Origin of the sequence: Prosthecobacter sp. (assembly GCF_044222345.1) — a bacterium.
Classification (GTDB): domain Bacteria; phylum Verrucomicrobiota; class Verrucomicrobiia; order Verrucomicrobiales; family Verrucomicrobiaceae; genus Prosthecobacter.
Genome location: NZ_JBGANL010000007.1, coordinates 56,797 through 154,208 on the forward strand (window position 1 = coordinate 56,797; position 97,412 = coordinate 154,208).

The following is a 97,412-nucleotide window of genomic DNA, read 5'->3' on the forward strand; positions in this document are numbered from 1 at the left end:
GCGCGCGCGGTGCTCGCCATAGGCGGGGGATTTGAGGAGTTCATCCACCAGAGCCGAATAGGAGGCGTCGGAGATGGGTGAGCCGTCTTTCGGCGCGTAGCGAGCGACGAGTTCCGGTGAGGGGGGCAGGCCGGTGAGATCGAGCGAGACGCGGCGGATGAGGGCATGCGCGTCGGCTGGTGAGGCAGGTTTGAGTCCGGCGGCTTCGAGTTTGGAAAGGATGAAGCGATCCACCGGATTTTTGATCCAGGCGCTGTCTTTGACCTGCGGCTCTGCCGAACGCTGCGGGGGGATGAGCGACCAATGCGGCTGCCATGAGGCACCCTGGGCGATCCATTCCTTCACCAGCGCGATCTGCTCCGGCTTCAGGGTCTTGTGAGATTCCGGCGGCGGCATGAGATCATCTTCATCCTTGGTGATGAGACGCTGGAAGAGGCTGCTGATCTCCGGCTGGTTTTTGATGACCGTGGGTTTCTCACCTTCCTTGGCAGTGAAGAAACCCGCTTCGGTGTCGAGGCGCAGTCCGGCTTTACGCGTGCCCGGATCGGGGCCGTGGCAGTGGAAGCAGGCGTCCGCGAGGATGGGACGGATGTCCTTGTTGAAGCCGATGGGCTGCGCTGCAACCGCCGAGGAAGCGAGGAGCGTGAAGAGCAGGGTGGAGTCGAAGCGCATGCAGGTTTTGCGGTTTGGTATGAAAATGTTGCTGACTGATATGATTATGCTTACGAAGGATTGACGCGAGATTTTGCGCCGATCTGGCTGATTTGTGGCCGCTCTTTGTCGTCAGACCATGGCGCTGCGGAGGGCGAGGCGCTCGGATTCCGGCAGGCTGCTGGCGGTGATGCCGCGCCAGGCGGCATTGATGTCGATGCGGCTCCAGATGGCGGCGAGGCAGGTGCCGAGGCTCTGACGCTCCTTGGGCGTTCGCACGTGGGTGAGGAGGATGAGAGCGAGATCCGGCCGGTGATGCTTGACGATGAGAATGAGGTCCTTCAACTCCTCGTCATTGAATGAACGGACGATTTCCACGTCGCCTAGCAGGGCATCGAGCCGGTGCAGGTCACGCGTGTTGCCCCGGTGGAGGCTGGCGGCGATGCGCCGGAGCTGCTCGCGGCGCTGTAGCAGAGAACGCGTAAGGATTTTCATGCCGTAGAATATGCCGACACCTGTATTCCCGTCTTGCATGGGCATGGCTTCCTTGTGTAAAATACGCGCATTATGGCGGCGATTTCACCACAGGCGTTTTTACAGCGGGTACGCGGCGCGGAACTGCCGCGGCTGTTTGACCTGCTGCCGGATCTTTCCTTTTTCATCAAGGACCGAAAGGGGCGCTTCATGGCGCTGAACCGGCGTGGCTGTGACTACTGCGGGGTGAAGAATGAAAAGGATGCGATTGGGAAAACGGATGCGGACTTTTTCCCGCACAGTCGCGCTGCTGAGTACCAAGCGGACGATGAGATCGTGATGAGCACGGGGACGCCCATCGTGAACCGCCTGGAAAGCGCACCTGAGGCGGAGGGCTCGCCAAGGCTGGTGATGTCCAGCAAGATTCCGCTGCGGGATGCGGAGGGGCGCGTCATCGGCGTGGCGGGATTTTCACGCGAGCTGGAGCAGGTGCGCAGCCGCAGCTCGGGAGAGGCGCGGTTTGCCAAGGTGATCGAGCAGATGCATCAGCATCCGGATGCCGCGCTGAGCAGCGCCGAGATGGCGCGGATGTGCGGGCTTTCGCAGAGCCAGTTTGACCGGAGTTTTCGCCGAGTGTTTGGCTCCTCGGCGCGGCAGTATCTTCTCAGGGTGCGCGTGGAGGCGGCGTGCCGCAGGCTGGCGGAGACGGAGGAGACAGTGGCCGCGCTGGCGGTGGAGCTGGGGTTCTTTGACCACGCGCATTTCACGCGGTGCTTCAGGAGCATCATGGGGCTGACGCCGGCGCAGTATCGGGAGCAGAGAACGCTGAAGGGGACGAAGCGGGGGTGAGGACGGAGGATTTGAGACGAGGTAAGGAGGGTGTGCTTTACGACGTGTTCTCCTCATGGAGCGATTTCCCAATGAATGCGATGACGGGCTCAAAGCCTATCTCAATGAGATCGAAAAGGCGCAGCCGATGACTCCACCTGCGCAGGAAGGGGAGCAGGTGGAACGCGAAGTGTGGAAAGAACAGGACATGCTCTAATGATCCACTTCCTCCGTGTTGACTCCCAAAAAGGCGAAACCCTGCCTCATGCGAGCCGTGATTTCCACGCGTGATGGTGCCTGGGAGAGTTCACTGCGGCCTTTGAGTTTCAGTTTGAAATCCCGAACATAAAGCGGCACCAGCCCGCACATGAAGTCAGCTCCAAGTGTTGCTTTGACATGATCGTCTTCGTAGCCCGCGAGTTCGCGGCCAGCGATATAGACGTGATAGCCGGAGCTGTGTCTGGCTGATTGGGGACCAAGCTTGGTAAACATGAGCGCTTCTGGAAGTGGCTGTCAGGTTGAATAGTTTGTTGTGGGGCTCGCTCTGTACAGCGCGGGCCAAAGCTCGTAATTACTGTTCCCGAAATTGCGGCGCTCGTCTTGCTTTCGTGACCTCCTCAAACGCATGGCCCAGCGCGAGGATGCGGGAGTCGGCATGCGCGGCGCCCATGAAGGAGAAGCCGATGGGGAGGGCGTCTACGAAACCGAGGGGGATGGTGAGGTGGGGATAACCGGCGACGGCGGCGGGGGTGCTGGCGACGCGTTCGTTGGTGTCGCCATGGGCGAGATCAATGCGGCCGACAGGGTCGTTGGTGGGGCAGATGAGGGCGTCGAGCTGGTGAGATTGCAGCGCGGCATCGATGCCTTCGGGGCCGGCGAGAAGGCGGGCGTTTTCACGCGCAGCGACACCGGCGGCGATGATGTCGGGGGTGCCGAGTTTTTCGGCCTGCTCGAAGAACTCCTGTGCGAAGTGAGGCATTTCGGTTTCGCGGTGCTGCTCGTTGAAGGCGATGAGTTCGGCGAGGGAGCGCACGTCGCCACCGCGTTGTTCGAGATAGGCATTGAGGTCGGTGCGTAACTCGATGAGCATGGCTTTCCAGGAGAGGGCTCCGGCTTCGCGCATGTTGGGGAGCTTGACGGGATCGATGATGATGGCTCCGGCTTCGCGCAATTTTTGGAGAGCGGTTTCAAAGAGGGCGAGGACCTGGGGGTGTTTGCCGCATTGACCGCGAATGACGCCGAGGCGTGCGCCTTTGAGGGCATCGGGACGCAGCTCCGCGGTGAAGTCTTTTGCGAGCACCTGCATGAGGAGGGCCGCATCTTTGACGGTGAGCGTCATGGGGCCGGCGGTGTCCTGCCAGTGGGTGATGGGGATGATGCCAGCGCCGCTGACGAGGCCGACAGTGGGCTTGAAGCCGACAATGCCGCAGGCGCTGGCGGGGCTGACGATGGAGCCGTTGGTCTCGGTGCCGATGGCCGCAGGTGCGAGGCCTGCTGCGACGGCTGCGGCGGAGCCGGAACTGGAACCGCTGGCGCTGTGGGTGAGGCGGTGGGGATTGCGCGTGAGGCCGCCGCGGGCGCTCCAGCCGGAGGTGGAATTGGGAGAGCGGATGTTCGCCCATTCGCTGAGGTTGGTTTTGCCGAGGATGATGGCACCGGCGGAGCGCAGGCGGGTGACGAGCGGGGCATCCACCTTCGGCTTGAGATTGCGCAGGGCGAGCGAGCCTGCGGTGGTCTGCATGGCATCGGCGGTTTCGATGTTGTCTTTGAGGAGGATGGGCAGGCCGTGGAGGGGGCCGGGTGAGGTGCTGTCAGCGAGGGGGCGCGCTGCTGGGTTGAGCTCCAGAATGGCATTCACACGAGGGCCTGATTTGTCGATTTGCGCGATGCGTTCCAGGCAATGCTCCACGAGCAGAAGCGGCGAGGTCTGCCCGGAGCGCAGCATCGAGTCCATGTCCGCCAGAGTGGCATAGGGCGGGGGAGGGAGATGTTTTTTCCCACAGGAGGCGGGAAGAGCGGCTGCTGCGGCAGCGGTTTGGAGCAAGCGGCGGCGGGTCATGGCAGATGGGTCAGGTGCCAGCATAGCGACCCATGAACATGATCAGGCCGGTGGTGTCGTGCTGCAAAGCCCAGATGAAAGGGCGGTTGGCATTGAAGGTGACGATCCGGCGTTTGGGCGGGGCGGATGGAGGCGCCTCACCGAATGGATCTGCGACGGGCGCTGTAGCGGCGGAGGCTTCTGCGCCGAGTTCATTGACTTCGATCATGGCTTCATGCGCGACGTCGCTGATGAAGTAACCACCGCCGGGCAGTCCTTTGGAAAGGTTGGCGGTGTCTGTTTGAAAAAGACTCTTTACGCCCAGCTTGTGCCAGAGCGCCTTGAGGCTGAGCTGCGTGCTGTAACCGAATCTAGGGAGCATCAGGTTGACATCGCAGTCAGCGTTCTGTTTTTGGATGGAGTTCCAATGTTCGAGTGTGAGCCCGGCTTCCATTTTTTTGCGGGCCGCTTCATTGCGTGGGAGCAGCACCAGCATGCGGACCTCGTGGTCTGTCATGGGCATCGTGATGAATTGCCACGATTCAGACTCGGCGTAGTGGGGCGACTCTACGAACTGCATCATCATCGGGAGCATGATGGTTCCTTTTTCAGGGGTCTGAAAAGCGCGCGGCTTGGTTTTTTCCATTTCAAAGGGACTCTGCCAGCGGCCTTTGAGGAACAGGGTATTGAGCAAGACCACGGACTTTGCCGGGTCGGAAAAAGAAGAGGGGCCGATTATTTGAGGAATACGGCCCCGTGTCTTTTCACGCACCCAAAGATTGACGGCGGCAGCCGAGGCGGTGGCGTCTCCAGCGGGGAGTTTTTGCAGAGAGGCTCCGAACAAGGTCTGGGAGGAGGAGAGAAATGCGGGCTCAAAGGTGGCGGAATTGGCAGCCCAGAGAGAGTTTGTCATTTCCATGGTCAGGGAGCCGCGTCTCACGGTGGCCGCCAGAGCGGAGCGCATGGCGCTGAGATCTTCGGTTTCCTTTGCTGAGTCACCCTTCAGGTGGGCCAGCGCTGCGAGTTCCTTGCGGCTTTCGCCATCCGCTGCGGTCATGAGGAGGGCGGCCATCTGATGAGAGCTGAAGGGGGAGAAGCAAAAGTTTCCCTCCGTCATCGGACGGAAAAGCTGGAACAGCTCGAAGGCGTGCGCATTGGCGGCCTGTGCCGCCTTTTGCGGCTGCTGGGCATGAGCACTCACGGCAAGCAGCAGGATCAGAAGAACGGGGCGCATCTCGGTAGAATAATTCGGAGACTCCGCTGGCAGCAAGAGAGGAATGCGTCTGTGGTGAGGAAACCGGCCTCATCAAAAGCAGCTTTCTCATTTTTATCATTGTCACTTCAGAGCCGACATGATAAAAACGCCGCCTTCGTGAAATTTTCCGTCTTTTGTCAGGTTGCTGTTTTCTTTGTCGCCGCCGCTGTTTTGAGCGGGGAAGAGCCCATGCTGCCTCAGGCCCTGGGTGCCGGTCCGTCGTTTCATGCAGACGGGCCACGTGGCTTTTTGAAGCCTTCCAAGTCGATCAAGCCGCCGGTTAGCGCCGGTGCGGCGGTCTCTGCGCCTGCCGTCGTGCAGTCGCCAACAGCGGAGACCCGCCTGCGCAGGCTGGTGGTGGTTTCGGGGGCGATGACGCCAGAAGCCATCCGTGACACCATTCTCGCCTGTGGCCAGACCCGCACGCCGGTGACCACGGCCGGGGGGGTGAATGCGCCTGCGCCGATGCTGTCGGATCTTGCCGGGTTGTTTGGCTCGACGGTGACCGAGGACACGCAGAAGAAAGTTTTGGAGACGGTGCGCAAAGGCATGGGATCGTCCGCCAAGCCGCTGCAGCGGGTGGAAGTGGTCGGCTGGCTGCCAAGCGAAGGCGTGATGGCCGTGGCGGTGTATCCGGAAAGCTGAACACGCTTTTCATGACCACTGCCCCGGGTGTTCCAGCTGTTCCACGCGTCCTGCTGGCCGAGGCAAGCCTGCCCTACCGGCGTGTGATTCGCGAGGCGCTGATGGCCTTCCGCATCTGCGAGGTGGATGACGCACCCAGCGGAGAGCGTGCCTTTGAACTGGCGCTGCAGCGTGAGTACTCGCTGTTTTTATTCTCGCTGCCGCTGCCTGACATGGCGGGCGACATGCTGGACCGCCTGCTGAGCAAGGCCTACCCGATGGTGCATCCTGGTGTGCATGCCGCGCCGCCGGTGATTTTCCTCATTCAGCCTGGAGATGCGCTGCGGTTTCAGGAACTGCAGCGTGATGTGCGCGTGCGCGGCAGCATGCCATTGCCACCGAAACTGGATGTGCTTTTGTCAGTGACGGCCAAGCTGCTGCCAGAACGCCAGGGGCTGGCCTTTCCACCTTTTTCTCCACCTCATGTTTCCTGATCCTCGGCGTCGCAGTGTCAAAATTTGTGGCATCACCCATCCCCAGCAGGCTGCGGTGATCTTTGCGCTGGGTGCGGATGCCGTGGGCATCAATCTGTGGCCGAAGTCGAAGCGGCACATGCCGCTGGAGGTCGCGGTGAATTCATTGCAGGATGTGGCGGCCAAGAATGCCCTGGTGGCCGTGCTGGTGAATCCAGATGCGGCGCTGCTGGATGCGGCGGTGTCCTGTAAGTTGTTTCAGGCGCTGCAACTGCACGGTGATGAAACGCCGGCGGATGTGGAGCGGCTGATGAAGCGAGGGGTGAACGTCATCAAGGCGTTGCAGGTGCGTGATGCGGCATCCCTGGCGCAGATCGGCGAGTTTCCGTGCGAGTCGATCTTGCTCGACGCCTACAATCCTGGCACCTACGGCGGTGGCGGGCATGCCTTTCCCTGGGAGCTGGCGGTGCGGGCGAAGGACATGTTTCCAGCCAAGCAGTTCCTGCTCTCCGGAGGACTAACGCCGGACAATGTGCGTCAGGCGGTGGAGCAGACACTGCCGCTGGCTGTGGATGTGGCCAGTGGTGTGGAGTCGCAGCCGGGCAGCAAGGACCTGCTGCAAGTGGCGCGGTTTATTTCCGAAGCGCGGGATGGATGGGCGGCGGGAAGCCGCCAAGAGGTCACGCAAGCGGAAGAAGAGGGATAAGGGTGCCGAAGGTGGTGTGATGCGGGTGAAACAGAGCGCTTGTGCAGCCCTCGCCATTCGTCATGCTGCAAGCGTCACTCCCCCCCCTTATGCAGCCAGATCCTTTCCGCCTTCGCCTTTCCGCCCTCATGGGCTTCCTCGCCATCGCTTTGGGGGCTTCGGGCGCCCATGGGCAGGTGCATGATAAACTCGTGGCTGCTGGAGAGCTCGCCCATTGGGAGACTGCAGTGCAGTACCACCTGCCGCATGCGGTGGTGCTCCTGCTGCTCACGCTGCTGGCCAGCAGCAAGCCGATCATGGTCTGGGCCTGGCGTCTTTTTTTCGTGGGCATTCTGCTGTTCAGCGGCTCGCTTTACGTGCTTGCCTACACCGGCATGAAATGGCTGGGAGCCGTCACTCCACTGGGCGGATTGAGCTTCATGGGCGCCTGGCTTTTGATCGCGATGTCGGCGAAAGGAAAATAAGTGCTAAGTAATCTGCGCGACACGTGAAAAACACGTTGCGCGGTGATGGGAGCTTGCTCCTATACCGGCCCTTCAAACAGAGGCTCGGTAGCTCAGTCGGTAGAGCAGGGGATTGAAAATCCCCGTGTCGGCGGTTCGATTCCGTCCCGAGCCACCTTTTGTTTGAAACTGTTGAAAATGGAGGCGGAACACACGTTCCGCCTTTTTTTATGGCGTGGAGTTCAGCGGATAGTTCAGCAGTTTGGAATTTGGTTAAAGTAACGGTATGCCGATCAAAGATGCAGTCGCGAGGGCGGAGCAGATGAAGAAATATCAGGCCGAATATCGGCAGGGCAAGCGGCGCTCGGATGGTGACAAGGTCAGTCCAAGCGCAAGACGCTCTGGAGGCTGCTGGCCCACATTATCATGCAAGTCCTGGCCGATGCGGCGCTGTTTGCGTTCGCTGATATGCAAAATTTCCTCTTCAAGCTGCCGCCGCGCCACAAGCTGCTCCATCAGCTCCGCAGTGCGTTGCTGCACACGTTGCTCCAGTTCGGCATTGAGCGTACGGATTGTCTGTTCGGCGGTTTTGCGCTCGGTGATGTCCGTGATGCCGATGAGGATGAGTGTCCCCTCGGGCGTCTCCACCTAGCTGAGGCTGATCTCCATCGGGAACTCGCTTCTGTCTTTGCGCAGCCCCGCCAGCTCCATGCCACGAAATCGCTCAGCTTGCTCTGGGTTTGTCAAAAAGTCCTTCCGCACTTCACCAAAGCGATGTCTTTCCCTAACGGCGAGCAGCACCTCGAATCCGGTGCCGATCATCGTCTTGCGCGGGATGCCGAAAAGGCTTTCCGCTCGCGCATTCGCCATCCACACGAGACCTTGCCCATCAAGGATGACAAATCCATTCGGCGCAGCCTCCAGCAGGCGGATAAACATGCGTCATTCCACGTTTTGCTGCGTGATGCCGCGTGAGCGGATCTGGGAGGGGGGAGTCATAAACGCATAGGAACCGAATCAGAACTGCCAGCGCAGGTTTAGCGCACTGAAGGGCGCGGACTCGAGCGTTTCATTGGCAAGCACATTATTGTTGGTGTCGCGCAACTCAAGCTCGCCTCCGACATTCATACCGACTCGCATGGAGATCGAAAAGCGGTCCGTGGCCTGATAAATCACCGAGGCGGCGGTCTGCCAGCCATTCAGTTCCACACGATTCACCGCTGGGTCTTCGACATCCCACGAACCGCCGCTCGGATAGGCGCTGAGGCTCAGCGTCACGCGATCCGTGGCACGCCAGCCGAACACAACAAACGGCGGCGTGACCTGCACGATGAAGGGCCCCGGCTTCCAGATGAAACCGAGTGCGGGAACGATCATGCCCTCCTGCGCGCCGTATTGCGCGAAGAGGCCGCCCGCGAGGCTGAAGCTGTCTGTGAAACGATACCCGAGCAGCCCGAGGCCGGAGACTTCAAAGTCATCCCATGACACGCCTTGGAAATCCGTGCCGATGCCCGGCGTCACAAAGCCCAGGCCCCACCAGCGCGACTGCTCTGGCCGCCAGAAGAGGCTTAGCTGCGCCTCCAGCGTGTGCAGTGTCTCACGTTGCAAGCCGAGGAAGCCATTGAAGTCCAGCTCGCTTAGATTGTAGCTCAGCGAGGCGCTCATGCGCAGCGAGTTCACCTTCTTCGTCCACAGAGGCAGAATGGTTCGCACCTCCATGAAATCGAGGCCACCTGGCCGGTTCGCAAAGTCCTGCGTGTCGATAAAGGTCGTGTCCACCATGTAGCCCGGTCTTCCAAAGCCAAACGCGGCCGGATCAATTAGATCCACCGAGCGAGCTGCGGCGGCAGGCTCGGTTTGTGCTGAGAGGGTCAGTGTGGAGGCGAAGAAGAGGATTGTGAGGTGCTTTTTCATTGGGGGGAGGGGTGGATTGCTGACGGAGTACGCTTCATCGCATGCATCGGATCTTTTTCTCGAGCTCCACCACCACGAGCGCTGCAACAGCCACGCCAAGAATGCGCAGCCAGGCGGTTGCATCAATCGGCGCAGTATGGAGCAAGCGGTTCATCACCGGAGCGTACGTGAAGACCAGCTGGAGGAAGCCGGTGAGTGCAATGCCTTGCAGCATTCGCGGATTCGTGAAAAAACCTAGCGAGAGCACACTGTGCCGGAGGCTGCGGCAGTTGATGAGATAGGCGCTGGCGACAGCGACGACCATGTTCACCACGGCGGTGCGTGTTTGCGCGATGCTGGCTAGGGCATCACCGGCCTCGACCATGGCGCGCACGGTGACGAGCACCTCGCGAACCTTGGGACCGCGGTCGATGTAGTCCCCCCATTCTAGCCCTCAAAGGGGGGGCTGCCGCGCGTGAGGAGCTATTTATTTTGCAGATGGATGATGCGCGGCGGCAAAGAACGGGAGCCTCACTCCAGCAGTTTCTCTCCGCCGGTGTATTTTTTCACGACGTCGGGATCGAGTTCGAGACCGAGGCCTGGAGTGGTGGGGATGGCTAGCATGCCGTCGGCATCGAGATTCCAGCCGCCGAGGGTGATTTCGTCGATGAAGGGTGAGCCGGTGAGGTATTCCACAAGATCGGTGCCGGGGAAGGCGGAGGCGAGATGGAGATCTGCGGCGAGGCCGACGGCGGTGTTCCAGCCGTGAGGGATGAACTGCACGCCGTGCTCCTGCGCCATCCAGGCGATGCGGCGCTCTTCGCTGATGCCGCCGACTTTGGTGACGTCGGGCTGGATGATGTCGAACGCGCGTGCTTCGAGGAAGGGCTGGAAGGCCTGGCGGCGCGTGAGGACCTCGCCGCCGCTGATCTGCACGGGGGAGTGCTCGCGGAGCTTGGCGAAGTCTTCAAGCGAGTCGGGCGTGAGGGCTTCTTCAAACCAGTGCACGTCGTAATCGGCGAGCATTTTGGCGGTGTTGAGCGCCCACTTGTAGCCGTTGGTCCAATGGGCGTCGCTGCCACCGGCATCGACCATGAGCTTGCTGTCCGGGCCCACGGCTTCGCGTGCGGCGTGGACGATGGCTTCGTCGGTGGCGGCATTGCGCCGGCCAAAAGGACCCCAGCCGATTTTGAAGGCGCGGAAGCCCTGGGCTTTCACTTTGAGAAGATGGTCGCGCAGCTTTTCGGGCTCGTCCATGAGGAGCGAGGCATAGGGCTGCACGCGCTCGCGGTAGCGACCGCCGAGCAGGCGGCCAACGGGCTGCCCGGTGGCTTTGCCAAGGAGATCCCACAGGGCGATGTCGATGCCGCTGATGGTGTGGGTGATGGAACCACCGCGACCGAGCCAGAACATGTTTTGATGCAGCTTCTCGCTCACGCGCTCGGGTTCGAGGGCGTTCTCGCCGCGATAGAGCGGCTCCAGCACGGCCAGCGCGGAACGCACGAGGGCATCGTTGGTGAAGACGCTGCCGAGGCCGATGGCACCTTCATCGGTGTGCACGGCGATGAGAGTGTGGACGCAGTCTTCAGGGCGGAGTTCGTTGCTCCAGCCGCCTTCGGGGGTGGCTCCGCGCAAACCTGCGCAGCGGATTTCTCGGATTTTCATGGGTGACGTTGGAAAAGTTTGGCCTGGGGTTGAAAGGGGACTTCGGGATCGAGCGGGAAGATGGGGCGTGCGCAGCGGGTGTGGCCGAGGCTGCGGAGATTGGCACTGGTGGAGCCGGGTGCATCGACATCGATGTAGAGCGCGGCCCAGTCTTTGAACATGTGGCGTTCGCATTGCGGCGACTTCACCACGACGGCGCCGAAGTGCCGGGGATCGCAGCCGTGTGCGAGGAACAGGGCGCGATCATAGAGGCTGACTGCGCGGGTGGTGACGATGAGCGTGATGCTGCCGGTCTGAATCACGGCGGTGGGTCCGGCCTGCCAGAGCTCGCGTGTGGTTTCGCTGTGGAACCAGCCGTCTGAGAGCATGCGCACGCGCCCCTCAATGGGCAATGGCGTGAAGCGGCCGGCATCCAGCGCGCCGCCGACGGTGGTTTTGACTTCATTGCCCACACCGGCGCGGAAGGCTGCGTCTACCGCATCGGGATCGACGATGGGGATCAGGGCGGTGCCTGCATAGCCTGCGTCGAGCAGGGCGCGAAGGATCGCATTGCTGTCGCCGGAGGCACCGGAGCTCGTGGCGTCTGCGGCATCCACGAGCACGACGGTGCCGGCGGCGTTTTCCTTGCTCTGACGCGCGGCATCGGCGAGGCTGGTGAGGGGCACCTGCATTTTTTCGTGGTGCTCCCAGAACAGGCTGGCGATGCGCAAGGCTTCGCGTTCTGCGAGGGCGGGATCGTTGTCTGTCACGACAAAGCTGTTGGATGCGAGGGCGGGAACGTCGGTGAAGGGATTGCCCCACATCATGGCCGCCGAGAGTCCGCCTGCGCTTTGCTCGATCTGCATCGCCGCATTTACTGCGTGACGAATGGAGCCGGAGGCGGTGATGAGTTCATCGCCACGGACGAGGGCGGGCACGCGTACCTTGGCGGTGACGGGTTTTACTTCACCCGCAAGGATGCGCAGCAGCAGGCGCGCGGAGCGCTCGCCCGTGCTGAAGAAATCGACATGGGGATAGGTGTGAAAGGCCACGGCGGCATCGCTCTGCTCCAGCATGAGGTCGGTGAGGATGCCGTGGAGATCGAGGGAGATAACGATGGGCACCTGCTCGCCGACGATCTTGCGCGTCTGCTGCAGCAGCCAGCCTTCGGGATCAGCATTGCTCTGCGTCGCCATCGCGCCATGGAGGGAAAAGTAAATGCCGTCCACGGGTGGTGCCGCCTTGATGCTGGAGAGGAGTTCAGCCGCGATGCGCTCAAAGGCCGCATCCGCAAGTGTTCCGCCGGAGGTGATGAAATGCGCGCTGCAGGTGGGGACGAGTTCCACGCCGGGGGTCACATCGAACACACTCAAGGCTCCGCCGACTTCACTGCGGACCTGGCGATGGTAGTCGAGAATGGACTGACCGTGACGGAGCGTGAAGTCGTCGTATCCGCTCAAGAAGGGATTGAAGGTGGAGACTTCCTGTTTGCATTCAGCGATGAGAATTCGTGGCATGAGAATGCTATTCTACGGTGCAACAAGGCCAGCCTTCCGCCATTCCTCATCAAAGTATCCGGCACGGATGATTTTTTCGTCCTCGCCGACCTTGATCAAGGCCCAGTCGCCGAGGCGTGGGAAGAGCAGGTAGTTGAAGGCGGCGAATTCCTTCTCATGAAAAGTGTGGCCGCTGTTGATGACGAGGTAGCGGTTTGGTGCCAGCGGGCTGGCGGTGATGAAGGCGGGTGTATGCTCTTGGGCGGACTGCGCTTCAGCGCCAAGCCGAAGCTCTTCGCGTGTCCATGTGAGCGGAAGCTGCGGCAGTGCCTTGGCGATCCATGAATTGCTGCCGGGATCTCCGAAGAGGATGAGGTTTTTGTCGCGCACGTCGGCCTCGGTGACTTCGGTGTCGTCCTTCACGGGCAGGGGGCCGCGCATGTAGCGCGCCCATTCGTACTCGAAGCGTTTCAGTTCGGCGGCGGCCCAGGTGTTGATGGCGGGATTCCAGGGCTTGCCGGTGCCGCGCACGCAGAGGAAGGGCGTGGCGAAGGCGTCGTCGATGGGACCTTGCAGGCCGGGCTGCTTGCCGGTGAGCCTGATCTCTTTGCGCGGGCTATCGCAGCGCCAGGAGTCGCCGGTCTTGGTGAAGACGAGAGCTTCGGTGGCTGCGTGGGGTGGCAGGGTGATATTGGCACCGGCGATGCGTATCGACTTCAAGGGACGATGAATGGCGAAGCGGGTGATGTTGCGGACTTCGCTGACTTCGATGGCATCGGCGGTCACGCTGGCACGGAACTCGGCGCGTTCGTAGTGTCTGCCAAGGCTGAGGAGTTCGAGCCAGTGGCAGCGGTTGTATTTGAGCGTCCAGGTGACGAAGCGGAGCTGCTGCGGATCATGATTGAGGCCCTTGGCGGCGTATTCAGCGATGCGGCGCATCTGCTCGGCGTGCGTCTTGGGATCAATGACGTGCCCGGTGCCCTGGGAGATGAGATTGGTGAATGGCACGCCCTCCTTGGCGAAGGCCTCGCCCATGATGACGTGCGCCTGGAAGAAGGTGTCCTTGTCTCCGATGCAGGCGATCTCGGGCACCATGGTGGCATTGGCCGCATAGTCCACGGAGTCGAGCATGTGCAGGCCGATTTCCTGATGCGGCGGCAGCGGGCCGACCTTGATGAAGCCGGGGATGGGCGTCTCCGAGAAGCGATGCGTGTCCACGTAACCGCAATAGGGCCCGATGGCGACGAAGCGGTCCGGGTGCTTCAAGCCGAGGTGCCAGGTGCCTGAAGCGCCCATGGACATGCCGCGCAACACGATGCGGTCGCGGTCGATCTTGTAGTTCCGGCAGACGGCCTCGATGGCTTCAAACACATCCGTTTCGCCTGCCCAGCGGTAGCAGTTTTCCACGCGGCCGAGCGGATGCAGCTCGATGTAGTCCACATCGGGTGCGCTGCCTTTTTCTTCATCGCCTTCATCGAAACGGCTGATGAATTTCAGCTCGCTCATGCCGACGGGTTTGGAGCTGCCGTGCAGCACCACATCGAGCCGAATGGGTTTGGTGCCATCGTAGCTCTTCGGAATGATCACGCCATAGGGCTGCGCCGAGCCGTCGATGGCGGAGACGAAGCCGCGAATGACTTTGCCGTGCTTGGTGGTCCATGGAGCCGTCGAAGAGACGGACCGCTCTGCGTTGCGCTCCACGGCTCGTTCGATCAGCCGGATGTCCGTCGGTGAAAAGGCGGTGTCAAAGGAGAGTGCGTGGCCCACGCCTGCGGAGAAGATGCCGATGTCAGCGTTCAAACGCTCGCGTTCTTCGTTGGAGCGTTTGATCACCGGAGCGGTGGATAATTGCGCCACCCAAGAAGCTTTCTGCTCAAACGTCAGCGAACCTGCTTCGCGGAGAACGAACTCTATCGCCGTCACAGTGTCTTCGTAAGTGGTCGAGTGTCCGCCTGCATCGCGGTGAATGCTCAGCACCTTGCGCTTGGATTGCTTTAACTTTTCCACGAGTCGCAAAGTGCTCTGAGGCGGCACCACGTCATCCTTGCCGCCCGTGGTGAATGCCGCCGGCATGGTGAATTTTTCCGGCCAGAATTCGGCGCTGCGTTTCTTGTATTCGTCAGGCTTCTCTGTTTTGGAGCCACCATAGGAAGCGGTGCGTGCGTCCTGGAACTTGTCATACTCCACGAGGTTCGCGATGCCGTTGAGGCTGCACACGCCGGCCACGAGATCCGGATGCAGGGCGGCAAAGGTCAGTACCGCCGTGCCGCCCATGGAGCCGCCGGCGATGAAGACGCGGTTCACATGATGGCGCTTCTTCAGTTCGCCAATGATTTGTGCCACGTCGGCCTCCGCTGCGGGGCCCATCCATGAAGTTTTGGCACGGTAATCGGGCGAGACAAAGATCAGACCATACTTTTCGGCCACATCGCGCAGGCCTTTGCATTCGCCGCGCGGGTCCTTGATGAACTGCCAGCGGTCGGAGCCGTGGCCGTGAAATGCGATCAGCACGTCATGCGCCTGCATGGGCTCAAAGGAGTCCGGCAGCAGCTCCACGTAGCGCTGCTTCGTGCCGTCGTGGGTGGATGTGAAGGCGATGTCCAGCGGCTCTGCGGCGCGCATGGCGGTGAGGGCCAGCGCGAGGATGGCGGGGATGAGAAGAGCCTGCTTCATAGTGATTTCAAATAGGCGAGCACATCGGCGATCTCCTGTGCGCCGAGGCCGAGCTGCTCGGCGGAGAGCATGAGCGAGCGACCGAGAGGCTTGGTGGACTGAATTTGAGCGGCGGGCACCATCTGCGTCATGCCGCCCTGGGAGCGGATGATCAACGGATCGCCGCTGGAAAGCGTCATGCCGTGGATGTGTTTGCCATCCTTGGTGAGCGTGTCGCTGCCTTCGAAGCCGTGGGAGATATCTGCCGAGGGTTCGATCATGGCGCGGAGCACGACTTCGGAGGGCTGCATCCTGGCGTAGGCGGTGATGTCCGGGCCGTAGTCTACGCCCTGATCCTTGATGTGGTGGCACATGAGGCAGGCGGCGGCAAACTGCTGGCCGCGCTTTGCATCTCCCTTCAGCCGGAGAATGTCGCTGACGGGAGGGAGCCTGGCCGGAGGCTGAGGGGGGACCTGGATTCCGACAAGCTGCACTTTATCGGGGTCGTAGATGCCATCGCGTTTCAGGCGCTCGGCGAGGCCGGCTTGCTTCCACTGGTCGTCCTTGCGATTGAGCAACCACCAGACGGCGTCGGATTTCAATGGGTCGCCGGCCTGTGCCGCGACATTGGCCATCGCGTGCGCCGCTTCGTTTGATGGAATGCAACCGAGAGCGACGAGCGCGGCACGGCGGTCTGAGAGGGGGAGTGTGGCGGCAAGCGCGCGTGTCTCCAGCGCAGCCACCACCTGAGGCGGGTGCAAACGCCAGGCGATGCGGGCGAAGGCGGGAGTCCACTGGAGCGGATCGGCCCCGCCCATGACGGCCGCCACCGCATCGAACACAGCGGCCTCCTTGCCCGTGCAGCCGATACCGAAGGCTTCGATGGCCGTGCGGTCGTCCGCAGCGCAGCTTTGCGCGAGAGTCACGATAATGCTGCGCGCCTGCGCGAGCGGGACATCGCGCAGCGACAGCGCCACCTCTCGCCGCATGGCGGGCGAGGGATCCTGAGCGAGACGCGCGGCGAGCCCGGGCACGTCCGCATGCTGCTGGCGCAGCGCGCGAAACGCCGCGACGCGCATCTGCGGGTCTGCATCGTCGAGCAGCGCGGTGACTGCGGCGCGGGCTTCCGCCCCCAGATCGGCCAGCACCCAGGCAGCGCGTGCGCGGATGAAAGCATTGTCATCCTTCAGACATTGCGTGACGGCGGGGATGGCGGCCGCGCCCTGCGCACGCAGCCTAGCCGCAGCGGCGGCACGCACATGCACCGCGGGACTGTGCAGCGCAGCGGCCTGGCCCTCGCTGGTGCCGAGATCGAGCTTTGGCACGCGCGGTTTGAAGCCCTTGGGGGCAATGCGATAGACGGCACCCGCAGCGGCCTCATCGAGGTATTTGTGCCCGCCGCCGACGACCGGATCAAACCAGTCGCTGACATAGACCGCGCCGTCCGCACCGACGACGACATCCGAGGGGCGGAAGGAGAATTTTTCCTCGGCAGGCTGCTCCCTCCTGCTGCCGAAGTCCGAGCTATTGACGGCCTGCCCCGGATTGCTCGCGAGGAAGGGGAAGCGTTCGAGGGCGAAACCTGCGCCATCGGGTTTGGGCAGATAGCCGAAGATCGAATTGCGGCCGGCTTCACAGCTCAGCAGCAGGCCCGCGAATTTATCGCCGAGGGCGCCGTTTTCGTAAAACGCGATGCCGGTCGGTGCGCCGCCGCCATAGACATCCCCCGCAGGCATGACGCCGGGATCTTCCTGCCGCCATTCCGCCACCGGCACCGGCTGGCCGGGACGACGGTCCGCCTGCCAGGTGCGCCTGCCATCGGGCGAGGAGTAGCCCGCACTGCCGTGCAGCATGACGAACGAAGTGCGGCAGGCCGGCGGGTCGTCGTTGTCATTTTGAAACACGTCGCCGAAGGAGGTGACGGTGTGCTCGTAGCTGTTGCGAAAGTTGTGGCCGATGATCTCTACCTGCGAGCCATCCGGCCGCATGCGCGCGGCAAAGCCGCCGAGGTACACGTGCCCGTCATCGCTGCGCTGACCGGCGAAGTCGCGTGGGTCCATGTCGAGCTTCATGCCGTAGCGGATGTCGTAAGGGCTGCCGATGCGGAAGGTGCGGCCCGATTTGTCGGTGAAGACAGCGCCGCAATTGCCCATGCTCCAGTACCACATGCCGTCCGCGCCGACGGTGAGGGAGTGCAGCCCGTGGTCATGGTTGTGACCGTTGAAGCCCGTGAGCAGCACCTGACGGCTGTCCACGGCGGGATCGAATTTCATGTCTCGGTTCACGTCCGTGTAAACGATGAGGCTGGGAGCCATGGAGACGACGACCTGGTTGTCGATCACGGCAATGCCCAGGGGGGCGCGCAGGGCCGGTTCCTGAACGAAGGTCCAGCTCTTGTCCGCCGTGCCGTCGCCGTCGCTGTCTTCGATTACGGTGACGCGGTCGCCACCCGGCTGTGTCTGGTAATGTTTCGCGCCGTAGTCCACGCCCTCGGTGACCCAGAGCCGCCCGTCCTTGTCTGTGTCGATGCTGGTGGGATTGTGGAGCAGCGGCGCCGCGGCCCAGAGCTTCACTTCAAGCCCTTCAGGCACGGTGAAAAGATTCAGGGGCACAAGGTCGGCGGCGTGCAGGGGCAGAAGACCCGGCAGGCAGAGCGCCAGGGCGGAGGCCAGGGTGGTGGCGATGGGTTTCATTGGTTTGGTGAGAGGGATTCCAGACGCCAGTGGTGCTGGCATTCCAGGGTGTAGTCGGAGATCATGCCATCGATGCCCGCCTGCCGAACGGCGCTCCACAGTTTGGGATCGCGGCGGGACTCGGCTTCGCCGCCGAAGTTGCAGACCACGAGCCTGCCAAGCTGATGCAGGCTTTTCACCTGCTCGGCGGTCGGCGGAAAAGTCGCCATGAATACATCGAGAAGCCCGGCCTTCAGCTCCGGCTCCAAGGAGTCCCGGCTGACGTTCTGGCCGACGCGGAAGCTGGCATTGAGCTTTTTCAAGCGGCGGCTGCAGGCCTCGTTTTGTGAGAAGGCATACGACTGCCCGATGAGGCCGAACTTTTCCACGAGAGCCACCAACTGCTTTTCGCCGTCTTCGGTGATGTGCTTGATGTCCAGGGCCAGCAGCGAGCTGCCACGGCTGCGCTCTTTGACCATGGCAAAGACTTCCTCCAGTGTGGGCACACGGATGCCGGCGAAGGACGGCAGAAACCACGCTCCGGCATCGAGTTGTTTCAATTCGGCAAGCGTGAGGTCGCGCACGGAGCGGTTTCCACCATTGGTGGTGCGGCTCAAGGTGTCATCATGCAGCACCACCAGATGTCCGTCTTTGGTGGTGCGGATGTCCAGCTCGAGGCCGATGCCGAGTTCCAGACAGGTGGCAAAGGCAGGCAAGGTGTCCTCGGGGGCGTTCCTGGCCAGACCCCGATGGGCCACGAGGACCGGCAGCGGCGCAGTCTGCGCGTGCAGGTGCAGGCCGAATGCGGATAGCGCCAGGACGGCACAGGGAAAAAAGAGAGATACTGGTTTCATGAAGGGAAGGGCGGCTGGCTTCAGCGACGCGGAATCACCGGCAGCACGATGTGGGAGGCGTGGCCAGTGTTGTGCATCACCTTTTGCGTGGCGACGACGCTGGTGGTTTCGAGGCCGATGTTGTCCGCGCCGGTGTTGAGGTTGCGAAGGTAATAGGGAAAGAAGCTGCTGGAGATTTCGACGCGGATGCGGTGGCCTTTCAGGAAGGCGTTCGAAGTCGCCCGCCAGAACTCGATGGTGTATTCATGGACCTGATCGGGCGTGATGAGGCTGAGCTTCGCCGGATTGAACGAGCCGTTGTGGTCGGGATCGCGATGGCGGGCACGCATGACGCCTTCGCAAAGCATGGCGGAGAAGCCGTCGGGCTGCACGTCGATGAGGCGGACCATCCAGTCGGTGTCGCGCGCGGAGGTGGCGGCGTAGAGCCTGGCGGTGATGGGGCCGGTGACTTCGACTTCCTCCTCCAGCGGCGGTGTCGTATAAACTAGCACGTCGGGGCCGGTGGATGACTTGCGCGTGTCGGCGGCACCGTTTTCCAGGTGCCCGCCGGTGAAGGGCGAGCGCGTGGGTTTGGCGGGATCATAGACATAGGAATCGGACGCGGGCTCTCCCGCTGCGGGTGGGGTGGTGCCAAGCACGCCGTCGCCGCTGATGGAGTTCGCGTGGCCGCCGCTGTGGAGGTAATACTTGGTCCAGCGTGTCTGAGGGAGAGGCCAGTCCTGCTCGGCGGACCATTGGTTGCGGCCCATAACAAAGACGTGCACCGGCGCGTCGTTCATCACGCCGTTGCCGATGCCCTTGAGCCAGTGATCAAACCAGCGGCAGACATAGCCGTCCCAGTCGATGACCGCCTGCTCGCCGTAGTCAAAGACACCGAGCTTGCGGCTGGAGTTGATGATGTGCTGCCAGGGGCCGATGACCATGCGTGGGTGGCGTGCATCCGGGGTCGCGCCATGCTTCTTCATGGCGAGGTAGTTCATGGGAGCGCCGGGGAAGTCGGCGTCAAACCAGCCGGTGGCCGCGAGTGATGGCACCGTGACTTTCGCATACTCCTCCGGCTTTTGATAAGAGATGCCCTGCCAGTAGGGATCAGATGAGGTGTTGCCGCGAATCCATTTCTCAAACCATGGCGCATCGAGTGCGCCTCGCAGTTCATTCAACTTCAAGTAGGGTAGCTGCATGTAGTCCGCGAGGCGGCGCTCTTCGGAGGCAAAGCCACCATACGGCCCCGGGCCCATCGTCTGCCCGACACGCCCCGCATTGGCACCGCCCCAGTCGAGCATCCAGGAAACCAGCACGCCATTTTGATACGGCGCGTTGAACATGGCATCCGGCGGCGCGACTTCCGGCACGATGGCTTTCAGTGACGGTGGTGTCTGCGTGGCCGTCCACCACTGCGCCCAGCCCATGTAGGACAGACCCATCATGCCGACCTTGCCATCGCACCACGGACGCGAGGCGAGCCACTCGACCAGATCATAGCCATCGGTTTTGTGCTTCGGATCAAACGGGTCCCAGGTGCCCTCGGAATCAAACCGCCCCCGCGAATCCGCCACGGCGACGATGTAGCCACGTTTCGCAAACCATGCCGCGCGTTTCTGAAAGCCGGGATTGTTGCTGTAAGGTGTGATGATCAGGATCGCGGGGAAACGGCCTTCGGCCTTTGGTTGCGCGACATCCACCGACAGCTTCACGCCATCACGCATCGCAGCCTTTTGGCCGCGGGTGGCTTTGACCTCGAATTTTTCGGCGGAGTATTGGCCGGGATTGGGGGGCTCGGCATGCAGCGCGGCGTATGAAGCCAGCAGCATGAAGGTGAAGAAGAGGAGGGGCTTCATGAGATTCAAAGGGCGGACCGCATGAGCTGGGTCTCGATGTCCATGCCGACGCGCTCGCTCCAGGCCGCCTGCATGGTATTGAACCAGAGGCCGGGTTTGCCGGTGCCGATGGGGATGTTGTTGATCTTGGTGCAGGGGGCGAGGCAGTAGGGCGTGGTGGTGAGCCAGGCTTCGTCAGCATTGATCACATCGTAGGGCTGGAAGTCCTTTTCGATGAACTGCATGCCGATGCCTGCCGCGAGCTCCTTCACCGTTTGCAGGCTGACGCCCCAGAGGATGTTCCGCGTGGTAGGGGTGATGATGGTGCTGTCTTTGATGATGACGAAGTTTGAACCGGCGCACTCGGTGACGTTGCCATCGAGATCGAGCAGCAGCGTGATGGCGCGCGGATCGACGGCCTGGGACTGCTTGTCGGCGAGGAACCAGTGCAGGCGGCTGCGGTTCTTCATCTTCGGCTCCACGCATTGCGGCGGAATGTGGCGGATGGATGGCGTGACTACGTGCGCACCCTCGGTGAAGAGATGCCGCCACATGCTGAAGCGCAGGGGGAAGGAGTGAATGCAGATCGTTGGTGTCATGGGGCCTGCAGCGCCTGCGGAGCCGGCATAAAGTGCGTTTTCTCCAGGGGTGACGAAATGGACGATGCCGAGGTCTTCGTCCGGTCGCAGCAGCTTGCAGTTCGTTTCAGCAAGCTCGTTTGTTTTTTCCAGCATCTCCTCCGGTGACAGGGGCAGCGCGATGCCGGCATACTTCAGCGAGCGGTAGAGCCGCTTCACATGATCCATGGCGCGATACGGCTGATGCCGGAAGGTGCGGGTCATCTCGGTGAGCGTGGCACCGAGCACGATGCCGAGATCATAGATGTTCAGCTTGGCCTGCGAGGCCGGCAGAAAGCCAGTGTTCAGATAGACGACGGGTTCGTTCATGGGGTGTGGGTGCCGTGTTTGATGTGATCGAGGATGTTTGAGGTGATGCGCTGCGCGCGGACGTCCACGCCCCTGGGCTCTGTATAGACTTTGGGCCGCACATAGCCGGGAGGCTCGGACAAGCCATCGCCCCACCAGCAGGTGGCGGCATTGAAAACGATGTTCTTCTTCGGACCCGGATAGATCGTCGCGGCGTAAACGCCCTCGCCCTTGGGCCCTTTGGAACCGTTGCGCGTCATGCCGGTGGACACGACTTCGAGGCCGGGAATGTCCGCGGGCATGCCCATCCACTCCCAGCCTACAAGGCCGGGTATGCCCTCGCCTTTTTTCATGCCGGTTCCCGCGAAGATCCAGTGGTTTGGCAGCGTGCAGGTCCACGCGGCACCGCCGGTGACGGGCGGTGCATTGCGTGCGCCAATCAAATCCGCCTCGCTCGGCGTCTGGTAGGGAAACTTGTTGGATCCCGCCCATGAGTCCGCGCCAGGCAGGCAGGGGCCAAAGGCGTCGATCCGGCTGAAGATGCGGTTTGGCGTGCCGCGCGTGGATGGTCGGGGATCGATGCGGCCCCAGCAGGTGTCGCCGGAAAAGAAGCAGGCATTTACTCCCGCAGCGACGGCTGCCTTGAGATGGTCATACATCTCGATCGAGTAATATTCATCGTGACCGATGCTTAGAAAGCCCTTCGCGCGCAGCAGGCCCTTCGCGTCTGCGTGCGTGTCGAGATTTGAGATGTAACTCACGTCATAACCCTGCGCCTCCATCCAGTAGGCGAATGGGAACTCCCAGAGAAACCACGAGCCCGAACCGGTGGACAAGGGCGCATCGAGGATCTGGCAATACTTGCCGTATGGGCGGTCGAAGCTCACGTCCACACCGGGGCCGCAGTACCACTTATCCTTGCCGTCGTCGTAGAGCGCGAACTGGTCGGGCCAGCGGTTGTAGGCCTGCCAGGTTGTGTCGGAGCATTGGAAAAGAAAGTCCGCACGCCGGTCATCGCGAACGATGAAAATGACGTAGCTCTGCCAGCCCTCGCGCTCCGACGTGAGCTTGCCCACATAGACCCCGCTCACCCAATCGTCGGGGATGGTCAGTTCGGTGCATGGCTCCCACTGGCACTCGCGCAAACGATTCGGGCCGATGGGTGGATCGGGCTGTGTCACACCTTTGAACGAACCGAGACTCAACACATGCCTGCCTCCTGTGCCGCCGTAGTAACCGGTGCGGTAAAGATCGATCGTGAAGGGTGACGGAGGATTTGTGCTGACGTGAAAGCTGATCTTCCCGCCAGCGCGCACACTTGTGCGCGAGCAGTAACCTTCGATCCAAGGGCAGCGATATTTTGTCTTCGGATCGATGCCGGTCTTGGTCAGCATCCAGTCGCGTGTGCCGGGACGTGCGTTTTCGCGCGGGATCACATCCGACGCGGCGCCCGCGGATGCACTGGATGGAGCACCGATCTGCGCCGACACAGCGAGAGATCCCGTCGTGGCGATGAACTGCCTGCGGTTCATCCGTGGTGAGTTTGGTGGTGCTGGCTTCATGGCGGCTCCTTTGGTGGTGATTGATTGAGACTGTTTGGATGGCGACCGACGGATCACAGATGGCAGAGAGAAGCTGCCGCCGTTTTATATTTACAGATCAAGCCCGCTCATACTTCACATGGGCCTCCAGTTTCTCGATCTTCAGGGCAGATTTCCCGGAAGAGACGCGGATTTCCACATCATTCACGCCCTGCTTCCATGCGCTGACAGGCACGGCGCAGTCGAGCCGAAGCAGGCGTTGTTTCGGATCCACGGGGCGCGGTTTGTAGCCGGAGGTGGGCTGGGGTTTGGGCGAGAAAATCTGAGCGTCTTTCCATTCAGGATCACGCGTCGTCACGGAGAGCAGCGTGCCGTTGCAGCGAAGCTCGATCACATCCGTCTCGATGGCCTGAAACAGAACGCAGCGCAGGGTGAGGCTGGCCTTCACACCGCTGGCGGGCGGCGCATCGCTGATGTGCAGGGTGAACTTTGCTGAGCGAACCCCATCGGTGAATGGATGGGGCAGGGGAGCTGTGTCATTGCGGTTGAAGAAGCCGTCGGCCCAGGGATAGCCGCCGCGCCGTTCGACGGCGAAGAACTTGTCCTTGCCAGCCATCGTTTGCAGCGTGCCCGCCTCATGGTAGGCGGCCTGATGTGATGGAGGGCCGGGATCTGAGCCGGTGATGAGGCAGGCGGCGGCGGTGCCGATGGACCAGTTGAAGGTGGTCACGCTATCGGCGCCGCGATGCAGGTGGTTGGCAAATACGCCGCGCAAATACTCGATGGGGCCGTAGCGATAGCCATCGGTGGCGTGGTGATCATCCACGCAGGGCTGAAGCTGCACAGCATGGCCGACCGCCGCGCGAATGCCTTCCACATCGACATCCATCGTGCGTGAACCGAGCGTGAGGACATCGACGAGATGCTGCTCCGCCCAGGCCTTCACATCGAAGCCGTCGATCTCGCAACCGGCGAGAGTCTGCGGCACCTTTGCCGCCAGCAGGAGCGGACGCCCGCGCTGCTGCGTGACCTCCAGCAGCATCACCCGTAAGCTGCGCATGAATTCCGTGACCTGCCCGCGCAGCTCCCACTGATGACCGACGGGCAGGCAGGGAATGTGGCGGGAGAAATCAATCTGAATACCGTCGAGATCGTAGCGCGTGACCAGTTCACGCAGGATTTTCACCTTTTGTTCGCGCAGTCCGGCGGCGGTGAGATTCCACATGCCCTGCGGCCACCATGAGGCGGGAACGACCCAGTCGGGATGTGCGATCTTGAGCGGATGCGGCTGCTTCGAGAGGCCGCCTTCGGGCAGGCATTCGACCTCGCTGATGCGGTGATTCCAGAAGACCTCCAGCTTGCGGCGGCGGGTTTCATTGATGAGCTGTTCGACCCAGTCCACGCCGTCACGCAGCCACTGCTTTAGCAGAGGATGATCCACCGGTGGCTCGATCTTGCTGGGGTAGGAACAGCCCAGCGGGCTGCCGCCGATGTCCCACCAGATGGCGTCAATCTGGCTGCCCGGTTCGTCTGCATATGAGAATACGGCATCGCGAAAGCGAGGGAAGGAGGTGTCGCCATTGCGGTTTTGCTTCCAGTAGCTCCACATCGTGTCATTGGCATCATACTGCACCACGATGCGGCGGCGACGCTGCTGCATCAGTTCGCGATGAGCGGCCGGCAATTCGACCGTCTGCGTGTTTGCGGGGGCAGACTGGAGCAGTCCGGCGCTGAGCAAGGCGCCGGCACTGGTGTGGAGAAACGCGCGGCGGTTCAGCGGGGAAGACGCGGCTGGGTTTTGGTTGGGAGAAGGCATGGGAAAAATCGCTTCCAGGCTGTCGGTTTCTTCACTGCAGGCGGTTCATGACACAGTTTTCTTTGAAGCCTGACCGACGGGCAACAGGCTGGCAAGGCTGCCGCAGACAACCCCCGCAGCAAACGAACCAGGCATGATCCACATGATGCTGACGGGGGGCAGACCCAGAGGGCCTGCATAAGCGATGCACACCGCCGTGGCGACGCTGGCCAGCGCGGCCACCAGTGCGCCGAATGTTGTGGCCTGGTGAACGAACATGGCCATGAAAAAGAGCACGAACAGCGGCGCGGTGAGCAGGTTCACGGCGCGGTAGCAAACATCGAGAAGATTGCCTTCGATGCGGCTGACGAGGAGGCTGATAAGGATCACGGCGATGCCGATGCTGGCGGAAATCCAGCGCGCCAGCCGCATGCGGCCGGCATCAGTGAGCGGCGACGAGCGGAAGCGCACGATGAAGTCTTCGGTGATGACCAGGGAGGAGGAGTTCATGCCGGACGAAAGGCTGGACATGGCAGCGGCGAGCACTGCGGCGATGATCACGCCGGTCATGCCTGCAGGGAGGCCGACTATGACGAAGCGCGGGAACAACCGGTCAGCGCCTGTGACGAGGCTGGCGGATTCGGTGAACAACGCGGGATGCCGGGTGAAATACCCCACCAGTGAGAGGCCGACCAGCCCAAGCAGGATGCCCACCAAGGCTTCCGAAGCCAGCGTGGTGAAGAGGGATCTGCGGGCCGCCCGCGCATCGCGCGTGGAGAGCCAGCGCTGAATCGCCATCTGATCCGAGCCGAAGGTGCAGACAAACCACGCGAATGAAGACATGATCATGCCCAGGAACGTCATACGCGTGGTTGAATCGAAACCAAAGCGCGGTTCATCCCAATGCGCCGCCCATTGATGCGGCCACCATGCGGAGATACCTCCGAGATCCACCGTGACAATCACGATCACCGCCACCGCGCCGCCGAGCATGATCAATGACTGCACCGCATCGGTGACGACGACGGCGCGCAGCCCGCCTTCCGCCGTGTAGATGAGCGTGATGACGCACATGACCACGCTGGCGAGCACCGTTGCCTGCGGGCCGAGGCCGAGCATGGGGGCCAGGACTTTGTCAGAAGTGGCATACAGGATCGTTGCCATCCAGCCCAGCCGCATTGCCAGGAACATGGATGCGCCTAGCAAACGCACACTCGGCCCGAAGCGCTGCTCCAGCATCTCATAGGCACTGGCGGCCTGCTGCCGCATGATGAAAGGGATGAGCCCCCACCCGACGACGATGCCGATCAGTGGAAACACCGCATACTGCGCCAGCTGCATCGGCCCGTGTTTGATCATCTCTCCAGGCACCGCCAGGTAGGAGAGGGCGCTCGTCAGCGTGGCGAAGAGCGACAGGCCCACCGCAAAGGGGCTCATGCGCCGGCCACCGAGCATGTAGTCATCGGTGGTCTTGTTTCGCCGCGCAAAGTACTGGCCGATGGCCAGCATGCCGACGGCGTAACCTGCGATGACAAGCCAGTCCAAGGTTCTCATGCAATGTGGGAAAAGAGAGCGAACTTCATGACGAGACCTGGGTTTGAGCGAGATCGCGAGGAAACAAGAACTTGATGCCGAGGATCAGGGCGGCGCCTGCCACGAGGTAGGCGAGGGCGGTGATGGAGAGCAGGCGGTCGATGCCGAGCGTCTGCTTCCACAGGCCGCCAAAGAGCGTGGCGAAGCCGGAGGTGAGGGCACCGAAGAAATTGAGCATGCCCACGGCGGTGGCGCGGGCGCTGGAGGAGACGACATCGAAGGTGGCGGGGAAGATGTTGGCGATGAAGAGACCGCTGAACAGGCCGAAGCCGGTGGCTGCGATGCGTGTGACGAGCAGTGTGTCGCTGTTTCCAAGCGCGTGAATGCAGGGCGCGGCAAGCACGAGGCCGCAGACCATGAGCCAGAAGCGCGCGGTTTTGATGCGATGGTAAAGCGCATCGGCGAGCATGCCGCCGCCGATGACGCCGGCAAAGGTCGCGGTTTGAAGGAAGACGGTGGCGTTGAAGGCGGCGTCGGCTTGGTTGAGGCGGAACTTATCGTGCAGGAAGGCCGGGAGCCAGCCGTAGAGCAGCCAGAGGCCAAAGACGAACACGGGGAACACCAGGCAAAGCAGCAGGAAGGTGCGGGAGCGGGCGAGGGACCCGAAGGTGATGCCCGCCGTGGTAGTGCTCTGGTCCGCCTGCGGCTCCTCAACACGACGCAGGAATGCGAAGTAAGGAATCGCATAGAGGACGCCGACCGCGCCGAGCGCGAAGAAGGCCCCGCGCCACTGGCCGCGATCCGCCATCCAGCCGCCGAACCAGCTTCCCGCCACGGTGCCGGCGATCTGTCCCGTCATGAGCACCGAAACCGCGCGTGAGCGCCGCGCAGCGGGATACGCACCTGCTGTGAGCGCCACCGCACTCGACATGTAGAGCGACTCAGAGACGCCCATGGCCGCTCGCATGGCCAGCAGCGTAGCACCGGAGGCGACGAGTCCTGTGCCGATGGTGATGAGACTCCACACGACGAGGCTGAGGACCACGAGCAGGCGTTTAGAAAAACGATCGCCGAGATAGCCGGAGACCGGACAGCCGATGGCATAGACCCAGAGAAACACGGTGCCCACGAGGCCGAGCTGCTGGTCGTTCATGCTCAGGCCGGTCTTGAGCGAAGGGAACATCGCGAACACGGCCTGGCGGTCGCAGTAGTTCAGGAAATACGCGAACCACATGAAGGCGACGAGCGCCATGGCGGTTGTCGCTGCTTTCGGCGGAGCAGATGCGGAGTTCATGCGCGCAGCACTTCGCGTTCGCTGACTTGTCGGGCGATGACTGCCACGCAGTCGCCCTGCTGGGTGAGACAGGGGGCGCGCATGGTGATGAGATAACCCGCGCTTTGTGCGATGATTGGTTCCGGCGCACGGTCCGGCCGCTCCATGTGATGGATGTGGCCGACGGTCTGGCCTTTTTTGATCTTCGCGCCGAGATCGGCAGTGACCTCAAAAATGCCGGACTCCGGCGCGAGGATGTAGTCCTCACGATTGGTGGCCTGCGTGATGATGGCGGGAGCTTTACGGGGCTGCACACGCCCTTTGAGCGCACCGACGTGGACGAGCACGTTCTTCAATCCACTTTGGGTGATGCGGTGCACGCTGGCGGGGATGCACTCGCCGCCGCCGAGTTCGGTGGTGATGACGAGCTTGCCCTGGTTCTCCGCCTCCACCGGCAGCAGGCCCGTGCCCGCGATGTCCGCGTAGATGAAGCAGAAGTCCGTGCCCCAGGCGAGCATGGCGGCAAACATTTTTGCGCGCTGCTCACGGTCCGGCACGAGGTGCATGTGCGAGCAGGGAACGAATTCCATGCTGCGACCGCCGGAGTGCATGTCGATGACGACATCGCTGAGCGGAAACAGCACGGTGCGCAGGTAATGCGCGATCTGGCTGGTGACGGGCCCCTCGGCATCGCCGGGAAAGGCGCGGTTCATGTTCATGCCATCGAGCGGGGAGAGGCGCGTCGCCGCGCGGGCTGCGGGCAGGTTCAGCGAGGGGATCAGAATAATGCGACCCGTGACCTTCTCCGGCGTCAGCTCGCGCGCGAGTTTCATGGCGGCGATCTGGCCTTGGTATTCGTCGCCATGATTGCCGCCGAGCACGAGAACGGTCGGCCCCTTGCCATGGGCTACGGTGGTGATGGGGATCATCACGTTGGCCCAGCCGCCGAGGTTGTGAGAGTAGGGGACCTGCAGGAAGCCCTGCTGTTTGCCCGGTTTGCCGAAGTCGAGGGAAGTGATGACCATTTCTCCTTTACGGAGCCAGCAGGCGTGACCTCACGGACTAAATCGCTGGATCGCTCTTCACCTTCATCAGGTGAAGGCTTCGAAGCTGGGTTTGAGGCGCAGAGCCAGCGGAGCAAATACTCGATGTTTATGACTGCCTGTCGCCATAAGGGAAGCGGCAGACGACGCTGACTCCGCCACGCGCTCTGGATTTGATGGTGAGACTGCCGTCGATGAGGTTGGCCCGGTAATCCATGACGCGGAGGCCAATGCCCGTATGTTCGTGAGCGCGTTTGCCGAGGCCTGATCCGTTGTCTTCGATCTTCAGCACGGCTTCGTGTTCACCCAGAAGCTGGAGTGACAGTTTGATTCTGGAGGGATGACCGTGGCGCAGGGCGTTGTTGGCCGCTTCCTGGGCGATGCGGTAGATATGAGTCTCTTTTTCGGAGTCTTCGATTTTGATGTCTGCATTGACTTCGCAGGTGCAGGCCGTGCGATGATTGGTGCGGATCGTTTCAGCCAGCAAATGGAGGGCTCCACCCAGGCCACGATTTTTCACGGATGCAGGCGACAGGCTGTGGGACATACGCCGGACTTCCTGAATGGCTTCCTGTATGAGATGATGAATGCGGGCGGCGCTCTGGCGCTGATCGCCGGTGAGTTCGAATTCGAGCGCTTCAATCAAGCTGGCCACCCCTGTCATTGTCTGCCCGACGCCGTCATGCAGATTATGGCCGATACGCGCCTGCTCCTGCTCGGAGATTTTGAGGATTTCTTTTTGCAGGCGGTTGCGCTCCGTCAGGTCGGTGCCCGTGACGATGATGCGGTCCACTGCGCCTTCGGGGGTGCGGGTGATGATGCTGGAAAGCGCAACGACATGGCGCTTGCGGTCTTTGCCGATGAGCGTGACTTCCCTGGAAGCGATGTTTTTGCCGGCCAGCATTTCCTTGAAGCGCTTCTGAGAGCGAAGCTTTTCGGCGTGGTCCATGAAGTCAGATTTCCATGGCGGAGGTTTGCCGATGAGATCCTTCCGTTTGTAACCGAGCATTTGCAGGGTTGCCTCGTTGGCGTGGATGAGGTGACCGTGCCGGTCCAGCATGATGATGATGGCCGAGGTGTGGCTGGCCAGGATTTCATTGAAGCCGAGCTCCCGGCGGTAGTTTGCCTCCGCCAGCTTGCGGCTGGTGATGTCCTCCACCATGACGAGGAGCTGGTTGGGGCGGCCGCTCATGGTGCTGAGGAGGGAGGCGTTGAGATTCACCCAGACCACCGTGCCATCCGGACGGACATAACGCTGCTCCACTTGGAATTCGGAGGACTTGGCGGCTTTGAGCTGCTTGTGCAGATGATGGTTCCTGGCGCGGTCATCCGGGTGGGTGATCGCATCAAAGGCAATCTTGAGCATTTCTTTGCGAGATCTGCCTGTGATGGTGCAGAAGCGCCGGTTGACGTCCACAAAGCGGCCCGTGGTGAAATCCACGAGGCCGACACCCACGACGGCCTGCTCGAAAACGGTGCGGAAACGCACCTCGCTTTCGATCAAGGCCTGCTCCGCCTGCTTGTGCTCGGTGATGTCTTGAAAGGTGCCGATCAACTTGACGGTTTTGCCGTTCTTTCGAATGGCGAAACCCTGGGTGCGCGCCCAGAAGCGACGGCCTTTGGAGGTGAGGACCGGGAGCTCCAGATCGTAGGCGGTGCCGTGCTCGATAGCAGCTTGCACGGCTGCGCGGATGACCGGCTGCTCCTTCGGGGCGTAGAACTGGATCGCTTGTTTCAGTGATGGAGCCGTTTTGGATTCGATCTCAAACAGCCGGCAGGTTTCGAGCGACCAGAACAGGTTCTTTGAGGCAATGTCCAGCTCCCAGCCGCCGATTTTGGCCATTTCTCCGGTGCGCTCCAGCATCTGAGTCGTCCGGGCCAGCGACTGCTCCACCAGTTTGCGTTCCGTGATGTCCTGCATGATGGCGATGTGCCGCGAGGGGGGCTCACCTTTTTTCCACATGGGGGAGACCGTGAGGTCGATCCAAGTAATGCTGCCATCCGCATGAAGGTGGCGTTTCTCCATCGTGAAGGTCTGGATCTTGCCGGCCTTCAACTTTTCCATTTGTTCCTGGTTTGCCTGAGCATCGTCCGGATGGGCGATGTGCATGAAGGTGGTGGCCATCATCTGCCTGCGTGTCAGCCGGGCGATGTCACAGGCCCGTTGATTGACGTTGAGGAAACGGCAGGTGTTGCTGTCGATCAGTGCGACGCCTACTGCTGCCTGCTCAAAGATGGCCCGGAACTGCGCATTGCTTTCCTGCATGGCAGCCTCGGCGGCCCGGCGTGCGGAAGTGTCCGTCAGCAGCGCCATCGCCCCCACATAGACACCTTTGTTGTTGGTGATGGGATTGGTGGAGACAAACGCCCAGAGAGGCGTGCCATCTTTGCGGATGTATTTGAATTCAAACTGAGCGGAGATTCCCTTCTTCCGGTTCTTGATATGGGTGGTCAGAAGAGATTTCCCTTCGTCATCAAGGAAGTCGCTGATGGGTCGTCCGATCATTTCCTCGGCTTTGTACCCCATCATCTTCGCCATCTTGGGGTTGACGTAGTCGGTGAGCGAGCTGGCATCGATGGTCCAGATGCCTTCTTCGGCGGTTTGCACGATGCGGCGGTAGAGCTCCTCGCTTTCATGCAAGGCCAGCTCTGAATTGCGGCGTTTGGTGATGTCATTGATGCTGCCGGAGAGGTGAGTCACACGGCCTCTGGCATCGATGATTGGAGTCACGGAAATTTTGCCGTATTTGATGCCTGATGGATGGGCGTAGGATTCGTCCCAACGGACCGTCTGACGGCTGCGGATTGCCTTGCGGCAATGCCTCAACACGCGCGCGCAGGAGGATGGCGGAATGAATTGTTCGACCGGTCTGCCGAGGATCTGCGATGAACGCAGCCCTGCGGCGGTGAGAAAACGGCGGTTGGCAAAGTGGAAGGTCAGCTGCTGTCCCGGCCCCACCAAGAGGCTGAAAAGGGCGGCATCCACGTGGTTGTAAAACTGGGCGAGCTGCGCGGGGTGGGCGGCAGATTCACCAGCCTGTGGGAGTGGTGGAGAAGCCGCCCTGGCTTTGCGTCTGGCCGCTGTCTTGGGAGATTTCTTCATGCAAAAAGAAGCAGTCGCCGGTTCTGGAAAGCCAGATCTTATCCAAGACGCAGGGGCTAAGCAAGCAGGATGGAAGGTGGCTCAAACCACGACGACGCTGGCCACAATCTCCGCTGCAAGGCCAGGAATCTTCGCGAGCGTCCGGGCCGGAGTGTCACGGAGGGCCGGGACATGCAGGGTGTTTTCGCCAAGGCTTTGGAGCAGGCGATCAAGGGCCTGGCCAAATGCACTGACGGCGGCGTTCTCCTCATCGGCGTCATGGCGCAGGCCGTTGAGCAGCGCCACGTGCTCATAGCGCTGCAGCCATTCGCTGGCGCGGGGACGGTAGCGCTCAATGATGAGCCGCATGAGGCTCTCTGCGGAGCGGGGTTCGGCTTCGCGCAGCACCTGATACATGAGGCAGCGTGCGACATCCGCCGCAGCAGTGATCAGGCCGGGCTCATTCACGCCGATCTGGTCGTGGGCAAGGCTGCGATGGCGGTGCTCGAAATGAAAGCCCAGATCCACCTGGCACGACTGCTCAGCAGGCAGATGGCGGAAGGCTTCACTGAGAATGGCAATTTCCAAGCCCCAGCCACCGGGGAGGCTGAAGTTTTCCAGAGCCTGCATGTCGGCGGCAAATTCACCCGAAAGAGGGTAACGGAAGCTGTCCAGATGTTCGAGCAGCGGCTTCGAACCCAGGACGTCCCGGCAGGCCTGGATCAGGGGAAAGATCAGCAGGCGTGTCACCCGGCCATACAAGCGGTCCGACACACGGCTGTAGTAGCCTTTGGCGAAACGATAGCCCATGCGGGGGTGCAGGAGCGGGTAGCAGAGCCGCCACAGAAGATCACGGCTGTAGTTCAGGATGTCTGTGTCATGGCTGACGATGACGCCGTTAAAACCGCGGGCATGCAGATAGGCGATGCCCATCCAGATGTTTGAGCCTTTTCCCGCATGGGGGCCGGCGAGTCCGGCCTGGTCCATGCGCTGATAGACTTGGGAGAGCTGAGGCCCGTCATTCCAAAGCAGGTGGGCGGTTTTGCCACGCAGATTTTTGCGGATCAGCACGAGGGCACGTTCGAGTTCGGCAGCGTCCATGCCATTCATGCTCAGGATCACCTCGGAGATGTGAGCAGCCTGGGAGACCTCCTCCAGAATGCGAGGGAGGGCGGGGCGTTCGCACTCGGCATAGAGCGCAGGCAGCAGCAGGGCCACCGGTTTGTCCCGCTCCCAGTCCAGCATCTCAGTTTCACGGGCGGAACTGTCCGCATGAGCGAGGTGGTGGAGAGTGGGCACGCGCGCGTGCTGATAAAAATCTGCCATGGAGATTGGGGAAGCCCTCAATTACACAGGCCCAGCGGGGCGTGAAACGAAAATGTTCAAATCTGCACGGTGCTGCTGCCGTCTGCGTGATGCTTTTCGGAGTTGTCTTCATCCGTTCCATTGAGCGCCAGCGTCTCTGCCTCGGGGTCGATTTCCACGGTTTCCGCCTCGATCTCGATCTCCTGCCGCCATTTGCGGGAGACCCAAGGGCGCACCAGACCATACATGAGGTAGCTCACAAAGAGCACCGCGGGCATCCAGTGCCAGTTCATCACGGTGAAGGCGATGACGAAGATGGTGACCAGGACCCAGTGAAAGGAGCGCTTGGTGCGCCAGTTTACGGCCTTGAAGCTGGGGTATTCCAGATTGCTCACCATCAGGTAGGAGAGCAGCGCCATCAGGCCAGCCAGCACATACTTCCAGTTTCCGATCTCTTTTTCGTTGCTGTCCAGCCAGATGATCAGCAGCGTTAAAGAGGAGATCACACCTGCTGCTGCCGGGATGGGGCAGCCGCGGAAGCCCTTCATGCTGCTCTTCACATCCGCCGCAGCGAGGCAGTTGAACCGCGCCAGCCGCATGGCCCCGCACACCAGATACACACATGAAATCAGCCAGCCCAGCCCTTTGGGGGTGTCGATTTCTTTCAGCACGATGTCGTGCACCAGCAATGCCGGAGCCACGCCAAAAGACACAATGTCTGCAAGTGAATCCAGCTCCCGCCCAAACGGGCTCTCTGTGCCGCCCATGCGCGCCACGCGGCCGTCCAGCGCATCAAACAAGCAGGCCAGCAGGATGAAAACGATGGCATAGTGGTAGTGCTGATTCATCGCCAGGTGGCGGCCGTCAAAAATTTCCAGGATCGCGACGAAGCCGCAGAGAATATTCCCTGCCGTCATCAGCGTGGGCAGGACGGGGATGCGGGGCTCGTGTTGTTCAGACATGGCGGGAAGGTGAATGCAGAATGTCGAATGTCGAGTCGAGAGAATCGAGACAGATGACCACGGGGACCCGAAGGGTGAGCTGAGCGAATCAAGGGCGAAATGGGGGCACGAGGTGTCGGGCGCGGGCTTGCATTGGGTGGTTTTGCCGTTATGGCATGGCTCACGCGCGCGAAATGGCTGGAATGAACCTCCGGTACCTCCAGTTCCTGCGATGTGTGTTTTGAACTGATCGTTTTCCCACCATGCCCACTGTTGAACTTCCTCCGCTGTCCGGAGACATGACCATGAGCCAGGTGCTCCAGGCCTACCCTGGGGCGCAGCGGGCTTTGTTTGCGCGCTACCACATCGGTGGCTGCCGCAGCTGTGGTTTTCAGCCGGGCGAGACGCTGGCGCAGGTGTGCGAGCGGAATGAAAATATCCCCGTGGCGGAAGCTGTGGCGCACATTCAGGAGAGCCATCAGGGCGATGCCTCGCTGCAGATCTCTCCGCAGGAGCTGGAAGTGCTGCTGCGCAACAAGCCGGATCTTGTACTGCTGGACGTGCGCACGCGGGAAGAGCATGAGGCCGTGAAGCTGCCGGGTGCACGTCTGCTGACTCAGGAGCTGGTGCAGGAGATTTTCACCAGCGGTGACAAGACGCAGACGGTGGTGCTGTATGACCACACTGGCTCGCGCTCGCTGGATGCGGCGGCGTATTTCATCGGCCATGGGTTTGGTGAAACGAAATGCCTCACGGGCGGGATCGACGCCTACAGCAGTGAGGTTGATCCAAGCCTGCCGCGCTATCGTATCGAAATTGAAGATTGAAACACGACCATGGACGAAGCCGCACTCCAGCAAGCCCTCACGGACACCCAAAATCTGGGCGAAATGCCCGACGCCGATGCCGTGGGCACGGTGGGAAGTCCTGACTGTGGCGACATGGTGCGCCTGTGGATCAAATACAAAGAGAAGGACGGCAGGAAGGTCATCGACAAGGCCAGCTTTCAGAGCTTCGGCTGCCAGACTGCCATTGCGGTGGCCAGCATCGCCACAGAATTGATTCGTGGCAAAACGAAGGAGGAAGCGCTCTCCATGTCCGCCGAGGAGCTTAGCAAGCCTCTGGGGCCGCTGCCGCCCATGAAGATCCACTGCGGCCAGATGGTGGAAGGCGCGTTGCGTGCCGCACTGGAGGCCGAAAACAAACCGGCTAGTGCCGCTGCTGCTCCTGTTGTGTCCGACCAATCCGGCACTTTGGCCGATGCTCTTAGTGCCGCAGGTAAAACGCAGGGCAAAATCAAGATCGTCCTCACGAGCTAGTCTTTACATTTTTTTCATTCTCATTTCATCCATGCACTCCTCCCTTGAACTCAAACGCGAAGTCGATGCCGTACAGATTCCCAGTGGTGATCTGATCAAACTGCCGCTCGGCATGAAGGTCATCATCACGCAATCGCTTGGCGGCACCTACACGGTGGCCACGGACTTCGGTCTTGCCCGCATTCAGGCGGGTGATGTGGATGCCCTGGGAATTGATCCCGAAGCCAGCAAGAAGGAGCAGGACAGCAGTTCCTCAAACATTCCCGGTGATGTCAGCGATCTTGAAGGCCAGGTGTGGAACCAGCTCAAAAATGTCTATGATCCGGAAATTCCGGTCAACATCGTCGATCTGGGCCTTGTTTATGACTGCAAGGTGGAAGCCGATGCCGAAGGCAAAAACAAAGCCATCGTGAAGATGACGCTCACCGCCCCCGGCTGTGGCATGGGCCCGACGATTGCCGCCGATGCTCAGAGCCGCATCATGACCATCGAGGACATGGACGATGCCGCCGTCGAACTCGTCTGGGATCCGGCGTGGAATCAGGGGATGATCAGCATCGAGGGAAAGATGAAGCTGGGGATGATCTAAGGAGCGGTTCTGACCGCATTCATCTGCCTGAGCCGCCTGCCGCTTCCAAGACGCAGCGAAAGCCATCGCAGCGCCAGCGGCGTGTGGAAGGCTGGTTGCCGCGAAAAGAGGAGAGGAGGGGCTGTGGCGCGCTGCTGCCCCAGGAGGCCCCACGCAGGACGTGATCTTTGTGTGCCTGGTTGTAGAAGTCCTCACACCATTCCCATAGGCTGCCACCGAGATCGTAAATGCCGGCGGCATTGGGAGGGAAGCTCATCACGGGCGCTGTGATGGCAAAGCCGTCGGTGTAACCGGCGATGATCTTCTCGGCGGGAATTTGAGTTTTGCAGTCCGTATCGGCGTAGTTGCCCGCGCCCTTCGTCGGAGGCCATTCGGTGCCCCAGGGATAGACGCCGGGGATTTTGCCGCTCAGTTTCTCGGGCTCGATGCCAGCGGGCTCCTGATCTCCGATGCCAACGGCCAGGCTCCATTCCCGATCGGTGGGCAGACGATACACGCGGCCCTCTTTCTGGCTGAGCCAGGCGCAGAATGCCTTCGCGTCATCCCAGCTCACGTTGGCGACGGGATGATTGTCCTCCGCCCTGGCAGAGAGGCTGCCGAGCCGTGTGTCTTTCCAGGAGGTGTCCGCCTGCGGAGTGGCTGAAGCATAGGCCGCGTAGTCGGAGCGCCGCGTTTCATGGACGCACATCGAAATCCGGGTGCCGGGCAGTGGCACGAATTTCATGCCGAGGCTGTTGATGAACGCCGGTGCACCGCCAGTCTCGGCCTGCGCTGAGGCTTTCTTGAAATCAAAATCCTTCACCGCTTCTGCTGCGAGGGTGGAGATGCGGTGGTGGAGTTGATAGACAGCGGGGCGGGTGTCTTTGGAGGGGGCCACGTAGCGGTTGCAGAGGAAGATCACGAAGGTTTTGGAAAAGGGATCGATCCAGAGCATCTGCCCGGTCCAGCCGGTGTGGCCGTAGCCGCCGATGGGGAAGAGGGCGCCGCGGGACAGTGAGTAGTCGTGCGGCGGGGTGCGGTAGGGGGTGTCGATGTCCCAGCCGAGGGCGCGGCGTACGGGCAGGTTTTTGGCATCGGGACTCGTCAGGCCGGCGGGGCTTTGCACGCTGGTCATCAGCCTGACGGTTTCGGGTTTGAGGACACGTGCGCCATCGAGTTCGCCAAGGTTCAGCATCATGCGGGCAAAGCGGGCCATGTCCGCCGTGGTGGTGAAGAGGGAGGCATGCGCCGAGACGCCCCCGGCGAGCCGGGCCACGGTGTCATCCACCAATCCGCGCTCCGGGGCACTGGAGGGGGAGACACGTTTCAACTGGTCGCCGCTGGGTCGAAAGACGGTGTCGTTCATTCGCAATGGGCGGAAGATTTCAGCGGTGCAGAATTCGTCAAACTTCCTGCCGGTCACGCGTTCGATCACTCCACCAAGGAGCATGGTGCCGACACTGCTGTAGGAAAACTGGGAGCCGGGCTCAAACAGCAGTTTCGTGTGGCAGATCTGAGCGATGGCTTCGCCGTGCGTAGTGAAGGGCTGTGTTTTGGGGTTGAGATTTACGGGCAGGCCCGAGGAGTGGAGCAGCAGGTGGCGGAGGGTGATTTTCTCGCGCCCTTCGCCGGTGAACTCTGGCAGGTACTGCGACACGGGTGCATCGAGCTTGAACAATCCGCGCTCGATGCAGAGCATCGCCGCGCTGGCGGCTGCCATGACCTTGGTGATGGAGGCCAGATCAAAGAGAGTGTCCTCGGTCATCGCCTCAGCCACGGGCTTCAGCGCGCGCTGGCCATAAGCTTTGTGGTAGGCCTCACCGTGGCTCTCCACCCACAGGGAGGCGCCGAGGATCGTTGAATTATTCACGGCCTGCTGGATGGTGGCATCCAGTTCATTGAGTTTTTCAACTCGCAGCGCGGTTTTGGGCGGTTCTGCCGCAAATGCATGACCGGCTGCCCAAAAGGCGGCCAGAGGGAGGGCGATGAATGTCAGGAGGTGTTTCACTTCGCTTTTGACGGCAGCAGCTTGATGATCTCGCCGGCGACTTGCGCACCCTGCATGGCCTTGCCTTCCGGCTTGTAGTGCAGCCCGTCGGAGCAGCACTCGGGATGTGGCAGCATGAGTGCGTAAAGATCGTCCACGGGGATGCCTTCCTTTACCATCACTTCGGCGCCGATCCGGTTCCGTTCCTTCACATGTTCGTTGCGCGCGTCGAGCTGCTCGAATTTGCCATTCACATGGGATGGTGTGCTGCTGGCCCAAATGAGCTTTGCCTTTGGCGCGAGCTTGCGGAGATGAGTGAGCATCTGCGGCAGAAATTCGGCATACTCCTTCTCACTGACCGCGCCGATGCCGTGCAGGCCGTTGTTGAAGTGAATCACGTCAAAGGTCTCTGCGCCCAGCACGGCGGCAATTTCGGCATGCAGAACGGGATCTCCAACACAGCGCGAGGTGGCGAGGCGCGTGACATAGGCCTTGCCGGTGAGCTGCTTCTCAACGTCGGGTCCGTAGCCCTGAGTCACGGAGTCGCCGATGAGCAGCACGCGCGGCAGGTCGTGCTTGTCGGCGTTCGGCATCCAGATGTTGCACCACTCGGTGCCTTCGCGAGGCACGACGCGGTCGGCGGCGGTGGTGAAGGTGGCAAGGGCAAGGAAAAGAAGGGCGAGTTTCATGAATCAGACTCCGGCGATGATCTTGTTGAGGCGGTCGTTGAATTCGGGCAGGGGCAGGCCGTTGTCTTCAACCGTGATCCAGCCGTTGTAACCGACATCGTCGAGGGCCTGACGCATTTTCGGCCAGTCGATGCTGCCATCCCGCGGATGCACGAACTTGCCGCTGTGGTTGTCCGGCGCGAGGGCGTAGTCCTTGATGTGGATCTTCTTGATGAGGCCGCCCAGCGTGTGGATCCAGTCGTGCACAGGGACGAGATACTTCACATGGTTGCCCACGTCGTAGTAGGCCTTCACAAACGGGTGGTTGAAGGATGCAACGAAGTTTTTGTACAGGTCCGGACGCACCCAGAGGTTGTTCCAGACGTTCTCGATGCCGATGATCACGTTGAGTTTCTCGGCCAGCGGAATGAGCTTCGTCACCTGCTCCTTCGAACCGTCGGTCGATTTGTTTTGCAACGCGATGTAGCGCTCAAACGGCGTGTTGTCGCCCTTCACCACGCGGCTGACGTGGCCGGTCTTCTCGTCGAACTCGATGTCGAATTCCCAGGGCTGCGGCATCTTCACGGTGGGCCCACCGACGCGGCAGGGGACGAGCAGGATTGTCTCGGCTCCGAGCCAGCTGGCCGTGCGCAGGGCTTTCTCCGTCACCTCGTAGCTTGCGGCGACCTGTCCCGGATCATCGCTGTTGAACTCCGCCCACCCGCGCAGCACGGAATGCACCTTCAAACCGATGCTTTCGACGAGTTCACGCGCCTTTCTGGCCTCCGTTTCGTCATCAAAAAGATGCGAAACCTCCACGCCGTCGAAGCCGGCCTCTTTGAGCTCACGCAGCGCTTTTTCCTCCGGCTTGCCGATGATCTTGGCCTTCTGGATCGCCGTTTTGAAGGTTGCCGCATTCGATGAGGAAAGGAATGACAGCGAGGCGGCGCCAGCGGTGGCAAGGAATTGACGACGGGACGGGGAGAAAGCGGTTGGTTTCATCGGAGAGCCAAACGGGTCCGGAGCACGGTATGTTGCCGTGCATGCGGCAGGAAAGCGCAAATGCTCGGCGCATCAGAACTCAAGAATCGAGTGCTGGCGAAAGTGGTGAAGTGCCCGGCTTCTTGGTAAAAGAACCTCATGAAGCATCTTGTTTCGCTCAATTTGAGAGCGGTGGAGTCGCTGAGATTTTGACCTTCCTTGCGTGCTACGAGCGAGGATGATGAGCAGCCCTTAGCTTTGCGCAGGGGATTTTTCGTCTCCTTGAGGAGACGAAGAATGGCGGACAGGGAGGGATTCGAACCCTCGGTACCGATTAAGGTACACACGCTTTCCAGGCGTGCTCGTTAGACCACTCTGACACCTGTCCAAATTCTTGCTCCGACAAAAGGAGAGCGCGGATAGTGGCGCAGTCGGAGAGACAGGCAAGCGATTTTGCCTGATGATTTGTCTTTAGTTGGCTGGCTGCTCCGACTTCTTCCAAGCATGCACGACGTATGTAGAGGCAGAGGAGCCTAAAGCGGCGACGGCCTGCTCCTTGGTCAGGGCGGGGGATGAGGAGGTGACGGTGACTTTTTGGGTGCCCGGTTTGTCGCCAGGAACAATCTGCACCTTGGATACACCTTCGAGCTTGGTGAAGGAGGCCGTGACGTGGTCTTTGCAGCCGGCGCAGACCATGCCGGTCATCTCGGCGATGTAGTTGACGGGGGAGTCTCCAGCCATGGCTGGCAGGGTGAGGAAGGCCAAAAGGGCGAAAAAGAAGGCTGGGCGTGTCATAATCGAAGGGGGTGTAAACAGATATACGATGCCTTTGTGCATCCAAGTCCAAGTTTGTGCAGGGATGAAACGTTGGTAGGTGGAATTTTTTCAGATAAAGATTTTTCCTGCACCCATCCGCGTTTTGCCTTGTTTACTTTTCCGACCATGAAATTGACTCAAATCCTGCCTCTGCTGGCCTTGATGCTGGCATCTCCTGCCAGCGGACAAACTCCTGCTGCTGAACCTGAGAAACCCGAAAGCAAGGCGATCCTCACGCCAGCTCAGACTGAGCACATTCTCAAGGAACTGGAAAAGGTGGAGGCGCAGATTGGCAAGGGCAGGGGATCCGTCTTTGGTGCGGCCATGGCGAAGTTCCGTGAGGGAATGGCCAGCCCGGCGGCTGCTCTGGCGCTGTATCTGGACTGCTACAAGCTGGAGCACTTTGATCGAAAGAATTTGAAGCAGGCAGATTTCATGGATTGGAAGAACAAGAATGAGGCCAATCTGAAGGATGAGGATTTCAAGCGGGCCCTGTGGCTGCAGCTTGAGTACCTCGTGCTGACAATTCAGGCGCAGGAGATCGATGAACCGAGTAAAATGGCGCCGATTGTCACTTCGGTGCAGGCCTTTTTGGGCAAGGCTATCACGGCCGTGCAGGGAGCCACCACGCATTCGGCTTCCGGGGCGGTGGCTGACAAGGACGCAAAGGGTGGTGGCCAAGGGGGCGGTGGCGGGCGCAGAGGTGGTGGAGGCGGTGGTGGCGCACCCGCTGGAGACATCATGGGAACCCTGCGGCAGTCCGTGGCAAATTCAGAATTTGCCAGGGCTTACTCGCTGGAAGATTTTTTGAAGCGGAAAGAATGGGAGTATCAGCCGCTGAATGTCAGGGGCATTTATTCCAACATTGTTTTCCCCTATTATCTGGCGGAAAAGCCCACCGACCTGCCTGCCCAGTGGGATTCACGGATCAGTGCGGAGGTGGCCATGCAAAAAGCCATCAAAAGTGAAACCGAATTCAATGAATTCTATAAAGATGCGGGCCCGCGCATGATCTGGGAAAAGGACAATTACCTGGTGCAGAACAATGTCACTCCAGTCGTTGCGCTGGCAGACATGCTGAAGGTGATCCAGACCTACCCGAGCCATCCGGATGCCCTGGGCTGGCTGAAGGAATTTCGTGAACTGGTCAAAGAAGTCTCCGAGCCAACTGCTGAAACGGCGCCGGTGGAAAAACCCGTGGGATCGCAGTAGCAGAATCGCCCCAGATGACCCGCTGGCTTGCATCGGTGCTCCGCAGCTTTGGTCCTGCGCTGTCGGGATTGGTCTGGGCGCTGAAAACGCAGCGCAATCTGCAGGTGCATGGCCTCGCCACGTTGCTGGTGGGGGGCTTTGGCATCTGGCTGCAGCTGGCGGCCTGGGAGTGGTGTGTGGTGCTGCTGGCGGTGGGGCTGGTATGGGCGGCAGAACTGCTGAATACGGCGATCGAGGTGCTCGCGGATCGGGTGAGCAAGGAGCGTGAGGAACCCATTCGACTGGTCAAGGATGCGGCGGCTGCGGCGGTGCTGGTGGCGGCGCTTGCGGCGCTGGGAGTGGGGTTGGTGGTCTTTTTGCCGAAACTCTGGCACTTGCTTTGAGAATATTCCGCCGCCGCCTTGACGCAGCGAAGCACACTTCTATGATGCGAGGCTTTCACGCACCCCCCAAACTTTTACCGAATTCATCCCGATGGCCATTCTCGTTGAAACTGACACCCGCATTCTTGTTCAAGGTATCACCGGAGATTTCGGCTCGCGCCACGCGAAGGCGTCGATCGACTACGGCACACAGCTGGTGGCTGGCGTGACCCCGGGCAAAGGTGGGCAGGTTTTTGAGCACAGTGGCAAGAAGGTGCCGGTGTTTGACACCGTGGCTGAAGCCGCCCGTGAAACCGGCGCTACTGTGAGCGTGATCTTTGTGCCGCCTCCGTTCGCAGCTGATGCAATCCTCGAAGGCGTGGATGCGGGGCTGGACCTCGTGGTGGCGATTACCGAAGGCATTCCGGTCAATGACATGATCAAGGTCAAAGCCGCCATGAAAGGCAGCAAGACGCGCCTTATCGGCCCGAACTGCCCCGGTCTTGTGACTCCAGGCTTCGGCGACAAATCTCACGGCGGCTGCCGCATCGGCATTGCTCCAGGGTACATCCACAAGCGCGGCAACGTCGGTGTTGTCAGCCGTTCCGGTACGCTCACATATGAGGCCGTGTGGCAGCTTACGACGCGTGGTTACGGTCAGAGCACCTGCGTTGGCATTGGTGGTGATCCGGTGAATGGCACCAACCACCTCGATGTGCTCAAGATGTTCAACGATGATCCTGAGACCGAAGCCATTATCATGATCGGTGAAATCGGTGGCAATGCCGAAGTCGAAGCGGGTCTCTGGGCCAAGGACAACTGCAAGAAGCCAATCGCCGCCTTCATTGCGGGAGCCACAGCGCCTCCAGGACGCCGCATGGGTCACGCCGGTGCCATCATTGGTGGTGCAGACGACACTGCTGCTGCCAAGAAGAAGATCCTCGCGGAGTGCGGCATTGCCGTGTCCGACTCACCTGCTGACATGGCTTCCACGCTGCTGAAGCGCTGGGGCAAGGCATGATCTGAGATCAGAAGCAATGTGATGCGTCACCGACAGTGGTGACCGATGATAAGCAAAGCCATCAGCGTGAGCTGATGGCTGTTGTTTTTGTCATGGCCACGCTGGGATCTGTCAGCGGATAGAACCTCGCCGTCTCTCTGGTGATGGTGGCCGTTTTGGGTCTTTCTTCATGATCATCGATTGAGATGCAGGCGCAGGCTGCCAGTGATATGAAGACAGCAACAGCTTCCAGAATAGGATGTGATTTCATAACATCTCTTCTTCGTTGGCGTCGGGCCAGTCGCGTGTATCCAAAATCGGCCTTGGCCATGCCTTCGGCTTCAAATCACCGCCGGCGTATATTTCAAAATCGCGTCAGGAGCCGGCATGAGACCGTGTCCCATGCCGGCCCGATAAGGGGAGGCTAGCGGCAATCGCAGTCGCTGTCGCAGTTTTCCGTCATGTAGCGTTTGATCGCTTCCTGGGATTCTCCGGTGCGCTTCTGGATGCGGCCAATGAGTTCATCCGTCTTTCCTTCAGCAAACTGGAGGTCCGTCATCTGTCAGATTGGCCCATGCGCTAGTAAGAGGCGAAATTGAAGGTTATTCCGGAGCAACGACAGCGCCGCTTCAGTTCATCTGAAGCCACCTTCAACCAGCATCATTTGAAGTGGAGGCAGTCTCAGTTCCAGAAATGGAACCACTGGTTAAGCCATCCAACAACGGCGGCGATGGAGCCGAGGACGAGTGTGCCTTCGGTGAGCATGCGCAGACGCTCACCGCGGCGTGCGCGTTGTTTGGCGATGGGGATGCGACGATGACGTGGGGCGGGGGAGGCCTGCTCCATGGGCGGCACCATGTTGACATTTGCCAGACGACGCTGGCGTTCAATGCGTGGAGCTGCCGTGATGAAACATTCCAAGCGATGAATCTGACTGTTCAGTTCATCCGAGCGCTTGGTCAGGCTGCGTGATTTGCGCTGGGGCGATGCCTCTTCCTTCAAGGCCTGTACGGGCTTTGGGCGGCGTGAGCGGACTTTGCGATTGCCAGAAAACAGAGCCATAAGGATGAGAGGTGAGGGGTTCGCTAAATCAGAACATCAGACGAATCAGGACGATGGCGACGATCACCGTGCCCATGAGAGGGAGGGTGAAGGCAAAGCCACGGCGCATCCAAGTCTTCAGGTCATCGGCATGAGAGCCGAAAGCGGGCATTGCAACAGGTGCGTTGGCATCGTCGAGATTGATCGGTCCACCTGCGGATACACCTTCCTGCGGGCCCATGGCGTGCAGACGGCGGATGCCTTTGGCATAGTCGCCTTCGGCATCGTCAATAGCAGCCAGAGCGCCGTCGAGCTCTTCGCTGACCTGGGAGCGGTGCCATTTTTCAGGCTGGAGCGATTTCAAAATTTCCTGATGGCGGCGGAATTCGTCGTGAATGGCGGCGAGGTCCTCGACACGTTTCTGGGCGTCGTAGAGTTCACGCTCGACCAAACTGGCTGAACGGGTGATTTTTTCGACGAGATCACGCTTTCCGGCGACGAACCGTTCCTGCTTGATGCGCAGTGCTTCAAGGTGCTGCTTCTGGCGTTCGATTTCCTCCTGCTGACGCCGGAGTTCCTGCAACTGCTCCTGAGCGGCTTTCACTTTGGAATCGACATTCTCCAGGGAAGAGGCAACAGCGTGGCCATCCATGAATTCGGGAGCATCTTCAAAAACGAGGAGATTATCCTCGTTGTAGCCGTTTGCAGAGGCGAGAGCGGGTGCTTTGCGGGTGATCATGGGAGTACTGGAAATTATTTCCAGTATCCAAATACTACAGTTGTCTTAAGTATTCCAGATTTTTCGTCTGCCGTTTGGCAAAAAAATATGGAATGCCTCCAAAAGCCACGGTTAGCACAGCCAGTCCAGCCAAGGCGGCCAGTTCGATTTTGCCGTTATAGCCCACCATGGCCACGGCATCCTGTCTGAGGTTCTGCCAGGAAGGGATCAGCAGAAGGATCATTCCGCCTACGATGTAAACAAAGCTGGCGATCAGGCAGACTGTGCCGCCAAAGCCTGAGACGATGCGCGCTGGATTTGACTCCCGGAAATTGGGAACCAGAGCGCCGAGAGAAAGCGCCAGAGAGGTGAGACCGTAGCTCAGCAAGAGAATCGAAGCACTGAAAAACAGAATGCGCTGCCCCGGCAGGCCGAGTGAGATGCCCGAGACTACGACGAGCGTGATCATGACAAGGGCCAGCACGCTGGCGCTAAGGCGCAGCTTCAAGGCCAGTACACGATGGAGGGGCAGGGGTGAGAGCCCTAAAATCCACAGCCTCTGCCCTTCCAGGCTGAACTGCGGATAGATGAAACGAGTTGTCAGGGTGGAGAGTGCAAGGCAGCAAACCAGCAAGTTTAAATGACTCACGATGGTGATCCAAAACGGACTCTGCAGGTCGTAGCCCAGCTTGCGCAGGTTCATGGAATAGATGAGGAGCAGGCCAAAGATGATCGACGACTGCCCCCACTGCACGGGTTCGCGCAAAAACGTGCGGACTTCCTTCACGAGCAGCGCAAAGGAGGCGCGATCAAGCGCCAGCATACGGCGCAGCCATTGGCCCAGGCGCCCAGTTTTGGCGCGAGACATGGGTGCTCTGACCTTGCTGGAGACTCCGGGGACTGCGCTCATGATGCGATTCCAAGCGGGATAATAGAAGGCGCTCGCGATTCGGGTCGTGATCAGAATGCTCATCAGGGCGTTGGCCAGGAGCACCAGGTTGAAGAACATGGTGCGCTCAAAGGTGCCGCGTCCGGCGGCCTGAATGGTTTCAGCCACCCATGAGCTGGGCAAAAGCGGATGCATGCAGATCTCGGTGTGCCGCAGGATCTGGTTCAAGCTCGCGCTAAGGTCGCCCGAGTTCAGGGACTCGACACTGGAATGCCAGATGGGCAGGGTTCGGATCAGCAGCAGAACGAGGACTGCGAGCAAGGGCTTCCACATCCAGCGTTTGGCCCAGAGCACGAGGGCGATCAGCAGCCATGTCGAAACGTTTGCGGCGATCGTCACCAGAGCCAGCACGGCAGGCAGCACCACCAGCATGAATCTGGCATCCGCCTTGTAGGTCTGGGCCAGGGCCAGCAGGATGGGGGTGGTAAGCAGCAGCAGTCCCCAGCTTGCCAGCAGCATGCCCTCCAAGGTCTTCCACAGCACCAGGCTGCGAGGCGGCAGGGGCAGGGCGATCTGCCATTCCATGTCCTTTCGCCGGAACAAGCTCATGCCGGTGATGGTGGCATTGGAGATGACCAGCATCACGAAGAAGAAAAAGAAGAGCAGAAACACCAGGCGCTCCGTGAGCAGCGGGCCGATGAGGGGCAGCTTCATCATGAAATCCAGCCCACGGCCAACCAGAAGGTAGGCGGTGAGGCTGTACAGCCCGAGGAACGCGCCAACCGTCACGCTGAGTAGGCGGTTTTCGCGCATGCCAAAGCGCAGCTTGTGCCGCAACATTCGGCCATGGGTGCGGGCCAGCAGCCATGTGGCGGATGAGGTGGTCATGCCGCGAAGGCCACGTTATTTGTTTCCAAGCGCATTTTGCTCAATCACGTTGTCTTTGCCGCCGACAATGCTGAGAGAGGGCTCTTTGCTGCGCTGTTCGCCTTCGCGGTCATCGCGGATGAGGTTTCCGGTGATCATGCTGTTGGTCACCTGTTCCAGGCGGAGGCCCGTGCCATCGGAATCCAGAATGCTGTTGTGGGAGACCTGCAACCGGTTGCAGGATTCGATGTCTACTGCGGCACGCTGCTTCCACACGCCGCTGATGACGTTGTTGCTCAAGATGCTGTCGGTGCAGCGCTGGAAGACGACGCCGTTTTTCTCGGCGTTGTCGTTGCCGTTCACGAGGTAGCGCGGGTTGCGGTCAAAGTTGTTTCCAGTGACGACGATGTTGTCACTGTCCGTTACGACGAGGTCGTGCTGAAAGCCTTCCCAGAAGGTGTTGCCGGTGATTGTCACCCCCCGTGAATGCTGAATCTCCACATTGACCTGCACATCGCTGAACACATTGGCGGTGATGGTCACATTGCCTTCGCGGGTGTGCTCGCGACCGGCGCGGCGCAGGAGGGATGGATCCGTGCCGGAACCGATGATGCGGATGTTGGCTGAATCCGGTGACTTGTGGGTGTGCTGCAGGGTGCAGCCGGTGATGGCGACCTCGCCGATGGAGCCGCCGCGTGAGTCGAGCATCACATTGGCGCTGGGTGGGCCGTCCTTGGCGTGATTGCCTTCGATGTCGCAGGTGCCGATGTGAAGATTGCGAACGTTGCCGCCCACGGATACGACACCGCCGCCGCCGTTGTAACTGATGTGGCTGCCCACGATGTTTGACTGGTGTAGGTTCACATTATCATAAAAAACGCCGATGCCGGTGTTGTGGTAGAAGTGACAGGCCGAGATCAGCACGTTGCGGTTGCGGGTGGAAAGATGCACGGCGTGCCGGCATTCACGAATGACGACGCGGCTTAGCGTGATCTGCATCGTGCCCGTGGCTTCGATGCCATCAGCTTCGGCATCCGCCCCGACGATTTCGATGCCTTCCACCATGGGCGTGCGCTGGCTTTCCCAAACATCCGGCTTGAATGAATCTGGCGCCGCCGAACCTTCATGCGTGCCCACGAAATGAAGCGCCGGCCCGTCGCCTGCCATGATCAACCGCACGGTGCCGTCTCCTGTGAGCGCGGCGAAGCCGGTCTTTGTCAGATCGATTTTCACGGTTTGGGTCAGCAGATAGGTGCCTTTGGGAAGTTTTACACTGCCCACAGTATCAAAGAGGTGTTGAATCGCCGCTGTATCGTCTGTCTTGCCGTCACCCACGGGCTGCTGGCCCATTGCCATAGTTGCTGCTGCAAGCAGCAGGAGAAAAGATTTCGAGAACATTTGTGCAGCCTAGCTGCCAGCCGGGGATTTCGTCAATTTGAAGCTGTGGGGGTGTTGAGAAATCTCATTGCTCTGCAATCAATTGAAACCCATGCCTTCTGCGCCACGTATCGGACAGGCTGATTTTAATCCAACATCCTATGAACCCCACCGCTCGCATTCTTGCTCTCATTGTCGGCTTGAGCACCACTTCCGCTTTCGCGCAGGCAGATCTGTCTGAAGCTTTCCTGCCGATGTTCATGCCATTGCCCGCCGAGGTTGCCTCCCCAACCAACGAACTCACGGAAGCAAAGATCAACCTTGGTCGCCAGCTCTACTTTGAAACCCGCATCTCCAAAGGCGGTAAGATGTCCTGCAACTCCTGCCATGTGCTGGACAAATACGGCAATGACAACCTGCCCTTCTCTCCCGGCCATGAGGGCAAGCTTGGCGGACGTAGTTCTCCTTCGGTTTACAATGCAGCCCTGCACATCGCCCAGTTCTGGGATGGTCGTGCTCCGAGTGTGGAAGAGCAGGCCAAAGGCCCTGTGCTCAATCCTGTCGAAATGGGTGCGCCAGACGAGGCGTTCGTCATCAAAGTGCTGAAGAGCATGCCCGGCTATGTGGAAGGCTTCAAGGCCGCCTTCCCCGGCGAAGCAGATCCAGTGAACTACAACAACTTTGGCAAGGCCGTGGGCGCGTTTGAGCGCAAGCTGCTCACGCCTTCCAAATGGGACGCGTTCCTCAAGGGCAACAAGGATGCTCTCAGCGCCGAAGAGAAGAAGGGTTTTGCCACCTTTGCCAAAACTGGCTGCGTCACCTGCCACAACGGCGTCGGTGTCGGCGGCATGATGTATCAGAAGCTCGGCCTCGTGAAGGCCTGGCCTGATCTCAAGGACAATGGCCGTGCGGATGTCACCAAGAACGAAGGTGAGAAGGGCTTCTTCAAAGTTCCCAGCCTGCGCAACATCACCGAGACCGCCCCCTACCTGCACGACGGCTCCGTCAAGACGCTGGAAGAGATGGTCAAGAAGATGGCCGAGTACCAGTTGGGCAAGCAGCTCAGCGATGAGGAGACGACTTCCATCATCACCTTCCTCAAAGCCCTGAAAGGCGATCTGCCGACCGAATACATCAAGGCTCCGAAACTGCCTGAAAGCACTGCCGAGACCCCCAAGGCGTAAATAAAATACACCATTCTGAATCTTCTCATCAGCCGGGCTGCGAAGCCCGGCTGATTTGTTTTCAGCGCCTGCGTCTGACGAGCATGGCCCCCAGAGTCAGACCCAGCATAAGCAGGCGGGAGGGCTCCGGCACGATCATGACAATGGCGATGGTGCCGTTGGTTTTGAAACCGTTGATGTCCCAAAAGTAACCCGAGCCGGAAATGTCAGGCAGGTCGAGACCGCTCGCTTCGTCGCCGTTGCCGGTGAGATAACCGGTGAAGGTGAAGCGGCTGGCAAAGGCGGGAGAGGAAGAAAGCCCGGACCAGTCGAGCAGGTTGAAAACTTCCGTGGCGGTGGGTGTGAAGGCATCCGCTGTGACGGTGAGGTTGCCGTTGAACAAAAGTGTATTCGTGCCGGTGCCCACGATGTTGAGCAAGTCGGAGGTGCTGCCGGGATGAATGCCGAGAATGACCGTGCTGCCGGATTGAAAATCGATGGTGCCGGAACCGGACGCAGGTTGGAAAGTGAGCGTGCCGTAGTTGCTTTGAGCTGTGCCGTCTCCTGCCTGGACGGTGGAACCGCTGCTGGCGGTGAAAGCGGAGCCTTGAATGACACCGGTGCCACTCAGGGTGCCGAAATTTTGAACAATGACAGCTCCTGTGCCTGTGGTGCCCGAGCCACTGCTGCCGATTTGCAGCACGCCAGCGCTGACGGTCGTTGCTCCCGCGTAGATGTTGGCACCGGAGAGGATCTGTGTGCCAGCGCCGGTTTTAGTGAAAGCCAGAGTGCCGTCAGTGCCCGTTCCATCACCATTGCGCAGTGTGCCGCTGTAGGTTTGTGTTCCTGAGGCGACATTCGCGGTGAGCGTGCTCGTGGATGCACTGCCGGACTCGTTTTCCACAATGCCCGCGCCGCCTGTGCTGCTCAGTCCGCCAATGGTTTCGTTCTTGTTGTTGAGGCGGAAGATGCCAGCGTTGGCACCGCTGCCCTTGAAGGTGATGATGCTGGTGTCAGCAATCTGGTCGCTGTTGATGAGTTTCAGCATCGCGCTGGTGGTGCCGTCGCCGACGGTGATGTTGCCTGCAATGGCATTGAGGCCTGCAGTTTTCGAGAGATCGAGTTCACCGGCATTGACGCTGGAGGTGCCGGTGAAGGTATTGGCATCTGCGCCTGACAATGTGAGCGTGCCGAGGCCGTTTTTGACAAGGCCGCCCGAGGTGTTGACCGAGGTGGTTGCCGTTCCCAATACAGCTCCGCTGCCGCCGCCACCGAGCAAGGCCACAGTGGGCGTGGAAGTGTAGCCGACGCCTGGATTGCTGATGGTGATGCTGAGCAGTTTGCCATAGGTGGGGCTGGTGGGATCGAGGTCCACGGTGGCGAAGGCGGTGGCTCCGGAGCCACCGCCCCCGCTGATTTCCACATAAGGGGCGCCGTAGTAGCCGCTGCCGCCGTCGGTGACGGCAATGCGGGTGACTCCGTTTCCAGTGGGAGCTTTCAAGGCAATGGGGACGGTGATGTTGAAACCGTTTGTATTGATCACGGCTCCGCCATCGAAACTGCCGAAGGCGCCGTTGACGTAGGCGGTCAAAGTCCCCGTGCCACCTGTGCCGCTGACGGAAATGAACGCGGTGGTGCCAACTGATGCCTGCAACGTTCCACCGTTGAAATTGATGTAGGAATTGATGGCGGCGCCCGTGCCGTTGTAGTGGACAATCTGGTTGTTGATCAGTGTGCCTGCATTGAGGTTGAGAAAGGCGGTGCCCAGCGCTGTGTTGTTGTTCTGCTGGCCGATGGTGATCGTGAAACCGGCGTTGTTCACCAGGCCGCCCGCCATCGTCATGGCTCCCTGTGCCGTGGTGGTGGCGGTGGCCGCGCTGCCGCCGCTGCGGAACCCCAGGGCGATGGCGTCTCCGGTGCGAAGCACCTGGCCGCCGGTCACGGTGAACTCCCAGCGCTCATTGCGGAACATGATGTAGTTGGACGTGTTGAGCGTACCGCCGCTGACCTGCAGCACGGCAATGGAGGAGGTGGTGGTGCCATCCAGCGAATCCACGCGTTTGGTATTGATGGTGCCTGAGGACAAAAACAGGCCGCCATAGCCCGTGCCACCGAGGCCGATGCCGGACTGAGTGTTGGTCGTAGTGAGTGTGAGAGTGCCGCCGCTGATGACGGCAGATCCCTGGAAGCCTGCGCTGCTGCCAATGCCAAGGGTCACGGTGGAATAATCTGCGCCCGTGCTCAGCCGCAGCATTCCTGGAGTGGACACCGCTCCTACTGTGGTAAGTGCATTGCCAGTGGTCAAGGTTCCGGAGATTTCGAGGACGCCACTGGAGACGGTGATGTTGCCCGCAATGTTGACGCTGCCGCTCAGCAGCAGGTTGCCCATGCCCGTTTTGATGATGCCGATGGCCCCGCTGGTCGAGGTGATGGTGGAAGCAATGGTGAGATCGTGCGCGGCATTGAGGCTGTCATTGATGGCGAAAGTGCGTGTCACTGTGCCCAGATCGAGCGTGCCACCGGTGATCAGTGCTCCCAGAGGATTGTTGGTGCTGCCAACCGTGAGGGTGGTGCTTAATGTCAGCAATCCTCCGCTGCCGATGCTGATGGTGCCCTGGCTGGTCGCTCCTGATGTGGCATCATAGAAGTTGAGGGTTCCAGGCGTCCAACTGTAGCCGTTCAGCGACAGTGTGGCTGAGCCATTGGCGCCGGTGATAGTAAGGGCGGAGCTGGAGGAAAGGGCTCCATTGATGCCAAACTGCAGGGTGCCTTCATTGATGAGCGTGCTGCCCGTGTAGGTATTGACGCCGCTTAGCGTCTGTGTGCCTGCACCGCTTTTGATCAGGGAGAGCGTGCCGGCCAGCGTGCCATTGCGCAGCAGTCCGCTGAAATCCTGGGCCCCCGAGACTTTGAGCGTGAGTGTTGTGCTCGTGGCACTTTCATTTTCCACGATGCCAGCACCGCCCGTGCTGATGAGGCCACCGACGGTTTCAGCTTTGCCGTTGAGGCGAAAGATGCCTGCATTGCTGCTGGTGCCGATGAGCGTGATGACGCTGGTGTCAGCGATCTGGTCGCTGTTGATGAGTTTCAGAATGGCCGCAGTGGTGCCATTGCCGATGGTGATGGCGCCTGCGATGGCGTTGATGCCGGCGGTTTTGGAAAGATCCAGTTCACCCGCGTTGATGAGGGTCACGCCTGTGTAGGTGTTGGCGCCGGAGCCGGAGAGCGTCAGGATGCCGAGGCCGTTTTTGGTGAGGCCGCCGTCCGTGGCGTTGTCGCCGTTGATGCTGGAGTGGGTCAGCGCCCGTGCGATGCCGATGGCGAAGCCGTTGTTGTCGATGACCACGCCGCCATTGCGCACATTGACGGTGGTCAGGGCGGTGTCCAGCAGGCTGGTGATGGTGCCATTCGCCTTGATGGTGCCGCCGTTGAAATTGACAGTGGAAGCTCCCACCGTGCCGGCCGTGATGGTGCGGAGGGTCGCCAGGGTCCCGCCATCCAGACTGAGGGTGCCCGTGCCGGTCGGGTTTCCTGCGGTGTTGGAGCCGAGGAGAATGGTGCCGGTGGTGGTGCTGGTGTCGAGCAGGCCGGTGCCGGAAAGGGTTAGGATGCTGGCCCCACCGAGCTCTCCATTGGAGTAGCCTGCGCCGAGCCGAATCGCAACTGCAGGGCCAGCAACGCTGACGGTGCCGCCAGAGATGTTGAGAAAGCCGCCGGCAGTGTTTGCACCACGGCCCAGCACGAGCCCTGAGGAGGCCGTGCCCAGTGTAAGGGTGCCGCCGGTGACATTGACGGTGGCGCTGGTGCCTTCGCCGATCCGGAAGGTGGAGCCTGTGCCGGAGAGGTATTCGGTGCCTGAGAAGTTGGTGGTGCTGTTGCCTGAGAATGCCGTCTGGCCCAGCGGATTGGCTGCTGATGCCCCCAGCGTTCCGGTGACATTGAAAGTTCCACCGTTCACGGTTAATCCTCCGTTGTTAGAATAGGTCGTGCGGGTGTAATTGCCTGAGAGGTTGGTTGTGCCGCCGCTGACGGTCAGGTTTAACGCGTCAGTAATTGTGCCTTTGAGATTGAGCGTGCCAGTGCCTGATTTACTGATGTTAAAACCCCCGCCTGCGATGCTGTAGCCAGTGTCAAAGGTCAGATTACCCGAGCCGGAGAAAGACAGGCCGGCGGCCATGGTTAGATTCGACTGGATCAGCGACAGTGTGCCGGCATTGGTGACGATCACATTGCCGCCTAGGGTGAGGGTGTTTCCATTGCCCGCGAGGGTATAGCCGTCCACGCTGAATGTCAGACCGCCAGCGGTGAGCGCCTCGGTGAGCGTGACTGTGCCCGCCGTGCCTCCAAAGGAAGCAACGTCGTTGGTAGCATTGGTCCATGCCTGCATGGCGGTGGCGTTGGTCCAGAAGAGAGAGGTCGTATTCCAGTTTCCGTTGCCGCCTGTGCCGCCACCGAAGGTGCCGTCGGCATCCCAGAAGAGGGTGGCGGCCCATGAAAGCGAGGGCAGAAACAAAAGCGCAAGAAGAGGCGCACAGATGCACCTACGCCGTGTGGGGTGATCGACGGCAGAGAGGGATTGCATGGCAAGGGGTGGCATGATCCCTTTTTCCTAAGCATTCGCGAGACCATGGGAAGGTATCGCGCAGACCCTAAATAAGGCGAAGCTGACCCTTTTTGTGCATTTTGCTTTAGCAACTGGCAACTAGCGTCTGCGCCTTAGTATCCAGCGGGAGGACTCTGGCACGAAGACGATGGCAATGGTGCCATTTGGCCCCTGAACCATTGTTTGGAAAATTGATGTGCGGCGATCCATAGGTGGCCGAGTTGAGGTGAGCGGCAAACCAAGCTGCGGTATTGCATGTGCTAATGTGCACACGACAGCTACACCAACGGGTGCGATGAGGGCGCGCATGGCTCTTGCTTATCCTGGCATGCAAATCTACCTGCCAAGTTACTTGGTCATGGCCGGGCGTGGGCGCGGATAGGCGATTTCGACGCGCTGGTCGGGATGCTTTGCTCCTGGTTTTTTATGTACAGCGGACGTGACACTGGAGAGAAACTGCATCCGGCTGCTGCTGGTGCCTGAACCGCGAAGCTCCTCGAGCAGTTCATCAACACCCTCCAGCACACAGGTGGGCTGGTAGACGTAATTGCGCAGATCCTCGAGGCGAGTGGACCCGGTCAGCACCAGGCAGGCCTGCATGCCTACTTCAATGGCACCGCGGATGTCCGTTTCCATGGTGTCGCCGACCATCATGACTTCTTCGGTATGGCGCTGCAGCAGCCGACGGGCGCGCTGAAACATGTAGGGGTTGGGTTTGCCGAGGAAATAGGCGCGCTGTCCCGTGCTGGCTTCCAGATAGGCGGCCAGTGCACCTGCGCCGGGGCGGGTGACTTCCTTTTTTACAGGGCACCAGTTGTCTGGATTCGTGGCGACCAGCCGCGCACCTTTCTCGATGAGTTCATGAGCTTTGGAGAGTTTCTCTGTGGACTGCATGCCTTCGCCAACGACCACGTAAGTGGGGCGGATGGAATCATTGGGGATGCCTGCCTTTTGCAGCGCCAGTGTCAGCCCTGCATCGCCCATGACGAAAGCGGTGCAGCAGGGATGGTTCTCCGCCAGGAACTCGGCGGTGTTCATGGCTGCTGTGTAAAAATGCCGCGCTGATATGCCGTGGATTCCCAGATGGTTGAGTTTGACGACCAGATCTTCAGGCGTGGGTGCGGAGTTGTTGGTGACGAAGACGAAGGGGGTCGAAGTCTCGATGAGGTGGTGAATGAATTCCGCCGCCTTGGGCAGCAGCTGGTTTTCACGGTAGATCACACCGTCCATGTCGATCAGCAATCCTTTGGTTTGAGGCATCATTTCAGAGGGGGTAGAGTTTGGAGCACGCTTCACAAAATTGTCTGCATGCTTCTATGGACTCCTGGTCTAAGCATGGGCGTGGCCACGATTCCGTCCTTGCAGACCCTGAATCCTGCAAAACAGGCGCTGTTTGTGCACTTTGAGCTCAGGACGACTGCACCACTCGGCTGCGATAGGCCAGGGGGACGCATTGCTGGTGCTCTCTGAACTGACGCTGAAAATGTGCCGGAGAAACAAATCCGCAGTCCATGGCGATCTGACTGACGGTCAAGTCTGTTTCAGCGAGTAGAAGGCAGGCACGGGCGATGCGCAGTTCATTCACATACTGAGGCACGGTGCGTCCGGTGCTCTTTTTGAACAGACGGCTGAAGGCGCTTTTGCCCAGTCCCACGATTGCTGCCAGATCTGAGACATAAATCGGCTCCGGCAGATGGGATGCAATGAATTCACAGGCCATGCTGATGCGGTCCGAGATGCCTGGCCGTGGCTGCGGCATGACGGGTGAGGAGATTTCCAGCAATTCCTCCGAGTTTGAGAGAAGATCGAGCAACTGCAGCAGCAGGATCACGCGCTTCATTCCATGCGCATGGAGCATTTCCTGAACGATGCGCGTCGCTGTCAGCCGGGTGATGCCCTTGATTTCCAGACCCTGGTCAGCCCGCTGAAACAACCGGCGTACGGGTGCCATGGATGAGCGCTGCATCCAGTCCTCATGTCCTGGCAGCTGCGGCATAAACTGAACGACGATGGCCTCAACCTCGGTGAGAGGCGCGCCTTGCGCTGGCGAGTTGCGATAATCGTGCGGTACATTCGAGCCCAGAAAGACGAGGTCTCCGGGCTGGATGGTGGAGATGTTGTTGCCGACGAGTCGTTCAGTGCCGCCTTTTAGCACCAGAGTGATCTCACACTCCGTGTGGTAATGCCACACACAACCAAAATCCTGTCCGCGCACGACCTCGCAAACCACCGGTTCGGCGGCTGCCATCGGGGAGAGCATTTCAACAATGGGTTTCATCAGTTGCTGGCGCTGAGACCATGCAGAATCCTGTGTCTGCAATTGTGAATGGCGAACGCATGAAATCGTTCATGAAAACAGATACGAGTCAAAGCTGCGTGCAGAAGTTCATTTCTTGGATGAAGAACTGAGGGCAGAGTCGATTTAAGGCGCAAAAGAAGTTTCACAGGGCGGAGGTGAGCAAACCTTCAGGCAAGGCATCAGGCTATATGCATGCCTATGCAGCATGCGTGCCACTTCCTGATGCTGCTCTCATGCTCCGCACAGATGTTTGTTCATCTGCGATATTCGTATCACTCCGACGCTGCTGGAACCCATTTCTGCAAGCCTGTCACCGGCAGCAGCGCATCGGCAGCGGAACGCCATGCTGGAGTGCCGGCTTTTTGAAAGAGTTCGTAGATGAGTTTTCTGCTGTATGGATCGGCGACAGAGTTGGGTGCATTGCGCCATAAACCAAGCCGCAGGCCGCCCTCATGGGCATGATCTACATGCCGGTGGTAAATGAAGGCGTCGATGGTAGGCAGGGATTGAATCTTCTCCCAAGCATATGCGTAGGCGGCGGCCTGAAGCCTTTCTCCTTCAGGGTTTAGCAGTGTGTGGAAACCCTGCTCGCTGAGGATGATGCGGCGTGGCTTGCCGTTGAAGAGAAGCTCAGGGTGTTCCAGATGCTTTGGCAGCACCTCCAGGTTTTTGAAGGTGGCTTTGTTGCTGTTGTCATCGTGTGTGACGGTTTTGTCAGCCCAGGCACGTGGATTGCCGAGATCTTCAGGGTAAGGATGCCAGGCCACGTGCCAGTCGAAGTCGCCGCGCTCGCGCACGAGCCTTGCAAAAGTGTCGAGGAAGTCGCGGCCCGGTGTGGCCTCCTGAGGACTCACGTTGTGCATGCTGCTGCTCCAATGATGATCTGAGGAGAGATAAGTGCGGGAGTTCTGAGAGTGCCTGCGGATGGCGGTGTGCATGATGCGGAAAGCCTTTTCATATTCGCTGGCGGCGGTTTCGAGCGGCACGAGGCCCATGTTGTTCCAGAGGAAGTGGGAGTTGACCTCGTTGCCGATGATCCAGCCCCAGACGCGTCCGTGGTCGAGATGAGCGCCGCTCCAGCGTTCTGCGAGAAGGTTCATGACGGCGCTCAGGAAACCACTCGTCGTGTTTACGGCCCCGACGCTGAACTTGTAATCTTTGCGATGTCCCGGATGCAGCACGATGGCATCGATGGCCGGGTTCTTTGACGGATAGGCGATGATGATGAGATAAACGAGCAGCCCTTTGTCGGAGAGCGGCTTGATCTGACGGTCGAGTGATGCGAGGTAGTTCTGATTGAAAACGAAGTCGCCGGAGCCGGGTTTCGATTGAGCATCGAACAACGCGGTGAGGTTCACGTTGATTCCTGCGTGGTGGATGCCCAGAGCCAGCGCATCATCAACCATCTGCACCTGCAAGCCCTTCTGGTTCGGCGGCGTGGGAAAAGGATCGGTATTTTGCGCAGAGGCCATTTGCGCGAGAAGGAGGCCGAGAAGAAGATAACGCATGAGTGATGAGACAACCACCGCAGCGAATGAGCAACTGCAAGCTGCCTGTGAGCGATGCGGCAAACCCGAGGCGGCGAAGTTTGGAGACGAGTTCATCTGCGACGAGTGCTACGTGGCGTGTGGCTCGTGCTGTGCAGGGGATGAGGAATGAGGGCCTTGGGGGGCGGAATTTTTACCATGGGAAGACAGTGTGGCAGAATGCTCCTAACAAAGCACAACATGGGTTGAGAAAACCGACGTTCCTCCCGTAGGTTCCTGCATGTCTCTCACTGCCTTTTTTCAGCCGCGAAGCATTGCCGTCATAGGAGCCTCGGAACGCGAAGGAAGCGTGGGCCGTGCGATCTGGGACAACCTGCGTGGCTTTTCAGGGGCGGTGTATCCGGTGAACGCAAAGCATGTGGAGTTGTGCGGGGCCAAGGCTTATCCAAACATCGCAACACTGCCGGAGGTGCCTGAACTGCTGATCATTGTGACGCCGGCAACGACGGTTCCTCAGCTTGTCGAGGAGGCTGGCGTGGCGGGTGTGAGAGCGGCGGTGGTGATTTCTGCGGGCTTCAAAGAAACAGGGAAGGACGGGGCACGACTCGAAGCTGAGGTGCTGGCGGCGGCGAAGCGGCATGGCGTGCGCCTGATCGGGCCGAACTGCCTCGGTTTGATGAACCCTCATGCAGGTCTGAATGCGACGTTTGCCAGCAGTGTGGCGCGGCCGGGAAGGGTGGCCTTCCTGAGCCAGAGCGGGGCGCTGTGCACGGCCATCCTCGACTGGAGCCATGACCAGCATGTGGGATTTAGCGCGTTTGTTTCCACCGGGGCGATGGCGGATGTGGGCTGGGGGGATCTGATCCGGCATTTTGGGGAGGATCCCAACACGAGCAGCATCGTGATTTACATGGAGTCCGTGGGGGATGATGCAGCGGCGTTTCTGGCGGCGGCTCGGGCTGTGGCGGCGCAAAAGCCCATCGTGGTGATCAAGGTCGGCCGCACGGCGGAGGCCTCGCGCGTGGCTGCTTCACATACCGGGGCGCTGACGGGCAGCGATGCCGTGCTGGATGCGGCGCTGCGACAAAGCGGCGTGCTGCGCGTGGACACGATCGAGGAGCTCTTTGACATGGCGGAGGTGCTGGCCAAACAGCCGCTGCCGACGGGGCGGAGGCTGGCCATTGTAACGAATGCGGGTGGCCCCGGTGCGCTGGCGACGGATGCGCTGGTGCTTGGCCACGGGGAGCTGGCGGAGCTGGCGGCGAAGACAATGGGCGATTTGAACGCGCTGCTGCCCCTGCACTGGAGTCATCACAATCCAGTCGATGTTTTGGGGGATGCTGACGCGGCTCGATTTGCACAGGCCTTGCGGATCGTTGCGGGGGACGCTGCTGTGGATGGCGTGCTGGCCATCCTGACTCCGCAGGCCATGACGCAACCCACGCACATCGCGCGGGAGGTCGCGGAGATCGCGGGCCAAATCAACAAGCCGCTGCTGGCGAGCTGGATGGGGGCGCAGAGTGTTCAGGAGGGACGCGGCATTCTCAATGCGGCCGGGGTGCCCACCTATGACTACCCCGACGAAGCAGCGCTGGCGTTTGTGCGCATGCGGGAGCATCGCCTGCGCCTGATCTGGCTCAGTGAAACGCAGAGCGCCCATGCTGACGATGATGAGAGCGAGGCGCTGCCGCTGGTGGGTGAAATGATCGACGCCGTGCTCAAGAGCGGGCGCACGCTGATGACGGAGCAGGAGGCCAAGCAATTGCTGCAGGTGGCGGGAATTCCCATCGTGGAGACACGTGCGGCCTACGATGAAGCGGCGGCCGTTGCCGCGGCTGAAGCGCTGGGGTTTCCGGTGGTGGTCAAGCTGCTTTCCTCCACGATCACGCACAAGAGCGACTGTGGTGGCGTGCAGCTCAATCTGCTCAATGCCAGTGCAGTTCAGCAGGCCTGGCGTTTGATCTGTGAAAACGTGACGCATCTGCATGGTCTGGCCGCCTTTGAAGGGGTCACGGTGCAGCGCATGATCACGCAGAAGGGCATCGAATTGATCCTCGGGATGAGCACAGATGCGCAGTTCGGGCCGGTGCTGCTAGTCGGTGCGGGGGGCACTTTGGTGGAGGTGCTGCAGGATCACGCGCTGGCTCTGCCGCCGCTGAATCACTCACTGGCACGGCGCTGGATCGGGCAGACGAGAATCGCCAAAGTCCTGCACGGAGTGCGCGGCCAGCCAGCGGTGGACCTGGCTGCGCTGGATAATACGCTGGTGAAATTTGCGCGGCTGGTGCAGCACGAGCGGCGCATCGTGGAACTGGACATCAATCCCTTGCTGGCGACGCCGGACGGCATCATCGCGCTGGATGCGCGAGTGGTGGTGCGTGCGTGAAGGGTCATAGGTACGATGCTGGGGGCAGACCTCACGTAATGAAATTTGCTCGTCTCCATGTGGCGGCAGCCGCCTGTTTAAACGGAGGGCAGCGGAAAGTTGGCAGATTCGTTGGTTGCTTGTATTTACGTTTGCTGCGTGAGATCAGCGGCGTCCAGTGGGGCGCTCAAAACGAATTGCTTGAGCATGAATCCATTTTTTAAACACCCTCTGTTCGTGCTGGCATTGCTGCTCGCGAACTGCGGGCGCACGCCTTCAGGGCCTCCACCAGCAACACCGGGGCCGCCCGGCCCCATGGAAGTGGGGGTGATCACCATTGCGACGACACCGGTGACGCTGACGCAGGATCTGCCAGGGCGTATTTCGGCCTTCCGTGTGGCCGAGGTGCGGGCACGTGTCAGCGGCATCGTGCTGAAGCGGCTCTTCAAGGAGGGCAGTGACGTGAAGGAAGGGCAGGTGCTCTATGAGATTGATCCGGCGCAGTATGAGGCTTCGTACGAAAGCGCGCTGGGAACGCTGGCCCGCGCCGAAGCTGGACTGAATTCCGCTCAATTGAAACTGAACCGCATGAAGTCTTTGATCGACTCCCATGCTGTGAGCAAGCAGGACTATGATGAGGCTTCCGGCAGCCAGCGTGTCAACCAAGCGGAGGTGCTGCTCGGTCAGGCGGCGGTGAAGACGGCGAAAATCAATCTCGACTACACCAAGGTGACCTCCCCGATCACCGGTCGCATCGGTCTCTCACAGGTGACGGAGGGGGCTTATGTGCGGACAGATCAGGCGACCTTGCTTTCAACGGTGCAGCAGATCGACCGTGTCTATGTGGATGTGAACCAGCCCAGTAGCGACCTGCTGCGCCTGAAGGCCGCCCTTGCGAGCGGCAGGCTCAAAGCGGACGCCTCGGGGCAGCCACGTGTGAAGCTGGTGCATGAAAACGGCGAGATCTATCCCGAGGAAGGCACGCTGGAAGTTTCTGACGTGACAGTGAACACGCTGACCAATTCAGTCACCGTGCGGGCCGTGTTTCCAAATCCGCGCGGCGATCTTCTGCCCGGCATGTTTGTGCGTGCTCGGCTGGAAGAGGGTACCAATCCGGATGCCATTCTGGTGCCGCAGCTGGCCGTCACCCGCAATTCGAAGGGCGAACCGACCGCGATGGTGATCGGAGCGGAGAGCAAGGTCGAGCTGCGTGTGCTGGAGACACCACGCGCAATGGGCAATCAATGGCTGGTCACCTCCGGGCTCAAGCCGGGGGATCAGCTCATTATCAATAATCTTCAGAAGATCCGCCCAGGCGCGCCGGTCAAAGTCGCTGCGGAGGCTCCTGCTCCAACCCCTGGCGCTGCCAAGTAATCCACGATGTCACGCTTCTTCATCGACCGGCCTGTTTTCGCGTGGGTCATCGCCATCATCATCATGCTGGCGGGGGCGCTCTCCATTGAGCAGCTGCCCATCGCCCAGTATCCGGGCATCGCGCCGCCCACCATTGCCATCATCGCGACCTATCCCGGCGCTTCCGCGAAGACGCTGGAAGACACGGTGACGCAGGTCATTGAGCAGAAGCTCAACGGCATTGACCACCTGCGGTACATTGAATCCTCCAGCACCTCGGACGGCACAGCGACGATCACCGTCACGTTTGATGGTGAAGCGAATGCCGACACCGCGCAGGTGCAGGTGCAGAACAAGGTGGCGCTGGCCATTCCATCGTTGCCGCTGGAAGTGCAGCAGCAGGGGGTGCAGGTGAACAAATCGGTGCGCAACTTCCTCATCGTGGTCGGTCTTATTTCCACGGACGGCAGCATGTCCAACACCGACCTCGCCGATTACAATGCCAGCGTGATGAAGGATCCCATCAGCCGTCTGCAGGGCGTGGGGGAGATTCAGGCCTTCGGTACGCAGTACGCCATGCGCATCTGGCTGAATCCCGACAAGCTGACCAAGTACCAGCTTTCCACGAATGACATCATCGCCGCAGTGCGTGCGCAAAATGCGCAGATCTCAGCGGGTGCGCTCGGGGCGCTGCCCGCCACGGAAGGGCAGCTTCTGAATGCGACGGTCATGGCGCAGAGCCGCCTGCAGACGCCTGAGCAGTTTGGGGCCATTCTTTTGCGTGTCAGCCAGGATGGCTCACGTGTCTTCCTGCGTGATGTGGCGCGGACGGAGCTTGGCAGTGAATCCTACAACGTCATGGCGCGCTACAATGGCATGCCTGCCAGCGGCATGGCCATCCGGCCTGCACTGGGTGCGAATGCGCTGGAGACCGTGAACATCGTGAAGAAGAAGGTGGAGGAGCTCTCGCAATTCTTCCCGCCGGGCGTGAAGGCCATTTATCCTTATGACACCACGCAGTTTGTGCGCATCTCCGTGGAGGAGGTGGTGAAGACGCTCATTGAGGCCGTCATTCTCGTCTTTGTGGTGATGTTCGTCTTCCTGCAAAGCTGGCGCGCCACGCTCATCCCCACCATTGCCGTGCCCGTCGTGCTGCTCGGTACGTTTGGTGTGATGTCGGCGGCCGGGTATTCCATCAATACCCTGACGCTGTTTGGTCTGGTGCTCGCGATCGGTCTGCTGGTGGATGACGCCATTGTCGTCGTCGAAAACGTCGAGCGTGTGATGCAGGAGGAGGGGCTTTCGCCGAAGGAAGCCACACGCAAATCCATGGATCAGATCAGCGGAGCGCTCGTCGGCATTGGGCTGGTGCTCAGCGCGGCCTTTGTACCCATGGCTTTCTTCACGGGGTCCAGCGGCGTCATCTACCGGCAGTTCTCTCTCATCATCGTCAGTTCAGTGACGCTCTCGGTGCTGGTCGCGCTGATTCTGACTCCGGCGCTGTGCGCCACTTTGCTAAAGCCGGTGGCCAAGGACCACGGTATCAACAAACGCGGCCCCTTCGGCTGGTTCAATCGCGCTTTTGAACGCACTGCGGACCACTATGCCCATGCCGTGGGGAAGTTCCTGAAGCACTATGTCCTCGCGCTCATTCCTTACATTGGCATCGCGTTTGCAGTTGTTTTTCTCTTCGAACGTGCGCCCACCGGCTTCCTACCGGATGAAGACACGGGCGTGCTCTTCGCCATGGCCCAGCTCCCCCCGGGGTCCACGCGCGATCAGTCGGACCAAGTGCTGAAGAAAATGGAGCATCATTTCTTCGAAGATGAGAAGGACTTGGTCGAAGGCGGCTTTGGCGTGCTGGGTTTCAGCTTCAGCGGCAATGCGCAAAATCAGGTGCTCATGTTCGTCAAACTCAAGCCCTGGGGAGAGCGCAAACTACCGAACCAAAAAGTGAAGGCCATTCAGATGCGGGCACTCGCGAAGTTCGGGCAAATCAAAGAAGCGCTCGCCTTTGCTTTCGCGCCGCCCGCTGTGCTGGAACTTGGCACCGCGACTGGCTTTGACCTGCGCCTCGTCGATCTCGGCGGGCTCGGGCATGACGCGCTCATTGAGGCCCAGGGCCAGCTCCTTGGCATGGCCGCAAAGAATCCTTACCTCTCGTCCGTGCGTCCCAACGGACTTGCAGACACCTCCGTGTATCAGATTGAAATCGACCAGGAAAAAGCCAGCGCTCTGGGGCTTTCACTGGCAGACATCAATGCCTCCCTCAGTACCATTCTCGGCTCGACCTACGTCAACGATTTCATCGACAAGAACCGCGTGAAGCGCGTCATGATGCAGGGGGATGCGCCGTTCCGGATGCTGCCGGAGGACATCAACCGCTGGTATGTGCGCAATGCCCAGGGCGGCATGGTGCCGTTCTCCGCCTTCTCCAGTGCCTCCTGGAAAATGGGTTCGCCGAAGCTTGAGCGGTTCAATGGTTCGCCATCGCTTTCCATTCTGGGTGAGCCTTCTCCTGGGCACAGCTCAGGCGAGGCCATTCATGAGATCGAGCGTCTGGCAAAGTCATTGCCTCCCGGGATTGGCGTCGCGTGGGCCGGGCTGTCATATGAGGAGCAGATGTCCGGCTCCAAGGCCTCATCGGTTTACATCATCGCTTTGCTCATGGTCTTTCTGTGCCTTGCCGCACTCTACGAGAGCTGGGCCATTCCGTTCTCGGTGATGATGGACATGCCTCTTGGTGCGCTGGGTGTGGTCGCTGCTACGCAGTGGCGCGGCATGCCCAACGACATCTATTTTCAAATTGGCCTGATTACGATCATTGGGCTTTCGGCCAAGAACGCGATCCTCGTCGTGGAGTTTGCCAAGGAGCATTTTGATCAGGGTGCGACGCTCATCGACGCGGCGCTGCATGCTGTTCGTCAGCGGCTGCGTCCGATCCTCATGACCTCCATCGCGTTTGGTCTTGGGGTGCTGCCGCTGGCGATCAACTCCGGCGCGGGTTCTGGGAGTCAGAACGCGATTGGCACCGGGATTGTGGGTGGTGCGGTGACGACCACGCTGCTGGGGTTGTTCTTTGTGCCGCTGTACTTTGTGGTCATTCTTCGGCTGTTCCGGGTGAAGCCGTTGAAGGCGCAGGCGAAGTAGTCCGGTTGCGCCGCAACCGGTTTGGATACGATCCCGTTGCAGCGCAACTGGACAACTTTGCTGCCGCAGCAGCGCATCCCCATTTTGGACTGCGGTCGCGAAGGGAGGAACAGCCTGTCCTCCGCAGCTCGGAGAGCGAAGGTGGAACCGCAGCTGCCGCTTTCGGAGTGCGAGCAGACGCACAAATACCCCAAGATCTGCGAAGGCGGGAGCCTGCAAGTTCTCCGCAGGTCAGTGAGCCATCGCATGCCACGAGACGCTCGAAAGCGGCAGCTCCGCGTGCCGCACTGCAAATTCATGCCAAACAAAGGCTGCGATCACGCAACGATACAGCTTACGCCTTGATGACACCTTTTAACACCGTCATCTGTGCCTTGGCCCTCTCCTCCACGTAGGCCATGGCCTTCTTCACCTTGGCCTGGGCGGCAGGGTAGTCTTTGTGGATGCTCATGAGGATGTCGAACATCTGGGTTGCAGGCGTCGAATCGAACTCTGGAGCCCACTCCTCCAGGCCGATGTCCTTGAACATCCAGCACTTGGGCGAGTGAAACTCGGAGAAGGTGTGCATCATTGGCGTGCCCATCGCCAGCGCCATGATGGGGGTATGCGGCTCATGGCAGATCACCGTGTGGGCGCGGGCGTAGAAGGAGCAGGCTTCGTCCACGTTCCAGAACTCGTCGAAGTTCACCACATAAGGCTTCAGGTCATCCGGCAGCGTGTCGTAGATGAACTTCTTGTTGTACTCCATCTCCTTCCGCACCTCGGGGGCGATGACCACTTTGTACCCGGTCTCCTTCACCCACATGGCGATGAGGTCCTGGTACACCTTCGCCCGCCGCGTATCATCCGCGATGTTCTCCGGCGTGGGGTGCAGCGGGTTGAGCTTCTGCGGCCGCTTGTCGTCCACGCCCGGGCTGCTGGGTGAGTGCGTGCGGAGTTGGATCGTAATAAACTTCTTCTCCTCCAGCCCGTGCTTCTTCATGCGTGCCAGCGCCTTCGTGTCATCACGCACGTCGATGCCGAAGCAGCCGTCCGGCCCGAACTCCAGCACCGGCGGTTTCACGCCCGTATCTTGCAGCAGCTTCAGCGTCTTGGAATCGCGGCAGTAGATGTAAGCGGCGCTGTTCAGCAGCGCGATGCGCTTCTCCGCATCCTTGCCCGTGACCATGTCCGGGAAATACGACTGCCCCTGCAATCCCCACGGCTTGCCAATCTTCTGGCAGAACGCCATGAAGTCCGTGCTCTGGCCCATGCCGGGGCCCTGGAGGAAGAAGTCGCACTTTTTCACCGCCTCCTGCACCGCGCCGCCTTCCTTGGAGAGATAACCTTTGATGATCTCCAGTTTCGGAAAGCGCTTCATCAGCATCGCATCCACCTCTTCATTGGTGTTCGCGGCCCATAGGATGACGCGTGCCTCGGGGAGGTATTGCTCCAGGAAGCGGAGCGTGCCGGGAGTGTGGCCGATGTCGCCAATGTTCTTCGTGGCCCAGCCGCAGTGGAGGAGGATGGTTTTTTGCGGGGCAGCAGCGGTTTGCGCGAAGGTGGAAGAAGCGAGCGCGAGGGCGGAGGTGTGGAGGAAGTGGCGGCGGGTGGGCATGGGGAAGTTGTGGCTGGATAAGCGGTGGAGGACAAGGGTATCTTGCGATGATCGGATCTTGAGAATCAGAGGAGTTTACGGAGAAGTGCGAGTCAATTGCTGCATTGCGTCCATCTGGAATGCCCAGGCCTCAGCGACAGGCACGTCACGGATTTGTGCTGGAGGAAGGGAGCACTCAGCCGTCCAAAGAGGCGGATAGAAAAAGAGGCAACGGTCGGGTGCCAGTCGCGAGATGACCTCCTCACAACCCGGCCACTTCATGTCATCGTAGAAGTCTTTGAAGTCCGTGCAGGCCCAGAGCAAAAACTGGGTGTAAGTGCACTCCAATGCCACCCAGTTTAGGCTCTTGGGGGAGAAGTAATATAGATTGTTGCCGTCGTTCCCAAGAGCTCCGCCATTCAGAGCGAAAAATCCTCCAAACGCATCATCGGCTACCAAGTAAAATCCATCCGCCCTGCTTTGATTCCAGTCTGGCAGAGTGCGAGGAATCGCTGTGCTGCCCGAACCAAGAATGCGTAGCCACCCATCAAGCACCGAAATTCCGCCGGTGTGGTAGGCGATGGCTCCCATGGGGGATCGTGTCGTCACCTGCGTGCGATGCAGCACGTCTGCTGCCGCAGGCGAGGCGGGATGTAGCGCACAACGCCCCGGACATTTCAGTGCCGTTTCAGTCACAAAGGGCAGGGCTGACTCAGCTTCGTTGATCAACTCATCGAGTGGACGCATGATGTCTCCTAAAGTGATCGGGGGGGCAAACTCAATCTAGAACAGCGAGCAGTTTTTCAACGGTGTGCTTACAGCCATCCCGCCATTCCACTTTCACGTGTTCTGGCCAAGGGGTCTGGCCTCTTTGCTCAATCACTATTGGACCAAGTCAGTATTCCATGCCGAGGATATGGGCCAAAATCCGCGAACATCGCCAGATCAGAATCGTTGGATTCATCCGCATGAATGACTACCCAAATCCATGCCTCCTGAGAATTGTTGAGTCGTTTGCGGTCAACACGGATTGATCGATCCAGCCCATTACGCGAAAGAACATCATCAACAAAATCTGCATCCTCAGAGTCAAGACCTGACGTTGCGCCAGCGCCTCGATGTTTTGGCCCAACAAAATGCGTGGTAAGCTCTAGTTCTGGAGACGAAAAGCGAAAGTCTTTGAGGCCATAATCATTTCTCAGAGGAATGTAGATTCCTTCAATCTCCGGCTGCTGGCAGGAGGTTCCTCCGGTCTGGTTGGACACCATGACTCCACTTGCACAGGGGACAATGAGCCCGGTGCCGACGGCATCGTAAAGTCGGATGGTCGGTTTCTTATTCATAGTGCCGAGTCATTTCTCCGGCTTTCTCGCGCATTCTCAAATCAGGTCCTCACTGCGCCGCCAACGCCGCCGCGGCCTTCGCCTTGGCAATCTCCGCCTTCTTCAAAATCTCCTCCGTGCTCGGCAGGCTGGCGAGTACATCCGCTGGGATAAACCCATCGCCCACCAGCTTCGTCAGGCACTTCTTCCGCTCATCCAGCGCCTTGTCGGGGCTGCGTTCTTTGCTGAAGCGGGATTTGGCGGCCGCGCTGCGGTCTTTGAGGGCGGAGTAAATGTCGCCGCCGAGGAGCGAGGAGATGTCCACTTTGATCTTTTCGCGACCGGCTTCCTGCTCGTTGATCTCGTCGCCGTTGATGGGGCCGGCCTGATACTTCGGAAACATGATGGCGACTTCCGGGCAGACGCGGGAGCAGGCGGGGCAGTTGGTCTTGCAGTTGTCGTTGTTCTGCACCTGGATCTTGTTGTCATCGCTGACGCCATAGACGTCGAAGAGGCAGAAGCTGAGGCACTGCATGCAGTTGGTGCAGCGGGAGTAGTCGATGACGGGGAACCAGGGCTTCCACTTGCCGGGTTCGTTCATGGTTTTCTCGCCGCGTGATTTGTCCACCAGCGCGACGATGGCGTCGGGCTCCAGGCCGGTGATGTCGCGGGTGTCGATGCTGATCTGACCGGTGGCGTCCTCGAGCGCGGGGGCTTTGCCTTCAAAGGCGCCGAGAACGAGCAGGCTGCGGTCATCGTGCGGCATGGCGCTGGCGCCGAGACCGCTGCGGGTGACGGTGTAGCCTTTGTCGAGCAGGGCCATCATGACCTTGGCACGGGACTCGGCGGGAAGCTGAATGCTGCCATTTCCTTCGTAGAGGACGACGCGGAGGGGGCGGTGGGTGTGGGTGATCATGGCAGGGAAAATGACGATGAATTAAGATTTTTTAAACGCGAATGGCGGCGAATAAGCGCGAATTTTCACGAATATTGAGTTCATGAATTCGGTGGATTGGCGGTCATTCCGCAGGAGCGGAACCAAGCAGCGCATCCGCAATCTCCTGCGCAGTCTGCGTGCGCATGTTGAGGATCTCGGTGTCTGCGGGCAGGGGAGATCCGGCCTGCTGGAAGAGGCCTTTGACGGCGCGGGGATAGCAGGCGGCGATGCGCAGTTTTCCGCAGGAGGCGATGGCCTGGAGGCGGGGATCGCGATGCGCGGCCATTTCGCAGAGGTCGGAGACGGTTTCAAAGCTGGCATTCGAGTCACAGAGCTTCTGCAGGACTTCGTTTTTGACGCCGGTGGGAACGACCTGGGCGTAGGCGCAGCGGCAGTAGAGAATGGTGGCGGGGGTACTCAAAAGGGCGCGAAAAAGGTGAAGATCAGTGTGGGCTCAGGTGGCGTACTACGCAACACCGGCGAGGGCGGGCATGGCAAATTTAGGCCTAAAGCACAAAGTCGGCGCGAGGCCGACTTTGTGGATTAGCGCGAGTCAGTTCGTACGCAGGCCTACGAGGTGGTCTTGCGCTCCACATTCAGGCCCATCTTGCGGTACAGGGTGGCGATGGAGACGCCGAGCATGCTGGCGGTCTTTTCGCGTGAGCCGCTGTTGTACTTGAGGGTTTCCTGGATGAAGGCGCGCTCCTGCCCCTTGATGAAGTCATCCAGCGTGGAGCCGATGGGGAGCTTGGTGACGCCTTCGGTGGTGGAAGGAGTGGGGATCTCGATCTGCTGGGTGACCTTGGCGGGCAGGTCCGAGGGACGGACGCGGTCGTTTTCGGCGAAGGCGCAGGCGCGTTCGATGGCGTTGCGCAGCTCGCTGACGTTGCCGGGCCAGTTGTACTTCTCCAAAAATTCGATGGCTCCGGCGTCGATGGTCTTGGGCTTGTCGTCGGTGCGGTCGGCCAGGTCTTTGAGGAAATGCTCGACGAGCGGGCGCACATCCACGCGGCGCTCACGCAGCGGTGGGATCTTGAGGGGGACGACGGAGAGCTTGTAGTACAAGTCTTCGCGGAATTTGCCCGCCTTCACGGCATCTTCGAGGGAGGTCGTGCTGGAAACCACCAGGCGGAAATCCGCGCCGCTGGAGCCGTTGCCCCAGCCTTTTTTCGACTGTGCTTCATCGAGGAAGGTGTTGAGCTGGGCCTGGATGCGGGCCGGGAGCTGATTGATCTCCGCCAGGTGGATGGTGCCGCCGGAGACGCGATTGAAGATGGCAGTCTGGCCGAAGAGCTCGGTTTCGAGGACGTCTTCCGGCATGGCGCTGCACTGCAGTTCCTTATAAGGAGAGTTGCTGCGGCGGCTGGCTTCATGGAGGGCACGAGCGACCATGTGCTTGCCGACGCCGAATTCGCCTTCGAGAAGGACGGGGCTGTCGTTGTTGGCCACGCGGCGCACAATATCAAAAATGCGCTGAATAGCATCGCTGTGACCGATGAGCTTTGAGGCCGTGGAGGAGCGCAAAGTCGCGCTGGGAATGCTCGTGGGGGTGGCGGCGGCGATGCCGTTGCGCTGCAGGGCCTGATTTACCGTCTTGATCAGATCGCCCAGATCGAAGGGTTTGGTGAGGTAGTCGAAGGCCCCCAGACGCATGGCTTCCACAGCTGTTTCCACGCTGCCATGACCGGTGACCATGATGACGGCAGTGCTGGGGAACTGATCCTTGCACATGCTGACGAGGTCGAGGCCGTTTACATCACCGATGCGAAGGTCCACGATGACGAGGTCGGGCTGGTTGGAACGGATGGCCGCAATGCCGTCGATGCCGGTGGTACAGCCAAAAACTTGGTGACCCGCAGCTTTGCAAAGCTTGGTCATGAGTTCGAGGATGGCGGCTTCGTCGTCTATGATTACTAGTTTAGCCATATTATTTTCGTGAAGTGAGAGGCATGGTTGATTGTTAAATAGGCTAAACGGTTCTCAGGATTGCGTCAATTTAAGATTCTCAAAAAGGAGAATGGAGGCTATTTTAGGCATTTCGGAGCCTCGGTGCACGTGCCTCAAGAGGCTTCAGTGAATGGGCTTTCACGAGCCGTCAGCTTCATTTTGGCAGTGCAAAAATGGGGGGATTTTCCGAGGTCCCCCTGAAGGATCGTAACTCTTGATTCCTGCGAGTGTTTCTCTGCATGCAGTCAGTCCAAACAGCACACCCACATGAAATCCAAAACCAACCGACTCTCCTGGCTTTGCGGTGCTCTCGCGCTCAGCGTCGCTCCGTTGCAAGCCCAGGAATCCAAGCCTGCTGGCCCACCGCCCGCCGCTGCGCCGCTTCCTCCTGCAACGCCCAAGGTGGACGCACCTCCTGCTGCGCCACCGCGTGACCTTCCGCGTCCCGGAGCGCCACGGGACGGGGATGGCCCACGTCCTGACACCCTGCGTGAACCGCAGCGTCGTCCGGATGGGGCGGGTCCGCCGCGTGATGGCGCTCAGCCTCAGCGTGATGCACAGCCCCAGCGGGATGGGCAGCGTGGACCGGTGAATCCTCCCAATGCAGGCGGCCGCAATCCTGGTCAGGGTCCTGGACATGGCCGCGAGGGCTTCCGCCGGCCGCCCATGGATGGCCACCCGGGTGGCGAGCATCAGCGCGGCGAACCGCAGGCGCAGAGCAACCGTGGCCCGATGAACCCGCAGCACGAAGGCGGCCGGGGGCAGCAGCATGCTGGTCGCCAGGACCATTTCAGACAGCCCCCAGGGCCGCGTGGCAATGAGACGGGCGGTTTCCGGCCTCGCGCCGAAGGCCGTGGCCCGCAGTCTTTTGCCCAGCGCGGAGCGTTTGGTGCACCACGCGGTGGTGAAGGTTTCCGCCCACCTCAAGATGGCACTCAGGGCGGGCAGATGCATCGCGGTCGCGGCCCTCAGGACAGGATGGGGCGTGGCAGGGGCCAGCGCTTTGGTGGTCGGCAGCAGCCTCAGAATTTCGGCAGTCCTCGTGCAGATTCGAGTTTTGGAGGTCCACGCGGTCCTTCGCCCCGCTTTGGGCATCATCGCGGCCCCGGCCCTCAGCAGTTTGGGCCGCAACGCGGTGGGGAACATCGTGGCGAAGGCCCCCAGCACTTCGAGCGCCCCATGCATCAGCCTCCGCAGGATGGCATGCGCGGCGGAGACCGGGGGCCTGGTCCATCTCCGCGTGACGGCGGCCCGCGTTTTGCCCCGCCTTTTCACCGGGGTCAGGAAGGACCGCATGGCCCTCCGCCGATGAATCATGAGCGTGGCCGCGAAGGCTCGCCGCGTGATCGGAGCGTTTGACGCTTGCGAGTGCCAGAAATCATGGCATGGCGGCCCGGACAAACCGGGCCGCTTTTTTTTGCGCAAATGCAGGCGGCATTCGCGTCTCGTGAGTTGTGTTTGTGCAAACGAACTCCATAGTCGCGCCGCCGCCCGCAGCCCCTCACGGGCTGCCACGAAATCCACCGCATGAGCTTGGTCAAAAAACTCGCCAAAATGTTGAACTCAAAAGCGCAGTCCTCTGCGAACGGAGTTCATGGACCGGCGGAGCTCCCATGGTGGTCGCCAGACCGGTGGGCGCACCTTTGGAACGGCAAGCCGCAGGTGTCCGCAGCTTCGGCCGCCACCGCCAACACCATGCTGCCGGTGCTGATCGAAGTTTTCGCGGCTTTCAGCAAGCTGGACGGCAACATCGAGGAGGAGGAGGTCGAATCCAGCCTCGGCTACCTGCGCTATGACTACCCGGAGGCGATCTACGCCGACATGCGGCGTCTCTACTTTGAGGCCCTGCAGGAGCCGCAGGACCTGACGCAGCGCGCGAAGGAACTGAGCCAGAAACTCTCGCAGGAGCAAAAAATCCTTCTGGGCGTGCAGTTGTACCTGCTCATCTCGCGTGCGCAGCAGAATCAGCGGCAGATGGTGGAGTTCTACCTCTTCATGACGAATCTGGGCATCGCGGCCCAGGCCATCGACATCGTCTATCAGCTCAATGCCGGGGACAAACCGCCGGAAGAGGGGTTTTCCACCAAGGGCGGCCAGCCGCTGGACACGCTGCGCATCGGCGCCACGAAGAACTGCGACGTGCTGCTGCGCTCCCTTTCGGATGACTGCTCCGTGGTGGCGTTCCGGTTTCAAAACCTTGTGCTGCTGAAAAACACGGGCAGCATTTCCATCTTGGTGCGCAGCCGCCGGCAGCCGCCGGGAGAATTCTCACGGCTTTATCCCGGCGAGCGCGTGGTGATGGAGGACGTGACGCTGGACTACAATGACCTGATCACCTACTTCAACTCCAAGAAGACACTGTCAGGCACGCAGATCTACCTGACCCTTACGGAAAATGGCAGCGCAGAAATCGCCCCGCAACGCACGCGCGGCACGAATCTGCGACTCAGCTTTGGCCTGGGGGTCACTGTTGAGGCGCTGCGGACCACCAAGGCTACTCTGAATGGCGTGGTGCTCAGCAGCGGCACGGTGGTGGAGGCCAGCATCGAGGACAGCATCATCGCCCATGGTGAAGTGGAAATCGCTCTGCGTGATCTTCGTGTCCGTGCGCAGGAGTTTGGCGGGCAGTTCCGGCTGGAAGGCAGCCGCAACACCTACCTTGTCTCCAACAAGCCCGAACTGCTGGATGAGGGCGACATCCTCCTCTCTGAAGACACCGATGGCGAAATCCTGCTGCGCATTGAGTGCAACTACGCGCAGAAGACCGGAGTGCTGGAAGTACTGCGCTCCTCACGTCCGCTCTACATCGGCATGATTCCGGTGCGCGATCGGATCACTCTCAATGACGGTGACACCATCACGCTCGGAGAGGGACAGTACCTGCGCTGCCACTTTGCCGATCGCATCATCGAAGAGGAGCGCAATACCGTGCGCCAGATCGAGGTGCGCGAGCTCAGCCACCGCTTCGACGGCCGGGACACCGCGCAGGACGGTGTGAGCTTCATCGCCCGGCGTGGTGAGATGATCTGCGTCATGGGGCCCAGCGGCTGCGGCAAGAGCACGCTGCTGCGCATTCTCGGCGGGCAGCTCAAACCCAAGGGGGGCGAAGTGCTGATGAACGGCCTCGCGCTGTATGACAACCTGCACAATCTCACGCCCTACATCGCTTACATTCCTCAGGAGGATGCCTTTGATCCTTTGCTGAAGGTGCAGGAAAATCTGGATTTCTCGGTGGCCGTGCGCTGCCCGCATCTGAAAACCGATGAGCGGCGCAAACGCGTGGATGCGAAGCTGGCGGAACTTGGCCTGGCCGATCTGCGTGACCGGCTGGCAGGCACGCCGCAGCAGAAATTCCTCAGCGGTGGCGAGCGCAAGCGTCTCAATGCGGGGCTCGACATGATCGGCATCTCCGACGTGTACCTGTTTGATGAACCAACTTCCGGCCTGTCTTCCAAGGACAGCGAGCACGTGCTCGAAATCATCCGCAGTCTGGCGCGCAACAAGATCGTCATCACCTCCATCCATCAGCCCAGCTCACGTCTGCTGCAGATGTTTGACAAGGCCCTGCTGCTCGACAAGGGCGGCAAGCTGGCCTACTTCGGCACGCCGCAGGGCATGATCGAATACTTCTGGCGCGTCTACCACACGGAGACCGGTCAGGCTGGCGATGCCGAGGCTCAGCCGCCGGACAAGCTTACACCGGACTTCGTCTTTGACGTCCTCGAAACACCGCTGCGAGACATCAGCGGTGACATCATTCATGAACGCAGTGCGGACGGGCATCTCGTGGCTGCGCGCCGCTTTCCGCCGAACTTCTGGCGCGACTCTTATCAGCGGCATCTCATCATGGAGAGCATGGCCAAGCAGAAGTCCGCGCCTGGCAGCACGAGCCTCATCGCCCGGCCCAAGCGGGATGAAAGCCACAGCGCCAGCCGCATGCGCAGCACGCCCAAGCCGCCGAAGCACACCTTCCGTGAGGAAAGCATTCTCTTCTTCACCCTGCTGAAGCGCGCCTTCCTGAGCAAGCTGCGCAACCGCACGAACCTGCTCACAACCCTGCTGGAAGCGCCGCTGCTCGCCTGGATCATTTCCAGCGTTCTGAAGTACTCCGAAGAGGCGCATTACACCTTTGCCACCGCCTTCCACATCCCGACCTATCTCTTCATGAGTCTCGTCGTGGCGATGTTCCTCGGCCTGACCAACAGCGCCGATGAAATCATCCGTGACCGCCACACCCTGAGCCGGGAGCGCAATCACAACCTGCGAACGTTTTACTATCTCAGCGGCAAGATCATCTCGCTCTCCACCTTCGCGCTCATTCAGTGTGTGATTTACCTGATGATTGGCAACTGGGTGCTGGAGATCCGCGACATGTTCCTGATTCACCTCTGGTGGATGTTCCTGACTTCTCTCACGGGCGTCTGCCTGGGGCTGTTCATATCCAGCATCGTCAGTGACAACCGCACTGCGGTGAACGCCATCCCGCTGCTCCTGATTCCCCAGATCATACTCGGTGGTGCGCTGATCAAGTATGAGGAGATGAACAAAAACCTCGACCTTGTCTATTCCGTGGGCAAGTGGCTCAAAAAATCCGGGAATGATGAGGAAAACGTCAGCAAGCTCAAGGTGCCCTTCATCTGTCAGTTCATGCCGTTGCGCTGGTCTTATGAGGGCATGGTGATCTCGCAGTCCAAGCTCAACCCACTCACGCGCAACCAGGATTTCCTCGACGAACGCATCCAGTCGCTGCTGCCTCCTTCCGGGGCGGATATGAACGATCGGCAGCGCCATGAACTGGAGCTCACCAAGCAATCCCTTGCCGTCGTTTCGGGTCTGTATGCCGAGAACCCGCGCGAGATCTCCAAGCGCCTCGGTTCCATCCGCGATGCTGTGCTCAGCGGCCGCATCGAGCCGCCGATGCTCGACAGCATGCTGCAGCAGAATGACGGAGTGAGCGCCGAGGAAATCTACGTGAACCGCAAGGTGCTCGACCTCGTGACCAAGGCCGAGATGGAACGTGAGGACTATCGTCGCAAGACCAGTCCCAACGTGTTTTTCGGCACGCGGAAAATGTATCTGGGCACCAAGTACAACACGCTTTGGATCAACAGCATCGTGATTTTGTTTACGCTGTCGCTCATCATCGCCGCGGTGGAGCTGAGTCTGAGACGGCAGTTGACGAAGGTGTAGGTGGGCATGTTGCTGCCGAGAGCAGGCTTTCAAGCGCTGACTAAGCGCTCTGATTGCCTCGGTTACGTTTTACCAGCCTGGCCTTTCGGAACAGCATCTCGCCACGCATGACATAAAGAATGAAAACTCGTTCTCCATCGTGACGATAAAACACACAACATGGGGCTTCGATAATTTGGCGGTAGCGTGATCGCCGCATTTCTGGCACGCGCGAGCCGCTGTCGGGGGGCAAGCTGCTCGACATGCTCCAAGACTTTCCGAACCAGATTGCGTGCCGCCTGCGGATCATTGAGGGCGATGTAATCAGCAATAGTATCGAGGTCGCTGAGAGCTGGCTCGGTCCAGATTATTTGAGCCATCGCGACATGCGTTTCTTGGCTTCGGTATGTGTGACAACCCGCCCTTCTTCAGCGGCACGTTCGCCGCGAGCAATGCCTTCTAGAATGCCGATTTGCCGGTTGAGGGTTTCAAACGTTTCGAAGGCCATCAAATAGGCTGCTGGTTTGCCATGTTGGGTGATCAGCACCGGGGCTTGGTCGGAATCGAGACTGGCAATCATTTCGGTGGCCTTGCGCTTCAGGGGCGTGACAAGTTCCGTTCGCATGAAGTGCTACTTTAGTGTCACACATGTGCAGAGCAAGTGATGAAACCGGTGGCCATGTGATCATTCTTGCACCAGCTCAATGCGATGCCCCTCAGGATCTGATACGACGGCTCGCCGACCCCAGGGTGATTCTTGCGGAGGGGTGACGATGGCGGCGGGGAAGTCGCTGAGGGCCATAATCACGGCATCAAGTGAGGGGACCCGGAAGCCGATACGAGTGCCGAGTGTCGTAGCCTCTTTTGGAGACTGGGGATAGATTTCAAAAACACAGCCGCCCAGCTCTGCGGACAGATGCTCGGGACCACCGCCATGCCGGTGACGGATGAACTTCAGTCCCAGGGATTCGTAGAATCGCGCGGCTCGTTCAAGGTCAGTGAAACGGAGAACGACAAGGCTTAAGGAGATGTTGTTCATGGCAGAGCACAGGCCTATTCCGACTGTTGCTTAGATTGACGCCAAAGAAGAGGATCACAAAGAGACTCGAAGGTCAACTCCGCATCACCCACGAGAATTCCTGCGTGTATGCATGCCAGTCTCACTGAAGCCTCTGCGGCGGATTTTCTGTCTCCTCCAAAGTCTTGAAGTTTGTGCTCCCGCCAAGCTACCCATGCGGGGCGGTCGAGATGCCACTTTTCACGCTCGTGGTAATCTCCGGGAGGTACTCCCAATCCAGACGGAGGATTGACATAATATTCCATTCCCATGCCAACGGTGACGATCCGTATGTGAGAGTCAAAGCCGTTACGTTCGTTCTCCGTCTTGGCCAGGGTCAACCCGTAGAGAGCGATCAAAGCGCAGAGTTCCGGTGCTCCCGAATCACCTGCAATAATGGCGAAGTCTCTTACGCCATGACAATGCGTGGCGTCATCAGTCGAAGCGTAACGACCATAAGACTCTCGGATCCAGTTCCGCCATTTTTCGTCGTACCTAGGGCGCCACGATGTGACGATTTCAGGCACTGATCGTTGCGCCCAGGTGGTCATGATGGCGTTTCTGATGTATGAAAATGCTTTGTTAGATTGTTACTCCCCCAGCTTCTTCAGCGCCGCTGTGACATTTCCCACCGTGAGCAGTTCATCCAAAATGAAAGGCTCCTCAGCACCCGGGATGTAGAGCACGTTCACTGGCACGGCGCGTTTGCCGAGGGCTTCGAGGGCGAGGCGGATGGTTTCGTTTTCGTCGGACCAGTCGGCCTTGAGCGTGGCGACTTTGTGCTGCTTGAAAAGGGCGCGCAGGCCGGTGTCGGAATAGACGCGTTTGTTGACCTGGCAGGTCCAGCACCAGGAGGCGGTGAAGTCGATGTACACGGGCTGCTTGGCGGCACGCAGTGCAGCTACTTTTTCGGGTGACCAGGTTTCCCAATGCAGGGCATCGGGATCTTTGAGATTCACGGTTTCTTCGGCATGAGAGCGTTTGGCTGAGGCGTTTGGCAGGCCGAGCCACAGACCGCCGGCGACGGCGAGAAGCGTGAGCAGTCGGGCGATGTTCTGCGTGCGTGCGGGCTTGTGGGGGAGGGCCCAGCGGCCATAGATCCAGCAGCCCAAGGCGATGAGAACGAGGCTCAGGATGGCGAACAGGACTGGCAGGCCTTCGATCTGATTGGTCAGCACGTAGAGCATGAAGCCCACGGTGCCGAAGAGCAGGAAGGACATGCCCTGCTTGAAGCTTTCCATCCACGCGCCGGGGCGTGGCAGGGCGGAGATGAGGCCGGGGAAAAGGGAGAGCAGCAGAAAGGGACTGGCAAGACCGAGGCCGATGAGCGTGAAGATCAGCATCGACTGCGAGGCAGGCATCGCGAGCGTGGCACCCAGGGCGGTGCCGAGAAACGGAGCGGAGCAGGGGGTGGCGACCACCGTGGCGAGCAGGCCTGAAAAGAAGGAGCCGCCGAGGCCGCCTTTGGACTGCAAGCCGGAACCCACACCGATGGCGGAAGTGCCGATCTCAAACAGGCCTGCCATGTTCAGGGCGAAGATGAGGAAGAAGGCGGCGAGGAAGAAATTGAAGGCGGGTGATTGAAGCTGCGAGCCCCAGCCCTTGTTCAGCGCGATGGCAAATCCGCCCAGCACCCAGAAGGAAAGCAGCACGCCCACGGTGTACATCAGGCCATGCAGCACCACTTTGCGACGGTCTTCACCCGCCTGCTGCACCACGCTGGTGACCTTGATGCCGAGCACTGGAAACACGCAGGGCATGATGTTGAGGATCAAGCCGCCGAGAAAGGCGTAGAGAAGCAACTCCGCAAAAGTCAGGGGAATTTTAGGTGCGGCGGCTGGTGTCGCTGGAGGGGCTGTGGCTGGTTCCAGAGCTTTGTTTGCTGCTGGCTTGGCTTCGCTCGTGACAGGCGTTAAGGGGGGGCTGTCAGGGCTTTTTCCCGGGGCAGGTGCGCTGGCCAATGCGGCTGCGTTGGCTTCATTGGTCACAGGCGCTGCAGCCACACTCAGCGTGAGCGCGACTTCTTTGGCAAAGGGGAGGCAGCTTTTCGGATCGCACACGAGCGCATTCACTTTCACCTTCAGTGCGGCGCTGCTGCCTACGGCGGCAGTGGCAGGTGGGGTGATCTTCACCGGCAGGTACACCGTGCCGTCATAGCCATCGCTGATCGCTCCGTCGGTGGAGGGGACTTGATGGGTGGCGGGCCATGGCAGTTCTTCGATCTGCCAGCCTTCCGGGAGCGTCCAGGTCAGTTTGGTGGGCTTGCCGATGACGCCCGGTGGCAGCACCTTGCCATAGGTGTGGCAGTCCTTTGCATGCACCAGTTTGACCGCAGCCTGGAACGGCTGGCCAGGCGCGGCGGCGGATACTGAGGCCACCAGTTCCGCTGTGACGCGCTGCTGCTTCGGCGCGTCGATCTCACCCAGGCCAAAGGTTTGCGCAGTAGCGACCGTTGCGGCGAGCAGCAAGGCGGCGAGGGAAAGGAAGCAGCTTCGATTCATGGATGGGGAGGGATTGGCAGGTAGGAGAACGCGCCGTGCGGGTTATTCCCATCACGGCGCGTTTCGCGGACTTTGAATACTTAAAGTGCTCTACGAATCAGAGCGCCTTGTGGCTGCCATCGCAGAAAGGCGGGTTCTTGGTGTGCTTGCAGTTGCACAGCCAGACCTTCTTGGCCTCGGGCAGGTTGAACTTCTTCGGGCCAAAGCCCGTGCCTTTGTGGCTGCCATCGCATTTTGGCTGGTGACCGCTCAAACCGCAGGCGCACCACCAGTGATCTCCGGCAGGAAGTTCGACAGCAACGGGTTGTTTATCGTAAATTTTGGGAAGATTTTCCATGGGGCTAATTTGGCAGATGAAGAAAGAAGGTCAAGGCATGCGGGCGGATGTTCTGACTGGCTATTGAATCGTCTCCAGCACTTCCCTCACGAGACCCGGGCCACGAAAGACCAGCCCGCTGTACACCTGCACCAGGGCCGCGCCTGCCTTCATCTTTTCACGTGCATCGGCACCGCTGAGGATGCCCCCGACCCCGATGAGGGGAATCTGCTCCTTCAGCAGCGTGCGGAAGGCTTGCAGCACAAGGTTGGAGCGCTCACGCACCGGCGCCCCGCTCAGGCCGCCGGTTTCATTCGCCAGCCGATGACCTGTGATGGCCGTGCGATCAATGGTCGTGTTGGTGGCGATGACGCCGTCGATGTCTTGTTCATTGAAGACGCGGGCGAGCGCCTCGATCTGCATGTCATTGAGGTCGGGGGCGATCTTGACGAGGAACGGCACCTGTTTGCCATGCTCCTGCTTCAAGACGGCCTGTTCTTTTTTCAAGGCGGAGATCAGTTCACGCACCGCACCTTCGGCCTGGAGGTCCCGCAGCCCCTTGGTATTTGGGGAGGAGATGTTCACCGCGATGTAATCAGCGACGGGATACGCGGCCTTCAGGCAGATGAGATAATCCTTCACGGCATCTTCATTCGGGGTGTCGAAGTTCTTGCCGATGTTCACACCGACGACGGCTTTGGTGCGACGATGCTTGAGCTTTGCCACGGCGGATTGAATGCCGGGGTTGTTGAAGCCCATGCGATTGATCAACGCGTCATGCTCGGGCAGGCGGAAGAGGCGCGGCTTTGGATTTCCTGGCTGCGGGCGTGGCGTGAGAGTGCCGACTTCCACGGAGCCGAGTCCCAGTGCGCCCCAGGCCTCCACCGCGCTGGCAGACTTGTCCATGCCGGCGGCGAGTCCGAGTGCGTTTGGAAAGGTGAGCCCCATCACACTGCGTGATTGCTGGGGACCGCTGACCACCGATTTGAGCATGCCGAGGCGATGCGCGATGATCATCATCTTCACGGTGAGTGTGTGGGCACGCTCGGCATCAAGCCGGAAGAGCCACGGTTTCAGCACGGGATAAAAGGATTCGATCAGGGTCATGCGTCAGGCGGGAGGATGGATTTCACGAGTGCTGCCACGGCTTTGCCGAGCCGTCCATGTGCAGCCGCATCCAAATGAATGCCGTCGCTGCCAGGCTCGACCAGTGTTTGCGTATTGAGGAAGCCGCAGCCGAGCGAGGTGGCGATGGCTTCATAATACTTGGGCAGCCTGCGGCTGTCCTTTTGACCGTTCGGGAACTTGGCGGCGATGTCCGGCAGGTGCATTTGATCGCCGATGGCAGGCGGGCAGAGCAGCAGGAGCTGCGGCGCTTTGTTGCCGATGCCGGCATCGCTGCCCAGAATCATCTGAGCCAGCATTTTGACCCCCGTGGCAATCTCTCCAGGGGAAACGCCGTAGACGGCTTTGAGGTCATTCGAGCCGAGCATCAGCACCACCAGATCCAGCGGTTTGTGGGATTCCAAGATCGCAGGCAGCACCGTTTTGCCATTGCGCGCCAGGGCAAAGGTGTCGTCGTGCACCGTGGTGCGGCCATTTTGACCTTCCTCGATCACCCGGAAGTCGGTGCCCAGTTCGTGGGCCAGGATGCCGGTCCAGCGCACGTCGTGCGGGTGGCGTTCGGGGCAGGGGAGTGAGATGCTGTCGGGTTTGAAGCCCCAGGTGTTAGAATCGCCAAAACAGAGGATGTTTTTCATCAGGCGTGCATGATGCCTTTCATCGAGGCGGGGGCAACTGCTCTCCACAAATGTGAATAACTCATCAAATTCCAGCTTGCGCCTCTTTTCGTCTGTGTTAGACATCCTGCCCCCCTGCTCCAAAAGCAGGGTTTTGAGTTCCCCCAGACTCACCTTCTTTCACTACTCTTGTATGCGCGTCCGTACCTCCGTTAAACCTCTCTGCGAACTTTGCCGTGTTATCCGCCGCAAAGGTGTTGTCCGTGTTGTCTGCAAAAATCCACGCCATAAACAGCGTCAGGGTTAATCCTTTCTTTAAATCCCAATACACTGAATTATGGCCCGCCTGCTTGGAGTCGAAATCCCGAACGAAAAGAAAATCGAATACTCACTTCCGTATATCTACGGCATTGGGCTTTCCGTCAGCCGCAAGATTCTTGCAGCTACTAATATCGACCCGAACATTCGGGCAGGTGAACTGAGCGACGAACAGATCGCTGCCATCACCCAGACCGTTCAGGGGATGAAAATTCCGATCGAAGGCGACCTTCGTCGTGAGCTTCAGATGCACATGAAGCGCATCCTTGGCATCAACTGCTACCGTGCGCACCGTCATCGTCGTGGTCTGCCAGTCCGCGGCCAGCGCACACACACCAATGCCCGTACTCGCAAGGGTCCACGTAAGACCGTGGGTGCACAGAAGGCGAAGTAATCTGAATTTTAGCAACGCCCTTTTCCCTATACATCATGGCTGACGAAACGACCCCCGCCGCACCTGCCGCAGCAGCACCCGCTCCTGCCGCACCTGCAATCCCTGCTGCTCCTGCCGCACCCGCAGACCAGCGCACCTCAACCAGTGGTGACAAACAGGTTTCCCAGAGCGTCTGGCTCGAAATCGGTGGAGAAGCTGCCGAACAGAAGGTCGTCAAGGCCAAGGGTTCCAAGAACGTCTCCCAAGGCATTGTCCACGTGTACGCCACTTTCAACAACACCATCGTTACGATCACGGATCGCGTGGGTGGTGTGATCGGCTGGTCCACCGCTGGCAAAATGGGTTTCCGTGGTTCCCGTAAGGGCACTGCATATGCCGCCCAGGTCGTTGCTCAGGATGCCTGCCGCCAGGCAATGGGTCATGGTCTGCGTGAAGCTGAAGTCCGCCTTCGTGGCCCTGGCTCCGGCCGTGAGTCCGCTGTGCGTGCCGTTCAGGCCCTCGGTGTCGAAGTGACCACCATCAAAGACGTCACTCCTATCCCGCACAACGGCTGCCGTCCGCCAAAAGCCCGTCGCGTCTAATTTTTCAGCTTCTTTCTCCTACCCACTATGGCACGCTACACAGGTCCTCGCGAAAAAATCAATCGCCGTTTCGGCATTGCGCTTTTCGGTCCTTCCAAATCTCTCGAAACCCGTAATTTCCCACCAGGACAGCACGGTGCTCGCAACACCCGCCGCAAGACCTCTGAGTACGGCACCGCCCTCGCTGAAAAGCAGAAGCTGCGCTACCAGTACGGCCTCATGGAAAAGCAGTTCCGCCGCTTCTTCGCTGAAGCTCAGCGCCGCAAGGGCGTGACCGGTGAAAACCTGCTGCAGATGCTCGAACTGCGCCTCGACAACGTCGTGTATCGCATGGGCTTCGCCAACACCCGTTTTGCTTCCCGTCAGCTCGTCAGCCATCGTCACATCACTGTGAACGGCAAAGTGGTGAACATCGCCAGCTATCAGGTCAAGCCTGGTGACGTCGTTGCCGCCCGCGCCAGCAGCCAGCGCAGCCAGCAGCTCGTCGGTCGTTTCCTTGAAATGACCCAGGGCACTCCTGCTTCCGACTGGATGACCGTCGATCGCGACAAGATGAGTGGTGTGGTCAATCGCGTCCCTGTGCGTGAAGAGATCAACCCGATCGCCAACGAGCAGCTCGTCGTCGAACTTTACTCCCGTTAATCCCTCCGGATTAGCCATCATTCTTCAAGAGGGACGCTTTCGGGCGTCCCTTTTGCTTTGCCACCCACGTAGCCTTCTCTCATGACACCGACCCGCCTGGAACTCATCGGAACCGAAGTTGCCCTCGTTTGGAGCGATGGCACGGAACAGTTTATCGCCATGGAAAAACTGCGCGCCGCCTCACCCAGCGCGGAGAACACGGGGGAGCGAGATCTTCTCGGTAAAAAGATCGGTGGCACCAATCAAAAGCACTTTCCGGGCGTCACGGTGAAGGACTGGCGCATGGTCGGCGGCTATGCCATCCAGTTTGATTTCAGCGACGGGCACAACACCGGGCTGTACTCGTTTGATTATCTGCGGGCGCTGGACGGAGTTTAACTATACCTAGCCATGAGCTGGTCGATCTTTGATGAAGGGAGAAGCCTCGGGCTTTCTGGTTCGGAGAATGGAACGATTCTTCGAGACGAAGAGCACTCAGAAGGGGCGCGCATCACAATCGAGCGTGGGGGCAGCACTGCGCCCTACAGCATCACATGCGGCATCTATGGATGGATGGTGCACACACGCTTTTTTAGTCTGGAGGAGGAGGCACAGACTGAATTTGACAAAATGCGGGTAGAACTGGGGGAAATCATCGGTCTGATCTGTGACAGCTCACTTGATGAAGAACGAGCTATGGAGGCAGGGGAGAATGCTGTCTCGCGATTTGTCGAGCAGTTCCCCTGACACTTATTTCTCCCCCACCACACTGACCACAATGCTGCGCGTATGCGGGGCCTTGCGGTGCTCAAAGAGAAAAATACCCTGCCATGTCCCAAGGGCGAGGCGGCCGTTCACCACGGGGATGACCTCCGAGGTGCGGGTCAGTGCCATGCGCAGATGGCTGGGCATGTCGTCCGGACCTTCGTAGGTGTGCACGAAATAAGGTGTGTCCTCCGGCACGAGGTGGTCAAAAAAACTATGCAGGTCGGTGCGGGCGGAGGGATCGGCATTTTCGTAGATCACCAGGCTCGCGCTCGTGTGCTGCACAAAAACAGTGACCGTGCCCGTGCGGATGCCACTGACACGCACGATCTCCTGACAGCGCTCGGTGATTTCATAGGTGCCTTTGCCCCGGGTGGGGATGGAGAATTGATCAGCGTGAGAGGCCATGAGTTGAGGGGGATGACAGGGCCAAAGAAGCTACGTCCGGCCCGAGTGCTCAACCATAAAAAATGCCATGTGATGATGAATCACATGGCATCTGAATCTTGAAGGATGAAGGTCGATTACGACAGCTCAGCGAGCTTTGCCTTCACGGCGTCGAAGTTCGGCAGATCCTTCGGTGTGGCGGTCTGTTCGGCGTATTGGATGACGCCGTTTTTGTCGATGACGAATGCCGCACGTGCGGAGGTGTCGCCAATGCCGGCGAGGCCTGGGAAGAGCACGTCATAAGCCTTGGTGGTTTCCTTGTTCAGGTCGCTGACCAGGGTGATGCCGATCTTTTCCTTCTGGGCCCAGGCTTCCTGTGCGAAGGGGCTGTCCACGCTGATGCCGATGACGTCGGCGTTCAGGTCGCTGTAGGAGCTGAGGCCTGCGGTGATGTCGCAGAGTTCCTGGGTGCAGACGCCCGTGAAAGCGAGAGGGAAGAACAGCAGGACGGTGTTCTTGCCGGCTGGGAGCGAGACGTCGCTAAGGCCGGTGGCGGATTTGGACTTGAGGGTGAAGCCAGGGGCTTTGGAGCCGACGGAGAGTGCCATAGAGGTTATGTGGGTGTGGGTTGCGTTCAGGCCGGATGGCCCGGAGTTCGGTTATCAAGGCCAGACTGGCCCTCAGGTCAAACTAACGTTGCTGCCCACCACGCTGGATGCCCTGCCGTTTTACGCCAGCGGCAGCAGCTCCTTGATCGGATCACCAAAAGGAAGAATGGGCATCGGGCGGCCTTGGAAGTCATCAAAGGAGTCTTCCGGGTCGATGCCGAGATGCTGGTAGACTGTGGCCCAGAGGTCATTGGGGCTGAGCGGGCGCTCGATGGGGAATTCCGCCCGTGGGTTCGTCGCGCCGATGATCTGGCCGGTTTGCATGCCACCACCACTCACAATGAAGGACATCGCATTGGGCCAATGGTCGCGCCCGGGCTGGCTGACGCCGGTTTGGGTGCCGATTTGCGTGTTGATCTTGGGCGTGCGGCCAAACTCACCGGTGATGATGACGAGCACGTCTTTGTCCAGTCCACGCTGGTGGATGTCTTCGATCAATGCGGATGCTGCCTGATCATACACCGGCATGCGCCAGCGGGCGTCGGCGTACATATCGCAGTTCACCGCGTGGCTGTCCCAGTTGTAGGTGCAGTTCTTCGGGATGGGGGTGGAGAAGGGATTCTCCCAGACCATGGTCACAAAACGGCAGCCGGCTTCCACGAGACGGCGTGCCATGAGGCCGCGCTGGCCGTAGGTGCTGTAGCCGTAGCGCTCGCGTGTCTGGGCAGACTCCTTGGTCAGATCAAAGGCATCACGCACCGCTGGTGTGGTGAGCATGCCAAACGCCTTTTGGCTGAAGCTGTCCATGGCATCCATGAGGCCGCTGCGGTCCATCTCGCGCTTGAGATTGTCCATGCCCTTGAGCAGGTGCATGCGGTCGTCCATGCGCGATGCCATGTCCGGCGTGAGGCCGATGTTCTCGACTTTAAAATCCTTGGCGCTGGGATCTCCCACCACCATGAAGGGGGAGGCAGAAGGTCCGAGATAGGCGGCTCCCATGGAGAAAATATCGATGCCGCTGCGACCGCGATCCACACCTGCCACGCAGGTCGGCATGGCCTGCCCGGCGCGTTGGAGCTTGCGCGTGATGATGGACTGCACGGAGGGCGCATCATTCACAAAGCCGACTGGCAGCGCCGGATTGCGCCCCGTCATGAAGCGCTTGTGGCCGCCGCCGTGATCCGCGAACTCATGGTGCACGCTGCGGATGATGTTGAACTTGTCAGCGATTTTCGCCTGCTTGGGGAACAGCTCGCAGATGTGCGTGCCGGGCACCTTGGTGCGGATCGGGTTGAGCACACCGCGATATTCCACCGGCGCGTTCGGTTTCATGTCATAGCTGTCGAGCTGTGACATCCCGCCCGGCAGCCAGACAAAGATGACCGACTTGTCCTTGAGTCGTCTGCCTGCTGCTTTGGCGATCGTCTCAGCGCGCAGCGTGTCCGCCAGTGACCAACCTGTGAGCCCGAGGGTGCCCAGGTTCAGAAAGCTGCGGCGGGACATGGGGCCGGAGCAGCGGTGCGGATGCGCGGAGGAGTGGAGAGGCATGGCTGGCAGTGAAACATACGCCTGTGCGTGAGGGGACTTTCATGGGCGGTGTGCCTCTCGGCGGTGCACCACCATCCAAAATCCATTCTTGGCAGTTCTCCGATCATCCGTTACTTTCAGACATCATGGTCGCTCAAGAACTCTTCGCTCAAGCAGCGCGTCTTTCCTCCGAGGAGCGTCGTTTTCTGGCAGAAATCATCTGGGAGACGGTGGACGCGGATTTGCCGGCGCAGTGGGAAAACGATGCCACGATTTCGGCTGAGGTGGAGAGACGTTTTGAGGCCTTCAAAGCCGGTCAGTCACGGGGCCTGAGTCACGATGAAGTCTTTGCCGCAGCCAGGACGCTCGTGGCATGAGGGTGGTTTATTCAGAGCATTTTCAGGCGGAGCTCTGCTGCATCACCGGACGTTACAGCGCCGAGAGCAGGGAACTCGGGCGCAGCTTTGTGCAGACAGTTGAAAATGCCTGTCTGGAGATTGCCGCTGATCCTCTGCGCTGGCGAGTCTTTGAGGGGCGCGTGCGTCGTTGCCTCGTGCACCGCTTTCCGTACATTATCTATTATCTTGTGGAGGATGATCTGATCTACTTCGGCGCTCTGTTGCACAGCGCCAGACATCCGGAAACTTTTCGGGAATCATTTGCCGATCTTTGAAGGTCGCCATCAGCGTGTGATTTTCTGACACCCGCCCGCCTCCTCAGCCAAACTTCAGCTGCTGCAGGAAGTAATACAGCGCCTGCCTCCACTCGGGGGCATCATGGCCGTGGTCGGTCACGTGCCACACATGCGGCACGCCTCTGCCTTTCAGCCAAGTGTGGAAATCCTGGCTGATGTGGATGAGGCCGTCCCTGCTGCCGCAAGAGAGCCAGAGCAGGCGCAGGTCTTTGGCGGCGGTGGCATTTGGCATCAGGTCGGCTGACTTACGGGTATTGGGGGCGGAGGAAAAGCCGCCCACCCAGGTGAAGAGTTCGGGATGTCCGAGGCCGAAATTCAGCGACTGCCCGCCGCCCATTGAGAGACCTGCCATGGCGCGCTGCTCGCGGTCTGCCAGCACCGCGTAGCGTGCCTCGATGGTGGGAATGATGTCCTCCAGAAGATCGCGTTCGAAAAACGAAAACGCAGGCGCGTGCTTGAAGACATCGCCCTTGGGATGGTCGTCCTTCTGCGCGCGGCCATTGGGCATCACCACGATCATGGGCACCGCTTTTCTGTCGGCGATCAGGTTGTCCAGCAGTACCTCCGGCTGGGCAAAGCGCTGCCACTCGGTCTCATCGCCACCGATGCCGTGCAGAAGATAGAGCACGGGCAGCTTTTTCTCCGGCGTGTATCCCGGCGGGGTGTACACATTCATGTGCCGCCGCGTGCCCACGCTCTTCGAGTCATACTCGATCATCTCCAGCTTTCCATGCGGGATGCCCTCCCTCCGCGCATCCCAGCCGCTGGGTGGCGGAGGGAAGGCGGGCTTGTCATCCTCATGCAGCACGATGGGGCTCCAGGCCTTGCGCGGCTGGCTTGGCGGCTCCTGCGCAGGCAGAGTGGTCAGCATGACCAGTAGGACGTATGCGGTGTGCTTAATCACGTTTACTTCAGGCTCATGATGAACGCCTTCACATCGGCGAACTCCTGGGGCTTCAAGATGAGGTTCATCGGTGGCATCGGAGAGATCGGTGTGGCGGTGTAGCCTTCGGCGAGCTTGGCGTTTGGATTGATGAGGCTTTCGAGGATGTAGGCGGCGTCTTTGCGTGTGGCGATGCCATCCAGCGCAGGCCCCACGGCGCTGCCCTGGCCTTTGAGCATGTGGCAGTTTTTGCAGGCGGCGACGGGGTGCTCCCAGAAGATTTTCTCACCGCGCTTCACGTCACCGACGAGCTTGGATTCATCGTCTTCGATTTCGGGAATCAATTCCACCAGGCGTACATCATCAAAGTAGGTGTCGCCTTTGCCCACGTGCAGGAGGTTGATGCTCGCCTTGTCGCGGGTCTTGCTGTTGAAGGTCACGTCCACTTCGGTCCAGTCCTGCGTGCGGGTGAGCTTGGTTGTTTCAGAGCGGCCGATGTGATCATTGAGGCTGGCCTTGCCACGGAAGCCGTGGGTCTTGATCCAGGCGCTGAGTTTGTACTCGGTGTTCGGCTTCAACGGCACATCGGTGAAGAAGCTGGTGTCGGCATCATCACGAGTGATGACGCGGAAAGCCTGCTTGCCGCTGTGGATCATCTTCTCATCGGTGACGATGCTCCATTCGGCCCCAGCATTGCCGGGCTTCGTGCCGTAGTTGCGCTGTTTCCAACTGGTCGGTGTTTTGGCACCTTCAGCCACTTCTTCAAAGCCGGGATTTGGGAGCAGATTTGGGCCTTCCTTGTAGTTCAGCGCCTTGTGTTTCTTGCCCAGCATCTTCGCGGCTTCGGCCAGCCATTCGTCATTCTTCACCACCGGATCAATGGCGAGCTTTTTCACGAGCGTCTGGATTTCCGGCGTGGTGGGGAAGTCTGCGAGTTTGACGAATGCGGCGAGGCGGGTGTGGAGATCGGAGTCGTTGAACGTGCCGGAGCCGAAGAGCAGCGACTGAGCTTTGGCGTCGCTGCCGAGGGCGCGGATGGCGTTGCGGCGCAATCCGGCATCCTTGGCCAGCAGTGCGGCTTTGTGAGTGGCCTCATCGAGTTTGCCCAGTCCTTGCAGACTCCATAAAGCATGGATGGCCGCCGTGCTGTCACTCGCATCAAGGACCATGTGCTCGATGCTCTTCACATCCACACTCTCGCTGCTCTCGACCTTCTGACGCTGCGCGGTGAGGCGCGCATACTGGGTGCTGGCGGTCAGGGCAGGCTTCTCCGCCTTGGGATTCGTCCCCTTGGCAACGATCCGGTAAATCCGCCCGCGGCTGTGATCGCGGATGTCATTCTCATGCGCGCCGCCCTTGCCGGTGGTGGCCACGAAGCCGCCGCGTTCCAGACTGGGTGTTGGATTGTGCTGGATGATGAAGTTTTCGAAATCGGCCACCCACACAGCACCATCAGGGCCGACTTCGGCGTGGACGGGGCTGTTCCATTCGTCGCTGCTGGCGTAGATGTTCATGAAGTCGAGCGCCTTCCAGCCGGCACCATCGGGCTGCACATCGAAGAGGGAGACGACCTTCATCGTCGGCTCGCAGACCATGGCCTTGCCTTGGAATCGCTTGGGCAGGTTGCTGCTGTAGATGAAGTTGCTGCCTGCTGCGGAGGTGTAACCGCCAAAGACGTCCACCTGGCGGAAGTTGGGAGTGATGGTGTGGCAGGCTTCAACGACGTTGATCTTCTTCGCCGTCATGCCGCGTGAGTTTTCAGGGTAGGCTGTGGCAGGGATACCACCAAAGAAGATAGGTGCGCCGTTCGCGGTGCCGCCGAACTGATCGCCTGCGTCATTGGTGCTGTGCGCCCAGGAGTTGTTGGTGAACTGGTGCAGAAACTCGATGGCGCTGCCGTCCGCTTTGAAGCGGTAGGTGCCCATGGCGAACTGGTGCTTCTTGCCGCCGACGTAACCTTCGATGCCGCTGTAGCCCACGCAGCCGTAGAGCCAGTTGTCGAAGCCATAGTGCAAATTGCTGGCCTGCGCATGGGTGTCGCGAATGCCCCAGCAGTCGATCACTGTTTCACGCACATCGGCCTTGTCGTCGCCGTTCGTGTCCTTGAGGAAGATGAACTTCGGCGGCTGACTGACGATGATGCCTCCGCGTGCGAAGACGATGCCGGTGGGCAGATTGAGCTTGTCGGCGAAGACGGTGAACTTGTCCGCCTTGCCATCGCCATCGGTGTCCTCGCAGATCTTGATGCTGTCCTGGCCTTCGCCGCTGTCGGTGACGCCATGGGGATAGTCGCGGGTTTCCACCACCCAGCAGCGGCCACGGTCATCCCATGCGAAGGAGATGGGCTTGGCGATGTCCGGTTCGCTGGCGAAGAGTTTCAATTCACAATCCGCAGGGACTTGCGTGCGCTCCATGCTGGCTTTCACAGTCATGGGAAGCTGGAGCGTGAGAGGTTCGGGGCGCTTTTCGTAATTGGCCACCTGCGGGTGTTTCTTGCGCTCCTCGGGATCGCGCTGCTTGAGGAAGGCCTCGTAGCTGGCTTTGCGCTCGGTGGGAACGGCTTTCAGGATGCGACTCTTCATCTGCTCGGGACTCGATTGATACCAGCCACCCAGCAGCGTCCCCGATTCTTTGAATGTAGCCACAAACTCGTTTACTTCTACTAGGCCGGTGTGAATCATCACGTCGTATTGAGCCGCCGCATCCTTGGGGACATCGGAACGTTTGGAAAAGTAGTCAAACCAGATGGCATCGCGGCCCAGATCACGCATGGCCTCATGCAGCGGGCCGACGGCGGTTTGCTCTTTGCCCTCGGCATCCAGATAGAGCACGCGGATGGGGCCGGTGGGGGCAGCATGGGCTAAAACGGCGGTGAAGAGGATGAGCAGGATTGCTTTCATGGTGGGTGATGTGAAATCTCACTCGAAATAACGCCTGCTGGCCAGTCTGATGTGCGGACAACTTTTGGGAGGAATCGGACACGGTGAAAATGACGGAATGTACGTTTGGCTTTTCGTCTGGCGACGGCATGATCCCGGCCCGTGACTGATACCAAACGCCTGCGCCTGTTCATGTTCATAGCCCCGCTGCTCAGCGGGATCATTCTGACCTTTGCCTTTCCTGGGTGGAATTCCAATCTCGCGGTCTGGCTGTGGCTCCTGCCGCTGCTGGCCGTTTTGTGGTCATGGAAGAATGCGGAAGGTGTCAAAGTGCGTCCGTTTTGGCGCGGCTATCTGGCCGGGCTGGCCTTCTTTCTGATCAATCTGAAGTGGGTGCATCATTCGGCGCGCGTGAGGCTGGGCAATGCGATTGACGACTCCTGGTCAGGGCTGCTGCCGGAGCTGGCAGGATTCGGCGCGCTGGTCGGCCTGGCTGGATACTGTGCGGTTTACTTTGGTCTGTGGGCCTGGTTCACGCATCGCTTTGCACGGCCCAATGTGACCACGCTGACCAAAGATGCCTGGTGGCCGAGCACGCTGCATTCGCTGACATGTTCCTTTCTCGCTGCCTCGGCATGGGTGGCGTGTGAATGGCTGCGCAGCACGACGGTCTTCACCGGCTTTGGTTGGAACGGTCTCGGAGTGGCGATGTACGGCATGCTGCCTCTCATTCAGGCTGCGGATCTTGTTGGCGTCTTTGGCCTTTCCTTTCTGCCGGTGTTCGTGGCCTGCACGGCCTGGAACACGCTGACGCGTCTCATCCTTGCCTATCGCGGTGAGGGTACATGCAAGACGCGGCTCGACTTCACCGTGGCTTTGATCCTCATGCTCAGCACGGCGGCGTATGGAATGCTGAAACTGACCGCCAAGGAGGCGGACGCCATCACCGTGCGCACCGTTCTCGTGCAGCCCAACGTGTCGCTGGTGGATGCCGCGACGGGCAGGCTGGCGGAGCAAACTTATCAGCACCTCGACCAGTTCACCCGCATGTATGGCACGGCGAAAGAGGGCAAGACCTCCACGGACCTCATCATCTGGCCGGAGAGCGCGCTGCCGGTCAATCTGGAGGACCGGTATCACTACCTCCCGCAGGGCTTCCATCAAAATTACTTCAATGACATGCTGCAGTCTGGAGACTTCAGCCTCTTCTTCGGCACAGATCTGTATGAAAGTGCCGAGATTGGGCATGTCTCCGCCGTGCTGTTTCGTGGCAGCGCCGAGCGTCGTCAGGAATACCACAAGGTGCATCTGGTGCCCTTTGGCGAATACCTGCCGCTGAAGCGCATCCCGCCGTTTTCCCTGTTTCAGAGCCTGTTTGAAGGGGCCTTCACACCAGGGGTGAAAACCGAGCCGCTGAAGCTGGAGAAGCCGGAGGTACAGATCATTCCGCTGATCTGCTTTGAGGACACCGTGGGCCGGCTGGCGCGCCGCTTTGTGCGCGAGGCGCCGCAGATGATTGTGAACATCACCAACGACGGCTGGTTTCTGCAAAGCGAGGAACCCGAGGTGCACATGATCAATTCTCTCTTCCGTGCCATCGAGCTGCGCCGCCCCATGGTGCGTGCGACGAACACGGGCGTGAGCTGCTTCATCGACACCTGCGGCCGCATCACCTCCAGGCTTAAAGATCCCGAGACCGGCTCATCCTTCATTGAGGGAACGCTGCCCGGCGAGGTCAAGGTGCCGCGTTCGGGTCACATGACGCTCTATGCTAGGTTTGGAGACTGGTTTGCGCTGACGCTGCTGGGCGTGTGCGTGGCCGCGTGGATCTACTGCGGATTGATCCGGAAAAAGAACGCGCTGCCTTGAGCGGGATCAATCATCCCGCCACCAGGAGCGCCAGGTGGGCCGTGGCTTGGGATCATGCTGAGATTGCAGCGGTCCCGGAAAGTGGGCGTCGTTGGCGTTTTCAGCGGGAGGGGCCGCGCTGTCTTCACTGGAGAATGGCTTGGCGAAGCCCGAGGGGGCAAACTTGGATTTCGTGGTGACGGAGTTTTGCATCGGCGCACGCGGCCGCAGGATGATCTCGGCTTCGACCACGGTGCTCGCCATCTGAGGCTGAAAGGGAACTGGGGGAGTCGTGGCAAACACCTCCGGTTCGGACTGCCAGGGATTGTAGGGGGCTGCAACCAGCGGGGGATCGAACGAGGCTTCGCCAAGGGGCGCCAACACGACGGGTATCTCTGGCGCTGCTGCCGCTTCGGGTGGGCGTTCAAACACGGGTGCGGGTTCCCACACCGGGTCTTCAACGGAAGGTTCCGGTGATGGCATGGGCGACGCGGCTGCCAATGGGGGGGCGACCTGGATCTCATCCGGAAAGGCAGCCCCTTGGAAAAGCGAAGTGGAGAAGAAGAGCGGTGGTCCGGGTTCTTCATGCTGCACGGGGGCGGTGGAGAACAGCTGGGAGCGCGGAGGCTCCATGCTGCTCCTGGGGGCTTCTTGCGGCACCGGAGCGCTGGAGAACATGGTGCCGACAGGTGCGACGTATGGCTCGGCCTCGTTCAAGCTCGGCATGGGATCGACACCGAGAGTCCATGCGCCATCTGCGACAACTGGAGGTGAGGGAAGGGGGGGCTGCAGCAGTACTTGCGGAGGCGGGGACGGTGCTTTCGGTTCTTCTTCCACCGCAGTCTCTTCAAGCTGCGGGGCAGGTTCTGAAATCGGCTGCGGCGCGGGTTCAGTGAGGCTGGCAAAGGCGTCGTTGTCGGGTGGTGGCGATCTGGGAAATTCGTCCCATTCATCCAAAAGAAAGGACTCCGGCCGGTAATCATCTTCGGGCTCGTCCGGCGTGACATCGGCCATGGACAAATCGACAACAGGGGCCTGCTCTTCGCGAATAATCTGGCGGGAAAGCCACTGCTCGACCTGGCTCTGGGCCGGGACCTCAAGCGGTGGAGCTGGGGGAGGCAGGCTCTTTGGCGTGGCCGGTGGCGGAGGGGCGGGGGTCTTTTTCTGCCTCAGCATCGCCATGGCAGCAGCCCCCGCCGCGAAGAGCAGGGGGGCTTTGCCCATGCGCGTAGCAAGGACGCCGCCAATCGCAGTCGCAGCGAGGACGGCCAACGGGCCAGGCTGATGACTGGTGCGTTGCGGCTGGTCTGACGAAAGGTCCTCGGAAGCCGTGCTCATCCTTGAATTAAAACGATGTTAATTCACCGCAGAAGCTGCGGCAAGACTCAACTGCTTCGCTGCCAATCTGCTGCTGACTATTTATTGGCGTCGCCACCGCTGGCGACGGCAAGGCCGGCGTCTTCGGGAGGAAGGAAGGCTTTGAAGCGGTTTTTGTCGATGGCCTTCATGTAGGCTTCCATCGGGGTGACGTAGCCGTCACGGAGCTTCTGCCAGATGGCTTCGTCCATGAACTGCATGCCCTGGGATTTGCCGCCGATGATGACGTCGTAGAGCTTCTGTGTGGCACCTTCACGGATGATGGCACCGACGGCGGGATTGGACACCATGATTTCATTCACGGCGGCACGGCCCTTGCCGTCTGACTTTTTCATGAGGAGCTGGGCGACCACGCCTTTGAGCGAAGCGGCGAGCATGGTGCGCACCTGGCTCTGCTGATCGGAGGGGAAGACGTCAATGATACGGTCAACGGTCTTGCGGGCGTTGTTGGTGTGCAGGGTGCCAAAGACGAGCAGACCGGTCTCAGCCGCCGTGAGCGCGAGCGAGATGGTTTCAAGGTCGCGCATTTCACCCACGAGCACGATGTCTGCATCTTCACGCAGGGCGGCGCGCAGGCCGTCTGCGAATGACGGGGTCTGGATGGGCACTTCACGCTGGGTGATGATGCTCTTCTTGTTGCGGTGCACGAACTCGATCGGTTCTTCGATCGTGATGATGTGACGGCGGAAGTTGGTGTTGATGTAGTCCAGCAGGGCGGCCAGCGTGGTCGATTTGCCGGAGCCGGTGGGGCCGGTGACGAGGACCAGACCGCTGCGCATGTGGCCAAACTCCTTGACCACGGGCGGGATGCCAAGCTGCTCCAGGCTGGCGATCTTGGTGGGAATGATACGAAACACCGCGCCGTAGCCGTGCTGCTGGCGCAGGTAGTTGCAGCGGAAGCGGTTGTCCGCATCCATCTCGTAGGCGAAGTCGAGGTCACCCTTTTCCTTGTAGCGGTCCCAGGCGCGGGGCTCGCAGATTTCACGCATCATGGTCTCCATGAGGCGCTCGTCCAGGATCTGGTCGGAGATGGGTTTGATGCTGCCATGCACGCGCACCTTGGGCGGCTGCTTCTGGCTGAGGTGAAGGTCGGATCCGCCCAGTTCGATGAGCTTCTGGAAGTATTGATCAATGATTGGCATGTGACGTTCGCAGTGGTCGGTTGGCGTGGCAGAGGGCCTCAGGATTCAAAGAATTTCTTCATCATGATCTTGTCCTCGGCGCGGAACTCACATTCTTCGCGGCTGATCTGCCCGGAGGAGTACAGATTGCGCAAGGAATCATCCATGGTGATCATGCCGACGCCTTTGCCGGTCTGCATGACACCCGCGAGCATGTAGGTCTTGCCTTCACGGATACAGTTGCCGACGGCGGGGGTGTTGACGAGCACTTCGAGCGCCATGACGCGGCCGGTGCCGTCGATTTTGGGAACAAGCTGCTGGGAGAGAATGCCGCGCAGGGATTCAGACACCATGATGCGGATCTGGTCACGCTGATCGATGGGGAACACATCGAGCACACGGTCCAGGGTGCGGGCGGCGCTGCCGGTGTGCAGGGTGCCGAGCACAAGATGGCCCGTTTCCGCAGCGGTGATGGCCAGGGAAATGGTTTCAAGGTCGCGCATTTCACCCACCATGATCACGTCCGGGTCTTCACGCAGGGCGCCGCGCAGCGCGGCTGCGAAGGAGGCGGTGTGGGTGTGAACTTCGCGCTGGTTCACGTGGCAGCCCTTGGGCTCGATGATGTATTCAATCGGGTCTTCCAGGGTGATGATGTGATCCTGCCGCTCTTCGTTGATGGAATCGACCAGCGCGGCCAGGGTGGTGGATTTGCCGCAGCCGACAGGGCCGGTGACGAGGATCAGGCCGTTGTGGAAACGGGTGAGCGTCTTGGCCGTGGCGGGCAGGCCGAGATCTTCCACGGACTTGATGCTGGTCTTGATGACACGGAAAACCATGTCGATGCCCAGACGCTGCTGGACGACCGAGGAACGGAAACGGCCGAACGCTGGCGAGTAGGCGAAATCGACATCGCCACGAGCTTCAAGCTGTTTGACCTGGGCCTCTCCAAGGAAACCGTAGGCGAGGCGGCGGGCATCTTCCGGGGTGAGAATCGCGGCATTGTCCCAGATGGGCTGCAGATTGCCGTAGCGGCGCCAGACAGGTTGTGCGCCGGTGGCGAGATGCAAGTCAGACGCATCATACTCCATGCAAAAACGCAGGTAGTCGTCCACGGAGCCTAAAACAGGGAGAAGATCTTGTGGGGGTTGGTTGGGATCGGACATGAAAGGGGGATGACGCTAGACTGCTTCGGAATCCGGTACGTTCGGAGATATTTTCTGGCGCAGGTAAGTTTCAAACAGCTGAGTGCCGTAATTCATCAGGGATTTACGAGCGAGACCGAGCAGCGGACTGAGGAGCAGAGCAAACAAACCGCTTCTCTGAGCGCCACTAAGGGAAGCTTCAGGATAACGGGCCGGGCCACGGGAAGGCCAGACGGCTTTGAGTGCCGCCAGTCCTGCGACGGCGGCGGCACCGATCCACAGCGCCCGATGCTTTTCCACGCTGCGGGTGATCACGGCCCGCGGGCTCCACTCCTCCACCGCATGGGCGGCATGATGCGCCAGAGACGCACGGGCGTCTTCCAGATCACGCAAAGCCTGCTGCTTCGGAGTTAGTTGTGCTTGTTGCTGGCGAGCCATTCGCGATCCCGGCGGAATTGGTTGAAAGTTTCCTCAAAGAGCTGCATGCCGCGCAGCCTGGACTTCAGTCCGGCGAGCAGCAGCACGCCGAGGAAGAGATGAATGCCGGCACCGGCAAGAGCCACCCGCGCCCAGTGCCAGCCATTGGCGTCGGCGATGATCCAGACGAGTGCGGGGGCGGCCAGCATCCAGCCAATGACGAAGGCGGCAAAGGCCAGCATGAACATGCCGGAGAGATTGGTCAGGCGGTTGCCCGCTTCCTGACCCTCAATGTGCAGCAGGCGTCCGCGTGCCTCGATGTACAAGGCGACAGCGCGCAGCAGTCCTGTTGCGCTGGCGCGTTCCTCGGGGGCGGGCGGCGTGCCGGGGTTCATGAAAAAGGGGGCGCGATGTAAGAATCAGCGACGCAGAATGGCCCCGACGACGAATCCAATGCCAAAGGCGGTGAGCAGAGCTTGGAGCGGCTTTTCACGGGCGAATTTTTCCGCCTCGGCGCGCAGGTCATCATAGCGCAAACGCGCTTCACTGAGGGTGTGGTCTGCAAATTCACCGGCCTTTTCCTTGATGTCGGTGGCCTTCTGCTCGGCGGTGTCGCGGAACTGCTGTGCGCGTGTCTCTGCGGCAGCGCGGAACTCGGACGCCTTCTGCGCAGCTGCAGCACGCAGCTCCTCAGCGGCCTTCAAGGCGCTGGCTTTCGCGGCTTGAAAAGGGTCGTGTGAAGGACTGCTGCCAAAGACGGAATCTACGGTGGGGTTGTCAGTCATGGTGCGGAAAGAGTGTGGGGTGGCATGCAAGGCTAAGGGCCTGCTTTACTTCCCTGAATAAAGACGGTCTCTCACGCTTGGCGAGAGGAAAAAACATTTGGTCGATTTCTTCGATCAGGCGCTGCGGACCTTGCCGCGAGGGGGGCTTTTCCGCATGGCCGGCACCGGCAGTCTGCGGCGTGCGAGCAGCAAGGCGCGCTGCAACGCGGAGTTCTGCTGCCTGACGGCGGCGATTTCAGACTCAAGGGACTGGATGCGCAGCGTGTCCATGGCGGGCAAAGCCGGTCGGGAAGGCGGGGGAGGGGGTGGTTTGGACG

The 97,412-nt window shown here is 60.2% G+C and carries 90 protein-coding genes, 2 tRNA genes and 1 pseudogene (1 of these 93 running past the window's edge); 28 read left to right on the forward strand and 65 right to left on the reverse strand.

Annotation, left to right across the window (positions count from 1 at the left end):
* A protein-coding gene (locus tag ACILSL_RS06085) for a DUF1553 domain-containing protein (RefSeq protein ID WP_395731108.1) crosses the window boundary here: on the reverse strand, positions 1–672 show its beginning. It extends 2,490 nt beyond the left edge of the window; 672 of the gene's 3,162 nt are visible here — the first part of the coding sequence; it begins with the start codon at positions 670–672; its stop codon lies beyond the left edge, outside the window.
* A gap of 111 nt (positions 673–783) precedes the next feature.
* Positions 784–1,146, reverse strand: coding sequence for a hypothetical protein (locus ACILSL_RS06090; RefSeq protein WP_395731109.1), 363 nt, complete (start codon positions 1,144–1,146; stop codon positions 784–786).
* A gap of 72 nt (positions 1,147–1,218) precedes the next feature.
* Here ACILSL_RS06090 and ACILSL_RS06095 point away from each other — a divergent pair, with 72 nt between their 5' ends.
* Positions 1,219–1,974: a helix-turn-helix domain-containing protein gene (locus ACILSL_RS06095; protein ID WP_395731110.1), complete on the forward strand. Its 756-nt coding sequence runs from the start codon at positions 1,219–1,221 to the stop codon at positions 1,972–1,974.
* A gap of 55 nt (positions 1,975–2,029) precedes the next feature.
* A complete protein-coding gene (locus ACILSL_RS06100) occupies positions 2,030–2,170 on the forward strand; it encodes a hypothetical protein (protein ID WP_395731111.1) in 141 nt (46 codons plus the stop codon).
* Here ACILSL_RS06100 and ACILSL_RS06105 read toward each other — a convergent pair.
* The 3 genes from ACILSL_RS06105 to ACILSL_RS06115 form a co-directional block, all read right to left on the reverse strand.
* Positions 2,167–2,445 (reverse strand): hypothetical protein, encoded by a 279-nt coding sequence (locus ACILSL_RS06105; RefSeq protein ID WP_395731112.1) that lies wholly within the window; start codon positions 2,443–2,445, stop codon positions 2,167–2,169. The two genes, ACILSL_RS06100 and ACILSL_RS06105, sit on opposite strands and share 4 nt — an antisense overlap.
* 79 nt (positions 2,446–2,524) lie before the next feature.
* Positions 2,525–4,012, reverse strand: a complete 1,488-nt coding sequence (locus ACILSL_RS06110) for an amidase (RefSeq protein ID WP_395731113.1) — start codon at positions 4,010–4,012, stop codon at positions 2,525–2,527.
* Between the two features lie 10 nt (positions 4,013–4,022).
* Entirely contained in the window at positions 4,023–5,225 is a 1,203-nt protein-coding gene (locus tag ACILSL_RS06115; protein ID WP_395731114.1) for a serpin family protein, read from the reverse strand.
* Between the two features lie 138 nt (positions 5,226–5,363).
* Between ACILSL_RS06115 and ACILSL_RS06120 the strand changes: the two genes are divergently transcribed.
* The 5 genes from ACILSL_RS06120 to ACILSL_RS06140 all read left to right on the forward strand — a co-directional run bounded on the left by ACILSL_RS06120 (position 5,364) and on the right by ACILSL_RS06140 (position 7,667).
* Entirely contained in the window at positions 5,364–5,891 is a 528-nt protein-coding gene (locus tag ACILSL_RS06120; protein ID WP_395731115.1) for a hypothetical protein, read from the forward strand.
* An 11-nt stretch (positions 5,892–5,902) separates the two neighbouring features.
* A complete protein-coding gene (locus ACILSL_RS06125; protein WP_395731116.1) occupies positions 5,903–6,364 on the forward strand; it encodes a hypothetical protein in 462 nt (153 codons plus the stop codon).
* Positions 6,354–7,049: an N-(5'-phosphoribosyl)anthranilate isomerase gene (locus tag ACILSL_RS06130; RefSeq protein WP_395731117.1), complete on the forward strand. Its 696-nt coding sequence runs from the start codon at positions 6,354–6,356 to the stop codon at positions 7,047–7,049. The genes ACILSL_RS06125 and ACILSL_RS06130 overlap by 11 nt, the downstream gene beginning before the upstream one ends.
* Before the next feature lie 89 nt (positions 7,050–7,138).
* The gene (locus ACILSL_RS06135) at positions 7,139–7,513 is read left to right on the forward strand and encodes a DUF423 domain-containing protein (RefSeq protein WP_395731118.1); all 375 of its coding nucleotides are present in this window, start codon (positions 7,139–7,141) and stop codon (positions 7,511–7,513) included.
* An 81-nt stretch (positions 7,514–7,594) separates the two neighbouring features.
* A tRNA-Phe gene (locus ACILSL_RS06140) sits at positions 7,595–7,667 on the forward strand.
* 158 nt (positions 7,668–7,825) lie between these two features.
* Here the strand turns inward: ACILSL_RS06140 and ACILSL_RS06145 are convergent.
* The 19 genes from ACILSL_RS06145 to pssA form a co-directional block, all read right to left on the reverse strand.
* Positions 7,826–8,140 carry a hypothetical protein gene (locus tag ACILSL_RS06145; protein ID WP_395731119.1) on the reverse strand — a complete coding sequence of 105 codons (315 nt, stop codon included), beginning with the start codon at positions 8,138–8,140 and terminating at the stop codon, positions 7,826–7,828.
* Positions 8,141–8,431, reverse strand: a complete 291-nt coding sequence (locus ACILSL_RS06150) for a PAS domain-containing protein (protein ID WP_395731120.1) — start codon at positions 8,429–8,431, stop codon at positions 8,141–8,143.
* A 78-nt stretch (positions 8,432–8,509) separates the two neighbouring features.
* Positions 8,510–9,406 (reverse strand): DUF6268 family outer membrane beta-barrel protein, encoded by an 897-nt coding sequence (locus tag ACILSL_RS06155; protein ID WP_395731121.1) that lies wholly within the window; start codon positions 9,404–9,406, stop codon positions 8,510–8,512.
* A 34-nt stretch (positions 9,407–9,440) separates the two neighbouring features.
* Positions 9,441–9,791 (reverse strand): cation transporting ATPase C-terminal domain-containing protein, encoded by a 351-nt coding sequence (locus ACILSL_RS06160; RefSeq protein ID WP_395731122.1) that lies wholly within the window; start codon positions 9,789–9,791, stop codon positions 9,441–9,443.
* Between the two features lie 125 nt (positions 9,792–9,916).
* Complete coding sequence (locus ACILSL_RS06165; protein WP_395731123.1) at positions 9,917–11,050, reverse strand: mandelate racemase/muconate lactonizing enzyme family protein; 1,134 nt, start codon at positions 11,048–11,050, stop codon at positions 9,917–9,919.
* Positions 11,047–12,546: a M81 family metallopeptidase gene (locus ACILSL_RS06170; RefSeq protein ID WP_395731124.1), complete on the reverse strand. Its 1,500-nt coding sequence runs from the start codon at positions 12,544–12,546 to the stop codon at positions 11,047–11,049. The genes ACILSL_RS06165 and ACILSL_RS06170 overlap by 4 nt, the downstream gene beginning before the upstream one ends.
* Positions 12,547–12,558: 12 nt before the next feature.
* Positions 12,559–15,198 carry a prolyl oligopeptidase family serine peptidase gene (locus tag ACILSL_RS06175; protein ID WP_395731125.1) on the reverse strand — a complete coding sequence of 880 codons (2,640 nt, stop codon included), beginning with the start codon at positions 15,196–15,198 and terminating at the stop codon, positions 12,559–12,561.
* Entirely contained in the window at positions 15,195–17,870 is a 2,676-nt protein-coding gene (locus ACILSL_RS06180; RefSeq protein WP_395731126.1) for a PVC-type heme-binding CxxCH protein, read from the reverse strand. The genes ACILSL_RS06175 and ACILSL_RS06180 overlap by 4 nt, the downstream gene beginning before the upstream one ends.
* On the reverse strand, positions 17,867–18,703 hold the full coding sequence (locus ACILSL_RS06185) for a glycerophosphodiester phosphodiesterase (protein WP_395731127.1): 837 nt from the start codon (positions 18,701–18,703) through the stop codon (positions 17,867–17,869). The genes ACILSL_RS06180 and ACILSL_RS06185 overlap by 4 nt, the downstream gene beginning before the upstream one ends.
* A 20-nt stretch (positions 18,704–18,723) precedes the next feature.
* Positions 18,724–20,541 carry a CocE/NonD family hydrolase gene (locus ACILSL_RS06190; RefSeq protein ID WP_395731128.1) on the reverse strand — a complete coding sequence of 606 codons (1,818 nt, stop codon included), beginning with the start codon at positions 20,539–20,541 and terminating at the stop codon, positions 18,724–18,726.
* Between the two features lie 5 nt (positions 20,542–20,546).
* Positions 20,547–21,467 carry an aminotransferase class IV gene (locus ACILSL_RS06195; RefSeq protein WP_395731129.1) on the reverse strand — a complete coding sequence of 307 codons (921 nt, stop codon included), beginning with the start codon at positions 21,465–21,467 and terminating at the stop codon, positions 20,547–20,549.
* Positions 21,464–23,008 carry a N,N-dimethylformamidase beta subunit family domain-containing protein gene (locus ACILSL_RS06200; protein WP_395731130.1) on the reverse strand — a complete coding sequence of 515 codons (1,545 nt, stop codon included), beginning with the start codon at positions 23,006–23,008 and terminating at the stop codon, positions 21,464–21,466. Before ACILSL_RS06200 ends, ACILSL_RS06195 begins: the two co-directional genes overlap by 4 nt.
* Positions 23,009–23,105: 97 nt before the next feature.
* Positions 23,106–24,803: a family 10 glycosylhydrolase gene (locus ACILSL_RS06205; RefSeq protein WP_395731131.1), complete on the reverse strand. Its 1,698-nt coding sequence runs from the start codon at positions 24,801–24,803 to the stop codon at positions 23,106–23,108.
* A 45-nt stretch (positions 24,804–24,848) separates the two neighbouring features.
* A complete protein-coding gene (locus ACILSL_RS06210) occupies positions 24,849–26,336 on the reverse strand; it encodes a sodium:solute symporter family transporter (protein ID WP_395731132.1) in 1,488 nt (495 codons plus the stop codon).
* Positions 26,337–26,361: 25 nt separating this feature from the next.
* On the reverse strand, positions 26,362–27,609 hold the full coding sequence (locus tag ACILSL_RS06215; protein ID WP_395731133.1) for an MFS transporter: 1,248 nt from the start codon (positions 27,607–27,609) through the stop codon (positions 26,362–26,364).
* Positions 27,606–28,613 carry a succinylglutamate desuccinylase/aspartoacylase family protein gene (locus tag ACILSL_RS06220; RefSeq protein WP_395731134.1) on the reverse strand — a complete coding sequence of 336 codons (1,008 nt, stop codon included), beginning with the start codon at positions 28,611–28,613 and terminating at the stop codon, positions 27,606–27,608. The genes ACILSL_RS06215 and ACILSL_RS06220 overlap by 4 nt, the downstream gene beginning before the upstream one ends.
* A 127-nt stretch (positions 28,614–28,740) precedes the next feature.
* Positions 28,741–31,734 carry a PAS domain S-box protein gene (locus tag ACILSL_RS06225; RefSeq protein WP_395731135.1) on the reverse strand — a complete coding sequence of 998 codons (2,994 nt, stop codon included), beginning with the start codon at positions 31,732–31,734 and terminating at the stop codon, positions 28,741–28,743.
* 81 nt (positions 31,735–31,815) lie between these two features.
* Positions 31,816–33,012 carry a hypothetical protein gene (locus tag ACILSL_RS06230; protein ID WP_395731136.1) on the reverse strand — a complete coding sequence of 399 codons (1,197 nt, stop codon included), beginning with the start codon at positions 33,010–33,012 and terminating at the stop codon, positions 31,816–31,818.
* Positions 33,013–33,095: 83 nt separating this feature from the next.
* The gene (gene pssA / locus ACILSL_RS06235) at positions 33,096–33,980 is read right to left on the reverse strand and encodes a CDP-diacylglycerol--serine O-phosphatidyltransferase (RefSeq protein WP_395731137.1); all 885 of its coding nucleotides are present in this window, start codon (positions 33,978–33,980) and stop codon (positions 33,096–33,098) included.
* Positions 33,981–34,222: 242 nt separating this feature from the next.
* Here pssA and ACILSL_RS06240 point away from each other — a divergent pair, with 242 nt between their 5' ends.
* Genes ACILSL_RS06240 through ACILSL_RS06250 form a run of 3 tightly spaced genes read left to right on the forward strand, consistent with a single transcriptional unit; the run spans position 34,223 to position 35,867 of the window.
* Positions 34,223–34,786: a rhodanese-like domain-containing protein gene (locus ACILSL_RS06240; protein WP_395731138.1), complete on the forward strand. Its 564-nt coding sequence runs from the start codon at positions 34,223–34,225 to the stop codon at positions 34,784–34,786.
* Between the two features lie 9 nt (positions 34,787–34,795).
* A complete protein-coding gene (locus tag ACILSL_RS06245; RefSeq protein ID WP_395731139.1) occupies positions 34,796–35,278 on the forward strand; it encodes an iron-sulfur cluster assembly scaffold protein in 483 nt (160 codons plus the stop codon).
* A 31-nt stretch (positions 35,279–35,309) separates the two neighbouring features.
* Positions 35,310–35,867 (forward strand): iron-sulfur cluster assembly protein, encoded by a 558-nt coding sequence (locus tag ACILSL_RS06250; RefSeq protein ID WP_395731140.1) that lies wholly within the window; start codon positions 35,310–35,312, stop codon positions 35,865–35,867.
* A 19-nt stretch (positions 35,868–35,886) separates the two neighbouring features.
* On the opposite strand, the gene ACILSL_RS06255 is transcribed toward ACILSL_RS06250, so the two are convergent.
* From ACILSL_RS06255 to ACILSL_RS06275, 5 genes are all read right to left on the reverse strand, one after another.
* Complete coding sequence (locus ACILSL_RS06255; protein WP_395731141.1) at positions 35,887–37,854, reverse strand: serine hydrolase; 1,968 nt, start codon at positions 37,852–37,854, stop codon at positions 35,887–35,889.
* The gene (locus tag ACILSL_RS06260; RefSeq protein WP_395731142.1) at positions 37,851–38,522 is read right to left on the reverse strand and encodes an SGNH/GDSL hydrolase family protein; all 672 of its coding nucleotides are present in this window, start codon (positions 38,520–38,522) and stop codon (positions 37,851–37,853) included. The genes ACILSL_RS06255 and ACILSL_RS06260 overlap by 4 nt, the downstream gene beginning before the upstream one ends.
* A gap of 3 nt (positions 38,523–38,525) precedes the next feature.
* Positions 38,526–39,503: a sugar phosphate isomerase/epimerase family protein gene (locus tag ACILSL_RS06265; protein ID WP_395731143.1), complete on the reverse strand. Its 978-nt coding sequence runs from the start codon at positions 39,501–39,503 to the stop codon at positions 38,526–38,528.
* A 277-nt stretch (positions 39,504–39,780) separates the two neighbouring features.
* Positions 39,781–39,870, reverse strand: a tRNA-Ser gene (locus ACILSL_RS06270).
* Between the two features lie 83 nt (positions 39,871–39,953).
* Positions 39,954–40,277 (reverse strand): heavy-metal-associated domain-containing protein, encoded by a 324-nt coding sequence (locus ACILSL_RS06275; RefSeq protein ID WP_395731144.1) that lies wholly within the window; start codon positions 40,275–40,277, stop codon positions 39,954–39,956.
* A 147-nt stretch (positions 40,278–40,424) separates the two neighbouring features.
* Between ACILSL_RS06275 and ACILSL_RS06280 the strand changes: the two genes are divergently transcribed.
* The 3 genes from ACILSL_RS06280 to sucD all read left to right on the forward strand — a co-directional run bounded on the left by ACILSL_RS06280 (position 40,425) and on the right by sucD (position 42,893).
* Positions 40,425–41,510 (forward strand): hypothetical protein, encoded by a 1,086-nt coding sequence (locus ACILSL_RS06280; protein WP_395731145.1) that lies wholly within the window; start codon positions 40,425–40,427, stop codon positions 41,508–41,510.
* A gap of 14 nt (positions 41,511–41,524) precedes the next feature.
* On the forward strand, positions 41,525–41,893 hold the full coding sequence (locus tag ACILSL_RS06285; protein WP_395731146.1) for a diacylglycerol kinase family protein: 369 nt from the start codon (positions 41,525–41,527) through the stop codon (positions 41,891–41,893).
* A gap of 91 nt (positions 41,894–41,984) precedes the next feature.
* Positions 41,985–42,893 (forward strand): succinate--CoA ligase subunit alpha, encoded by a 909-nt coding sequence (sucD, locus tag ACILSL_RS06290; protein WP_395731147.1) that lies wholly within the window; start codon positions 41,985–41,987, stop codon positions 42,891–42,893.
* Between the two features lie 61 nt (positions 42,894–42,954).
* Here the strand turns inward: sucD and ACILSL_RS06295 are convergent, their stop codons facing one another.
* The 6 genes from ACILSL_RS06295 to ACILSL_RS06320 all read right to left on the reverse strand — a co-directional run bounded on the left by ACILSL_RS06295 (position 42,955) and on the right by ACILSL_RS06320 (position 47,785).
* Entirely contained in the window at positions 42,955–43,203 is a 249-nt protein-coding gene (locus ACILSL_RS06295; RefSeq protein WP_395731148.1) for a hypothetical protein, read from the reverse strand.
* Between the two features lie 93 nt (positions 43,204–43,296).
* The gene (locus ACILSL_RS06300) at positions 43,297–43,431 is read right to left on the reverse strand and encodes a hypothetical protein (RefSeq protein ID WP_395731149.1); all 135 of its coding nucleotides are present in this window, start codon (positions 43,429–43,431) and stop codon (positions 43,297–43,299) included.
* Positions 43,432–43,553: 122 nt separating this feature from the next.
* Positions 43,554–43,934: a hypothetical protein gene (locus tag ACILSL_RS06305; protein ID WP_395731150.1), complete on the reverse strand. Its 381-nt coding sequence runs from the start codon at positions 43,932–43,934 to the stop codon at positions 43,554–43,556.
* Between the two features lie 28 nt (positions 43,935–43,962).
* Positions 43,963–44,652, reverse strand: a complete 690-nt coding sequence (locus ACILSL_RS06310) for a hypothetical protein (RefSeq protein ID WP_395731151.1) — start codon at positions 44,650–44,652, stop codon at positions 43,963–43,965.
* A 34-nt stretch (positions 44,653–44,686) separates the two neighbouring features.
* Positions 44,687–46,408 (reverse strand): putative ABC transporter permease subunit, encoded by a 1,722-nt coding sequence (locus tag ACILSL_RS06315; RefSeq protein WP_395731152.1) that lies wholly within the window; start codon positions 46,406–46,408, stop codon positions 44,687–44,689.
* Positions 46,409–46,423: 15 nt separating this feature from the next.
* Positions 46,424–47,785 (reverse strand): right-handed parallel beta-helix repeat-containing protein, encoded by a 1,362-nt coding sequence (locus ACILSL_RS06320; RefSeq protein ID WP_395731153.1) that lies wholly within the window; start codon positions 47,783–47,785, stop codon positions 46,424–46,426.
* 140 nt (positions 47,786–47,925) lie between these two features.
* On the opposite strand from ACILSL_RS06320, the gene ACILSL_RS06325 reads away from it, so the two are divergent.
* Positions 47,926–48,948 (forward strand): cytochrome-c peroxidase, encoded by a 1,023-nt coding sequence (locus ACILSL_RS06325; RefSeq protein ID WP_395731154.1) that lies wholly within the window; start codon positions 47,926–47,928, stop codon positions 48,946–48,948.
* Positions 48,949–49,009: 61 nt separating this feature from the next.
* Here the strand turns inward: ACILSL_RS06325 and ACILSL_RS06330 are convergent, their stop codons facing one another.
* The 4 genes from ACILSL_RS06330 to ACILSL_RS06345 form a co-directional block, all read right to left on the reverse strand.
* Positions 49,010–53,509 carry an autotransporter-associated beta strand repeat-containing protein gene (locus ACILSL_RS06330; RefSeq protein WP_395731155.1) on the reverse strand — a complete coding sequence of 1,500 codons (4,500 nt, stop codon included), beginning with the start codon at positions 53,507–53,509 and terminating at the stop codon, positions 49,010–49,012.
* Positions 53,510–53,878: 369 nt separating this feature from the next.
* Complete coding sequence (locus ACILSL_RS06335; protein WP_395731156.1) at positions 53,879–54,793, reverse strand: HAD-IIA family hydrolase; 915 nt, start codon at positions 54,791–54,793, stop codon at positions 53,879–53,881.
* A 145-nt stretch (positions 54,794–54,938) separates the two neighbouring features.
* Positions 54,939–55,808 (reverse strand): helix-turn-helix domain-containing protein, encoded by an 870-nt coding sequence (locus ACILSL_RS06340; protein WP_395731157.1) that lies wholly within the window; start codon positions 55,806–55,808, stop codon positions 54,939–54,941.
* A 293-nt stretch (positions 55,809–56,101) separates the two neighbouring features.
* Positions 56,102–57,337 (reverse strand): DUF5722 domain-containing protein, encoded by a 1,236-nt coding sequence (locus ACILSL_RS06345; protein ID WP_395731158.1) that lies wholly within the window; start codon positions 57,335–57,337, stop codon positions 56,102–56,104.
* Between the two features lie 259 nt (positions 57,338–57,596).
* Here ACILSL_RS06345 and ACILSL_RS06350 point away from each other — a divergent pair, with 259 nt between their 5' ends.
* The 3 genes from ACILSL_RS06350 (at position 57,597) to ACILSL_RS06360 (ending at position 64,184) form a co-directional block, all read left to right on the forward strand.
* The gene (locus ACILSL_RS06350) at positions 57,597–59,702 is read left to right on the forward strand and encodes an acetate--CoA ligase family protein (protein WP_395731159.1); all 2,106 of its coding nucleotides are present in this window, start codon (positions 57,597–57,599) and stop codon (positions 59,700–59,702) included.
* 186 nt (positions 59,703–59,888) lie between these two features.
* On the forward strand, positions 59,889–61,055 hold the full coding sequence (locus ACILSL_RS06355) for an efflux RND transporter periplasmic adaptor subunit (RefSeq protein ID WP_395731160.1): 1,167 nt from the start codon (positions 59,889–59,891) through the stop codon (positions 61,053–61,055).
* A 6-nt stretch (positions 61,056–61,061) separates the two neighbouring features.
* Positions 61,062–64,184, forward strand: coding sequence for an efflux RND transporter permease subunit (locus ACILSL_RS06360; RefSeq protein WP_395731161.1), 3,123 nt, complete (start codon positions 61,062–61,064; stop codon positions 64,182–64,184).
* A gap of 334 nt (positions 64,185–64,518) precedes the next feature.
* On the opposite strand, the gene ACILSL_RS06365 is transcribed toward ACILSL_RS06360, so the two are convergent.
* The 6 genes from ACILSL_RS06365 to ACILSL_RS06390 form a co-directional block, all read right to left on the reverse strand.
* The gene (locus ACILSL_RS06365) at positions 64,519–65,781 is read right to left on the reverse strand and encodes a polysaccharide pyruvyl transferase family protein (protein ID WP_395731162.1); all 1,263 of its coding nucleotides are present in this window, start codon (positions 65,779–65,781) and stop codon (positions 64,519–64,521) included.
* A gap of 75 nt (positions 65,782–65,856) precedes the next feature.
* The gene (locus ACILSL_RS06370; RefSeq protein ID WP_395731163.1) at positions 65,857–66,507 is read right to left on the reverse strand and encodes a DUF2625 family protein; all 651 of its coding nucleotides are present in this window, start codon (positions 66,505–66,507) and stop codon (positions 65,857–65,859) included.
* A gap of 128 nt (positions 66,508–66,635) precedes the next feature.
* Positions 66,636–67,103, reverse strand: a complete 468-nt coding sequence (locus tag ACILSL_RS06375) for a DUF6210 family protein (protein ID WP_395731164.1) — start codon at positions 67,101–67,103, stop codon at positions 66,636–66,638.
* Between the two features lie 49 nt (positions 67,104–67,152).
* Positions 67,153–67,998: a ferredoxin family protein gene (locus ACILSL_RS06380; protein WP_395731165.1), complete on the reverse strand. Its 846-nt coding sequence runs from the start codon at positions 67,996–67,998 to the stop codon at positions 67,153–67,155.
* A 103-nt stretch (positions 67,999–68,101) separates the two neighbouring features.
* Positions 68,102–68,440, reverse strand: coding sequence for a hypothetical protein (locus ACILSL_RS06385; protein ID WP_395731166.1), 339 nt, complete (start codon positions 68,438–68,440; stop codon positions 68,102–68,104).
* Between the two features lie 149 nt (positions 68,441–68,589).
* A complete protein-coding gene (locus ACILSL_RS06390) occupies positions 68,590–69,945 on the reverse strand; it encodes a sigma-54-dependent transcriptional regulator (protein ID WP_395731167.1) in 1,356 nt (451 codons plus the stop codon).
* Positions 69,946–70,233: 288 nt separating this feature from the next.
* Here ACILSL_RS06390 and ACILSL_RS06395 point away from each other — a divergent pair, with 288 nt between their 5' ends.
* Positions 70,234–71,325 (forward strand): hypothetical protein, encoded by a 1,092-nt coding sequence (locus ACILSL_RS06395; protein ID WP_395731168.1) that lies wholly within the window; start codon positions 70,234–70,236, stop codon positions 71,323–71,325.
* A gap of 168 nt (positions 71,326–71,493) precedes the next feature.
* Complete coding sequence (locus ACILSL_RS06400) at positions 71,494–75,156, forward strand: ATP-binding cassette domain-containing protein (RefSeq protein WP_395731169.1); 3,663 nt, start codon at positions 71,494–71,496, stop codon at positions 75,154–75,156.
* Between the two features lie 40 nt (positions 75,157–75,196).
* On the opposite strand, the pseudogene ACILSL_RS06405 reads toward ACILSL_RS06400, so the two are convergent.
* From ACILSL_RS06405 to ACILSL_RS06440, 8 genes and pseudogenes are all read right to left on the reverse strand, one after another.
* Positions 75,197–75,515: pseudogene (locus tag ACILSL_RS06405) on the reverse strand (type II toxin-antitoxin system RelE/ParE family toxin).
* The gene (locus tag ACILSL_RS06410) at positions 75,503–75,760 is read right to left on the reverse strand and encodes a type II toxin-antitoxin system Phd/YefM family antitoxin (protein WP_395731170.1); all 258 of its coding nucleotides are present in this window, start codon (positions 75,758–75,760) and stop codon (positions 75,503–75,505) included. Before ACILSL_RS06410 ends, ACILSL_RS06405 begins: the two are co-directional and overlap by 13 nt.
* A gap of 60 nt (positions 75,761–75,820) precedes the next feature.
* The gene (locus ACILSL_RS06415) at positions 75,821–76,174 is read right to left on the reverse strand and encodes a VOC family protein (RefSeq protein ID WP_395731171.1); all 354 of its coding nucleotides are present in this window, start codon (positions 76,172–76,174) and stop codon (positions 75,821–75,823) included.
* A 14-nt stretch (positions 76,175–76,188) separates the two neighbouring features.
* Entirely contained in the window at positions 76,189–76,743 is a 555-nt protein-coding gene (locus ACILSL_RS06420) for a hypothetical protein (protein WP_395731172.1), read from the reverse strand.
* Positions 76,744–76,782: 39 nt separating this feature from the next.
* Positions 76,783–78,693 (reverse strand): thioredoxin family protein, encoded by a 1,911-nt coding sequence (locus ACILSL_RS06425; RefSeq protein WP_395731173.1) that lies wholly within the window; start codon positions 78,691–78,693, stop codon positions 76,783–76,785.
* A gap of 97 nt (positions 78,694–78,790) precedes the next feature.
* Complete coding sequence (locus tag ACILSL_RS06430) at positions 78,791–79,030, reverse strand: CDGSH iron-sulfur domain-containing protein (protein WP_395731174.1); 240 nt, start codon at positions 79,028–79,030, stop codon at positions 78,791–78,793.
* Positions 79,031–79,090: 60 nt separating this feature from the next.
* Positions 79,091–80,116 (reverse strand): quinone-dependent dihydroorotate dehydrogenase, encoded by a 1,026-nt coding sequence (locus tag ACILSL_RS06435; RefSeq protein WP_395731175.1) that lies wholly within the window; start codon positions 80,114–80,116, stop codon positions 79,091–79,093.
* The gene (locus ACILSL_RS06440) at positions 80,113–80,769 is read right to left on the reverse strand and encodes an SGNH/GDSL hydrolase family protein (protein ID WP_395731176.1); all 657 of its coding nucleotides are present in this window, start codon (positions 80,767–80,769) and stop codon (positions 80,113–80,115) included. Before ACILSL_RS06440 ends, ACILSL_RS06435 begins: the two co-directional genes overlap by 4 nt.
* Positions 80,770–80,941: 172 nt before the next feature.
* On the opposite strand from ACILSL_RS06440, the gene rpmJ reads away from it, so the two are divergent.
* The 6 genes from rpmJ (at position 80,942) to ACILSL_RS06470 (ending at position 83,409) form a co-directional block, all read left to right on the forward strand.
* On the forward strand, positions 80,942–81,055 hold the full coding sequence (rpmJ, locus tag ACILSL_RS06445; protein ID WP_133796336.1) for a 50S ribosomal protein L36: 114 nt from the start codon (positions 80,942–80,944) through the stop codon (positions 81,053–81,055).
* Between the two features lie 30 nt (positions 81,056–81,085).
* Positions 81,086–81,460 carry a 30S ribosomal protein S13 gene (gene rpsM / locus ACILSL_RS06450; protein WP_395731177.1) on the forward strand — a complete coding sequence of 125 codons (375 nt, stop codon included), beginning with the start codon at positions 81,086–81,088 and terminating at the stop codon, positions 81,458–81,460.
* A 35-nt stretch (positions 81,461–81,495) separates the two neighbouring features.
* The gene (rpsK, locus tag ACILSL_RS06455) at positions 81,496–82,041 is read left to right on the forward strand and encodes a 30S ribosomal protein S11 (RefSeq protein ID WP_395731178.1); all 546 of its coding nucleotides are present in this window, start codon (positions 81,496–81,498) and stop codon (positions 82,039–82,041) included.
* Positions 82,042–82,068: 27 nt separating this feature from the next.
* Positions 82,069–82,683 carry a 30S ribosomal protein S4 gene (rpsD, locus tag ACILSL_RS06460; RefSeq protein WP_395731179.1) on the forward strand — a complete coding sequence of 205 codons (615 nt, stop codon included), beginning with the start codon at positions 82,069–82,071 and terminating at the stop codon, positions 82,681–82,683.
* A gap of 81 nt (positions 82,684–82,764) precedes the next feature.
* Positions 82,765–83,061, forward strand: coding sequence for a gamma-butyrobetaine hydroxylase-like domain-containing protein (locus ACILSL_RS06465; RefSeq protein ID WP_395731180.1), 297 nt, complete (start codon positions 82,765–82,767; stop codon positions 83,059–83,061).
* A 12-nt stretch (positions 83,062–83,073) separates the two neighbouring features.
* Complete coding sequence (locus ACILSL_RS06470) at positions 83,074–83,409, forward strand: hypothetical protein (protein ID WP_395731181.1); 336 nt, start codon at positions 83,074–83,076, stop codon at positions 83,407–83,409.
* A gap of 3 nt (positions 83,410–83,412) precedes the next feature.
* On the opposite strand, the gene ACILSL_RS06475 is transcribed toward ACILSL_RS06470, so the two are convergent.
* The 3 genes from ACILSL_RS06475 to ACILSL_RS06485 all read right to left on the reverse strand — a co-directional run bounded on the left by ACILSL_RS06475 (position 83,413) and on the right by ACILSL_RS06485 (position 85,970).
* Entirely contained in the window at positions 83,413–83,835 is a 423-nt protein-coding gene (locus tag ACILSL_RS06475) for a secondary thiamine-phosphate synthase enzyme YjbQ (protein WP_395731182.1), read from the reverse strand.
* 116 nt (positions 83,836–83,951) lie between these two features.
* The gene (locus ACILSL_RS06480; protein WP_395731183.1) at positions 83,952–84,422 is read right to left on the reverse strand and encodes a redoxin domain-containing protein; all 471 of its coding nucleotides are present in this window, start codon (positions 84,420–84,422) and stop codon (positions 83,952–83,954) included.
* A 120-nt stretch (positions 84,423–84,542) separates the two neighbouring features.
* Positions 84,543–85,970, reverse strand: coding sequence for a DUF1501 domain-containing protein (locus ACILSL_RS06485; protein ID WP_395731184.1), 1,428 nt, complete (start codon positions 85,968–85,970; stop codon positions 84,543–84,545).
* 125 nt (positions 85,971–86,095) lie between these two features.
* On the opposite strand from ACILSL_RS06485, the gene ACILSL_RS06490 reads away from it, so the two are divergent.
* Positions 86,096–86,326: an addiction module protein gene (locus ACILSL_RS06490; protein WP_395731185.1), complete on the forward strand. Its 231-nt coding sequence runs from the start codon at positions 86,096–86,098 to the stop codon at positions 86,324–86,326.
* Positions 86,323–86,622: a type II toxin-antitoxin system RelE/ParE family toxin gene (locus ACILSL_RS06495; RefSeq protein ID WP_395731186.1), complete on the forward strand. Its 300-nt coding sequence runs from the start codon at positions 86,323–86,325 to the stop codon at positions 86,620–86,622. Before ACILSL_RS06490 ends, ACILSL_RS06495 begins: the two co-directional genes overlap by 4 nt.
* 43 nt (positions 86,623–86,665) lie before the next feature.
* Here the strand turns inward: ACILSL_RS06495 and ACILSL_RS06500 are convergent, their stop codons facing one another.
* Together ACILSL_RS06500 and ACILSL_RS06505 are read right to left on the reverse strand one after the other, a co-directional pair.
* The gene (locus ACILSL_RS06500; protein WP_395731187.1) at positions 86,666–87,514 is read right to left on the reverse strand and encodes an alpha/beta hydrolase; all 849 of its coding nucleotides are present in this window, start codon (positions 87,512–87,514) and stop codon (positions 86,666–86,668) included.
* A gap of 35 nt (positions 87,515–87,549) precedes the next feature.
* The gene (locus ACILSL_RS06505) at positions 87,550–90,426 is read right to left on the reverse strand and encodes a PVC-type heme-binding CxxCH protein (RefSeq protein ID WP_395731188.1); all 2,877 of its coding nucleotides are present in this window, start codon (positions 90,424–90,426) and stop codon (positions 87,550–87,552) included.
* Between the two features lie 141 nt (positions 90,427–90,567).
* On the opposite strand from ACILSL_RS06505, the gene lnt reads away from it, so the two are divergent.
* Positions 90,568–92,274 (forward strand): apolipoprotein N-acyltransferase, encoded by a 1,707-nt coding sequence (lnt, locus tag ACILSL_RS06510; RefSeq protein WP_395731189.1) that lies wholly within the window; start codon positions 90,568–90,570, stop codon positions 92,272–92,274.
* Positions 92,275–92,280: 6 nt separating this feature from the next.
* Here the strand turns inward: lnt and ACILSL_RS06515 are convergent, their stop codons facing one another.
* From ACILSL_RS06515 to ACILSL_RS06545, 7 genes are all read right to left on the reverse strand, one after another.
* Positions 92,281–93,591, reverse strand: coding sequence for a hypothetical protein (locus ACILSL_RS06515; protein WP_395731190.1), 1,311 nt, complete (start codon positions 93,589–93,591; stop codon positions 92,281–92,283).
* 77 nt (positions 93,592–93,668) lie between these two features.
* Positions 93,669–94,772, reverse strand: coding sequence for a type IV pilus twitching motility protein PilT (locus ACILSL_RS06520; protein WP_395731191.1), 1,104 nt, complete (start codon positions 94,770–94,772; stop codon positions 93,669–93,671).
* Positions 94,773–94,810: 38 nt separating this feature from the next.
* Entirely contained in the window at positions 94,811–95,914 is a 1,104-nt protein-coding gene (locus ACILSL_RS06525) for a type IV pilus twitching motility protein PilT (protein ID WP_395731192.1), read from the reverse strand.
* A 15-nt stretch (positions 95,915–95,929) separates the two neighbouring features.
* Complete coding sequence (locus ACILSL_RS06530; protein WP_395731193.1) at positions 95,930–96,331, reverse strand: hypothetical protein; 402 nt, start codon at positions 96,329–96,331, stop codon at positions 95,930–95,932.
* A complete protein-coding gene (locus ACILSL_RS06535) occupies positions 96,304–96,705 on the reverse strand; it encodes a phage holin family protein (protein WP_395731194.1) in 402 nt (133 codons plus the stop codon). The genes ACILSL_RS06530 and ACILSL_RS06535 overlap by 28 nt, the downstream gene beginning before the upstream one ends.
* 24 nt (positions 96,706–96,729) lie before the next feature.
* Positions 96,730–97,095: a YqjD family protein gene (locus tag ACILSL_RS06540; protein ID WP_395731195.1), complete on the reverse strand. Its 366-nt coding sequence runs from the start codon at positions 97,093–97,095 to the stop codon at positions 96,730–96,732.
* A gap of 114 nt (positions 97,096–97,209) precedes the next feature.
* The coding region (locus tag ACILSL_RS06545) for a hypothetical protein (protein WP_395731196.1) at positions 97,210–97,412 on the reverse strand (203 nt) is incomplete at its 5' end.

Bases quoted from the DNA above. Each gene is read 5' to 3' on its own strand.
- ACILSL_RS06090 (WP_395731109.1), bottom strand. From the start codon at position 1,146: ATGAAAATCCTTACGCGTTCTCTGCTACAGCGCCGCGAGCAGCTCCGG.
- ACILSL_RS06095 (WP_395731110.1), top strand. From the start codon at position 1,219: ATGGCGGCGATTTCACCACAGGCGTTTTTACAGCGGGTACGCGGCGCG.
- ACILSL_RS06100 (WP_395731111.1), top strand. From the start codon at position 2,030: ATGGAGCGATTTCCCAATGAATGCGATGACGGGCTCAAAGCCTATCTC.
- ACILSL_RS06105 (WP_395731112.1), bottom strand. From the start codon at position 2,445: ATGTTTACCAAGCTTGGTCCCCAATCAGCCAGACACAGCTCCGGCTAT.
- ACILSL_RS06110 (WP_395731113.1), bottom strand. From the start codon at position 4,012: ATGACCCGCCGCCGCTTGCTCCAAACCGCTGCCGCAGCAGCCGCTCTT.
- ACILSL_RS06115 (WP_395731114.1), bottom strand. From the start codon at position 5,225: ATGCGCCCCGTTCTTCTGATCCTGCTGCTTGCCGTGAGTGCTCATGCC.
- ACILSL_RS06125 (WP_395731116.1), top strand. From the start codon at position 5,903: ATGACCACTGCCCCGGGTGTTCCAGCTGTTCCACGCGTCCTGCTGGCC.
- ACILSL_RS06130 (WP_395731117.1), top strand. From the start codon at position 6,354: ATGTTTCCTGATCCTCGGCGTCGCAGTGTCAAAATTTGTGGCATCACC.
- ACILSL_RS06135 (WP_395731118.1), top strand. From the start codon at position 7,139: ATGCAGCCAGATCCTTTCCGCCTTCGCCTTTCCGCCCTCATGGGCTTC.
- ACILSL_RS06150 (WP_395731120.1), bottom strand. From the start codon at position 8,431: ATGTTTATCCGCCTGCTGGAGGCTGCGCCGAATGGATTTGTCATCCTT.
- ACILSL_RS06155 (WP_395731121.1), bottom strand. From the start codon at position 9,406: ATGAAAAAGCACCTCACAATCCTCTTCTTCGCCTCCACACTGACCCTC.
- ACILSL_RS06165 (WP_395731123.1), bottom strand. From the start codon at position 11,050: ATGAAAATCCGAGAAATCCGCTGCGCAGGTTTGCGCGGAGCCACCCCC.
- ACILSL_RS06170 (WP_395731124.1), bottom strand. From the start codon at position 12,546: ATGCCACGAATTCTCATCGCTGAATGCAAACAGGAAGTCTCCACCTTC.
- ACILSL_RS06175 (WP_395731125.1), bottom strand. From the start codon at position 15,198: ATGAAGCAGGCTCTTCTCATCCCCGCCATCCTCGCGCTGGCCCTCACC.
- ACILSL_RS06180 (WP_395731126.1), bottom strand. From the start codon at position 17,870: ATGAAACCCATCGCCACCACCCTGGCCTCCGCCCTGGCGCTCTGCCTG.
- ACILSL_RS06185 (WP_395731127.1), bottom strand. From the start codon at position 18,703: ATGAAACCAGTATCTCTCTTTTTTCCCTGTGCCGTCCTGGCGCTATCC.
- ACILSL_RS06190 (WP_395731128.1), bottom strand. From the start codon at position 20,541: ATGAAGCCCCTCCTCTTCTTCACCTTCATGCTGCTGGCTTCATACGCC.
- ACILSL_RS06195 (WP_395731129.1), bottom strand. From the start codon at position 21,467: ATGAACGAACCCGTCGTCTATCTGAACACTGGCTTTCTGCCGGCCTCG.
- ACILSL_RS06200 (WP_395731130.1), bottom strand. From the start codon at position 23,008: ATGAAGCCAGCACCACCAAACTCACCACGGATGAACCGCAGGCAGTTC.
- ACILSL_RS06205 (WP_395731131.1), bottom strand. From the start codon at position 24,803: ATGCCTTCTCCCAACCAAAACCCAGCCGCGTCTTCCCCGCTGAACCGC.
- ACILSL_RS06210 (WP_395731132.1), bottom strand. From the start codon at position 26,336: ATGAGAACCTTGGACTGGCTTGTCATCGCAGGTTACGCCGTCGGCATG.
- ACILSL_RS06215 (WP_395731133.1), bottom strand. From the start codon at position 27,609: ATGAACTCCGCATCTGCTCCGCCGAAAGCAGCGACAACCGCCATGGCG.
- ACILSL_RS06220 (WP_395731134.1), bottom strand. From the start codon at position 28,613: ATGGTCATCACTTCCCTCGACTTCGGCAAACCGGGCAAACAGCAGGGC.
- ACILSL_RS06225 (WP_395731135.1), bottom strand. From the start codon at position 31,734: ATGAAGAAATCTCCCAAGACAGCGGCCAGACGCAAAGCCAGGGCGGCT.
- pssA (WP_395731137.1), bottom strand. From the start codon at position 33,980: ATGTCTGAACAACACGAGCCCCGCATCCCCGTCCTGCCCACGCTGATG.
- ACILSL_RS06240 (WP_395731138.1), top strand. From the start codon at position 34,223: ATGCCCACTGTTGAACTTCCTCCGCTGTCCGGAGACATGACCATGAGC.
- ACILSL_RS06245 (WP_395731139.1), top strand. From the start codon at position 34,796: ATGGACGAAGCCGCACTCCAGCAAGCCCTCACGGACACCCAAAATCTG.
- ACILSL_RS06250 (WP_395731140.1), top strand. From the start codon at position 35,310: ATGCACTCCTCCCTTGAACTCAAACGCGAAGTCGATGCCGTACAGATT.
- ACILSL_RS06260 (WP_395731142.1), bottom strand. From the start codon at position 38,522: ATGAAACTCGCCCTTCTTTTCCTTGCCCTTGCCACCTTCACCACCGCC.
- ACILSL_RS06265 (WP_395731143.1), bottom strand. From the start codon at position 39,503: ATGAAACCAACCGCTTTCTCCCCGTCCCGTCGTCAATTCCTTGCCACC.
- ACILSL_RS06275 (WP_395731144.1), bottom strand. From the start codon at position 40,277: ATGACACGCCCAGCCTTCTTTTTCGCCCTTTTGGCCTTCCTCACCCTG.
- ACILSL_RS06280 (WP_395731145.1), top strand. From the start codon at position 40,425: ATGAAATTGACTCAAATCCTGCCTCTGCTGGCCTTGATGCTGGCATCT.
- ACILSL_RS06285 (WP_395731146.1), top strand. From the start codon at position 41,525: ATGACCCGCTGGCTTGCATCGGTGCTCCGCAGCTTTGGTCCTGCGCTG.
- sucD (WP_395731147.1), top strand. From the start codon at position 41,985: ATGGCCATTCTCGTTGAAACTGACACCCGCATTCTTGTTCAAGGTATC.
- ACILSL_RS06295 (WP_395731148.1), bottom strand. From the start codon at position 43,203: ATGGCCAAGGCCGATTTTGGATACACGCGACTGGCCCGACGCCAACGA.
- ACILSL_RS06300 (WP_395731149.1), bottom strand. From the start codon at position 43,431: ATGACGGACCTCCAGTTTGCTGAAGGAAAGACGGATGAACTCATTGGC.
- ACILSL_RS06305 (WP_395731150.1), bottom strand. From the start codon at position 43,934: ATGGCTCTGTTTTCTGGCAATCGCAAAGTCCGCTCACGCCGCCCAAAG.
- ACILSL_RS06310 (WP_395731151.1), bottom strand. From the start codon at position 44,652: ATGATCACCCGCAAAGCACCCGCTCTCGCCTCTGCAAACGGCTACAAC.
- ACILSL_RS06315 (WP_395731152.1), bottom strand. From the start codon at position 46,408: ATGACCACCTCATCCGCCACATGGCTGCTGGCCCGCACCCATGGCCGA.
- ACILSL_RS06320 (WP_395731153.1), bottom strand. From the start codon at position 47,785: ATGTTCTCGAAATCTTTTCTCCTGCTGCTTGCAGCAGCAACTATGGCA.
- ACILSL_RS06325 (WP_395731154.1), top strand. From the start codon at position 47,926: ATGAACCCCACCGCTCGCATTCTTGCTCTCATTGTCGGCTTGAGCACC.
- ACILSL_RS06330 (WP_395731155.1), bottom strand. From the start codon at position 53,509: ATGCAATCCCTCTCTGCCGTCGATCACCCCACACGGCGTAGGTGCATC.
- ACILSL_RS06335 (WP_395731156.1), bottom strand. From the start codon at position 54,793: ATGATGCCTCAAACCAAAGGATTGCTGATCGACATGGACGGTGTGATC.
- ACILSL_RS06340 (WP_395731157.1), bottom strand. From the start codon at position 55,808: ATGAAACCCATTGTTGAAATGCTCTCCCCGATGGCAGCCGCCGAACCG.
- ACILSL_RS06345 (WP_395731158.1), bottom strand. From the start codon at position 57,337: ATGCGTTATCTTCTTCTCGGCCTCCTTCTCGCGCAAATGGCCTCTGCG.
- ACILSL_RS06350 (WP_395731159.1), top strand. From the start codon at position 57,597: ATGTCTCTCACTGCCTTTTTTCAGCCGCGAAGCATTGCCGTCATAGGA.
- ACILSL_RS06355 (WP_395731160.1), top strand. From the start codon at position 59,889: ATGAATCCATTTTTTAAACACCCTCTGTTCGTGCTGGCATTGCTGCTC.
- ACILSL_RS06360 (WP_395731161.1), top strand. From the start codon at position 61,062: ATGTCACGCTTCTTCATCGACCGGCCTGTTTTCGCGTGGGTCATCGCC.
- ACILSL_RS06365 (WP_395731162.1), bottom strand. From the start codon at position 65,781: ATGCCCACCCGCCGCCACTTCCTCCACACCTCCGCCCTCGCGCTCGCT.
- ACILSL_RS06370 (WP_395731163.1), bottom strand. From the start codon at position 66,507: ATGCGTCCACTCGATGAGTTGATCAACGAAGCTGAGTCAGCCCTGCCC.
- ACILSL_RS06375 (WP_395731164.1), bottom strand. From the start codon at position 67,103: ATGAATAAGAAACCGACCATCCGACTTTACGATGCCGTCGGCACCGGG.
- ACILSL_RS06380 (WP_395731165.1), bottom strand. From the start codon at position 67,998: ATGATCACCCACACCCACCGCCCCCTCCGCGTCGTCCTCTACGAAGGA.
- ACILSL_RS06390 (WP_395731167.1), bottom strand. From the start codon at position 69,945: ATGGCTAAACTAGTAATCATAGACGACGAAGCCGCCATCCTCGAACTC.
- ACILSL_RS06395 (WP_395731168.1), top strand. From the start codon at position 70,234: ATGAAATCCAAAACCAACCGACTCTCCTGGCTTTGCGGTGCTCTCGCG.
- ACILSL_RS06400 (WP_395731169.1), top strand. From the start codon at position 71,494: ATGAGCTTGGTCAAAAAACTCGCCAAAATGTTGAACTCAAAAGCGCAG.
- ACILSL_RS06410 (WP_395731170.1), bottom strand. From the start codon at position 75,760: ATGCGAACGGAACTTGTCACGCCCCTGAAGCGCAAGGCCACCGAAATG.
- ACILSL_RS06415 (WP_395731171.1), bottom strand. From the start codon at position 76,174: ATGAACAACATCTCCTTAAGCCTTGTCGTTCTCCGTTTCACTGACCTT.
- ACILSL_RS06420 (WP_395731172.1), bottom strand. From the start codon at position 76,743: ATGACCACCTGGGCGCAACGATCAGTGCCTGAAATCGTCACATCGTGG.
- ACILSL_RS06425 (WP_395731173.1), bottom strand. From the start codon at position 78,693: ATGAATCGAAGCTGCTTCCTTTCCCTCGCCGCCTTGCTGCTCGCCGCA.
- ACILSL_RS06430 (WP_395731174.1), bottom strand. From the start codon at position 79,030: ATGGAAAATCTTCCCAAAATTTACGATAAACAACCCGTTGCTGTCGAA.
- ACILSL_RS06435 (WP_395731175.1), bottom strand. From the start codon at position 80,116: ATGACCCTGATCGAATCCTTTTATCCCGTGCTGAAACCGTGGCTCTTC.
- ACILSL_RS06440 (WP_395731176.1), bottom strand. From the start codon at position 80,769: ATGAAAAACATCCTCTGTTTTGGCGATTCTAACACCTGGGGCTTCAAA.
- rpmJ (WP_133796336.1), top strand. From the start codon at position 80,942: ATGCGCGTCCGTACCTCCGTTAAACCTCTCTGCGAACTTTGCCGTGTT.
- rpsM (WP_395731177.1), top strand. From the start codon at position 81,086: ATGGCCCGCCTGCTTGGAGTCGAAATCCCGAACGAAAAGAAAATCGAA.
- rpsK (WP_395731178.1), top strand. From the start codon at position 81,496: ATGGCTGACGAAACGACCCCCGCCGCACCTGCCGCAGCAGCACCCGCT.
- rpsD (WP_395731179.1), top strand. From the start codon at position 82,069: ATGGCACGCTACACAGGTCCTCGCGAAAAAATCAATCGCCGTTTCGGC.
- ACILSL_RS06465 (WP_395731180.1), top strand. From the start codon at position 82,765: ATGACACCGACCCGCCTGGAACTCATCGGAACCGAAGTTGCCCTCGTT.
- ACILSL_RS06470 (WP_395731181.1), top strand. From the start codon at position 83,074: ATGAGCTGGTCGATCTTTGATGAAGGGAGAAGCCTCGGGCTTTCTGGT.
- ACILSL_RS06475 (WP_395731182.1), bottom strand. From the start codon at position 83,835: ATGGCCTCTCACGCTGATCAATTCTCCATCCCCACCCGGGGCAAAGGC.
- ACILSL_RS06480 (WP_395731183.1), bottom strand. From the start codon at position 84,422: ATGGCACTCTCCGTCGGCTCCAAAGCCCCTGGCTTCACCCTCAAGTCC.
- ACILSL_RS06485 (WP_395731184.1), bottom strand. From the start codon at position 85,970: ATGCCTCTCCACTCCTCCGCGCATCCGCACCGCTGCTCCGGCCCCATG.
- ACILSL_RS06490 (WP_395731185.1), top strand. From the start codon at position 86,096: ATGGTCGCTCAAGAACTCTTCGCTCAAGCAGCGCGTCTTTCCTCCGAG.
- ACILSL_RS06495 (WP_395731186.1), top strand. From the start codon at position 86,323: ATGAGGGTGGTTTATTCAGAGCATTTTCAGGCGGAGCTCTGCTGCATC.
- ACILSL_RS06500 (WP_395731187.1), bottom strand. From the start codon at position 87,514: ATGCTGACCACTCTGCCTGCGCAGGAGCCGCCAAGCCAGCCGCGCAAG.
- ACILSL_RS06505 (WP_395731188.1), bottom strand. From the start codon at position 90,426: ATGAAAGCAATCCTGCTCATCCTCTTCACCGCCGTTTTAGCCCATGCT.
- ACILSL_RS06515 (WP_395731190.1), bottom strand. From the start codon at position 93,591: ATGAGCACGGCTTCCGAGGACCTTTCGTCAGACCAGCCGCAACGCACC.
- ACILSL_RS06520 (WP_395731191.1), bottom strand. From the start codon at position 94,772: ATGCCAATCATTGATCAATACTTCCAGAAGCTCATCGAACTGGGCGGA.
- ACILSL_RS06525 (WP_395731192.1), bottom strand. From the start codon at position 95,914: ATGTCCGATCCCAACCAACCCCCACAAGATCTTCTCCCTGTTTTAGGC.
- ACILSL_RS06530 (WP_395731193.1), bottom strand. From the start codon at position 96,331: ATGGCTCGCCAGCAACAAGCACAACTAACTCCGAAGCAGCAGGCTTTG.
- ACILSL_RS06535 (WP_395731194.1), bottom strand. From the start codon at position 96,705: ATGAACCCCGGCACGCCGCCCGCCCCCGAGGAACGCGCCAGCGCAACA.
- ACILSL_RS06540 (WP_395731195.1), bottom strand. From the start codon at position 97,095: ATGACTGACAACCCCACCGTAGATTCCGTCTTTGGCAGCAGTCCTTCA.